The sequence below is a fragment of the Stenotrophomonas sp. 05N37 genome (genome assembly GCF_056397365.1).
In genome coordinates, this window is record NZ_JBFTNG010000002.1 from 1 (window position 1) to 111,984 (window position 111,984).

Consider the following 111,984-nt stretch of genomic DNA (forward strand, 5'->3'; position numbering starts at 1 on the left):
CTGGGGTCCCATGCCCTTGGAGGCGAAATAAAGGAGGAGGGGGCGGCCGCAGGCCGACGCCGGGGGACATTCGCCGGAAAGGGCATGGGACCCCAGCGCACGACCCACCGACGGAAGTGAGAAAAGCCTGGGGTTGACCTCCCCACCGCAAGCGAGCCCCGTCGCGGCCGGTAGGCTCCTGGGCAAAATAAAGGAGGAGGCCGCGAGGCCGGGGGACACTACGCCAGGGGGCCTACCGGCCGCGACGGGGCCCTTACGCTCGCAGACGACCAAGACGGAGTCGCCTCTCCGCGATCGGGCAAGAAATCAACAATAAATCCAACAAGTTGCCGTATTCATTGAATGTGGGATCTTGAAAGCCGTTGTGGCGCTGTTAAACTCGCCGCGTCACCCTATTCCCTGGATGCATCCCATGCTGCGTATCGCACTGGCCGCCGTGCTCGGCCTGGCCCTGATCCCCACCGCCTACGCAGCCGTGGATTGCTCGGCACGTGCCATCAGCGCCTCGCCGCTGCCGCTGCCGGCCACCGCCATCGCGCCGGTTGCCGAAGAGCTTTACATCCGCAACGTCCAGCTTGGCATGCCCGCTGGCGTGCTCACCTCCAATTTCGACCAGCAGCAGTCGCTCGACCGCGTCCTGCAGCGCCTGCGCATCGACGGCTGCCAGAACATCGCCAAGGCCATGCCCGGCGCACCGGCGATCAAGGCCAACGACCCGGCCGCCTACAAGCCGGCGACCGAATTCGACAATACCCCGTGGCGCTTCGACATGAGCCAGAACGGCAAGCGCATGACCGCCGAAGAGTTCGACGCCTGGATGAAGGCGCGCGGTGTGCGCGTGGTCAAGGCACGTCCGGTTCCCGCCGCCGCACCGGCTGCCGCCGACGCACCGGCTGACACCAAGCCGGGCGAGAAGAAGTAAGCCGCGCGCTGCGCGGAGCACGATGAGCACACGCCGGCCCCCCGCCGCGCCTGCATCCCGACCACGCCGCCCCGAGCGGCGTGCGTCACCGGCAAGTCCCGCGCGCAGTGACGGCGCCACGCGCCACGGCCTGGCGCGCGTGTTGTCCAAGGCCGGCCTGTGTTCACGCACCGAAGCGGCGCGCTGGATCCAGGCCGGGCGGGTCACCGTCGATGGCCGCGTCATCAACAATCCCGAATTCCCCATTGTCGACGGGCGCCACCAGGTGCGCGTCGACGGCCAGCCGCTCGACGCTCCGCGGCGCATCCACCTCATGCTCAACAAGCCGCGCGGCCTGGTCACCACCGCGCAGGACGAGCAGGGCCGCGACACCGTCTACCGGTGCTTCGATGGCGCGGGCCTGCCCTGGATCGCCCCGGTGGGGCGCCTGGACAAGGCCAGCGAAGGGCTGCTGTTGTTCAGCAACGACCCGCAGTGGGCGGCGCGGCTGACCGATCCGGCCACCGGCCCGGACAAAACCTACCACGTGCAGATCGACGCCATTCCCGATGCCGCCCAGTTGCAGGCGCTGTGCACGGGCGTGGAAGAAGAGGGCGAACGGCTGCGCGCGCGCCGCGCCACGCTGCTGCGCAGCGGTGAGAAGACCGCCTGGCTGGAAGTGGTGCTCGACGAAGGCCGCAACCGGCACATCCGCCGCCTCCTCGCTGCCCTGGACATCAGCGTGCTGCGCCTGGTGCGCGTGGCCATCGGGCAGCTGCCGATGGGCGAGCTGGGCAAGGGGGCCTGGCGCGAGCTGAGCCCGCACGATCTGGATGCGTTGTATGCCGCGGCCGATGGCGCCGCGGCCCCGCCGTGACTTTCCAGCCTGCCCGTGCGTGGCAGGCAGACCGAACCGGGCAATGGATGGCCTTGTACCCGACGTTCCATTCACTACCGGGAGATTCCCCCATGCACGCCAACCTCCTCAACCGCCCGCTGTTCCGCGGCGCCTGCCTGCTGCTGCCGGCCGTGCTGCTGACGGCCTGTGGTGGCCACAAGCAAACGGCCAAGGCCGATGCGCCGGTCATCGAGAACATGGTGGAAGTCAAAACGCCCGAACTCGATGGGCGCGGCAGCTACCGCTTCATGATGAGCAATGGCGACAAGAAAATGTCCGCCGATGAGTTCGACGCCTGGATGAAGGCCAATGGCATCCGCGTGGCCAAGGGCAATGGCCAGGACCGCCCGGTGGCGGCACCGGTGGTGGTGGCCAGCAAGGAACAGGCCAAGGACAAGAAGAAAAAGAAGAAGTAAGCGGGTAACGCCGGACGTGGGTCGGCGGGGGCACGCAGGCGTGCCCCGGCCAGGTGTTCATGACACCGCTGCGGAGGGCCGCCACCCATTGGGTGGCGCCACCCGAGGGAGGTGCGTCAGTTCTTGATCACGCCCAGCTCGACGCCGATGCGGGTGAACGCATCGATCGCCCGGTCCAGGTGGGCACGCGTATGCGCGGCGCTGATCTGGGTGCGGATGCGCGCCTGGCCCTTGGGCACCACCGGAAAGAAGAAACCGATCGCGTAGATGCCTTCTTCCAGCAGGCGCTCGGCGAACGTCTGCGCCAACGGCGCGTCGTACAGCATCACCGGGCTGATCGGGTGCACGCCGGGCTTCACGTCGAAACCGGCGGCGGTCATCTTCTGGCGGAAGTAGGCGGTGTTCTCGGCCAGGGTGCTGCGCAGGTCGTCGGCGGCGGCCAGCATCTCGAAGGCCTTGATGCCGGCGGCGACCACGTGCGGCGGCAGCGAGTTGGAGAACAGGTACGGGCGCGAGCGCTGGCGCAGCAGTTCGATCACCTCGGCGCTGGCACAGGTGAAGCCGCCCAGCGCGCCGCCCATGGCCTTGCCCAGGGTGCCGGTGATGATGTCGATCTTCTCCAGCACGCCCTTGACCTCGGCCGAGCCGCGGCCGGTGGCGCCGAGGAAGCCGGTCGCGTGGCACTCGTCGATGTGCACCAGCGCGTTGTACTTCTTCGCCAGCGCGGTGATCTCATCCAGCGGGGCGATGAAGCCGTCCATCGAGAACACGCCGTCGGTGGTGATCAGCTTGGTTTTGCAGCCGGCGGCATCGGCAGCCTGCAGCTGGGCTTCCAGGTCGGCCATGTCGCAGTTGGCGTAGCGGAAACGCTTGGCCTTGCACAGGCGCACGCCGTCGATGATCGAGGCATGGTTGAGTGCGTCGGAGATGATCGCGTCGTTCTCGCCCAGCAGCGGCTCGAACAGGCCGCCGTTGGCGTCGAAGCAGGCCGCGTACAGGATGGTGTCCTGCTTGCCGAAGAAGTCGGCGATCTGCTTTTCCAGCTGCTTGTGCAGGTCCTGGGTGCCGCAGATGAAGCGCACCGAGGCCATGCCGAAGCCGTGGCTGTCCAGGGCGTCCTTGGCCGCCTGGATCAGGTCGGGATGGTCGGCCAGGCCCAGGTAGTTGTTGGCGCAGAAATTGAGCACCGTGCGACCGTCGTCCAGGGTGATCTCGGCCGACTGCGGGCTGGTGATGATGCGTTCGGACTTGAACAGGCCCTGGGCGCGGATCGCCTCCAGTTCTTCAACGTAGTGCTGGGTCAGCGGGGCGGAGGTGGCATCGCTCATGGCAGGCAGTCTTCGGCACGGGAAACCCGGGATTTTACCTGCCGGGACGCGGTGCCGGGGGCTGGACCGCAGGCCAGGCCTGGGCAACGCCGGCAAGACAGTTGCAGACGTGATTGTTGCATCGCAATATCAATCAGGTTAAAAAACCGTAAACCACGCCGCATCCGCCCACCCACGTCCCGGAGAGACCCCGCATGAACCACGCCACGCGCTGTACCGCCGCCGCTGTGCTCTGCGCCGCCCTGATCGCCCCGTTCGCCGCCAGTGCCCAGGACGAGGCCGAGTCTCCGTTCAGCTGGAACATCACGGCGGTCTCGGATTACGTCTTCCGCGGTGCGTCCCAGACCGATGAAAACCCGACCGGGCAGGCCGGCTTCACCTATACCTCGCCGGTCGGGCTGTACGCGGGCGTGTGGGGCTCCGGCGTGGACTTCGGCGCCGGCAGCCCGGATTTCGAGGTGGATTACTTCGTCGGCTACAACATCGATGTCAGCGAAAACGTCAATGTCGATGTGATGGTCAACCGCTACACCTACCCGGGTGCCAGCGACCTTGCCTACAACGAACTCATCACCAAGACCACGTTCGCCGAGCACTACAGCGCGACGGTGGCCTACAGCAACGATGTGTGGAATTCCGGGACCGATGGCTGGTACTACGGGGTGGGCGCGGAGTGGCCGCTGGCCCATGATTTCGCGGTGACCGCCAACCTGGGGCGCAGCACCTTCGAGAAGGATGTCGGCAACGATTACACCGACTGGAACGTGGGCGTGAGCAAGGCGATCGGCATGGTGACCGTGGGCCTGGGCTATTACGGCACCGACGGCAACGGCAAGGACAACTTCGGCAAGCTGGCCGACAACCGCGTGGTGCTGACCTTCTCCGTGGGCAAGTAGGCCACGGCGGGCGCGCATCGCCGGTCATGAAAAAGGCGCCCGATGGGCGCCTTTTTCGTTTCCGTGCCGGGGGCGGCCTGTGCCGGGCATCGCACCGGGAGCCGCCAGGTCACCGCCCCTGGGGGTGACTCAATTCCAGCTCAGCACCACCTTGCCGGCCTTGCCCTGTTCCATCAGGTCGAAGCCCTTCTGGAAGTCGTCGATCGGCAGCTGGTGGGTGAGCACCTTGCCGAGCGGGAAGCCGGACAGCACCAGCTGGGTCATCTTGTACCAGGTCTCGTACATCTTGCGGCCGTAGATGCCCTGCACGGTCAGGCCCTTGAAGATGATCTTGTCCCAGTCGCAGCCGGCGCCCTTGGGCATGATGCCGAGCATGGCGATCTTGCCGCCGTGGTACATGCAGTCGAGCATGTCGTTGAACGCACGCGGGTTGCCGCTCATTTCCAGACCCACGTCGAAGCCCTCCATGTGCAGGTCCTTCATCACGTCCTTGAGCGAGGTATTGGACACGTTGACCACGCGGGTGGCACCCATGTCGGCGGCCAGCTTCAGGCGGAAATCGTTGACGTCGGTGACCACCACGTTGCGCGCGCCGATGTGCTTGCAGATACCGGCGGCAATGATGCCGATCGGGCCGGCGCCGGTGATCAGCACGTCCTCGCCGATCACATTGAACTCCAGCGCGCAATGCGCGGCGTTGCCGTAGGGATCGAAGAAGGCGGCCAGCTCGGACGGGATCTGGTCCGGGATCGGCCACAGGTTGCTGGCCGGCATCACCATGTACTCGGCGAAGGCGCCGTTGACGTTGACGCCGATGCCCACGGTGTTGGGGCACAGGTGCGGGCGACCGCCGCGGCAGTTGCGGCAGTGGCCGCAGACGATGTGGCCTTCGGCCGAGACGCGCTGGCCCACTTCGTAGCCGGTGACGCCGGGGCCGATTTCGGCGATGCGACCGACGAACTCATGGCCGATGGTCAGGCCGGGCTTGATGGTGCGCTGGCTCCATTCGTCCCACAGGTAGATGTGCAGGTCGGTACCGCAGATGGCGGTCTTTTCCAGCTTGATCAGGACCTCGTTCGGGCCCGGGGTCGGGACCGGAACGTCTTCCAGCCAGATGCCCTTGGCGGCTTCACGCTTGACCAGGGCCTTCATTGTTTGCTGCGCCATCTCGGTGGAACTCGTCAGGGGGAAAACGCGGATTATAGAGCCGCCGGCGGGTTTCCCATGTTGCGTTGCGGGTGGTTCGGGGTGGGGGCAGCGCTTCCTTCTGGCGAGGGAGGTGCCGGGCAGGCCGGTGCACGACACGCCGTGAACCCCGTCCTTGGGGCTCGGTATTGCCATCCATGGCACTACACGGTCCTGCACCGGCCTGCCCGGCACCTGCGGACACATGGCCGCGAGTGGCGGAATGCCACTGGGGGAGACGGTAGAGCCGGGCCATGCCCGGCTGGCCGCGCACGGCGCGGCAATGATCGGCGTCGGTCACACTCCCCATGACTTCCGGGGTGCGGCCCGGGGCAGGGGGCGGGCTAGAATCGGCGGTTCTCTTTGCAAGGGGCTGCTCAATGCGCTCGAACCTGCTCGCTTTTTCCGTCGTCGCCAGCCTTGGGCTGGTCCAGGTCGCCCATGCCGCCGAAGGCATGTGGGTGCCGCAGCAGCTGCCGGAAATCGCCGGCCCGCTCAAGCAGGCCGGCCTGAAGCTGTCGCCGGAGCAGATCTCCAACCTGACCGGCGACCCGATGGGCGCGGTCGTGGCGCTGGGCGGCTGCACCGCCAGCTTCGTCTCCCCGAAGGGCCTGGTGGTGACCAACCACCATTGCGCCTACGGTGCGATCCAGTTGAACTCGACCGCCGAGAAGAACCTGATCAAGGACGGTTTCAACGCGCCGACCCTGAAGGATGAGCTGAGCGCCGGCCCCAACGCCCGCGTGTACGTGCTCGACCAGATCACCGATGTGACCGCGCAGGCCAAGGCCGCGATCGCCGCCGCCGGCAAGGATCCGCTGGCCCGCACCCGCGCGCTGGATGCGTTCGACAAGGCGCAGACCGCCGCCTGCGAAGCCGACGCCGGTTTCCGCTGCCGTCTGTTCAGCTTCTCCGGCGGCAACACCTACCGCCTGTTCCGCAACATGGAAATCAAGGACGTGCGCCTCGTCTATGCGCCCCCGGGCAGCGTCGGCAAGTTCGGCGGCGACATCGACAACTGGATGTGGCCGCGCCACACCGGCGATTTCTCGTTCTACCGCGCCTACGTGGGCAAGGACGGCAAGCCGGCCGCCTTCTCGGCCGACAACGTGCCTTACCAGCCGAAGCACTTCCTGAAGTTCGCCGACCGGCCGCTGGGCGCCGACGACTTCGTGATGGTGGCCGGCTACCCGGGCCGCACCAATCGCTACGCGCTGGCCGGCGAGTTCGATGAAACCGCCCGCTGGACCTACCCGACCATCGCGCGCCACTACAACGCCGTGCTGAAGATGATCGACGAGGCCGGCAAGGCCGACCCGGACGTCAAGGTGAAGTACGCCGCCACCGCGGCCAGCATGAACAACGTGGCCAAGAACTACGCCGGCCAGCTGGAGGGCTTCAAGCGCATCGACGCGGCTGGCCAGAAGCAGGCCGAAGAAGCCGCCGTGCTGGCGTGGCTGAAGAAGCGCGGGGCCGCTGGCAAGCCGGCCCTGGCCGCGCATGCGCAGCTGGTCCAGCACCTGGACACGAGCAAGGCCACGCGTGAGCGCGATCTGTTCGTCAGCCAGTTCAACAGCACCTCCGCGGTGGGCACGGCGATCAGCCTGTACCGGCTGTCGATCGAGCGCAGCAAGGCCGATGCCGAGCGCGAAGCCGGTTACCAGACGCGCGACCTGCCCTCCATCGAAGGCGGCCTGAAGCAGATGGACCGCCGCTATGTCGCGCGCATGGACCAGCAGCTGCAGACCTACTGGCTGAGCCAGTACGTGGCCCTGCCGGCCGCGCAGCGCAGCAACGAGGTGCTCAACCAGTGGCTGGCAGGCAGCGACAAGGCGGCCGTGGATGGCCTGGTCGGCAAGCTCGCCGGCACCCGGCTGGGCAGCCTGGATGAGCGCCTGAAGTGGTTCAAGGCCGACCGCGCGGCCTTCGAGGCCAGCACCGATCCGGCGATCCAGTACGCGGTGGCGGTGATGCCGGCGCTGCTGAAGCAGGAAGAGCAGAAGAAGACACGCGAAGGCGAGTCGCTGGTGTCGCGCCCGCTGTACCTGCAGGCGGTGGCGGACTACAAGAAGAGCAAGGGCGAGTTCGTCTACCCGGACGCCAACCTGTCGCTGCGCATCACCTTCGGCAACGTCATGGGCTACGGCAAGGACGGCGTGAACTACACACCGTTCACCACGCTGGAAGGCGTGGCCGCCAAGGAAACCGGCGAAGATCCGTTCGATTCGCCCAAGGCGCTGCTGGATGCCGTCAAGGCCAAGCGCTATGGCGGCCTGGAAGACAAGCGCCTCGGCTCGGTGCCGGTGAACTTCCTCTCCAACCTGGACATCACCGGCGGCAACTCCGGCTCGCCGGTGCTCGATGCGAACGGCAAGCTGGTCGGCCTGGCCTTCGACGGCAACTGGGAGTCGGTCAGCTCCAACTGGGTGTTCGACCCGGTGATGACCCGCATGATTGCGGTGGACAGCCGCTACATGCAGTGGATCATGCAGGAAGTGGCGCCCGCGCCACAGTTGCTGAAAGAGCTGAACCTGGCCGACTGACCCCTCAACACCCCGCGGCGCACGCCGCGGGGTTTTTCGTTGCGCGCGTGCCGGCTGCGGGCGGGCCATCACGCACCGCACGCGCGGCCGGCATGACCTGGCCGACCCGCCGCACGACCGCACGACCGGATGTGCGCGACGGCGGCAGCGGGGCAGGGCACGCGGTATCATGCGTGTCCCTCGATCATTCACGCCATGTGAACGATTGCGACAGCCTTCCTCCCCGCAAGGACTCCCAGTACGCATGCGCATCCTGCTTGCCCGCCACGGTGAAACACCGTGGAATGCCGAAGGCCGCTACCAGGGCCAGATCGATATCCCGTTGTCACCGATCGGCGAAGCCCAGGCGCAGGCCCTCGGGGAGCGCCTGAGGTCGGTGGATATCACGCGTGCGGTGGCGTCGCCGTTGTCGCGCGCGCAACGCACCGCGCACCTGGCGCTGGGCACCGAGCGTGCGCCGATGCTGCTGACCGAGCCGGACCTGCAGGAAATCGCCCACGGTGAGTGGGAAGGCCTGCTGGCCAGCGAGATCCACGACAAGGACCCGTCGCGGCTGCAGGCCTGGCGCGATGAGCCGGACACCGTGCTGATGCCGGGCGGTGAATCGCTGCGCCTGGTGCTGGAACGCAGCTGGCGCGGCCTGGCCCGCGCGGCTGACGGCCTCGGCGAGCACGACACCCTGCTGGTGGTCGCGCACGATGCGGTCAACCGGGTCATCCTGTGCCGCATCCTGGGGCTGCCGCTGTCGCGCCTGTGGACGTTCCGCCAGGCCCCGACCACGTTGAACCTGCTGGAAGGGCCCGACCTGGACCAGCTGGAGGTGGTGCGCCTGAACGACTGCGCCCACCACACCCCGTTCTTCGGCGAAGCCAAGCACCGCGCGCTGTAATCGCCCCGCGTCCCATCCCGTCGTCCGCCCCATCGATCCAACGCCCATGACCACCGCCCGCCCGCTTACCCTCTCCGATTGGCTGACCTACATCGAGCAGCAGCACCCGGCCAGCATCGACATGGGCCTGGACCGCGTGCGCAGCGTGGCGCAGGCGATGGGGCTGGCACAGCCGGGGGCGCACACCATCGTGGTCGGCGGCACCAACGGCAAGGGCTCCACGGTGGCCTTCATCGAAGCGATCGCGCAGGCTGCCGGCTGGCGGGTCGGGGCCTACACCTCGCCGCACCTGCTGCGTTACAACGAGCGCGTACGCATCGATGGCCAGGACGTTTCCGACGCGGCGTTGATCGCCGCATTCAACGCGATCGAAGATGCGCGCGGCAGCACCACGCTGACTTATTTCGAATACGGCACGCTGGCCGCATTGCAGGTGTTCGGTACGGCCGGGCTGGACCTGGCGGTGCTGGAAGTGGGCCTGGGTGGGCGGCTGGATGCGGTCAACATCATCGATGCCGACGTGGCGGTGATCACCACCGTGGACATCGACCACAGCGACTGGCTGGGCGAGGACCGTGAGGCCATCGGTGCGGAGAAGGCCGGCATCATCCGTGGCTGGAAGCCGGTGATCCTGGGCGAGACCGACCCACCGTCCAGCGTGCTGGCGCGCGCATACCTGCTGGGGGCCAACGCGATCCGCGGCGGCAGCGATTTCTTCGCCGACGTGATCGATGCGCAGCACTGGCGCTGGCGTGATGTCGGCTTCCGCATCGACCTGCCGATGCCATCGCTGCGCGGACCGATCCAGTTGCGCAATGCGGCCTCGGCCATCGCCGCGCTGCGCACGCTGGACATGCCGCTGCCACGTGCCGCGATCAGCGCCGGGGTGGCCAATGCCCGTATCCGCGGTCGCCTGCAGCAGGTCGAGCGTGATGGCGTGGCGGTGCTGGTGGACGTGGGCCACAACCCGCAGGCCGCACGCGAACTGGCCATCGCGCTGAACGCCGCGCCCGTGGCCGGGCGCACCGTGGCGGTGTTCGCCGCGCTGCAGGACAAGGATGCCGTCGGCGTGGTGCAGGCGCTGGGCGAACAGGTGCAGGACTGGCACCTGGCCGGCCTGGAGGGCGCCCGTGCACAAACGGCCACTGCCCTGCAGGCACGCCTTCATGACACCGCCGCCGCCAGCGGCACCTGCCATGCCAGCGTGGCCGATGCGCTGCACGCTGCGCTGGCCGGGAGCGCGGCGGGCGACCGCGTGCTGGTGTTCGGCTCGTTCCACACTGCCGCGCAGGCATTGCAGTGGCTGGATGCCGCTGAGTAAGCCGCCGCTGCACCACGCCGCGCCCGTTCAGCCGGCGCAGGCACCGCTCACGCGGACACCCGTATAATCGCCGTGGCATTCCGCCGCGCCGCCCCTGCCTGCCTTCCGTGGATACTCCTCTGAAACAGCGACTGATTGGTGCCATCGTCCTGGTGGCGTTGGCCGTGATTTTCCTGCCCATGCTGGTCAAGGGGCCTGCGCCGGACAGCGGTGTGGCGAGCGTGCCGATCAGCGCGCCGGCAGCACCGTCGGACGGCCAGTTCGAGACCCGTGAGCTGCCGCTGGTGGCGCCTACCGGCGCGGCCACCGGCCTGCAGGGGCCTTCCAGCACTCAGCCGCTGCAGGACGCCGCCGACGCGGCACCGGCCGCCGCCGATTCCTCTCCGGCCGTGGCCGCAGGCAATTTCGCGGTCAGCTTTGGCGCCTATGGCAGCCAGGCCGATGCCGATGCGGTGATCGCCTACCTGAAGAAGTCGCAGCTGCCTGGTTTCAGCGAGCCGGCCACGATCAACGGCCGCCAGGCCTGGCGGGTGCGCGTGGGGCCGTATGCCGATCGTGCCGAGGCCGAGGCCGCCCGCCTGCAGGCGGTGAAGGTGCGCAACGACGTCAAGGCCGAGGTGGTCACCCTGGACGCACGCGCGGACAACGCGGTTGCCGCGGCGCCGGCTGCCACGCCGCCGCCGGTCGCTGCCAGCGCGTCCAGCGCCACCGCGGCCGCGGCCGGCAACACGGTCCAGACCGAATCGCTGCCGCCCGAGCCGGTGGCTGCGGCCAAACCAGCCGCGTCCAAGCCCGAACCGAAGCCCGACCCCAAGCCGGCCGCTGCCGCGCCCAAGCCGGAGCCGGCCAAGCCGGACACCGCCACGGCCGCCAAGCCGGTGGCCGCACCGGCCGCGCCGGCCGCCAGCAGCGTGGGCTTTGCCGTGCAGCTCGGTGCTTTCGGCCAGGCGGCCGAGGCCAACGCGCTGCGCGACAAGGTGCGCGCCGCCGGTTTCAGTGCTTTCGTAGAGCAGGTACGCACCGACAAGGGCACGCTCAACCGCGTGCGCGTCGGCCCGGTCGCCAACCGAGCAGAGGCGGAGAACCTCAAGGCTCAGGTTGCGTCCAAAGTCGGCGTGGCCGGCATGGTCCGGCCACACCCCTGATGCCGTCCGCGCGCCCGTGGCTTGAGCCCGGCCCGTCCCACGGCGGAGGACGCGCATGATCGATTTCGTGCTGCTGGCCGTGATCGGCATTTCCACCCTGCTGGGCGTCATGCGGGGGTTTGTCAGCATCATCATCAGCACCTTGTCCTGGCTGCTCGGCGGCTGGGCGGCGCTGATGTTCGGCAAATCCTGCGCCGGCTGGTGGTCGGCGCCCTCCGCGCCGGGCACCGAGCATTTTTTCGCCGGCTACCTGAGCGTCTTCCTGATCGTGATGGTGTCGGTATGGGGCATCGGCCTGGTGATCCGCCAGGCGGTGCGCTCGACCAGTTTCAATGGTGCCGACCGGACGCTGGGCGGTGCGCTGGGCGTGGTCCGTGGCGCGCTGATCGGCTGCGTGCTGCTGCTGGTGGCGTCCTACACGCCGCTGCCCCGCGAGGCAGCCTGGCGCGACTCCAACCTGCGCGTGGTGCTAGGCCCCGGGGTGGGCTGGATGCAGGCCAAGATGCCGCGCATGCCCGCCATGCCGCAGATGCCCAGCCTGGATCGCATGCCCAGCCTGGACGGCATGAAGGACCTGCCGATGGCGCTGCCGGAGGTGAACATGTCGCAACTGCCCGGCGGGGAGTTGGGCAAGCCGGGCCTGACAGGCGATAATGGCGTGCTGGGCGGGTTGCTGGCAGGGCGCGGATGGCCGCGGCCCTTGGATGAGACCCCGCAGCAGGCGGGAGACCCGGCCGATGTCGGGGCGCGCAGTGGCACGTCTGGTTCGTCCCAGAACACCGATCCGGCGCGTGTGCGTCCGGACCAACCCGATCCGGCACGGAGAGGGTCCCCCGGCCAGGCACGGCCACCTTCACAGTAGATGGGCACAGCCCAGCGGAGATTCGCACCATGTGTGGCATCGTCGGAATCGTCGGCAACCAGAACGTCGCCGGGCAGTTGTATGACGGCCTGACCGTCCTCCAGCATCGTGGCCAGGACGCGGCCGGCATCGCGACCGCCGATGGCACCCGCTTGCGCGTGCAGAAGGCCAACGGACTGGTCCGCGATGTGTTCGATGCCAAGCGCATGTCCACCCTGGAAGGTCGCGTCGGCATCGCCCACGTGCGTTATCCGACCGCCGGCTCCGAGGGCATGGACGAAGCGCAGCCGTTCTACGTGAACTCGCCGTACGGCATCGCGTTGGCCCACAACGGCAACCTGATCAACACCGAAAGCCTGCGCCAGCAGGTGTTCGAGCAGGATCGCCGCAACGTCAACACCGACTCGGACAGCGAAGTGCTGCTGAACGTGTTCGCCTACGAACTGGACGCGCAGCGCCAGCTCACCCCGGAAGCAGCGATCCGCGCCGTGGCCGGTGTCCACCGCCGCTGCAAGGGGGGCTACGCGGTGATCAGCGTGGTGCTGGGCCTGGGCCTGGTCGCCTTCCGCGACCCGCATGGCATCCGTCCGCTGGTGCTGGGCAAGCGTGCGCATGCCGAAGGCGATGAGTACATCGTGGCCTCCGAATCGGCCGCGCTCGACGTGCTGGGCTTCCAGCGCGTGCGCGACGTGCGCCCCGGCGAAGCCCTGGTCATCACCGCGCGTGGCGAACTGTTCTCGGAGGTATGCGCCGAGCCGGCCGAGCACAGCCCGTGCATCTTCGAATACGTGTACTTCGCGCGCCCGGACTCGATGATCGACAACGTCTCGGTGCACAAGGCGCGCATGCGCATGGGCATCAAGCTGGGCGAGAAGATCCTGCGCCTGCGCCCGGACCACGACATCGACACCATCATCCCGATCCCGGACACCTCGCGCGATGCCGCGCTGGAGATCTCCAACACGCTCGGGGTGAAGTACCGCGAAGGCTTCATCAAGAACCGCTACATCGGCCGCACCTTCATCATGCCGGGGCAGGGTGAGCGGGTGAAGTCGGTGCGCCGCAAGCTCAACCCGATCCACCTGGAGTTCCGCAACCGCGTGGTGCTGCTGGTCGACGATTCGATCGTGCGCGGCACCACCAGCCAGCAGATCGTGCAGATGGCGCGCGACGCCGGCGCGCGCAAGGTGTACCTGGCCAGTGCCGCACCGCCGGTGCGTTACCCGAACATCTACGGCATCGACATGCCGGCCGCCGAGGAACTGGTGGCGCACAACCGCAGCATCGAGGAAATCGAGAAGCACCTCGGCTGCGACTGGCTGATCTACCAGGACATCGAAGACATGGAAGCGGCGGTGCGCGAAGGCAACCCGGAACTGAAGGCGTTCGACTCGTCGTGCTTCAACGGCGTCTATCCGACAGGCATCGAGCCGGGGTACTTCGAGCGTATCCAGCAGTTGCGTTCGGACGACGCCAAGCACAAGCGCCGCGCCTGAGGCCGTGCCGATGGCCGGGGAGTTGCCGCTGGAGGCGGCCGGTGACCTGCTGCGCGCGGCGCAGCAGTGCCTGGCCGCAACCGATCCACTGCACAAGGTGGCCCTGACCCAGGCCTATGCGGCGCAGTTCCGCGCGGGCCAGCTCAAGGCCCGCGCCGATGCCGCCCCGGCCGATCCGATCCGGATGCCCGGACGACCGGCCAGGCCGACCCTGGTGCACCCGCGCGACCTGCCCAAGCGTGGGCTGGGCAGCGCTGAAGGGCGTGCCGCCTTCATCCATGCCATCGCGCATATCGAACTGAACGCCATCGACCTGGCCTGGGATGCGGTGTACCGCTTCCGCGGGCTGCCCGGTTCGTTCCATGCCGACTGGGTGAGCGTGGCCGATGATGAGTCGCGCCACTTCATGCTGCTGCATGGCCGGCTGCAGGCGCTGGGGTTCGACTACGGTGATTTCGACGCGCACAACGGCTTGTGGGAGATGTGCGAGAAGACCGCGCACGACGGCCTGGCCCGGATGGCGCTGGTGCCGCGCGTGCTCGAGGCGCGCGGGCTGGACGTCACCCCCGGAATGATCACCAAGCTGCGCTCGGCCAACGACCACGCCACCGCCGATGTGCTGGAGATCATCCTGCGCGAGGAAGTGGCGCATGTGGCCGCGGGTTCGCGCTGGTATCACTGGTATTGCAACCGCGCCGGGGTCGAACCGCGTGCGCGCTTCATCGCGTTGTTGAACGAGTACGCCGGCGGCTTTTTGTACGGCCCGTTCAACCTGGAGGCGCGCCTGCTGGCCGGGTTCGACGAAGAAGAGCTCGCCGACCTGATCGAGCAGGCCGGACGCACCAGCGGCCCTGCACGGTAGAACCATGCCCTGCGTGGCTGCGTCTCGATCCGGGACCGCGCGCAGCCACCCATGGGGTGGCTCTACGGGGGCGCGGTGCCGGGCCACGCCATGCGTGGCTGCTTCTCTTGATCCGGGACCGCGTGCAGCCACCCATGGGGTGGCTCTACGGGGGGGCGGTGTAGAGCCACGCCATGCGTGGCTGCTTCTTTCGATCCGGGACCGCGTGCAGCCACCCATGGGGTGGCTCTACGAGGGCGCGGTGTAGAGCCACGCCATGCGTGGCTGCTCCTCTCGATCCGGGACCACGCGCAGCCATCCATGGGGTGGCTCTACGAGGGCGGTGTAGAGCCACGCCATGCGTGGCTGCTTATCTTGATCCGGGACCGCGTGCAGCCACCCATGGGGTGGCTCTACGGGGGCGCGGTGTCGAGCCACGCCATGCGTGGCTGCTTCTCTCGATCCGGCACCGCGTGCAGCCACCCATGGGGTGGCTCTACGAGGGCGTTGTAGAGCCACGCCATGCGTGGCTGCTTCTTTCGATCCGGGACCGCGTGCTTCTTTCGATCCGGCCCCACGCGCAGCCACCCATGGGGTGGCTCTACGGGACCATCGTAGAGCCACGCCATGCGTGGCCGCTTCTCCATCCGACGCCATGAACCGCCGCCCCTGCGGGCGCATCACACGTTGGGCAACACCACGCGCTTGCCGTCCTCGGTGGGGCGGTTGATGTAGAACAAGCCTGGCCCGGGGCGGTACGGCAGCTCGCGCGTCGCTTCGTCGGCGGCGTACAGCAGGGCGGTGTCGCCCAGTGCGTCGAAGTTCCAGTGCGCGGACTGCATCAGGTAGCGTTGGCGCAACAGCCGCTCCTGCGTCGCATCGAGTGCCTGGCCAGCAAGCACGCGCGCGGCGATCGGCAGCAGGTCGCCGGGCAGCGCCAGCTCCGGCACCTCGTCCACGGTCCGCAGCCAGCGTACGCCCGCGACCGTTGCGCGCTGTTGCATCAGGCGCAGCGCCACCCACTGGTAGCGCCCGTCGATCTCGCGCTTGAGCACCACCGCCGCATGCGCGAACAACCGCCACTGCGGTCGCACGCTGACGCTGCCGGCCACCCGCTGCGCCTGCCAGCGATGCCACACGTCCACCCACAGCGCATCCTCGCCCAGGCCCAACGCCTGCTGCCAGCGCACGCACGCGGCCTGCGCCTGTCGGTAAACCTCGGTGGCGCGCAGCACGGCCAGGGGCGGCGCCTCGGTGTCGGCCAGGCCATGCTCGAGTACACGCTGGCCCAGCGGTCGGGTGAGCAGTTTCGGTCCTTCGATGCGCTGGTCGTAGCCGCCGCCGATGTTGGCGTGCACGCCGGGCAGGACGATTTCCTCGTGTTCCGGGGCGACGCTGGTCAACGCGAAATGATGGCGGTGCTCGTCGCGTGCGACCAGTTGCAGCACTTTGTCGGCGCAGCCGCTCGGCAGGCCCACCTCGGGCAGTTCATCGTGCTGTTGGCGATTGATCGCCACGACGGTATCGAACAGGCCGACGAAGCGGGCCGGTCGCGCCGGTACCGCCTCCTCGCCGGCCAGTTGCCAGCCGGTACGGCGCAGCTGTTCGCGCAACCAGGTGCGGCCATCGGCACGGTTTAGCCTGTGCACCGCGTCGCGTGCCGACGCGGCGCCCCGCGAAAAACCGAACAGATCGATGCGGATACTGCCCAGCACGGCATGCGGGTGTGCGCGCGCCAGGCTGCGCAGGGCATCGGGCAGGCGCTCGTCGAGTGCGCGGCGTACCTTGGCGCGCACACCGGTGCGCCCGATGCCGAAGGCCAGCCCCATCAGGTCGTCATCTTCCCCGCTGCGCGTGCCGACGCCTTCGATGTAGATCGCCAGCGACAAGGCGCTGCCCGGTGCCGGCGTGGTGCGGTCATCGGGATACAGCGCATGCAGTTGCGCGATGTTGGTCAGGCCGTTGCTGTAACTGCTGGTCAGCCGGCTCTGGTAAGGCGAGGCGTCGTCGGCCACCAGCGGTGCCGTGGGGCGGGGCGCGGGCGTGGTGCTGCCGGGCGGGCGCGAGGCACGCAGCAGGTTGTCGGCGTTGTTGCGGGTGCCGTCGAAAAACAGGCCGATCTGCAGCGACAGCGGCGCGGTGGGTGGCGGCGTGGGCGGTCCTGCCATGGCGCGGGGTCCCCGGGGTGCAGGGCAAAGGTAGCGCGAAAATGACGCGAACGCGACGTCGCTGAACCGTTCGGTCGGCGGTCACAGTTCCGAATGTTCGTCCGTAGGAATTGTTGAATTCACGCGCACGGTTGGCGCCATATGGGCGGGCCCCGCCCGATGGGGCTGCACCGCAGCAACGACTACCACCCCGTTTTCCACTCAAAGAGAGACGACACGATGTCCAGATCGATGAGCAAGGCCGCAGGTGTGATCACGTTGTGCCTGGCCGCGGCAGGTGCTGCCAGCGCCGCCCCGCTGTTTGAACCGGTCACGGTGCTCAGCCGCGCTGGCGCCGCCAACCAGCCCGCCGCGCAGGCGGTCCTGTCGGCCGCGTCCACGGCGGCGGTGCAGGAAGTGCGCGTGGATGCCGGCGCGGTGGGCGCGAACCAGCGCCAACTGGAATTCGAACTGTTGGGTACCCCCGTGCAGGCGCTGCAGCAGCGGGTGCAGGCACTGCCGGACGGCGGCAGCATCTGGTACGGGCAATTGCAGGCCGGCAACGCTAAAACAGCGGGCAAGGCCGCGGCGTCCGATCCGGCCAACTCGGTGATCCTGGTGCGCTCCGGCGACACGGTGACCGGCTCGATCCGCAAGGACGGCCAGCTCTATCGCCTGCGCCCGCTCAGCGACGGTCGCCACGTTCTGGTGGAAGTGGACGAGTCGCGGATGCCGGCCGACCACCCGGCCGACTACAACAGCCTGCCGCAGGTAGCCATGCCGGTCAGCGACCGAGCCGGCATCGCCGCCGCGTCGTCGGGCTCCCCGGCCACCATCCGCGTGCTGGTGGTGGCCACCAATGGCGCGGTCGCCGCGTATGGCGGCAACATGCAGTCGCTGGTGCAGCTGGCCGTGGCCGAATCCAACCAGGGCTACATCAACAGCAACGTCGGCATCACCCTGGAGCTGGCCGGTTACGAGACCACCAGCTATGCCGAGTCGAGCAGCTTCTCCACCGATCTGTCGCGCTTCCGCAGTACCACCGACGGGGTGATGGACAGCATCCACACCAGCCGCAACAACACCCGCGCCGACGTCGCGGTCCTGGTCATCAACAATGCCAGCTCCTGCGGCCTGGCCTCGGGCATCGGCTCCACCGCCGCCACCGCGTTCGCGGCGGTGCATTGGGACTGCGCCACCGGCTATTACTCCTTCGCGCATGAAATCGGGCACCTGCAGAGCGCACGCCACGACATCGCCACCGATCCCAGCACCTCGCCGTACAGCTATGGCCACGGCTACCGCTACGAGCCGTCCAGTGGCGCACGCTGGCGCACGATCATGGCTTACGCGTGCACGGCCGGCTGCCCGCGGTTGAACTTCTGGTCCAACCCGAACATCAGCTACAACGGCGTGCCGATGGGGATTGCGTCCAGCGCCGACAACCAGCGCGTGCTGGTCAATACCAAGGCGACGGTCGCCGCGTTCCGCTGAGTGGCGGCGCCCGCGACCGCAGTGGCTGCGGTCGCGGGGTGGTGAGGCTCAGCGTGCCAGCGTATCCAGCGTCCAACCCTGCGCGGTGACGCGCAGCACCGAGCCTTGTTCGTACCAGTCGCCCAGCACGATGCGGGTGCAATCGCGGCCACCGACCTGCAGGGCATGGATCGCCGGGCGATGGGTGTGGCCGTGGATCAGGGTGTCCACGCCATGGCGGGCGAAGGTGGCCTCCACTTCGGCCGGCGCCACGTCGGTGACGGTTTCGAAGGTGGATCGATCGTCCTGCTTCATTTCCGACTGCCGGGCCTGGCTGGCATCGCGTGCCTTCTGCGCGAAGGCGATACGCGCGGCCAGCGGCTGGGACAGGAACTGCGCCTGGAACTGCGGGTCGCGGGTCTGTGCGCGGAACTGCTGGTAGGCGACGTCGTCGGTGCACAGCAGGTCGCCGTGCTGCAGCAGCACCGGGCGCCCGTACAGGTCGATGACGCTGGGATCGGGCAGGATGCGGAAGCCGGCGCGACGGGCATAGTCGTTGCCGACCAGGAAATCGCGGTTGCCGCGGATGAAATACACCGGCACGCCGGCATCTGCCACCGCATGCAACGCATCGGCGACGGCATCGGCGGCCGCCGACGGGGTGTCATCGCCGATCCAGGCCTCGAACAGGTCGCCGAGGATGTACAGCGCTTCGGCCTGCATCGCTTCATCGCGCAGGAACGCCAGGAACAGCTCGGTAATGGCTGGACGGCTCGGGTCCAGGTGCAGATCGGAAATGAACAGCGTGGTCATGCGCGCATTGTAAAACGGGTTACACCGGCAGCGGCAGCCATCTCAGACTGGCACCGGCCAGCGCGGTCGCGATGGCCGTGGCGGCCAGTACGTCGCTGGGGTAGTGCAGCCCCAGTACCACGCGCGAGAGGCCGATCGCCACGGTGAACGGCACCAGCAGCGGTGCCAGCCAGGGATAGTAGGCCAGCGCCACGATGGTGAAGGACACCGCGTGCAGGGTATGCCCGGAGGGGAAGCTGAATTCGTCCAGCGGTGCCACCCAGGCGCGGATGCGCAGGTCGGCCGCATACGGCCGTGGACGCCGGGTCCAGCGCTTCAGGCCCTTGTACAGCAGCAGCGCCATCAGTCCGGTGGCGGCCATGTGCAGGGAGGCGCGCAGCCCCTCGAGACCGTCCACCAGGACCAGCGCGGCCATCAAGCCATACCAGAACGCACCATCGCCGAGCCGGCTGACGGCGGCGAAGGCCTGGCGCACGCGCCGGCGCCGGCAGTAGTGATTGGCGCGCCGGCACCAACGGGTCTCGCGCCCGCGCAGGGCCTCAAGCCGCGTGGTCTGCATGCGGCCTCCGCGCCTGCGCCAGTTCGGCAAGCAGTGCATCGAACTCGGCCACCACCTGCTGTGGGTGCAGGCGCCGCATGGCAGTGGCGGCATTGCGGCCGAGCCGTGCACGCTGCACGTCGTCACCGGCCAGCTGCAGCGCGGCGGCCAGGAACGCGGCGTCATCGTTCACTGCAATGCCACTCTCGTCGGTGCGCAGGTGTTCGCGTGCCGCGCCGTAGTCGAAGGCCACCGTGGCCACGCCGCTGGCCATCGCTTCCAGGGTGACATTGCCGAAGGTCTCGCTGCGACTGGGGAACAGGAACAGATCGCCGCTGGCGAAGTGCCGGGCCAGCGCCTCGCCGCGCTGTACGCCGCAGAAAATGAAATCGGGGTTCTCATGCGCCAGCTTCTCGCGCGAGGGGCCATCGCCTACCCAGATGAAACGTGCCTTCGGCCGCGACTGCTGCACTCGGCGGAAGGCCTTCACGGCAAGGCCGAGGTTCTTTTCCGGGGCGATGCGTCCCACGTAGATGGCCGCGAAGCCGTTGCCGTCAATGCCCCATTCCTCGCGCAGGGCCGGGTCGCGACGCTGCGGATCGAACTGGCTGCTGTCCACCGCGCGGGCCAGCAGCCGCACCCGCTCGAACCCCTGCTCGCCCAGGAACTGTTTCAGCTCCTGGGTGGGTACCAGGGTGGCATCGGCCTGGTTGTGGAAGCGCCGCATCCAGCGCAGCGCGGCGGCCTGCAGCCAGGCCACGCCGTAGTCGGGCAGGTACTCGTCGAAGCGGGTGTGGAAGCCGGTGGCCACCGGGATGCCGAGCCGGCGCGCAGTGCGCAGGGCCGACCAGCCGAGCGGGCCTTCGGTGGCGATATAGATGGCATCGGGGCGCTGTTGTTGCCACTGGCGGGCCAGCCGCTTGGGGGCGGGCATGCCGAAGCGCAGGCCGGGGTAGCGCGGCAACCCGGCCCCCGCCACCAGCAGGGTGTCGTGGGCGTGCTCGGCTTCGCTGGCCTGGCGCGGGCGGACCAGGTCGACCTGGTGGCCGGCGGCGCGCAGTCCCTGTTCCAGTCCCTGCACGGTCAGGGCAACGCCGTTGACCTCGGGGGGATACGTTTCGGTGACGATGGCATAGCGCATGGCGGGCCTCCGGGTTGCGTCCATGCTCGGCCCGGGCGATGTAGTGGACATGACGTGGATATGACCGGCCGATGACGCGCGCTGGGTTGCGCGTGGCGTGGGCGTCCGCAACCCGGCGGGATCGTTCCTGGCGGCCAGTGGCCACCACGCCTGCAAGGACGGCAGGACAAAAAAAACCACGGCCCCGAAGGGCCGTGGTGGGGTGCAGCGGTATTACCCGGCAGCGATCAGAAACGCTGCTGGTACTTCATGTACACGAAGCGGCCGATGTCGTAGCCACCGTAGTAGGAGAACACCGAGTTCGGCTTGGTGTACATGTTCGGGCCGTACTTCTCGAACACGTTGTTGGCACCGACCGACACGGTGGCATCCCACGGCAGGTTGTAGCGGAGCTGCACGTCGTGGAAGGTCACCGAACCACGCTCGTTGTAGTTGCGCGAACCGGAGTACCACGGCGCACGCACGCCCGGGTCGGAGCACTCGTCCGGATGCGCGGTTGCGTTCAGGCACTGCTCCTTGACACCGGAGTAGTAACGCGCGGTCCAGCTGATGCCGAAGTCGCCCAGATCCCAACCCAGGGTCAGGTTGGAACGCACGCGGAAGCCGCTGGTGGCGTTGGTGGCGATCCCGTTGGTCGGGGTCGGCACGACGCTGGTGTCGTTGGTGGAACGGTAGATGTTGGAGCTGACGTAGGTGGTCGACCAGTTGGTGCTGAACTTGCCCAGGCTGTCGGTGTCCAGACGGTAGGTCAGGTCCATGTCGTAACCTTCGGTTTCCAGGAAACCGGCGTTGCGATTGCCGTAGGTCAGCTTGTTGACGATGCCCAGCGCCGGGTCACGGGTGAACTGTGCGCAACGCGAATCGATGCCCTGCTCGTAGCAGTCGATCAGGATCTGGTTCGGGCTGTCGGCAACGATGGTGTTGTCGATGCGGATCTTCCACCAGTCCAGCGACACGTTGAAGTTGCTGATGAAGCTCGGGCTCCACACCACGCCGAGCGTCTTGCTCTTGGAGGTTTCCGGCTGCAGCAGCGGGTTGGAGCCGTTGGTGAACGGCACCGGGGTCTGGTCGGTGCTGCTGGTGATCGGCACGTTGCCCTGCTTCAGCTGACGGTAGGTGTCGGCATTGGCGATGTCGCGGGCGCAGCGGGCGCGCACGGCGGCGCTGGTACGCGACGGACCGTAGACGGTATCGCAGGGATCGGCGTAGCCGGTGGTGAAGGTTTCAGAGCCGCCGCCGTACAGGTCGGAGATGGTCGGGGCACGGAAGCCTTCGGCCCAGGTGCCGCGGACCAGGATCTGGTCGATCGGGCGCCACTTGAAGCCGAACTTGCTGTTGAGCGTGTTGCCGAAGGTGTCGTAGTCCGAGAAGCGCGTCGCCGCGTTCAAGGTCAGTTCCTTGGCACCCGGCAGGTCGGCCAGGACCGGCACGTTGAACTCGACGTACGCTTCCTTGACCTTGTAGCTGCCACCGGTCGGGCCGGAGGCCAGGTTGGTGGTCGCACCGGTCTGGGCCAGCGCATCGGGGATGAACTCGCCGGTTTCCTTGCGGTTTTCCAGGCCGAACGCAAAGCCCAGATCGCCGGCCGGCAGCGTCACGATGGAGCCGGCGATGGTGGCGAAGAAGTTCTTGCCGACGGTCTTGCCGGTGGAGTCTTCCGCCGGCATGAGGTAATCGATCAGGGCCTGGTTGCCGGTGAGACCGTACGGATCGGTCACGCCTGCAGCGACCAGCGGGTTCCAGACCATGCAGTTGGCGATCGGGGCGGCGGCGCTGCCGCACTCGACCTTGCCGGTGGCGGCGTTGTAGTACGACGGGCCGACCGCGTTCTTCACGCGTTCCTTGTGCAGGTTGCCGGTGGCGTGCTGGCGCAGTTCGTTCTTGTTGTACTGGTAGCCCACTTCCCAATCGAAGTAGCGCTCGCCGATGTTGAACGAACCATCGAAGGCGGCCACGGCGCGGTAGGTCTTGAGCGAGCTGTCGCTGACGCGCGGCACTTCCCAGGTGCGGTGGTTCCAGGCCACGGCGGTCGGGGTGGCGTAGCCGTTCTTGCGGCCGAACGGGTTGAAGTAGCTGTCGATCGACATCGGGCCGATGCCGGCCGTGGACGACTGCAGCGGGTAGCCGGCGACCTGGCGGCTGGAATCACGCTTGTTGTAGCCCAGCTGCGTGCTGAAGCGGATGTCGTCGGTGATGTTCAGGCGACCGTCGACGAACAGCGAGTCCCGCTTCAGCGGGTAGTTCAGGTGCATCTGCTCGTTGGTGTTGCTGACATCGCCGTCCGGTGCATTGGCGTTGGTCAGGTGGTAGTTGGCCGGGTTGAGCGGGTTGGCACCCCGGTTGAGCGAGTAGCTGCAGGTGGCGGTGCCGGTGCAGCCCGGGCCGCGCAGGCCGGTGATCTGGCCGTACTGGCTGACGGTGGTCCAGGCTTCGGTCGGGTGGCGGTCGGTGTTGCCGTAGGCGCTGAAGCCACGGTCCTTGGCCCACACGGCCTTTTCTTCGGTATGTTCGGCCGAGACGGTGATCGAGCCGCGGTCGTTGGCCCAGCCGGCCACCACGTCGAAGCGGTCGCGGGCGCCGTCGCCCTGGCTGTACTGGCCGTGGTAGACGTTGGCGGTCACGCCGGTGACATCATGGCGGGTGATGATGTTGACCACGCCGGCCATGGCGTCCGAGCCGTAGATGGCCGAGGCGCCGTCCTTCAGCACTTCCACGCGTTCCACTGCCGACACCGGCAGGCTCGACACGTCCTGGTAGCCGGAGGTGCTGATGCCCAGGCGCTTGCCGTTGATCAGCACCAGGGTGCGCTGCGCGCCCAGGTTGCGCATGTCGATGTAGGTGCCACCGGCGTTTTCGCCGGCGCTCAGGACGTTGGCGCGGCTGATCGCCGGGCTGCCCATCGCGGTGACGTTCTGCAGGATGTCGGCGACCGAGCTGAAGCCCTGGCGTTCGATGTCCGTACGGGTGATGGCCAGCACGGGCTGGGCGTTCTCCACGTCAACCTGGCGGATGCGCGAACCGGTGATTTCGATGCGGTCCAGGTTGGTAGCGGTCGGCGCGTCCTGTGCCATCGCCGGCGCGGCCATCAGGCCCGCGGTACCGGCGATCAGGGCACAGCGGATCGCGTGCCCCAATACGTTGGTGCGTGAATTCATGTGCGCTCTCTCTCTCTCTCGTTCGGAACTGAATCAAAAAGGAGCCGGCGGGCCCAAGTTCCCGCCGTCCCAAAATCCGGCCCAAGAAGGCCGGTTACCCCGATCATAGTCTCGGTAGTTAAGGTCGTGTAAAGCCAAAGTGAAACTTTTTTCACAATGGCGCGCGGACCTGAACAAAAAGTGAGCGGCAGCAGATAGTTGCAGATGCGGCGCACGCCGGCCGCTGTACCGATTTGTGTCGCAATGTAGCTTTATGCTGCGACGCAGCATGGCGCCGTGCGCGAAAGGCGGCGTTCGACGCCGGGTTGGCGGGGCGGCCGCAGGCAGGGAGCACGCACGATCGAGCCGCCGGACAGGGCCGGGCGGACGGGGGCGGGGGCACGCGGGGTGGGCGGGCGGCCGTGGCGGCCGCCACGCCCGGGATCAGGCCACGAACGGGCGGAACTGCACGCCCAGGCCGGCCATGCCGTCGGTTTCGCCGATCAGGTCGGCACGCAGCAGCGGCCGGGCATCGATGAAGGCCTGGGGCAGGATCAACGACAGGCGGCTGTCGTCGGCGGTCAGCTCCAGCGCCGGCATGGGGGTGTCTTCATGCGCGCGGTTGAGCAGGACGGCCAGCCGCAGCAGGGCGGTCATCCGTCGCGCCGGTTGCAGCAGGCGCTCGGGCAGGGCCTCGAAGGCCGACTTGGACACGTTGCGGCGATGGCTGCGGACCAGGGCGGCCAGCAGTTGCTGCTCCTGCCGCGAGAAGCCGGCGATATCCGAGTTCTCCAGCACGTAACTGCCGTGCACGTGGTAGCCGCTGTGGGCGATCATCAGCCCCAGTTCGTGCAGGCGCGCGGCCCAGCCGAGCATGCGCGCATCGTCCGGGTCCAATCCCCAGCTCGCTTCGACCTGGCCCAGCAGGTTCATCGCGGTGCGTTCGACCCGGTCGGCCTGGACGATGTCGATGCCGTAGCGCAGGGTCAGCGCCGCCACCGATTCATCGCGCAGGTCGTTCTCGCTGGCGCGGCCGAGGATGTCGTACAGGATGCCTTCGCGCATGGCGGCCTTGCTGACCAGCAGCTTCTCCAGGCCCAGGGCCTGGAACGCCGCTTCCAGCACCAGGATGCCCCCGGCGATGATCGGGCGCCGATCGGCCGACAGCCCGGGCAGGTTGATGTCCTCGATGCGCTTGGCCTTGAGCAGCTCGTCGCGCAGCTGCGGCAGGGCCTCGGCGGTGATCGCGCCCTTGCTCAGCTTCATCGTCGCGCAGATCTCGCTGATCGCCTTGTGCGTGCCCGATGAGCCCAGCGCTTCCTGCCAGCCCAGTGCGCGGTACTTGGTGGCGAACTGCTGGAACTCCGCGCCGATCTCGGTCAGCGCGTCCTTCCAGCGCTTGCGGCTGAGCTTGCCGCCCGGGAAGAAGCGCCGGGTGCTGGCGATGCAGCCCGCCTGCAGGCTCTCGCGCTCCAGGGTCTGCATGCCCTGGCCGATGATGAATTCGGTGGAGCCGCCGCCGATGTCGATCACCAGCCGGCGCTGGTCCGGCTTGGGCGGCTGCGCATGCGCCACGCCCAGGTAGATCAGGCGCGCCTCTTCGCGGCCGCTGACCACTTCGATGGCATGCCCGAGCGCGGTCTCGGCCGGCATCAGGAAGGCCTGCGGCGAACGCAGCTGGCGCACCGTGTTGGTGGCCAGGGCGCGCACGCGTACCGAGGGGATCGCACGGATGCGCTGGCCGAACCGGGCCAGGCACTCCAGCGAGCGCTGGCGCGCCTCGGCGGACAGGCCGCCCTTGCCATCCAGGCCGTCGGCCATGCGCACCGTCTCGCGCAGGCGGTCGACCACCCGCAACTGCCCGAGCGTGTAACGCGCGATGACCATGTGGAAACTGTTGGAACCCAGGTCGATGGCGGCGAGCAGGTCGCCATCCTGCAGGGCGGGCGGAGTCGTGGAGGTATGCGGCATGGGCGAATGTTAGCCGAAGGGCGGGGCGTGAAGTCACCGCGCGGCCTTCACATGGGATGCGACGGGACGTCGCAGCGGTTCACGGCGCTGGCGCGCGCCGGCCAGTACTGCCGCGATGCATCCGACGGCTTGAGCCGCCGGGTGAGCGGGCGCGCCAACCGGCGCGGGGTGCGAGGGGTGGCAAGCGGGGGCCACGGCCTGCATGGCACGCCGTGGGGCGACAGCGCAAGCGCTGTCGCGTACACCTACAAGCCCTGCATCAACGCCATCTGCGCCGCGTGCGGTGGCTCGTCATGCCCAGGCGTGCACTTGGCGTACTCACCGTCGGCGCGCAGTTCCCACGCGTTGAGGTTGTCGTCCAGGTAGTTCTGCAGCACGTCGCGGTAGACCTTGCGCGCCAGCTCGGGGTCCAGGATCGGGAAGCAGGTCTCCACCCGGCGCAGCAGGTTGCGTTCCAGCCAGTCGGCGCTGGCGCAGTACAGCTCGGCCGCCCCGTCGTTGCCGAACCAGTACACCCGGCTGTGTTCCAGGAAGCGACCGACGATCGAGCGCACCCGGATGTTGTCCGACACGCCCGGCACGCCCGGCCGCAGCGTGCAGGCGCCGCGCACGATCAGGTCGATCTGCACGCCGGCCTGCGAGGCGGCGTACAGCGCGCGGATCACCTGCGGCTCGTTGAGGGCGTTCATCTTGGCGATGATCCGGCCCGGGCGGCCACTGGCGGCCAGTCGGGTTTCGCGATCGATCCGCTGCAGCAGCCCCGGGTGCAGGGTGAACGGCGATTGCAGCAGGCGCTTGAGCTTGGTCCGCGGGGCCAGCCCGGACAGTTGCTGGAACAGCAGGTGCACATCGTTGCCGATATCCGGATCGGCGGTGATCAGGCTCAGGTCGGTATACGCGCGCGCGGTGCCGCTGTGGTAATTGCCGGTGCCCAGGTGCACGTAGCGGCGCAGCTTGCGGCCCTCGCGGCGCACGATCAGCAGCATCTTGGCGTGGGTCTTGTAGCCCACCACGCCGTACACCACCTGCACGCCGGCTTCCTGCAGGCGGTCGGCCAGGCCGAGGTTGGCTTCTTCGTCGAAGCGCGCGCGCAGCTCGACCACGACGGTGACGTCCTTGCCGTTGCGCGCGGCCTGGATCAGCGCATCGACGATCTGCGAATCCTTGCCGGTGCGGTACAGCGTCTGCTTGATCGCCAGCGCGTTGGGATCCACCGCGGCCTGCTTGATCAGGTCCAGCACCGGGGTGAACGCATCGAAGGGATGGTGCAGCAGCACGTCCTTGCGCGCGACGACGTCGAAGATGCCATCGCCATCGCGCAGCACGCGCGGGTTGAGCGTGGGGTACTTCAGTTCCGGGCGGGCCAGCAGGTCGTACAGCTGGATCACGCGGTTGAGGTTGACCGGGCCGTCGATGCGGTACACCGCGTTCTCGGTCAGGCCGAAGTTCTGCAGCAGCGTGCGCACGATGTCACGCGGGCAGTCCTGCGCGATCTCAAGCCGTACCGCCGGCCGATAGCCGCGGTCCACCAGCTCGTCGCGCAGGGCCAGCGCGAGGTTTTCCACTTCTTCCTCGTCCACCACCAGTTCCGAGTTGCGGGTCACGCGGAACTGGTACGCGCCCTGGACTTCCATGCCGGGGAACAGCTCGTCGACGAAGGTCGACAGCACCGAGGACAGGAACACGTAGGTCTGCGCGCCCCCGAGTTTCTCCGGCAGCTGGATGATGCGCGGCAGCGAGCGCGGTGCACGCACGATGGCCAGGTGGCCGGCGCGGCCGAACGCGTCGGTGCCCTTGAGCACCACCACGATGTTCAGCGACTTGTTGAGGATCTTCGGGAACGGGTGCGAGGGGTCCAGGCCCAGCGGCGACAGCACCGGCATGATCTCGTTGCGGAAGTACGCGCGCAGCCAGCGCTTCTGGCGATGGTTCCAGGAGTGGCGGCCGAGTACGTCGATGCCGGCCTCGTGCAGTGCCGGGCGCAGGGTCTCGTTCCAGCAGCGGTACTGCTGGTCCACCAGCTGGGCGGCGCGGTCATGGATGGCGTTGAGGATGGCCTGCGGGGTCATGCCATCCGGCGCGGGCGGCAGGCCGAACTCCTGCGCATGGCGCACGGCGGCGGCGCGGATCTCGAAGAATTCGTCCAGGTTGGTGCAGGAGATGCACATGAAGCGCAGCCGTTCCAGCAGCGGCACCTGGGTGTCCATGGCCTGGGCCAGCACGCGGAAGTTGAAGTCCAGCTGCGACAGCTCGCGGTTGATGTACAGCGCCGGGTCGCGCAGCGGATCGTTGTCGACCGGCACGGCGATGGGGACGAGAGTGCTCATGCGGAGAAGTCTTCTGCAGAAGGAAGGGAGGCCGTCTCGGTGCGCGCGCGCACCTGGTCGGCGTCGAAATGGCACGAGAACACGCTGCCCTTGCCGACCTCGCTCTGGATCTCCAGGCGTGCGTGGTGCAGGCCCAGGATGTGCTTGACGATCGACAGGCCAAGGCCGGTGCCGCCGCTCTCGCGTGAGCGGCTGCTGGACACGCGGTAGAAACGTTCGGTCAGGCGCGGCAGGTGCGTGGCGGGGATGCCGTAGCCGGTATCGCGCACGCTGAGCACCACGCCCTGGCCCTCGCGGGCCAGTTCCACTTCCACCCGGCCACCGGCGGGGGTGTAGCGCACCGCGTTGGTGACCAGGTTGGAGAAGGCGCTGTGCAGCTCCTTGTTGGACCCCTGCAGGTCCACCCCGGCGTTGTCGACCACGCTGATCTGGTGGCGGCCCTGGCTGTGCGCCTCGGCCTCGCGGCGCAGCGTGGCCAGCATCGGCGCCATCGCCACCGCTTCTTCTTCGGTGTGTTCCTGCGACTCCAGTCGCGACAGGGTCAACAGGTCCTCCACCAGCTGGGCCATGCGCTGGGACTGCTTGCGCATCTCCTCCAGCATCGGGCCGGTACCGGGGAAATCCTCCGGCTCCATCATGTCCAGGTAGCCGTGGACCACGGTCAGCGGCGTGCGCAGCTCGTGCGAGACGTTGGCCACGAAGTCGCGGCGGACCTGTTCCAGGCGCAGCAGCTTGCTCACGTCACGGGCGATCAGCAGCCAGTAATCGGGCGAGTAGGGAATCAGGCGCAGGTTGAGCCGGATCGCCGGATCGACCGGGGAGGGCACGTCCAGGATCGGTTCGGCATTGCGGCCGCCGGCCAGCCAGTGCGCCAGCGGCATCGGCTGCAGGCGCTCGACCAGCGCCTCGCCGAGGTCGCCGGGGTGGTGCAGGCCGAGCAGCGAGGTGGCGGCTTCGTTGAACCACTGCACGCGCTGGCTGTTGCGGTCCACCACCACCACCGCATCGGGCAGCGCGGCGGCGGCCGCACGGTAGCTGCGCAGCATGTCCAGCAGGCGCCGCTTGCGTGTGCGCATCTCCAGCTGGTTGCGATACAGCAGGCGGTCCAGTTCGTTCCACACTCCGGTGCCGTCGCCCACGTCCCAGCGATGGCGGGCGGTCAGCCGGCGCAGCACCCGGCGCAACCGCCAGTAGTGCCAGGCCAGCGCACCGATCGCGGCCAATGCGATGCACATCCACACATGCCCGGAGAGCAGGCCCAGCACACCGGCCGCCAGCAACAGGAGGGCGAGGGTGGCCAATGTCTTCAACCAGGCGGAGCGGATGTGGCGCGGCATTGCGGTCTCGCAGAAAGTGCAGTCCTCGGACGCGATCCAAGGTTATAGCAGGAGTGGCCGCCACCCGGCGCAGGCGCCAGGCAGCGGCCCGACGAGACTCAGGTCGAGGTCGAGAAGCGGTAGCCCGCGCCGCGCACGGTCTGCACCATGTTCTCCGCGCCGAACGGTTCCAGCGTCTTGCGCAGGCGGCGGATGTGCACGTCGATGGTGCGCTCCTCCACGTACACGCTGCCGCCCCAGACATGGTCCAGCAGCTGGGCGCGGGTGTAGACGCGTTCGGGGTGGGTCATGAAGAAATGCAGCAGGCGGTATTCGGTGGGACCGATCGGCACCGGCTGGTCGCCGGCGAACACGCGGTGCGCGGCACCGTCGATGCGGATCGAGCCGACGGCCACGCTGCCATCTTCATCGTCGTCGCGGGCCCGGCGCATGACCGCACGGATGCGGGCCAGCAGCTCGCGGGCCGAGAACGGCTTGACCACGTAGTCGTCGACGCCGGCTTCCAGGCCGCCGACGCGATCGTTCTCTTCGCCGCGGGCGGTGAGCATGATGATCGGCACCTCACGGGTGAGGGCCTCCTTGCGCCAGCGCCGGGCCAGGTCCAGGCCGCTGGTGCCGGGCAGCATCCAGTCCAGCAGGATCAGGTCCGGGACGCGGTCGGCGATCGCGGTCTGGGCCTCGCGGGCATCGCCGGCGTGGATCGGGTCGTAGTCGCCCTTGCGGAGGGCGAAGGCGACCATTTCGCGGATCGCGGGCTCGTCATCGACGATCAGAATGCGTTTCTGCACGTGCGCACCGTATTGCTTATCAGACCGGGATTGAGCCCAGTAGACTACGGTTTCATGACATGTTTGTGACGACCCCCGCGCACATTGCCGCGCGTTGCCATCTCACGGTCATCCGGGCGCTGCCAGGCCGCCGGCTCAGCGCCGTTCCAGTTCCGGGTCGCGGATGCCCTGGCGGCGCATCTCCAGCACGGTCGGGGTGATGCTTTCGATACGCGCATCGACCCGGGCGCGGCCCACGTAATCCAATGCCGGCTGCTTCTTCAAGGCCTGCAGCTGCATCAACGCCTGCTCCGGGCGGCCGTTCAGGAAGGCGGCCTCGGCGTAGGCCTCACTGGCGCGCACGGTATCGCCGGCCAGTTCGCTGGCGCGGGCGTAACGCAGTTGGAACACCGGATCATTGCCGCTTTGCGACAGCAGCGGGCGCAGCATCGCCTGGGCGCGCTGGCCGGCCTCGCGGCCGCCCTGCTCATTGAGGATCTCGGCAAAGGTCAACGCCACCGGGCGGCTGCCCGGGTGTTGGCGCAGCAGGGTCTCGAAGCGGGCGTTGGCCTGCGTCGGCTGGCCCGAGCGCGACTCGGCCTCGCCCAGCGCCAGTCCCACCCACAGGTTGTCCGGGTGGTCGCGCAGCAGCTCGGCCAGGTCGCGACGGGCCTCGCCCGCGCCGCTGTTGCGCAGCCGCGCCAGTGCCAAGCCATAACGCTGCGGCTCGGTCAGCCCGGTCTTCTGCGCGCGCTGCAGGTTCTCGTACTCGCGCACCACATCGGCGGGGGTATCGGCACTCAGCACGCGCAGGCGTTCTCGGGCCCATTCGAACTGGCCGGTGGCGCCGCGGCTGAGGCTGTTGACCGAGATCTGCATGGACGCGGGCAGCATCGGGTTGGTGCCGCGCACGATCGGATCGGACAACGCCGGGTCCGCCGGGTTCACCCGCTCCTGGCGGACCCCGCCGGGCACCTCGGTGGTGAGCAGCACGGTGTCCTTCTTCATCTGCTCGGCCCGCGCCTTGGCCTCGCTGATGCGGGTGGTATTGACCGGGTGGGTCTGCAGGAAGTCCGGCACCGAGTAGCCACCCGCGTTGCCGCGCATCGACGCGGACATGCGCTCGAAGAACCCGGCCATCGCGTCCACGTCGTAGCCGCTGCGGGCCAAGGTGCGGATGCCCAGGCGGTCGGCTTCGGACTCGTTGCTGCGGGTGTAGTTGATCTGGCGCTGCTGCATCAGGCCCATGCCCGAGGTGATCGCCGCCATCGTCGCATCGCCCGAGGAATTGCCCCCGGCCTGCTGCGCGGCGACCACCGCCGCCAGCATGCCCAGCAGGATCGGGATCTGGTCGCGCTGGGCCCGTTCCACCCCGCGCAGCACGTGCTGCTGGGTGACATGGGCGATTTCGTGGGACAGCACCGCGGCCACCTCGTCCTCGCGCTCGGCGGTCAGCACCAGGCCTGCGTTCACCCCGACGTAGCCGCCCAGGGTGGCGAAGGCATTGATCTGGCGGTCCTTGAGCATGAAGAACGTGTAGGACTGGCGTGGTTGGGCGCTGTTGGAGCCCAACCGCGTGCCCATGTTCTGCAGCCAGTCATCCACCAGCGGGTCATCCAGCAGGTAGCCGTAGTTGCGCAGTTCGCGCAGCATCATCCCGCCATATTCGGCCTGGCGGGCCGGGGTCAGCAGCTCGCCGGCCGAGGAGCCGATGTCCGGCAGCTTGGCGTCCTGGGCCGAGGCCAACGGCACGGCCAGGGCGAGGGTCAGCGCGGCGGAGAGCAGCAGAGGGCGCAATCGGGGCTCCAGGGCGGATGGGGCGGGCAGGCGGGACGGCGGCGTGTCGGGGCGGGCCGGGCAGTGTTCGATCCACAGTGTTGCGGTGATGACGTGGAAAATCCAGCAGCCGGCTACCATATACAGACACTCGTTTGTCCGTGGAGTTTCCCGTGAGCCAAGATGCTGCGTCCACCCCGGGTGGCGCCCCCGCCATCACCATCTATTCGACTGCCGTGTGCCCGTATTGCGTGGCCGCCAAGAACTTCCTGAAGAGCAAGGGTCGCGACTGGACCGAAGTGCGCATCGACCTGGACCCGGTCGAACGCGAAAAAATGATGGCCAAGACCCGCCGCACCAGCGTGCCGCAGATCTTCGTCGGCGACGTCCACGTGGGCGGGTACGACGACATGATGGCCCTGCACCGCGCCGGCAAGCTGGAACCGCTGCTGGCCGGCGAGGGCCAGGCATGAGCGCGGCCGACGACGGCAGCAAGGACCGCATCGCCGAGTTCACCGAGTTCCGCCAGCGCATGAACCAGCGCATCCTGGGCGAGCCCAACCAGGTCGTACGGCGCTTCTTCGCGCTCGACACCCAGACCTACCAGGCCGGCGCGCTGGACGTGAAGACCAAGGAGCTGTTGGGCCTGGTCGCCTCGATGGTGCTGCGCTGCGATGACTGCATCAGCTACCACGTGGCCCAGTGCAAGGACGCCGGCGTGACCCGCGAGGAGTTCTTCGAAACCTTCTCGGTCGGCCTGGTGGTCGGCGGCTCCATCGTCATCCCGCACCTGCGCCGCGCGGTCGATTTCCTCGACCAGCTCGAAGGCGGCGCTGACGCCCCGGCCGTTCACGAACACTGAGGTCCGGGGCCCCAACGGCACAGCCCCGGCACGGCAGACCGTTGGCCGGCTGCTCCATCCCCGCCCCGGCACGGCCGACCGTTGGCCGGCTGCTCCGTCCCCGGCCCGTCACGGCCGACCGTTGGCCGACTGCTCCGGCCCCGGCCCGGCACCGCCGACCGTTGGCCGGCTGCTCCGTCCCCGGCCCGTCACGGCCGACCGTTGGCCGACTGCTCCGGCCCCGGCCCGGCACCGCCGACCGTTGGCCGGCTGCTCCATCCCCGGCCCGGCACCGCCGACCGTTGGCCGGCTGCTCCGGCCCCGGCCCGGTAGAGCCGACCGTTGGTCGGCTGCTCTCCGTTCATGTTCGACGCGGCCGCCGATCCACGGTCGGTGAATGCGGAATCCGCTACCCGTTGGTTGCGGGCCATCGGCCGGCACCACCGCCCTCGGTCTGGAGCAGCGTCCTTCTGCCGCAGGGGCGCGCCGAAGGCGGGGGCAGGGGAGGCATGCAGGGCAAGCCGCAACGCGGTTTGCCCTGGCCCGCCTCCGACCAATGGCCTATTTGGGGTCTCCTGAGCGGGTAAGGCATAATTGCGGGTGAAACTTCCCTTGCGCCCGCGTTCCGCGCACCTGACGGACGGCGCTTCCCCCTCGGTTCGGACTACACATCAATGACGCAGAAAATCACGGTCATCCGCGGCGACGGCATCGGCCCGGAGATCATGGACGCTACCCTGTTCGTGCTCGGCAAGCTGGACACCGGTTTTGAATACGAAGACGCCGACGCGGGCCTGGTCGCGCTGGAAAAGCACGGCGACCTGATGCCGGCCTCCACGCTGGAATCGATCGCGCGCAACAAGATCGCCCTGAAAAGCCCGCTGACCACCCCGGTCGGTGGCGGCTTCACCTCGATCAACGTCAGCCTGCGTCGTCATTTCGACCTGTACGCCAACGTGCGTCCGGCGGTGTCCTTCCCGAACACCAAGTCGCGTTTCGGCGACGGCGTGGACCTGATCACCGTGCGTGAGAACACCGAAGGCGCCTACCTGGCCGAAGGCCAGGAAGTGTCGGCCGACGGCGAGACCGCGTTCTCCGGCACCCGCATCACCCGCAAGGGCTCCGAGCGCATCGTGCGCTACGCCTTCGAGCTGGCCCGCAGCACCGGCCGCAAGAAGGTCACCGCCGTGCACAAGGCCAACATCATCAAGTCGACCTCGGGCCTGTTCCTGGCCGTGGCGCGCGAAGTGGCGGCCAAGTACCCGGAGATCGAGTTCCAGGAAATGATCGTCGACAACTGCTGCATGCAGCTGGTGATGCGTCCGGAACAGTTCGACATCATCGTCACCACCAACCTGTTCGGCGACATCATCTCCGACCTGTGCGCCGGCCTCGTCGGCGGCCTGGGCCTGGCCCCAGGCGCCAATATCGGTGAGAACGCGGCGATCTTCGAAGCCGTGCACGGCACCGCGCCGGACATCGCCGGTCAGGGCAAGGCCAATCCGTGCGCGCTGCTGCTGGCGGCCGCGCAGATGCTGGACCACGTCGGCCAGACCGACAACGCCGAGCGCCTGCGCAAGGCGATCGTCGCCACCCTGGAAGCCAAGGATTCGCTGACCGGCGACCTCGGCGGCACCGGCAACACCATGGGCTTCGCCCAGGCCATCGCCAGCCGCCTGTAAGCGCGCGGGTAGGTTGTCCAGAAAGCGGGGCGCTTCGGCGTCCCGCTTTTTTGTTGCCTGTTGGAGCGCGCTGTCGCTGGCGATCACGAGGCGGGCATGCATCAATCTGTGCGAGAAGAGCACAGATGGTGTGCGTGTAACTGGCTGTTTCTGCACGGATCCGGCGCGCACCATGCACGCCATCCCAACCACAGCAGGAGCTTCCCCATGCACTTCGCCTCCCTGATCGGCCTGGCCGGCATCCTCGGTGTCGCCACCGCGTCCGCCCAGCCCGCTGCCGAGCCGGCTCACCCGACCATCCGCCACATGGCGGGGGCGCCTGACGCCACCGCCCTGCCGGCCGGCAAGACCGCGTTGCTGGTGATCGACTTCCAGAACGAATATTTCGCGGGTGGCCGCATGCCCATCCCCGATGGTGACGCCGCCCTGGCCCAGACCCGCCGCCTGGTGGACTTCGCCGACGCCCACGCGATTCCGGTCATCCACGTCCAGCACGTGTTGCCGGCCGGGGCGCCGCTGTTCGCCGCAGGCGGCCGCACGGTCCAGTTCCACCCGCGGATGCAGCCGCGAAAGGGCGAGCAGGTGATCGCCAAGGACAACGTCAGCGTGTTCGCCGGTGCCTCCGGCCCGGTACTGGAGCAGGCGCTCAAGGACGCCGGGATCGACACGCTGATCATCGCCGGGCTGCAGACCCACGCCTGCGTCGCCGGTGCCGCGCGCGATGCCGCGCCGAAGGGTCTGAACGTGATCGTTTCTTCCGATGCCACCGCCAGCCGTGATCTGGACCTGCACGACGGTAGCCGGGTCGGGCACGCCAGCCTGCACGCCGCCGCGCTGGCCAGCATCGAAGACACCTACGGCACCGTGCTGGGCACCGATCAGATCCTGGCGCTGCCGGTCCGCTGAGCCACACCGGCCTTGCTATGCTGCCGGCACCGCCACAGGTGCCGGCCGCTGCACGGGAGCGTGATGGACCAGTTTTCCGCCATGAAGGCGTTCCGCAGCATTGTCGACGCCGGCAGCTTCACCGCCGCCGCCGAACGCATGGACACCACCCATTCGTCGATGTCGCGGCAGCTGCGCCAGCTGGAAGTGCACCTGGGCTCACGCCTGCTGGATCGCAACAGTCGCCGGCTGACGCTGACCGAAGCCGGACGCGCCTTCTACCAGGACTGCGTGGACATCCTGGACCGGCTGGAGGTGGCCGAGCAGCGCCTGCAGGCCGATCGTGACGTACCCAGCGGGCTGCTGCGGGTCAGTGCCCCGCTGGTGATCGGCACCCTGGAGCTCTCGCAATGGCTGCCTGCCTTCCTGGAGCAGTACCCCGGCATCGAGCTGGATCTGTCCTGCGATGATCGCCTGGTCGATCTGATCGGCGGCGGTTTCGACATGGCCCTGCGCATCGCCGGGCCGCTCGCCGACAGCACCTTGGTGGCACGCGAACTGGCCGTCACCGAGATGGTGCTGGTGGCATCGCCGCGCTACATCGCGCAATGGGGGCTGCCACGCCAGCCCACGGACCTGGCCCGGCATGCGCTGATCGGCTTCTCCGGGGCGCGCGCGCTGTCGGCGTGGTCGTTGACCTCGGCGCGCAGCGCGCAGGTGGAGGTCATCCCGCACGGGCGGCTGCGCGTGGATGCGATTCCGGCGCTGCACGCGGCGGTACTGGCGGGGCAGGGCATCGCGGCGTTCACCCGCCTGACCGTGCAGGACGACCTGCTGCACGGGCGACTGGTGCGCGTGCTGCCCCAGCACCACGCGGGCCGCCGGCACTACTACGCGGTGTACCCGCACGCACGCCAGCTGGCGCCCAAAGTGCGCGCGCTGGCCGAGTTCATGGCCCGCCATTACGCCGCGCTCCAGCACGGGCGCCCGGTGATCCCGGAGGCATGAAAAAGGCGCCTTGCGGCGCCTTCGTCATATCGCGTCGTGAGCGTGGCTCAGCGCTGCTGGATCTTCGACAGCAGGCGCAGGAATTCCACGTACAGCCACACCAGGGTGACCATCAGGCCGAACGCGCCGTACCACTCCATGTACTTCGGCGCGCGGGCGTCGGCGCCGGTTTCGATGAAGTCGAAGTCCAGCACCAGGTTCAGTGCGGCCACCACCACCACGAACAGGCTGAAGGCGATGCCGAGCCAGCCACCCTGGTGGATCATCGGCACGTTGATGTTGAAGAAGCTCAGCACGAACGAGGCCAGGTACAGCAGCGCGATGCCGCCGGTGGCCGCGACCACGCCCAGCTTGAAGTTCTCGGTGACCTTGATCAGGCCGCTGCGGTAGACCGCCAGCATCACGAACAGGGTGCCGAAGGTGAGCATCACCGCCTGCATCACGATGCCCGGGAACTTGGCGTTGAACACGGCCGAGATCGCGCCGAGGAACAGGCCTTCGACCAGCGCGTACATCGGCGCGGTCACCGGCGACCATTCCTTCTTGAAGATCGTCACCAGTGCCAGCACCAGGCCGCCGACCGCGCCGGCGATGGTGTACAGCATCGCGCCGCCGGTGGGCAGGCCGTTGGCGTCCACCGACTGGCTCCAGGCGAAGGCGGCGGTGATCACGCTCAGCAGCAGCAACAGGCCGGTCTTGTTGACGGTGCCGTTGATCGTCATCGCCTGGTCCGGCGAGGTCACTACAGAGCCGCTGGCCAGGTCGAGGAAGGTCGACTCGGAAAGTGCGGGATTGCCGCTGCGCATTGCCAATCTCCTTGAAGGGGTAGGGTTTCGACCATCCGGTCGCTGCGCCGAGCATAGCCGATAGAACGGTGCCGGATCAGGACAGCGACGACAACGTGAAATAAGCGTTGACAGATGGCTCGCCGATTCCCACAATAGCCGACTCTTTCGGGGGGAACCTCGGAGGGATTTACCGCCGGGGTATAGCGCAGTCTGGTAGCGCGCCTGCTTTGGGAGCAGGATGTCGGGGGTTCGAATCCCTCTACCCCGACCAAGCCTGCTCAAAACGGGATTGGAATGCGATAATCCGGTCAGGGCGCCCGTAGCTCAACTGGATAGAGCACCGGCCTTCTAAGCCGGCGGTTACAGGTTCGATTCCTGTCGGGCGCACCATCGGGTGCATGCGTCAGGAAGCAAAGGTTTCAGTGGTGGCTGTAGCTCAGTTGGTTAGAGTACCGGATTGTGATTCCGGTGGTCGGGGGTTCGAATCCCCTCAGCCACCCCACTGATTTAAAACCGGGTTCACCGAAAGTGAATCGGGGTTGCAAAAGAAGGCACACACGCTACAATGTGCGCCTGAGTTTTCAGGGCTGTTAGCTCAGTTGGTAGAGCAGTTGACTCTTAATCAATAGGTCCAAGGTTCGAATCCTTGACAGCCCACCAAGACAGAAGCCGCCTGGTTCGCCAGGCGGCTTTTTTCTTGCCTGCGACCAACACCACGCTCGCAGCAGACGGTAGTGCCGAGCCATGCTCGGCAATAGGCCATCCCAACGCCCGCAGCAAACGGTAGTGCCGAGCCATGCTCGGCAACAGGCCATCCCAGCGCCCGCAGCAAACCGTAGTGCCGAGCCATGCTCGGCAATAGGCCCTCCCAACGCCCGCAGCAAACGGTAGTGCCGAGCCATGCTCGGCAGCGGGCCATCCCAACGCCCGCAGCAAACGGTAGTGCCGAGCCATGCTCGGCAACGGGCCATCCCAAGCGCCTGCAGCAAACCGTAGTGCCGAGCCATGCTCGGCAATAGGCCATCCCAACGCCCGTAGCAAACGGTAGTGCCGAGCCATGCTCGGCAATCGGTCATCGGCCGGCAGTATCCCAGTCGCGCGCATTCGCCTCCCATTCAAACAAAACGCTTGCGCCACCCGCAGGAAATCCTGCATAATTCGCCTCCCGATTTCGGGCTGTTAGCTCAGTTGGTAGAGCAGTTGACTCTTAATCAATAGGTCCAAGGTTCGAATCCTTGACAGCCCACCAAGACAGAAGCCGCCTGGTCCGCCAGGCGGCTTTTTTCTTGCCCGGCGTTCGGTGTGCTGACGGTAGGAGAGCCCCCTTGAGTCAAGGGGGCGCGGCGAAGCCGCGGGGTTCTGGGTGCTGATCAGAGGGCCCGCGTGTTGCGCAGCAAGACGTGGGGCTGCAGCGCGAATGCGCAGCACCTCCCCCCACCAAGACAGAAGCCGCCTGGTCCGCCAGGCGGCTTTTTTCTTGCCCGACTGTTCCGTGCGCTGGCGGGAGGAGAGCCCCCTTGAGTCAAGGGGGCGCGGCGAAGCCGCGGGGTTCTGGGCGCTGATAAGAGGGGCCCGCGTGTTGCGCAGCAAGACGTGGGGCTGCAGCGCGAATGCGCAGTAGCTCCCCCACCAAGACAGAAGCCGCCTGGTCCGCCAGGCGGCTTTTTTCTTGCCCGACTGTTCCGTGCGCTGGCGGGAGGAGAGCCCCCTTGAGTCAAGGGGGCGCGGCGAAGCCGCGGGGTTCTGGGTGCTGATGAGAGGCGCCCGCGTGTTGCGCAGCAAGACGTGGGCTGCAGCGCGAATGCGCCGCAGCTCCCCCACCAGGTCAGGCGCCGCCTGGGTCCGCCCAGGTGGTTTCTGGAGTGCTTTGTGAGGCCGGCAGAGGCGTCCGCTGACCTCTTCCAAGCGCGGCGTCGCCGGAAAGAGCATGGCGGCCCAGCGCCCACCCCGCCGACCGCCGTCAAAAAACCCCGGCGCCTGCCTGACGTTTGCGTGCAGCAGGCCAAGCCCGTCACCCCGATTCCGCAACCTGCGGACTGGCGCACGAACGGCAGCCGTCAATCGCGCTTCACTCGGGCTTCCGCGCCCCGGCGCACGCTCCAGGAATCGCCCCGATGAACGCCCGAACCACCGCCCGAACCTTGGCCGCCATGCTGCTGGCTGCCTGCACCACCGCCGCCATGGCAGCGCCGCCGCAGGACCTGGCCGCGCCCGGCGTCAGCGAGGCCGGGCTGGCCACCACCGTGGTCCGCGACCACGTGCAAGAAGGCGAGTTCGTGCCGGCCCGGCCGTTGCCCGGCGATCCCGCAAACCCCTTTGCGCGCACCGTGCTGCGCACCGGCGTGGCCGAGGACGACACCCAGCCGGCACGTCCACTGCCCGTGGAGTGACGGACGGGCGGGTGATGACCTTCCGCTTTGTTGCTCGGCCTGCAACAATGCGCCCCTGCCCAGCGCAGGCCTCGCGAAAGTGGCGGAATTGGTAGACGCCCTGGATTTAGGTTCCAGTGCCGCAAGGCGTGGGGGTTCGAGTCCCCCCTTTCGCACCAGTCATCCCGGCCCCTGGCCGGCACCATGACGATGGGCACGTCCAGGATCCCGGGAGACGGCCGCATGCTGCCCGGGCCGCCCTTCACGGCCGCCCCGGCCCTGCGCTGGCGGCGCTGGCCGATATCGGCGAAACTACAGGGCTGCGGCGGGCATGCGCGTCAACGACCCCGCGTTCAAAACCCGTTCCATCCATCACATCGTGCCGGGGGCGTTGCCGCCGGTGGCAGGAGTCAACATGCAAGCTTCGATCGAATCCACTGGCAATCTGGAACGCCGCCTGACCTTCTCGCTGCCGGAAGACCGCCTGCAGACCCACATCAGTGGCCGTCTGGGCGAAATCGCCCGCACCGCGCGCATCAAGGGCTTCCGCCCGGGCAAGATCCCGGCCAAGGTGATCGAACAGCGTTTCGGCCCGCAGGTCCGCAGCGAGGCCGTCGACGGCCTGCTGCGCGAGACCTTCGACGCGGCCCTGCGCGAGCATGAACTGCGCATCGCCGGCACGCCGCGCATCGACAAGGGCGAGGAAGGCGAGTTCTCCTTCGTCGCCACCGTCGAGCTGATCCCGGACTTCGGCGATGTCGACGTCAGCAAGCTGACCGTGGTCCGCCATACCGCCGAGATCAGCGATGCGGACATCGACCAGATGATCACCAACCTGCGTGAACAGCGCCGCAGCTGGAGCCCGGTCACCCGTGGCGCCCAGGACGGCGACCTGGTCGCGCTGGAAACCTTCTCCCAGGCCGGCGACGAGCGCCTGCCGGCCGAAGGCAGCGAAAAGGGCAGCGTGATCGTGGGCCAGGGCATGATGTTCGAGCAGATCGAGCAGGGCCTGGTCGGCCTGGCCAAGGGTGAGGAAAAGACCCTGGACGTCGAATTCCCCGCCGATTGGCGCGTGCCCGCGCTGGCCGGCAAGCAGGTCAAGGTCACCGTCAAGGTGGTGGACGTGTCCGCCCCGGTGCTGCCGGACGTGGACGAGGACTTCATCAAGAGCTTCGGCGTGAAGGGCGGCGACGTGGAGCAGTTCCGCAAGGACATCCGCGCCAACCTCGAGCGCGAGCTGAAGGGCGCGCTGATGAACCGCCTGCGCCGGGAAGTGGGCGAGCAGCTGATCGCGGCCTACGCCTCGGTGGAACTGCCGCCGCGCCTGGTCGAGAACGAAGCCCGTGCGATGCTGGCCCAGCAGGTCGAGCAGATCCGCCGCAGCGGCCGCAACCCGGGCGACATCCCGGCCGACGCCCACGAAGGCTTCAAGGACGCCGCCTCCAAGCGCGTGCTGGTCGGCCTGCTGGTCGGTGAAGTGGCCCGCAGGAACGACCTGCGCCTGGACCCCAAGCGCCTGAATGAAACCATGCGCCTGATCGCCTCCACCTATGAAGAGCCGGAGCAGGTCATTGAGATGTACCGTAATGACCCCCAGCTGATGAGTGGGCTGCAGAATCGCGTGATGGAAGAGCAGGTGATCGACTGGATCGCCGAGCGCGCCCAGCACACCGAAGAGCAGCTGTCGTTCCAGGACGCGATCCGCCAGTAAGCGGCCCGTGTTTTACGCCCCGCGCCCCGGCGCGGGGTCGTTCCCCCCAAAATAGGTGCCTCACTAATGGACAACCGAACCACAGCCCTGAACATGGTTCCGATGGTGGTCGAACAGACCAGCCGCGGCGAGCGCGCCTATGACATCTATTCGCGCCTGTTGAAGGAGCGTCTGATCTTCCTGGTGGGCCCGATCGACGATCACATGGCCAACGTGGTGGTGGCGCAGCTGCTGTTCCTGGAAGCGGACAATCCGGAAAAGGACATCAGCATCTACATCAACTCGCCCGGTGGCGTGGTCACCGCCGGCATGGCGATCTACGACACCATGCAGTACATCAAGCCCGACGTGAGCACCATCTGCGTCGGCCAGGCGGCCTCGATGGGCGCCCTGCTGCTGGCCTCCGGCGCGGCCGGCAAGCGTTATGCGCTGCCGAACTCGCGGGTGATGATCCACCAGCCGCTGGGCGGCTTCCAGGGCCAGGCCACGGACATCGACATCCATGCCCGTGAAATCCTGACCCTGCGTTCGCGCCTGAACGAGGTGCTGGCCAAGCACACCGGGCAGTCGCTGGAGACCATCGCGCGCGATACCGAGCGCGACAACTTCAAGAGCGCGGCCGATGCGGTGGCCTACGGTCTGGTCGACCAGGTGCTCGAGCGCCGTCCGGAAGAGTCGATCACCCCGGCGTGATGATGCAGCCAGGCCGGCATTCCGGCTTGTTTCCGCAGGGTCGGGCCGGACTGGCGTCCTCCCGACCCTGTGCTATTCTCGAATCGAACCCCCGTTCAGCGGGTGGGGTAACTGGGTAAGCGAAGCATGAGCGAAGACCGCCAAGGTCGTTCCACGGACACCGGCAAGATCCTCTACTGTTCTTTCTGCGGGAAGAGCCAGCATGAGGTGCGCAAGCTGATTGCGGGCCCGAGCGTGTTCATCTGCGATGAGTGCGTGGAGCTGTGCAACGACATCATCCGTGAAGAACTCGAGGAAAAGGCGCAGTCGGCGCGCAGTTCGCTGCCCAAGCCGCGCGAGATCCTCGAAGTCCTCGACCAGTACGTGATTGGCCAGAACCGGGCCAAGCGCACGCTGGCCGTGGCTGTGTACAACCACTACAAGCGCATCGAGAGCCGGCAGAAGAACGACGAGGTCGAACTGGCCAAGTCGAACATCCTGCTGGTCGGTCCGACCGGTTCGGGCAAGACGCTGCTGGCCGAGACCCTGGCCCGCCTGCTCAATGTGCCGTTCACCATGGCCGACGCCACCACGCTGACCGAAGCCGGTTACGTGGGCGAAGACGTGGAAAACATCATCCAGAAGCTGCTGCAGAAGTGCGACTACGACGTCGAGAAGGCACAGCAGGGCATCGTCTACATCGATGAAATCGACAAGATCTCGCGCAAGAGCGAGAACCCGTCGATCACCCGCGATGTGTCCGGCGAAGGCGTCCAGCAGGCCCTGCTGAAGCTGATCGAAGGCACCGTGGCCAGCGTGCCGCCGCAGGGCGGGCGCAAGCATCCGCAGCAGGAATTCCTGCAGGTGGACACCAAGAACATCCTGTTCATCTGCGGCGGCGCGTTCGCCGGGCTGGACAAGGTGATCCAGGCCCGTTCCAACGACGCCGGCGGCATCGGCTTCGGCGCGAAGGTCAAGAGCTCCGAGCGCAAGCAGGAAGTGGGCAAGGTGCTGGCGGAAGTCGAGCCGGAAGACCTGATCAAGTTCGGCCTGATTCCGGAGTTCGTCGGCCGCCTGCCGGTGGTGGCGACCCTGGAAGAGCTGGACGAGGCCGCCCTGGTCAGGATCCTGACCGAGCCGAAGAACGCCATCACCAAGCAGTTCAAGAAGCTGTTCGAGATGGAGCACGTGGAACTGGAGTTCCGCCCGGATGCCCTGTCGGCCATTGCCCGCAAGGCGCTGAAGCGCAAGACCGGTGCCCGTGGCCTGCGTACCATCGTCGAATCGGTACTGCTGGACACCATGTACGACCTGCCGTCGGCCGAGAACGTCAGCAAGGTGGTGGTGGATGAATCGGTGATCGAGCACAAGTCCGAGCCGTACCTGATCTACCAGACCCCGCCGGCCCCTGAACAGAAGGCCGCAGGCGCGGAGTAATCGGTTCAAGCGTTTGAATTGAAACAAGTTTATTAGAACAGCTTGCATCTAGAAGCCGATGGCCCCATAACGAGGCCATCGGCTTTTTTTGTATCCGGGCGAGGCCGCCCGGAGGCCATCCCCACTGTTCCACTGGAGCCCACATGGCCCGTTCCCCTACTGAGACTCTCGACCTGCCGGTACTGCCGCTGCGTGACGTGGTGGTGTTCCCGCACATGGTCATTCCGCTGTTTGTCGGCCGCGACAAGTCCATGCACGCGCTGGAACAGGCGATGGCGGCGGACAAGCGCATCCTGCTGCTGGCACAGAAGTCGGCCGAGACCGACGACCCCAACGCGGCCGATCTTTACCAGGTCGGCACGCTGGCCCAGGTGCTGCAGCTGCTGAAGCTGCCTGACGGCACCATCAAGGTGCTGGTGGAAGGCCTGTCGCGGGTCAACGTCACCCAGGTCACCGAGCGCGACGGCGCGCTGCACGGCGTGGCCACCGAAATCGAATCGGACGAATCGCGCGAGCCGCGCGAGATCGAGGCGATCGCCCGCTCGCTGATGTCGCTGTTCGAGCAGTACGTCAAGACCAACCGCAAGCTGCCGCCGGAGCTGCTGCAGACCCTGGCCGGCATCGACGAGCCCTCGCGCCTGGCCGACACCATCGCCGCGCACATCAGCGTGCGCCTGGCCGACAAGCAGCGCCTGCTGGAAACCCTGCAGATCGGCGACCGCCTGGAAATGCTGGTCGGCCTGGTCGACGGCGAGATCGACGTGCAGCAGATGGAAAAGCGCATCCGCGGCCGCGTGAAGTCGCAGATGGAAAAAAGCCAGCGCGAGTACTACCTCAACGAGCAGATGAAGGCCATCCAGAAGGAACTGGGCGACCTGGACGACGCGCCGGGCGAGCTGGACGAACTGGCACGCAAGATCGCCGAGGCGGGCATGCCCAAGCCGGTGGAGACCAAGGCCAAGGCCGAGCTCAACAAGCTCAAGCAGATGTCGCCGATGTCGGCCGAAGCCGCGGTCGTGCGCAACTACCTGGACTGGCTGCTGGGCGTGCCGTGGAAGAAGCGGACCAAGGTGCGCAAGGACCTCAAGGTTGCGCAGGACACGCTGGACGCCGATCACTTCGGCCTGGACAAGGTCAAGGACCGCATCCTGGAATACCTCGCCGTGCAGTCGCGGGTGAAGCAGATGAAGGGCCCGATCCTGTGCCTGGTCGGCCCGCCCGGCGTGGGCAAGACCTCGCTGGGGCAGTCGATCGCCAAGGCCACCAACCGCAAGTTCGTGCGCATGAGCCTGGGCGGCGTGCGCGACGAGGCCGAGATCCGTGGCCATCGTCGGACCTACGTCGGCTCGATGCCGGGCCGCATCGTGCAGAACCTCAACAAGGTGGGCAGCAAGAATGCGCTGTTCGTGCTCGATGAGATCGACAAGATGTCGATGGACTTCCGCGGCGATCCGTCCTCGGCGCTGCTGGAAGTGCTCGACCCGGAGCAGAACAACGCCTTCAACGACCACTACCTGGAAGTGGACCTGGACCTGTCCGAAGTGATGTTCGTGGCGACCTCCAATTCGCTCAACATCCCCGGCCCGCTGCTGGACCGCATGGAAGTCATCCGCATCCCCGGCTACACCGAGGATGAGAAGCTCAACATCGCCATGCGCTACCTGGTGCCCAAGCAGCTCAAGGCCAATGGCCTCAAGCCGGAGGAACTGGAGATCGAGGCCGACGCCATCCAGGACATCGTGCGCTACTACACGCGCGAATCGGGCGTGCGCAACCTCGAGCGCGAAGTGGCCAAGATCTGCCGCAAGGTGGTCAAGGACATCGCGCTCGCCGGCCCGGCCGGGCTGCCCAAGCCGGCCAAGGCCGGCAAGAAGGCCAGCGCGAAGAAGAAGGCGCTGGTGGTGGTCAATGGCAAGAACCTGGACAAGTACCTGGGCGTGCGCCGGGTCGACTTCGGTCGTGCCGAAGAACAGAACGAGATCGGCCTGGTCACCGGCCTGGCCTGGACCGAAGTCGGTGGCGATCTGCTCCAGATCGAATCGACCCTGGTGCCGGGCAAGGGCCAGCTGATCCTCACCGGCCAGCTCGGCAACGTGATGAAGGAGTCGGCCTCGGCCGCCCTGTCGGTGGTGCGCTCGCGCGCCGAACGCCTGGGCATCGACAACGAGTTCCTGCAGAAGCACGACGTGCACGTGCACGTGCCCGATGGCGCCACCCCGAAGGACGGCCCCAGCGCCGGCATCGCGATGGTGACCTCGCTGGTGTCCACGCTGACCAAGGTGCCGATCCGCGCCGAGGTGGCGATGACCGGCGAGATCACCCTGCGCGGTCGCGTGACCGCGATCGGTGGGCTCAAGGAGAAGCTGCTGGCGGCGCTGCGCGGCGGCATCACCACGGTGATCATCCCCGAAGAGAACCGCAAGGACCTGGCGGACATCCCGGCCAACGTGACCCGCGACCTGAAGATCATCCCGGTGAAGTGGATCGAAGAGGTGCTGGACCTGGCCCTGGAGACCCCGCTGACCCCGAAGAAGGCCAAGAAGGATGGGGCGCGCGTCACAGTGCGCAGCAAGAGCAAGACAGCTTCCAACGCGCGCGTCAAGCACTGACGCGCCATCTGGAAATCGCCGAAACCCGCGTCGTTATTGGCTTTTCAGCTTGCGCGGGTAGGGGTGCGCTGGTATAAAAGCAGCACTCGCGAGTCAGTACTCACTGACGTCGGCGAATCGAGAACTTCACTGGCGTCCGGCCGCAGTCTGGGTCGGATGCTTCACTGTCGAACATGCGGAATCCCCGCCAAAGGAGCTGTACAGAATGAACAAGACCGAATTGATCGACGCCGTTGCCGAGGCCGCCGACCTGACCAAGGCCGAGTCCAACCGCGCCGTCGACGCCGTCATCGCTTCCATCACCAAGGCCCTGAAGGGCGGTGACGCGGTGACGCTGGTGGGCTTCGGTACGTTCCAGGTTCGCGCGCGTGCTGCCCGCACCGGCCGCAACCCGAAGACCGGCGACACCATCAAGATCGCTGCATCGAACAATCCGTCGTTCAAGGCTGGCAAAGCCCTGAAGGATGCCGTAAACTAAGCGGCTTGCTGGGGTGCTTAGCTCAGCGGTAGAGCGTCTCCTTTACACGGAGAGGGTCGGGGGTTCGAAACCCTCAGCACCCACCACAGCACCGCCAGTAAAAGTTTGAAATGTGGAGCGGTAGTTCAGCTGGTTAGAATGCTGGCCTGTCACGCCGGAGGTCGCGGGTTCGAGTCCCGTCCGCTCCGCCAGTTTCAATAGGGCCCCTGAGCGATCGGGGGCCTTGTTTTCTCCAGCGATGTACGTCGCGGTGAAAGGTGGTAGAGCCGACCGTTGGTCGGCTGAAAAAGTTCAAGCGCGGAGCGGTAGTTCAGCTGGTTAGAATGCTGGCCTGTCACGCCGGAGGTCGCGGGTTCGAGTCCCGTCCGCTCCGCCAGTTACAAAAAAATCCTCGAAAAAAGCAGTATTCGGGGTAGGTTTTCTGAATATCTTCGGATAGAATGAGCGCCTGCAAAGTTTCAAGCGCGGAGCGGTAGTTCAGCTGGTTAGAATGCTGGCCTGTCACGCCGGAGGTCGCGGGTTCGAGTCCCGTCCGCTCCGCCAATCTTTGAAGAGCCCCTGGTGAAAACCAGGGGCTTTTTTTTTGGCTTTTCTCCCAATGAGAACGGGACCGTCCTGTTGCAACGGCGGGGGCAGGTGGCGTACGCCCGTGCTCGTTCGTCCGGATAGTCGCGGCGACGTCATGGATCGGGTGGCGGCGCCGTTCGGAATTACTGCGAGCGTGAGGCCCCGCAGCCGCCGCCAGGCCCCTGGCGCAACGGTCCCTCGGCCTGGCGGACTCCTCCGTTATTTTGCCGAGGAGCCTGCCGACCGCGGCGGGGCTCGGCTCGCGGTACAGGCGCGGTGTCGAACGGTTTTTTTGTGACCGTTGGTGGGTTGGGCGCTGGCTCCCCATGCCCTTGGAGGCGAAATAAAGGGGGAGGGGGCGGCCGTAGGCCGACGCCGGAGGACATTCGCCGGAAAGGGCATGGGGAGCCAGCGCTTAACCCGCCAACAGTCGCGTCCGGCGTGGGCCACAGCGCGCTTCGTGCGTTTCAGGCCGATGGCAGAGAGCCGGCTTTGCCTGCTGCGACAGCATCCAGCGCACCATGCCCAGCTGCCGACGCCGGGATCGATGCAAGTGCGACATCCGGCGGCCCGCAGCCGTTGCGGTAGCGGCCCCGCGCCTGCCCGCGCGGGTTTTGGAGCCACGCCGGAAGCGGGTTACACTGCCCGGCTCGCCACTCAGGCCATGATTTTTCCCATGCTGCAGAAACTTCGCGACAAGACCTCGGGCTGGATCGTTACGGTGATCCTGGGGCTGCTGATGATTCCGTTCCTGTTCGTGATCGACTCCAGCTACCTCGGTGGCGTGGGCGCGCAGAACGTGGCCAAGGTGGCAGCGCCGCCGACGTGGTGGCGCTCGGCGCCGTCGTGGTGGCCGATGTCGTTCCTGTGGCAGCACCATGAGATCAGCTCGCAGGACTTCCGCGTCCGCTTCGAGCAGGCGCGCCAGCAGGCCCGCCAGGAGCAGGGTGAGGACTTCGACCCGCGCCATTTCGAAAGCACCGAGAACAAGCTGGCCGTGCTCGAGCAGATGATCGACGAGCAGGTCGTGCGCCTCGCCGGTGAGCAGTCCGGCATCGTGATCGGCGACAACGCCGTGCGCGAGTACATCGCCGCGATCCCCGCGTTCATCGGCGCCGATGGCAAGTTCAATGACAACCAGTACCGGATTGCGCTGGCCAGCGGCAATCCGCCGCGCACCCCGACCCAGTTCGAGGCGCTGGTGCGCGAAAGCATCCAGCAGGCCGTGATCCCGTCCGCGCTGCAGTCGTCCGGTTTCGTCACCCAGGCCGAGACCGAGCGCCTGCTCAAGATGCTGGGCGAAACCCGCGACATCGAACTGGCTGCGCTGCCGGACGTGCCGACCGACACCGCGCCGGTCACCGACGCGCAGATCAAGCAGTGGTACGACGGCCACCTCAAGCAGTTCCGCCAGCCGGAAACCGTGTCGCTGGAATACGTTGAAATCAACGGCGCCAGCCTGCCGCCGGCCACGGCCGCCGACGAAGCGACCCTGCGCAAGCGCTATGACGAAGAGAAGGCGCGCTTTGCCACGCCCGAACAGCGACTGGCCTCGCACATCCTGATCGCCGCCGATGGCAGCGATCCGGCCAAGCTCAAGGCGGCCGAAGAAAAGGCCCTGCGCCTGACCGCCGATGCCAAGAAGCCGGGTGCCGATTTCGCCGCCCTGGCCAAGGCCAACTCCGAAGACCCCGGTTCCAAGGAACACGGTGGCGACCTCGGCTGGGTCGAGCGCGGCGCGATGGTCAAGCCGTTCGAAGATGCGCTGTTCAACATGCAGGCCGGTGAAGTGACCGGGCCGGTCAAGACCGACTTCGGCTACCACGTGCTGCTGCTGCGCGAGAAGAAGGGCGGCGAAAGCCGTTCGTTCGAGCAGGTGCATGACCAGCTGGTGGCCGAGCAGCTGAAGGCGGACAACGAGCGTGCGTTCACCGAGCTGAGCGGCCGCCTGGTCGACCTGGTCTACAAGAACCCCACCTCGCTGGAAGGCGCGGCCAAGGAACTGAACCTGCCGGTGCAGACCCTGGGCCCGTTCACCCGCGCCACCGCCAGCGGCGTCGCCGCCAACCCGGCGGTGCTGCGCGCGGCGTTCTCCGACATCCTGACCCAGGACGGTACGGTCAGCGACCCGATCGAGATCGCGGCCAACCACAACGTGATGATCCGGGTGACCGAGCACAGCCCGGAGCAGGCACTGCCGCTGGACAAGGCGCGCGAACAGGTGATCGCCGCGATCCATGCCGACCGTAGCCGCCAGGCCTCGGAGAAGGCCGCGGACGCGCTGCTGGCCAAGCTCAAGGCCGGGCAGAGCCTGCAGGAACTCGCCGTCAGCGAGAAGCTGCAGCTGAACCCGATGCCGGGCCTGCCGCGTACCCAGCCGGTTCCGACCCCGGAAATCAACCGCGCCGTGTTCTCTGCGGTTGCGCCGACCGAAGGCAAGCCGAGCTACGGCAAGGTGGCGGTGCAGGGCCGGTACGTGGTCTATGCGGTGACCAAGGTCAGCCCGGGCAACCTGGCGGAGATCCAGCCGGAGCAGAAGAAGGCCTTCAGCGAACAGCTGAACCAGATCGACGGCCTGGCGGCGGCCAAGGCCTACATCGAGGCCATGCGCAAGCACTACCGCGTACAGACCGAAGAAGCCAACCTGTAACCGATCCGGTCGCAGCGGCAGCAGAAGGCCCGGCATTGCCGGGCCTTCTGCGTTTGTGGGGTTGGGGCACCTGCGGTCCCTGCGCGCGCCGCCGTGGCGCCCAGCGCGGGCCTCCGGTGGCCGGCCATCCCCCGGAAACGACGATGCCCGGCATCGCCGGGCATCGTGGTCATCCTCAGGGCCGGCGGGAAATCCCGTCAATCCTCCACGCGCAGCACCGCGCCTGGCTTCAGCACGCTGCTGCCGGTGAGCCCGTTCAGCGACAGCAGGGCCTTGAGCGGCATGCCGTAGCGGCGCGCGATGGTCCACGGCGACTCACCGTCGCGCACGGTATGGCGACGGTTGCGCGGGCGATCGGCGCTGCTGGCCACGGTGCGGGCGGCGCGCGGGGCTGCGGGGGCGGCTTTGGCCGTCGGCAGGGCATCGCTGGCCGCGGCGGGGGCGTCCACCGCGGCGACGGCGGCCATCACCGCAGCGCTGGCATCCGCCGGTGCATGCGCCGCCGGCGCCAGCACGGTCACCTGGCCGCTGGGACGGCCCTTGCCGCTGGCCAGCGCCGGGTTGAGCCGGGCGATCCGTGCCGGGTCCAGGGAGCGCTGTGCGGCCCACTGCTGGACGCTAGTGCCGGCCGGCAGGGTGTGGCCCTTCAGCACCGGCACGGTGCGGTCCAGCGAGGCCATCACGCCGGGCTTGGTCTCGGCGTTCTCCAGCACGCAGGCCAGCGCGTGCAGCTTCTCGACGTAGGCGTAGGTGATCGGCGACAGGCCCGGCAGTTCGGCCGGGCGCGCGTTCTGCGCGTTCATCCCGGCCTTGCGCAGTGACTGCAGTACCCGGTACTCGCCGGCGTTGTAGGCCATGGTGGCCAGCCGCCAGTCGCCGCCGAACATGCCGTGCAGGGTTTTCAGGTAGCGCACCGCGGCCTGGGTCGAATCGACCGCCGAGAGGCGGCCGTCGTAACCGGAGGTCATCTGCACGCGGTGGTTCTTGGCGGTGGTGGCGATGAACTGCCACAGGCCCGCCGGACCGCTGCCGTTGCGGGCATTGGGGCGGTAACCGCTTTCCACGAACGGGATCAGGGCGAACTCGGTCGGCAGGTTCGACCGGCGCAGTTCCTCGACCACGTAGCCGAACAGCACCAGGGCATCGTCGTCCTGGTTGGCCAGGCGCGAGGGCGCATGGGCAAACTGTTTCTGCCAGCGCGGGCTGGTGGCCTCGGCATTGCAGGTCGGCTCGGCCAGGCCCTCACGGAAGCTGGCGAAGATCTCCTGCCCGTTGCGCACCGAAACCGGCGGCAGGGCGCTGGCCTCCAGTGGCAGCTGCGACAGGCCGGCCACGTTCTGCGACATGCCGGCACTCAACGACTGGGCGCTCGCGCCGCCAGCCAGGGACAACCCCAGGCCGAGCGCGAGCGGCAACAATCGCCGGCTCATGTACGGAATCCGTCTTTCCAGCCGCGCAGACCTGCGACGACATCGACTTCATCGGTGACGGGGCGACCCAGGTGGGCACTGACGGCCTGCTGGATCGAGTGCGTTCCGGTACGCAGGAACGGATTGCATTCAAGCTCGCTGGCCAGTGACACGGGCAGCGTGGGGCGGTCATCGCGGCGCATGGCCAGGGCCTCCTCATGGCGCTGCAGCAACGCAGCGTTGGTGGGGTCGACATGCCGCGCGAAGACGGCATTTGACACGGTGTATTCGTGCCCGCAACACAACAACAGGTGCGGCGGCAGGGACGCCAGCTTGTGCAGGGATGCCAGAAGCTGGGACGGCGTACCTTCGAACATGCGGCCACAGCCCAGGCTGAACAGTGCGTCGCCACTGAAAAGATGTTCAGCGGTGTGAAACGCGACATGCGAACGGGTGTGACCGGGCACGGATACTACGTGGAACCTTTGGCCCAATGCCTGAACGGGTTCACCTTCAACGACCCGATGGGTCGCCAGGGGGATGCGCGGATCGGCCGGTGCATGCACCTCCAGCCCCGGGTAGCGGGCCTGCAGCTCGGCCACGCCGCCGATGTGATCGTCGTGGTGATGGGTGAGCAGGATCGCCCGTGGCACCCATCCCTGCTGCGTTGCGGCAGCCACCACCGGCGCCGCCTGGCCCGGATCGACCACGACCGCCTGGCCGTCTTCGGCGACCAGCGCCCAGATGTAGTTGTCCGCAAATGCGGGTAGGGCAGTGAGTCGCATAGAATTGGACCATGCCCGCCGCGCCGAGCCCCCGTCAAGCGTCAGTCGCATCCTGGTTTGATACTGAACCGGCGCAAGTGCTGTGCCAGTTGGAGTTCGAGCGGTTGACGCCGTTGCTGAACGAGCGGCCGAGCACGCCCTGGCTGTGGCTGGCGCCGACCGCCGCCTGGACCGCCCTGGCCGACCTGCCCGGACGCGGCCTACGCCTGCATCGCGAGGGCGGCGGTTATGCCGGCGACACCCGGTGTGGGCTGCCGTTGCCGCTGCCCAACGAAAGCGTCAACGCGATCGTGCTGCAGCACGTGACCGCACGCGATGCCGAGCACCTCATCGCCGAGTGCGAGCGGGTGCTGATGCCCGGTGGGCGGTTGTGGCTGTCCACGCTCAACCCGTTCAGTCCGTATCGCCGCCAGTGGCGCCACCACGGGCTGGTGGTACGCACCCCGCAACGCCTGCGGCACACGCTCGAGCGGGCCGGTCTGGCCTGCGAGCAGCTGGATTACCTGGGGCCGATGTGGGCCAACCGTGCCCCTGGCCTGCGCAGTCTGGCGCCGCTGCGCGCAGCCTGCCTGTTCACCGCCGAGAAACGCACCCTGGCCCTGCCAGGACCTACGCCACTGCCGGTACGCCGTTGGCACGGTACCGTGGCGACCTGATCTGGAATGCAATGAAGACAATCGAACTACACACCGACGGCTCCTGCCTTGGCAACCCCGGCCCCGGCGGCTGGGCGGCCTTGATGCGCTACAACGCGCACGAGCGCGAGTTGAGCGGCGGTGAAGCGCACACTACCAACAACCGGATGGAACTGATGGCGGCCATCTCCGGGCTGGAGGCGCTGACCGAGCCCTGCAACATCGTGCTGTTCACCGACTCGCAGTACGTCCGCCAGGGGCTGACCCAGTGGATGCCGGGCTGGATCCGCAAGAACTGGAAGACCGCCGGCGGCGATCCGGTCAAGAACCGCGACCTGTGGGAGCGTCTGCACGCGGCCACGCTGCGCCACCAGATCGACTGGCGCTGGGTGAAGGGCCACTCCGGCGACCCGGACAACGAACGCGTGGACCAGCTGGCGCGCGACGCCGCGATCCGGATCCGCGCCGCCGGCCCGGTACACTGAGCCCATGCGTCAGATCATCCTCGATACCGAAACCACCGGCCTGGAGTGGCGAAAGGGCAACCGCATCGTCGAAATCGGCTGTGTGGAGCTGCTTGAGCGCCGGCCCAGCGGCAACAACTACCACCAGTACATCAAGCCGGACTGCGAGTTCGAACAGGGCGCGCAGGAAGTCACCGGGCTGACCCTGGAGTTCCTGGCCGACAAGCCGGTCTTCGCGCAGATCGCCGAGGAGTTCCTGGCCTTCATCGATGGCGCCGAGCTGATCATCCACAACGCCGCGTTCGATATCGGCTTCCTGGACAACGAGCTGTCGCTGCTCGGCGACAACTACGGCAAGATCACCGACCGCTGCACGGTGATCGATACGCTGAAGATGGCGCGCGAGCGCTTCCCGGGCCAGCGCAACTCGCTGGATGCGCTGTGCAAGCGGCTCGGCGTGGACAACGCCCATCGCCAACTGCACGGCGGCCTGCTCGATGCGCAGATCCTGGGCGATGTGTACATCGCGCTGACCTCGGGCCAGGAAGAAATCGGTTTCGGTTCGGTCGACGACGCCAAGGGCGGCACCGCCCATGCGCAGGCGTTCGACACCTCGCGTCTGTTGCCGCGTCCGCGCGTGGTGGCCACCGCCTCCGAGCTGGAAGCGCACGAGGCGCGGCTGGCCAAGCTGCGCAAGAAGGCCGGCCACGCGATCTGGGACGGCGAGCGCGTGATGGCCGAGGCGGGCTGACCGCAGGGCGCCGCACGCCTGGATCTGCCGGGTAGTGCCACGCCAGGCGTGGCTGCGGCCCGGCTGGCGGTGCGCACGGGCCGGAGCGGAGGGCAGCCGGGCGTGGCTCGGCTCTACCCGGGGTGGGCCCGCCCGGGTGTGCGTCGGGCGGTTATACCTATCTCGCTCAGGGCCCCGCCGGTACGGCGACCGTCAGCCTTTGAACCCGCATGCTCGGCCCGTGCTCATCGAGTCGGCATGGCGCAGCGTCCGCCGCCGCGCGACCGGTCGGCCTCAGTGGCAGCGCACCAGGATCACGGTGATGTTGTCCGAACCGCCTCCGTCCAGGGCGGCCGCCACCAGGGTGTCCACGCATTCCTGGGCGCTGGCGTCGTCGTAGGCCAGGGTGCTTGCGATGCCCTTGTCCTCCACTTCCTCGGTCAAGCCGTCGCTGCACAGCAGCAACTGCATGCCCGGACGCAGTTCACCGGTGGTGGTAGCCACGTTCAGGTGCGCCGGATCGGTCACTCCCAACGCCTGGGTGACCACGTTGCGGTGCGGATGCGCGCGCGCCTGCTCGGCCGTCAGGTTGCCCTGCGCCACCATTTCCTGGACCACGCTGTGGTCCTGGCTGAGCTGGGCCAGGGCGCCGTCGCGCCACAGGTAGGCGCGGCTGTCGCCGACCCAGGCCACCTCATAGCGATTGCCCTGTACGCGCGCGGCCACCACGGTGGTGCCCATCGGCAGGCTGTCGTTGCGGCGGCGCGAGGTACGGATGATTTCCTCGTCGGCGACCCGGATCGCATGTGCCAGGGTCGCGCCCTGGCGGATCTCGCGCACGATGGTTTCGCGCGCCAGGGCGCTCGCCACCTCGCCACAGGCGTGCCCGCCCATGCCGTCGGCGACCAGCCACAACGCCAGTTCGCCATCGCCGTAGTAGGTGTCCTCGTTGAGGTCACGGCGCAGGCCAGGGTGGGTGAGGTGTCCGAATTCGATCATGAGGGGGCGGCAGCCAAGGGGACGTTGCAGGGGATAACGGCATGATCGCGGGCCGCCGGACATCCGGCAAGGCATCCAGACAGAAGAAATTCACGTGCGTGGCAAACGAATGACTTGTCGTCGGCGCATCCTGCCCGTATTATTCGCCTCCCGGTTCGCCGGGACCATCTGGAGAGGTGGCAGAGCGGTTGAATGTACCTGACTCGAAATCAGGCAGGCGTTTATAGCGCCTCGGGGGTTCGAATCCCCCCCTCTCCGCCAGACACGCAAAAAAGGCTACCCAACGGGTGGCCTTTTTTGCGTGTCTGGCGGAGAGGGGGGTGAAGCGAAGACACGCCGGGGTTCGACGGATTCGTCTGGAACGAATCCGGACAGCCGAACGGCTGGCCCTGGAGCGCGCAGCGCGGAAGGGCTGGGCCCATGGATGGGCCCAGCAATCCCGGCAATGAAGCGGCCACCCTCGTTCCGGGTTCGACCCTCCGACGGAGAGGCAACGCCGCCCGAAGGGCGGCCGCTGTGGGACGGACGTGCGCCGAGCATCACGAAGCCACGCATGGCGTGGCTCTACCGGGCCGCAGGCGCCCGTCATCACCGTCCGCTAAACTGCCGATCTCACGTAACGGATGTCCCCCATGACCGCTGAAATCCTGGTTCCCGTGTCCTTCGGCGAGCTGCTGGACAAGATCTCGATCCTGCAGATCAAGTCCGAGCGCATCGACGATGCCGCCAAGCTGGCCAACATCCATGCCGAGCTGAGTGCGCTGGAGAAGACGTGGATGGCGCATCCGGCCGCGGTCAAGGACATCGCGCGCCTGCGCGCCGAGCTGAAGGCGGTCAACGAGCGCCTGTGGGACATCGAGGACAACATCCGCCTGCAGGACAAGGCGCAGGCCTTCGACGAGGACTTCATCGCCCTGGCCCGCAGCGTCTACCTGGAGAACGACCAGCGTGCGCGGATCAAGAAGGACATCAACCTGGCGCTGGGCTCGGGTTACGTCGAAGAGAAGTCGTACAAGGATTACGCGCCCAAGGGCGCGTAACTCCGTCGGCCTGCGACGCTAAAAGGGGGGTGCCGAACGCTCGCCGGCAACCCCGTGATGTCCGCCTGCCGGTCAGGCCGGGCGGTGATCGGCGACATAACGCTCGAACGCGGCGATGCCGTCTTCGACGGTGATCAGCTGCATCACGTCGTCGAACTCGATCTTGGTGCCCCATTTCAGTTCGCTGGCCGGCTTGCCGAGGAACTTGCGCGCGGCATCGTCGTAGCGGTCCACACAGTAGCGGCGGTCCGAATACGGGCCACTGCGGGCCGGATTGCTGGCCGCGTGCAGGCCCAGCACCTTGCTGCCCATGGCGTTGGCGATGTGCATCGGGCCCGAGTCGGGGGTCATCACCAGCGCGGCGCGGGCCAACAGGGCCGGCAGCTGCTTGAGCGTGTCCTTGCCGACCAGGTCCAGCGCCGGGGTCTGCAGCTGGGCCTGGATGGCATCGGCCATGTCGCGCTCCAGCGTGCTGCGCCCGCCGCACAGCACCACCCGCCAGCCACGCGTGCCGGCGTGGTTGGCCACGGCCGCATAGCGGTCGGCATACCAGTTGCGGCGCACATGGCTGGAGCAGGGCGAGATCATCAGCACGGGGCGGCCATCGTCCTGCCACTGCGCCTGCGCCCAGGCCACCGCCGCTGGCGGAATGGCCAGGTCCCAGCTGACCTCGGTCTGGCGGATGCCGAGCGGCTCGCCGAAGCTGCCGATCGCATCCAGCACATGGATGCCGGGGCGGTCGGGGATGCGTTCGTTGATGAAAAGGCCGTGAAGATCCTTGGAGCGTGCCTTGTCGTAACCGATCCGGCGCACGGCCGGCACGAACGCGGACAGCACGTTGGCGCGGAAGGCCACCTGCATCTGCAGCAGCGCCTCGAAACGGCCCGGCGGGAACCCGCTGCGCAGCGCGCGCATGCCGGCCAGCCCGGTCTTCTTGTCGTAGGGGTGGAATACCACGCCCGGCAGGCCATCGAGCAGCTTGTGGCCGGCCTTGTCGATGATCCAGTGCAGCGGCGTGCCCGGCCTGGCCTGCTGCAGGGTCCTCACCAGCGGCACCACGTGGGTGACGTCGCCGAGTGCGGACAAACGCAAAAGACACAAGGAAGAGGACGCTGATGCCATGGTGTTGTTAGACTCGAAGGAATGGTCGCATTCGACGCCACTGAAGCGCTGACGCCCTGCCGCGATGGACGCGGCATGGGTGCCATTCTGTTCGACCGCGAACGACTGCGGCAAGCCGAGATCGGCCTGTTCTCGCCCGCCCACTGGGCCGAGCGGGCACGGCCGGTCGGCGATGGCGGCCGTGGCGGGGCCTGGTTCGTGGATGCGCCGTTCGGCCAATGCGTGCTGCGCCAGTACCTGCGCGGCGGCATGGCGGCCAAGCTCAGTCGCGATCAGTACCTGTGGCGCGGTGCCAACCGCACCCGCAGTTTTGCCGAGTTCCGCCTGATGCGCGCGCTGCGCGCGCTGAAGCTGCCGGTGCCGCAACCGATCGCCGCGTTCTACATGCGCGACGGCATGCGCTACCGCGCGGCCATCCTGATGGAGCGGCTGGAAGGCGTGCGCTCGCTGGCCGACCGCGCGCTGGTCGCCGGCCGTGGTGCGCCATGGGAAGAAACCGGGCGGCTGATCGCGCGGTTCCATCGCGCCGGCCTGGACCACGCCGACCTCAACGCCCACAACATCCTGTTCGACGCCAATGGCCATGGCTGGCTGATCGATTTCGACCGCTGCGTGCAGCGCATCCCGGCCACCCGCTGGCGTGAGAAGAACCTCAAGCGCCTGCTGCGCTCGCTGATCAAGCTGCGCGGCGAGCGCAGCCAGGACGACGTGGAAAAAGATTACGCACGACTGCGCCGTGCCTACGACCTGGCCTGGAACCGGGGCTACTGATGGAGTGGGCACTGCGTTTCATGGGCGTCGGCAATGCCTCGGCGGTCCAGCTCGGCTCGCCGATGGCCGTGATCGAGCGCGAAGGCAGGCCCTGGCTGACCATCGATTGCGGTGGGGAAGGCCTGACCGCTTTCCAGGCCCAGTACGGGCACGTGCCGCAGGCGCTGTTCGTCACCCATGTGCACCTGGACCACGTCGCCGGCTTCGAACGGCTGTTCGTGGATGCGTTCTTCTCGCCGCACCGGCGTGGCCGCATCCGCGTGTACGTGCCGGCCACGGTGGTGCCGCTGCTGCACCGGCGCGTGGCCGACTACCCCAATGTGCTGGCCGAGGGCGGCGCCAACTTCTGGGATGCCTTCCAGCTGATCGTGGTGGGCGATGCGTTCTGGCACGACGGCGTGCGCCTGGAGGTGTTCCCGGTGCGTCACCACTGGCCGGAAACCGCGTACGGCCTGCGCCTCAAGGGCGCCGTGGTGTGGAGCGGGGATACCCGGCCGATTCCGGAAATGCTGGCGCGTTATGCCGACGACAACGAGCTGATCGCCCACGACTGTGGCCTGCACGGCAACCCGTCGCACACGGGCGTTGACGACCTGGAGCGCGAATACAGCGCTGCGTTGCAGGCGCGGATGATGCTCTACCACTACGCCAGCGAGGCCGATGGCGATGCGCTGCGCCAGCGCGGGCATCGTGTCGCGCTGCCCGGCGAATGCGTGCCGCTGGCCACGCCGACGGCCATGCACGTACTGGCCCAAGACCCGCCCTGAGCATGGCGTCCGCACCGGACCCCGCCGCGCTGGCTGCTCACCTTGAAGCACTCGAACGCGCCCTGCATGCCCCGGGGGTGCGGGGCGATGCGGCGCGTCTGGCGGACCTGCTGGATAGCGACTTCAGTGAGATCGGCAGTTCCGGGAACTGCTACGGGCGCGCGGCGGCGCTGGTCGACATTCCCGCCGAGCGCACGGCGGTGGAGATCGTCTCTGAGGACTATCGCATTGTCCTGCTGGCGCCGACCTTGGCCCAGGTGCGCTATCGCAGCTGGTATGTGATCGAGGGGGTGCGCCAGCGCGAGGTGCTGCGCAGTTCGCTGTGGCGACTGAGCGGGGGCGCGTGGCGGGTGGTGTTTCATCAGGGCACGCCGGCGGCGGCAGGCGGCAGCGACACGTCGGCGTAGCCGGGCCCCAAAAAGGTGGCGGCCCCGCCGGCTGACCTCGGCGCCCGCGTCGATCGATACCGTTGCTGCCTTCCGGCCCTGGCGGGATTTTCGACCTAGCGTCGCGAGGGGCCGACGGGGCCACCATAGAGACGTTCCACACGTGGGGCGATCGGGGATCGGCGCCCAGTGTTGGAAGCTGTACTGCAGGAGCAGGCCCCCGTAGTGCAGTCGCGCATTCTAGCGCATGCGTGGCACGCAGTGCCAGCGCATGCCGCTCAGTCGGCGCGCTGCCAGAGCAGGTCCAGGTCGCCGTCCACGAAGCCCAGGCCGATACCCTGTACCTGGTGGGTCAGGCGCGGACCGAAACGGGGCGTGTCCAGTGCCTGCAGCAACGCCGCGCGCACTGCGGCCAGGCACGCATCCCAGCCCTGGCCGGTCAGTGCAAAGGGGAGCTCGATCTCGCGCACGGGCGGCGCCCATATCTCGTCGCAGGGCCAGTCCGTATCGTTCGCATCGAAGCGGTCGGTGCCCACCAGTTCGATGCAGAATCCGGCATCGTCGCCCGCTGCGCCTTCGCTGAGGTTGAACGACAGCCCCACGACCGCCTCCGGTAGCGGCGCTTGTAGCGCCTGCTCCAACCAGTCGGCCAGTGTCGGATGAATCGGCATGCGCCTTTCCTGCATCAGGGCGGGACAGGATGCCACGCGGCAGGCATGGAGCTGAATCAACCGCGTCCCAGGGCTGAACCCTGCGCAAAGCGGCGGATCTGCAGGTGCCTGGATCGAAACGGCGTTGCTAGAATCGGCGGCAGGAGGAACGACCTCCCCCGCAACGGGAACCAACGACCAGGACGACCTGGCCCCCATCAAGGAGGGCCGCATGGCCTGGATCTATCTGTTGGCAGCCGGTGTACTCGAAATCGTCTGGGCGTTCGCGATGAAGCAGTCCGACGGGTTCAGCAAGCTCACGCCCTCGATCATCACCCTTGCCGCCATGATCGCCAGCTTCTGGCTGTTGTCGCTGGCCATGCGCACGCTGCCACTGGGCACCGCGTACACGATCTGGACCGGCATCGGCGCGGTGGGCGCGTTCGTCATCGGCATCATCTTCCTGGGCGAAACGATCAATGCGATGCGGATCGGCGCGGCGGTGCTGATCGTGAGCGGGCTGGTGCTGATGAAGGTGTCGAGCAGCTGACACCTGGCTGTGGCCACGCTATGCGTGGCCGTACGGCGATACCGATGGCGCCGCTCAGCGCAGCGCCATCGTGCGTTCCATATGCACCGCATCCAGGCCGGGGCCGTGACCATCGGGCACGATCCCGGTCACCCCGAAGCCGTGCGCAGCGTAGAAATCCCGGGTGTGCTGGCTGGTGCTCAGGGTCAGGCGGCGCACCCCAAGCGCGTGCGCACGTTCCACCCGCGCCTGCGCCAAGGCATTGCCCAGGCCCTGGCGGTGCAGCGTCCTGTCGACCATGCCCCAGCAGAAGGCCGCGGTGTCCGCGTCGACCCGCATCAGGCCGCCGCACGCGACGACCCGGCCATGGCGCTCGATGACGAGATAGTCGCTCTCGCGTTCGGAGTGCAGCAGGTAGCGGGAAAAGTCCGCGCGTTCGTGGGCGCCGAAGTAGCGCGGCACGTTGCTGTCGAACAGGGCCAGGCAAGCGCTGGCATCGGTGGGATTGAACGTGCGCAGGAGTGTCATGAGGTCATGTAGCGGGGGAAGGGCGTCAATGACGCCGGAGAACCGGGAGGGCAACTGCCGGGGCGGGGCGAATGCGTCGGAGCATGCGCGCCTCGCCAGGCCATGTCGGCCGGGGCCTGGGCGGCCGGCGGGGGTGTCATGGCGTACGTCGCGCAGCTGCCCAATAGGCCTTCTACGCAACATCGCCCGGCTACGTCTGCGCAACGCGAGCGTCGTGCACCAGTACGGCCGGGTCGACTGCCAGCGCCCGGATCAACGCGCCGAAGCATCATCGGTGGGTGTTCGATCTGGTTTCCGTCCAAACCTCCAGGCTCAACCCTATGCGTTTTCTCGATCAAATCTTGTCCTACGCGGTAATTCTATGTGTCCTGGCCGGCGTGACCGCTACCGGTCCTGCATTGGCGCGACAGAAAGGCGAGGTGTTTACGCCCCGCAAGCGTCACGTGGAAATGACCGCGCAGCAGCTTGGCCGATATGCGAGCGGCGGTGAAGTCGAATTCGAACTCCGCTCCGCCGACCCGGCCAAGCCGTTTACGGCTTCGTCGGTCAGTATCGGCTACCGCAGCATCGACTCCCGGCGCGGGCAATGGGGATGGCTGGATACCCAGGCGCTGACGCGCTCGGGCAACAGGATTTCCGTGCGGATTCCCAAGCTGGAGGCGTCGCAGCTGGAGTCGGTCGACCTGTCGGTAAGCCAGGGAGATACGCTGGTGGGCAGCGTTCGCCTCATTGTTTCGTTGGCCGACCAGCCCCATGTTGGCGCGCTGCCTCTGAATGGTCAGCCGATCGAGCTGCAGGGCGTCGAAAGCGGTTCGTTCCGGGTCATCCCGCGACTGTCCGACGACATGCCATGGCGACTCAGCGGCGTTTTCCTGAGTCACCGGAATGGTTCGCGGACGTTCTGATCGGACGCCGCGCGCGGTGAATGCGGCAGACTGGTGACCGGCCTGCCGGCCGCGCGATCCCTGCATGCTGGAAACGAAGAAGCCGCCCCGAGGGGCGGCTTCTTCCTGAACCTGGCGGAGAGAGGGGGATTCGAACCCCCGAAGCGCGGTTTAGACGCTTACACACTTTCCAGGCGTGCTCCTTCAACCGCTCGGACACCTCTCCGGACCTGCTGCGATAACCCGCTGCAGGGGCGCAGATTCTAGCGGGGGAATTGCAATCGCACAAGCGGTACGAACCGGAGGGCAGGGGGGCTGGACAGGCGTGGCACAATGGACGTCCCGATGAAGACGGTGGCCTGATGTCCTATCTCGTCCTTGCCCGCAAGTGGCGTCCGAAGCGTTTTGCCGAGCTGGTGGGCCAGGAACACGTGGTCCGTGCGCTCAGCAATGCGCTGGACAGCGGCCGGGTGCACCATGCGTTCCTGTTTACCGGCACCCGCGGGGTGGGCAAGACCACCATCGCGCGCATTTTCGCCAAGTCGCTGAATTGCGAGCAGGGCACCAGCGCCGACCCATGCGGCCAGTGCCCGGCCTGCCTGGACATCGATGCCGGCCGCTACATCGACCTGCTCGAGATCGATGCCGCGTCCAATACCGGCGTGGACGATGTCCGCGAGGTGATCGAGAACGCCCAGTACATGCCCTCGCGCGGCAAGTACAAGGTCTACCTGATCGACGAAGTGCACATGCTGTCGAAGGCGGCCTTCAATGCGCTGCTGAAGACGCTGGAAGAGCCGCCGGAACACGTGAAGTTCCTGCTCGCCACCACCGACCCGCAGAAGCTGCCGGTGACGGTGCTCTCGCGCTGCCTGCAGTTCAACCTGAAGCGGCTGGACGAGGACCAGATCCAGGGCCAGATGACCCGGATCCTGGCCGCCGAGGAAATCGAGTCCGACCCGACCGCGATCGTGCAGCTGGCCAAGGCCGCCGACGGCAGCCTGCGCGACGGCCTGTCGCTGCTCGACCAGGCCATCGCCTATGCCGGCGGCGCGCTGCGTGAAGACGTGGTGCGCACCATGCTGGGCACGGTCGACCGCACCCAGGTGGCCGCCATGCTGGAGGCCCTGGCCGATGGCGATGGCGTGCGCCTGCTGCAGGTGGTGGCGGCGCTGGCTGAATTCTCGCCGGACTGGAGTGGCGTGCTCGAGGCGCTGGCCGAAGCCCTGCACCGCATCCAGGTGCAGCAGCTGGTGCCGGGCGCGCAGGCCGATGGCGAGGGGATCGATGCCGCCGCCTTTGCCCAGCGCCTGCGCCCGGAAGTGGTGCAGCTCTGGTACCAGATGGCGCTCAGCGGCCGTCGCGACCTGTACCTGGCCCCGAGCCCGCGTGCGGGCTTTGAAATGGCCGTGCTGCGCATGCTGGCCTTCCGCCCGGCCGCCGCCGTGCCGCCGGTGCCGCGCGATCCGGGCACTGGGATGGACGTGGGCAGTGGAACCGCAGGCAGCGTGCAGGGCAGTGGCATGGCCGCGGCACCTGCCGCAGTGGCCGCGGCCGTCGCCGTGCCTGCGCCGGTCATCGCCGCGCCGGTTGCGGTCGCCGCTCCATCGGTGGCGCAGCCGGCGCCTGCCGAGGTCGCGCGGCAGGCGCCCGCACCGGCGGCTGAACCCGCACCGGAGGACGATCCGCCGCCGTGGCACCCGACCGGGGCGGAGGAGCGTGACGAGGCGCTGGCCGCGGAAATGGCCAGCCCTGACGCGGCCATGGTCGCGCCGTGGGAGGCGCCGCCGTCCCGTCCGGCCCCGCCGCCGGTCGCGGTTGCCGCCCCCGTCGCCGCGCCGCGCCCGCAGGGCATCGCCATCACCCCGTCCGCCGCGCCGGCCCCGGCGGCCGCGCCTGCCGCGATGCCGATCACGCTGTCCTCGCCGGAGGCCTGGCTGGAACTGGTCGCCCAGAGCCAGCTCAACGGGCCGTCGCGACAGTTGGCCGCGCATGCGGCGTTCATCAGTTTCCAACACGGTGTCTTGAAACTGGCGGTATCGCCCGGATTTGAGTACCTGTGTTCAGACCGTTCGCTGGCAGCGCTGACCGATGCGCTGTCCGGGCCGCTGGGGCAGACCCCGCGGATCGTGATCGAACACGGCAACGCCCAGGCCGAAACGCTGCACCAGCGTTCCGACCGCCAGCGTGGCGAGCGGCAACAGGCGGCAGAAACCGCCTTCATGGCCGACCCGCAAGTGCAGATGCTGGTCCAGCAGCACGGTGCGCGGGTCGTGGCCGATTCCATCCGTCCTTTTGATGAGTAACACGACATGCGCGGCAACATCGCCCAATTGATGCAGCAGGCCCAGAAGATGCAGGAAAACCTGCAGAAGGCCCAGGAAGAACTCGCCAAGCTGGAAGTGACCGGCAGCGCTGGCGGCGGCATGGTCAGCGTGACCCTGACCGGTGCAAAGGAATGCCGCAAAGTGCGGATCGATCCGTCGATCCTGGCCGATGCGGAAATGACCGAAGACCTGGTGGCCGCGGCGTTCAACGATGCGTCCAACAAGATCGATGCGGAGTCCAAGAACCGCATGGGGTCGGCCACCGCCGGCATGCAGCTGCCGCCGGGCATGAAGCTGCCGTTCTGAGCCCGTGCGCGCGGTGGGCCTGCCCGCCGCCCCGCTGGCGACCGCGACGCGAAGCCCCCGGGCTTCGCGCGCTTGTTTCCGAGATGAGCCCACCGCCATGAGCCTGCCCCTGCTCGAACAACTGATCGAGGCCTTCCGCGTGCTGCCCGGCGTGGGGCAGAAGACTGCCCAGCGCATGGCCTACCACGTGCTCGAGCGCGAACGCGAGGGTGGGCAGAAGCTGGCCGAGGTGCTGGCCAAGGCGATCGAGCGTATCGGTCACTGTGCGCAGTGCCGCGATTTCAGCGAGACCGAGATCTGCGCGGTGTGTGCCAACGGCAGCCGCGAACGCCAGCAGCTGTGCGCGGTGGAGTCGCCGGCCGATCGCCTGGCGATCGAGCATGCGACCGGGTTCCGCGGGGTCTACTTCGTGCTGCAGGGGCGCTTGTCGCCGCTGGATGGGGTGGGCCCGCGCGAGCTCGGCCTGGACCAGCTGGAGGCGCGCCTGAAGCAGGGCGAGGTGCAGGAGTTGATCATCGCCACCAGCGCCACCGTGGAAGGCGAGGCCACGGCGCACTACCTGGCGCAACTGGCGCGCGCGCACACGGTGCGACCCAGCCGGCTGGCCCAGGGCCTGCCGCTGGGCGGCGAGCTGGAGTACGTGGACCGCGGCACGCTGTCGCACGCGTTCGGCACCCGCACCGAAATCCAGGAATGACCGCAGCGCCGACGCGCCGGCGCCGCGCGTCGGCCGGCTTCCCGAGGACCGAGGCCCTCATCCGCGCTAAGCTCCAAGGCCCTGTTCCAACTGGTGCCCCATGAGCCAAGACACCCTGTTCGGCAAGATCATCCGCCGCGAAATCCCCGCCACCATCGTCTATGAGGACGAGGACGTGCTCGCCTTCAAGGACATCGCGCCACAGGCGCCGGTGCACGTGTTGTTCATCCCGAAGAACGAGGCGATCCCGACCCTGGATGACGTGCAGCCTTCGCAGGCGCACCTGATCGGTAAGCTGGCGCTGGCCGCCGCCGAGTACGCCCGCCGCGAAGGCTTCGCCCAGGACGGCTACCGGATCGTGATGAACTGCCGCGAGCATGCCGGGCAGACCGTATTCCACATCCACCTGCACCTGCTGGCCGGCGCCCCCCTGGGGCACTTCGGCACGCCCAACGCCTGAAGCACCCAACCACGACGCCCCCGCGTAGAGCCACCCCATGGGTGGCTGCACGTAAAGTCGGATCCGGTAGAGCCACCCCATGGGTGGCTGCACGCACCACCGGATCCGGTAGAGCCACCCCAAGGGTGGCTGCACGCAACGCCGGATCGGGTAGAGCCACCCCACGGGTGGCTGCACGCATCGCCGGATGAGGTAGATCCACCCCATGGGTGGCTGCACGCATCGCCGGATCGGGCTGCACGTAACGCCGGATCCAAAAGCAGCCACGCATGGCGGGGCTCTACCGCGCGCAAAGAAAAAGCCGCACGACGGCGGCTTTTTCTTTCAACGCACACCGACCAGCGGTCGGCCGCTAGGCGGTTACCACCAGCCCCAGCCGCGGTAGCCCCAACCCGGGCCCCAGCCCGGCGGGCCCCACGGGCCGTACGGGTAAGCGGGCACCACATCGACCTGGCGCACTTCCGGCCACAGGTAGATGACGTCGGCCTCCAGCTTGGGCAGGCGGTAGTCGTACTCGCCGATACGGGTGCTCTCGTACCCGGCGATCTTGCCGATGAAGGTCACGTCGCGGCCCGGCTCGAACACGGCCGGATCATAGAACCCAGCGCGGCAGGCGATGAAGCGACCGTCGCTGGCGTCGGCCGAGGTGGTGCTCGGGCGGCCGCTGCCGTTGAGCGGGCGCGAGATCAGCTGGAAGCAGGTCTGGCCCTGGCCCGGGTTGGTCTCGATGATGCGCCCGCCCCAACGAACCGGCGTGCCCACCTGCTGGGTCGGCACCGCATCGCGCGGGCTGACCATGCTGAACTGGCCTTGCAGCGGTTTGGGTGCGGTCGCGCAGGCGGCCAGCGCCAGGGAAGCGGCGAGGGGAAGCAGAATCTGGATCTTCATGGGGATGCTCCGGAGGACGGGCGATGCCTGCGCAGGTCGCGCAATAATGAAGTGAGGTCGACGTCCGCGCCAGCGTAGCGCGCGAGAACGAAACGGCTGCTGAGTGACAGCAGCGCCGGGTCGGGACGTTGCTGGTGCACGCGCCGGGCCCAATGGCCCGCCGGTTCGGCGTGGTCACGGGCCAGGCCCAGCCTGGCGTAGCGCTGGCCCATCCGATGCCAGGCGCGCAGCAGGGGGTCGCGCTCGCGTTCGCCGCGGGCCAGCAGCCACGCCATCCACCCTAGCGCGACCAGTGCGAAGAGGGTGAAAACGCCAATCAACTGCGCCGGCTCCAGTTTGTCCACGCCGAAGGGCCGCAGCAGTTGCTGCTGGCGGGTGGCGTTGAAGGACAGCACCAGGTCGTTCCAGCCGCGACGCAGCCAGTCGCTGGCCTGGCCCAGTTGCGCCCAGCGGCTTTCCAGGGTGGCATCGCCACCGACCTGCAGGCGATCTTCCAGGGTGTCGTAGATGCGTTCGGGCGCCACGGCGGCGGTCGGGTCCACCCGCACCCAGCCGCGGCCGGGCAGCCAGACCTCGGCCCAGGCATGGGCATCCATGCGCCGCACCACCCAGTAGTCGCCGTAGCGGTTGCGGGTGCCGCCCGCAAAGCCGGTCACCACCCGGGCGGGAATGCCGGCGTTGCGCATGAGCACCACGAACGCCGAGCTGAAGTGCTGGCAGAAACCGGCCTGCTGGTCGAACAGGAACTCGTCCACGCCATCACGCCCGGGCAGCGGCGTGCTCAGGGTGTAGGCGAAACGCGCGCGGATCCACGCCATGGCACGGCGCACGATCGCCTCGTCGTCGTTACCGGCCTCGCTGCGCCACTGGTGGGCCAGCGTGGCCGTGCGCGGGTTGAACCCCTGCGGCAACTGCAATGCCCGGCGCCGTTGATAGGGCGAGAGATCCTCGACGTAGCCGGTGGCCGGCGCGGACTGCAGCCGCCAGCGGGTGAGGGCGGTCAGGCTGGCCTGGCTGCGCAGGCTGTGGTCGGCGCCCAGCTCGCTCCCGGGGGGCGCCTGCATAGGCAGGTCCAGGGCGACGAGTTGCCGACGGTCGGTGGGTTCGTAGTCGATCTGATAGTCCCAGCGCGTGGCGCCGTGGGTGACCTCCGGCGGCGCGCGTCCGAGCGCGCTGCGGTCCTGTTCCCACACCCGGCCGTCGAAGTAGGTCATCACCGGGCCGCGCCAGTAACGCTGCTGGGGTGTCGGCACGGGGCCGAAAAACTGCACGCGCAGCGCCGGGCTGTCATCGGCCATCAGGTCCAGCCATTGGCCCGGTTCCATCTGATCGGACAGTCCTGGCTTGCCGACCGCGCGTTCCGGGATGCCCCAGAGCGGCTCGCTCAGCCGCGGGAACAGCCAGAAACCGGCCAGCGCCAGCGGCAGGCCGAGGGCGATCAGCCGGCCCACGCCGCGGATCTGCCCGCCGAGGGGTGGCGTAGGCGCCTGGCCTTCGGCCTGCGCCAGCCGCTGCAGGGTGAGCAGCGCCGTCAGCGCGGCCAGCACCGCCAGCGCCATGGTGGACGGCCCCTGGTCGAGCAGGAAGGCCGCGAACGGTGAGAACAACGCAAAGCCGAGCAGGCTGCGGGCATCGCGCAGGCTGCGCAGTTCGCTGGACTTGAGCGCCAGCATCGCCGCCAGCAGCGCGCAGCCGGTATCGCGGCCGGGACGGGCGCCCATCTGCCAATAGATCGCGGCCAGCATGCCCAGCACCAGCAGCAGGCGCAGGGGAGCCGGCAGCACCCGCTGGCGCGAGACCAGTGCGATGACGACCGCGACCAGCGCGATGATCGCGGCCAGCAGGTCGGGCAACTGCAGCAGCAGCGGCACCAGGCCCAGGGCGGCGCTGGCCAGTGTCCAGTGGCGCGCGCTCGGACTCAGGAGGGGCGAGGTCGGCTCAGCCATGCGGCATCAGCGCCAGTGCGCGTTGGCAAAGGTGGTGGTGGGCGCTGCCATTGCCCGGCCCCAGTGCGGGTTGCCCGGGGAGCAGCAGCGTATAGCGGCGGCCGTCGCGTTCGGCCATGTCGACCCAGCGCGCCAGCCGCGCGATCCGCGTTTCCATCGGCAGCGTGGACACCTGGCGCCAGTCGAGCAGTACATCCATGCCAACCGGCTTTTCATACTCGCGCACCAGCAGGGTGTCGCGCCGCGCCGAGTGCTTCCAGGCGATGCTGCGTTGCGGGTCGCCGGCGCGATACGGGCGCAGCTGGTGCAGTTCGTCGCCACTGGCGTGCACGCGGGTATGCAATGGGTCACCGCCGCTTTCCGGCAGCGGGGGTGCCTGGGTGGCCGGTGCGGCATAGACCAGCAGCGGGGCATCGGGCCACACCCACGACCAGGCGCGCACCAGGCCCAGCGGCTGGGTGGTGGAGATCCGGATGCGGTCCAGGTCCAGCCAGCCACGGCGCACGGTGGGCAGTGCCAGGTCCACTTCGATCTGGTCGCTGTCGATCAGGTGGCCAAAGGTGGTCGCCTCGGCATGGGCCACTTCCAGCCCACGCCGCGCGCGCGCATCCGGGCGCGACAGGATGATCCGCAGCCGCATCGGCACGCCGGCATGCACCGGTTCGGCCGAGACCGCGTCGATGCGCAGGCCGGACAACTGCAGGTGCGCGCTGATGGTGCTGGCGATCGCCACGGTGGCCAGCAACAACGCCAGCAGCATGGCCGGGTTGTTGTTGTAGTTCAGCGCACCCAGCAGCATCGCGCCCAGCAGCGTCGCCACGAACAGGCCGAACCGGGTGGGCAGCACATAGATCCGGCGCCGGTCCAGGCGACGCGGCAACGTCTCCGGTCGGCGCGGTCGCGCCAACAACTGCAGTGTCCGCCAGCGGTCTCCCCAGCCGCGACGCATCGTCAATCCACCGGCACGGTCTGGAGGATGGCGCGCGCCAGCGCCGGTCCGTTGCTGGCTTCCGCCTCGGGGACCAGGCGGTGCCCGGCCACGGCCACGAACAGGGTCTGCACGTCTTCGGGCACCACGTGCGCGCGACCGAGCAGCAGTGCATGCGCCTTGGCCGCACGCAGCAGGGCCAGTCCGGCACGCGGCGAGAGCCCCACGCGCACGCCGGCGTGCTGGCGGCTGCGGGTGAGCAGGGCCTGCACGTAATGCACCAGCGCATCGCTGGCGTGCACCTGGCTGGCGGCCTCGCGCAGCGCGCGCACCTGGCCGTCGTCCAGCCGCGGTGTGGCCTTGGCGATCAGGTGGCGTCGGTCGGTGCCGCGCAGCAGTTCGCGCTCGGATTCGGGGTTGGGATAGCCCAGTGCCAGGCGCAGCAGGAAGCGGTCCAGCTGCGAATCGGGCAGGGGGAAGGTGCCCGACAGGTCGACCGGGTTCTGCGTGGCGATCACGAAGAACGGGTCCGGCAGCGGATGGGTCACCCCGTCCAGCGTGACCTGCTGCTCGGCCATCGCCTCGAGCAGCGCGCTCTGCGTGCGCGGCGGCGCGCGGTTGATCTCGTCGGCCAGCAGCACGTGGGTGAACACCGGTCCGGTATGGAACTGGAACTGGCGGCTGGTCGCGTCATAAACCGAGACGCCGAGCACGTCGGCAGGCAGCAGGTCGGAGGTGAACTGCACGCGCTGGAAGCCCAGCCCCAGGCTGGAGGCCATCGCGTGGGCCAGGGTGGTCTTGCCCAACCCGGGCAGGTCTTCGATCAGCAGGTGGCCGCCGGACAGCAGCGCGACGAACGCCAGGCGCACTTCGTGTGCCTTGCCCAGCACCAGCCCGTTGACCTGGTCCTGGGCGCTGCGAAGGGCCTGTCGCAGTACATCGGTTAGCATGGCTGGCACGTGGGGCGAATTTTCCATGTCCGTCTCGTGTCGATGATTCCTTCGATTCTATAGAGCAATGCAGGGCGAACAACGCGCACGCACCATTTTCCTGTTGTTGTGGACGCTGATCACCGCGGTGAAGCTGGTGATCGCAGCGCGTCTGCCGTTGTTCGTGGACGAAGCCTTTTACTGGCAGGAGGGCCAGCACCTGGCGGCGGCCTACTCGGACCTGCCTGGCCTGACGGCGTGGCTGTCGCGGCTGGGCGTGGAGCTGGGGGGCACCCACATCCTGGCCCAGCGCCTGCCGTTCCTGGCCATCGGCGCGGCGCTGCCGTGGCTGGTGTCGCGCATTGCCACGCGCTGGTTCGGTGCGGTGGCGGGCTGGCAGGCCGGCAGCCTGACCTTGCTGATGCCCTTGTCGGGCACGCTGGGCATGTTGGCGGTGCCGGACGTGCCGATGGCGCTGGCGGCGGTGCTGTGCCTGGATGCGGGCGCGCGCCTGCTGCGCAACGTCGATGCCGCCGCCGCCGTGAAGCTGGGCCTGGGCCTGACCATCGGTGCGCTCAGCCATTACCGCTTCATCGGCGTGATCGTGGTCGGGTTCATCGCGCTGCTGCTGTTGCCGCAGGGGCGGCGCATGCTGCGCGATCCGCGGGTCTGGGTGGCGTTGGCGGTGGGCGTGCTGGCCTGGTTGCCGCTGTTGTCCTGGAATGCCGACAACCATGATGCCGGCCTGAAGTTCCAGGTGGTCGAGCGCCACCCATGGGCGTTCCAGTGGAGTGGGCTGTGGTTCCTGGTGATCCAGCCGATGCTGGTCACCCCGATCCTGTGCATGGCAATGTGGAAGGTGGCCCTCGCGGGCACCCGCTCCGGTGGCGGTGCGCGTGCGCAGTGGCGCTATTTCGGGCTGGTGGGTGCGGTGTCGACGCTGTCGATCTTCGCGCTGGGCTTTTTCACCGACGTGGAGCGGATCAGTTTCCACTGGCCGCTGCCGGGTTACCTGGCGCTGCTGGTGGCGGTGCCGGTGGTGCTCAACGGCTGGCCGCGCTGGTTGCGTCGCACCGGCTGGTGGCTGGCCGGCGCCGGGTTGGCGCTGGCGTTCGGTTATTACCTGATGGCGTCCACGCCGAGCCTGCGCGAGCAGTTGGCCGGCTACAAGTACTACCCGCGCAACTTCGCCGGCTGGGAACCGTTGGCGGCAGTGGTGCGCGACGAACTGGCCGACATGCCGTCCGGTACGCGGGTGCTGGCCGGCAACTTCAAGGTGGGCGCCGAGCTGGGCTTCCAGCTGCGCGACCCGGCCATCGAGGTGCTGCGTCATCCGCTCAACGACAAGCATGGGCGCAGCGCGCAGCTGGGCCTGTGGGGGCTGCTGCACGAAGGGCCGCGCACGGGGCCGATGCTGCTGGTGCTCTCGCCCAGCGACCAGCGTTACCGCGACCTGCTCGCGCGTTACCACGACATCTGTGCGCAGGTGGGCCCGCTGCCGCCGCCGCGCGTGGTCAGCTACGACCATGGCTTCCAGCGGTTCCTGTTGTTCAGGCTGCCGGCGGCCCGGGCCCCGGGCCCGTGCGTCACCCCGGCGATGGCCTGGATCGATACGCCGCAGCCCAATGCCGCCGTCGACGGGCTGCTCGACGTGCGCGGCTGGGCGTTCAAGGACGGGGTCGGGCTGACCCGGGTGGAGGTGCTGGTGGACGGCGTCCCGGCGGCCGAAGCCGCGTATGGACGTGCGTATGACATCACCAGCTTCTGGACCATTTCCAATGATCCGCAGCACCCCAACGTAGGCTTCGATGCCCGCATCGATACCCGCGCACTGACCCCGGGCCGGCATTGGCTGGGGCTGCGCCTGCATGGCAACGACGGCAGCGTGGAGACCTGGCAGGAACAGGCCCTGGTGGTGCCGGCGGCCCGCCCCTGAGCGGCCGAAAGGGCGCTCAGGGCAGGGTGTAGCCGGCCTCGCGCAGCAGCCGGCACAGCGCGATCAGCGGCAGGCCGATCAGGGCGGTGGGGTCGCGGTTGTCGATCGCCTCGAACAGGCTGATGCCCAGGCCCTCGCACTTGAAACTGCCGGCGCAGTCCAGCGGCTGCTCGGCGGCCACGTAGCGTTCGATGCTGGCCGCGTCCAGCACGCGGAACTGCACGCGGGTGAGATCGCAGGCGTCCAGCACCCGCTCGTCACGCTGCAGGCAGACCGCGGTATGGAACGCCACCTGCTGACCGGACATGGCCGCCAACTGCGCATGGGCGCCCTCGACCGAGCCCGGCTTGCCGAGCGGGGCCCCGTTCAGCTCGGCCACCTGGTCCGACCCGATCACCCAGCGGCCGGGCTGGCGCGCGGCCACCGCGGCAGCCTTGGCCCGGGCCAGCCGCACCGCCAGTGCGCGGGGAGCTTCGCCGGGCAGGGCGGTCTCGTCCACCTCCGGGCGTGCGCATTCCGGGGTCAGGCCCAGCCGCTGCAGCAGTTCCAGGCGGTAGCGGGAGGTGGAGGCAAGGACGGGCGGAAGCATGCGAAAATACCGGTCGGCGGGGCTGGCAGTCTGGCCCGGGGGTCCAGCGCCGGCAACCCCGGAAAAGAGGGATTTGACAGCCGGGCAGACGGTCCTTAACATTCAGCGGCTTATGTCCGCGAACGTGCCCGAATTGCTGGATGCTTGGCGGATGGTCGCAGCGCGCAGGCGCTTCGATGGTCAAGTCGATCTGGCTGAACTTACCCGCCTGCAAGGGCTTGTTGCCGATACCGAAGGCCGGTGCAGCTATGCACTGGAATTCGCGCACGACGACATCCTGCGGGTATCCTATGTCGAACTGTCCATCGACACCGAGCTGCCGCTGATCTGTCAGCGCAGCCTGCAGCGTTTCCTGCTGCCGGTCTCGATGGTGCAGCGGCTCGGCCTGATCCGCAGCGAAGAAGATGAAGCTTCGCTGCCGGAAGGGTACGAACCCTGGCTGGTGCCCGAAGACGGCATGCTGCGACCGCTGGAACTGGTCGAGGACGAACTGGTCCTGGCCGTGCCCGTGGTGCCGCTGTCTCCCGATGGCGAGGCGGTGGACCAGGATTGGGCACCGACCGAAGAAGAAATCAGCAAGGCCAATCCGTTCGCGGCGTTGGCGGCACTGAAAAAACAATAGCAGCCGGATTGTCGTCGGCGGCTGCGGCGAAAGCGAAAACTGTGCTGGGCGCTGGCGTCCTGCGCGACGATACGACGAAGCAAAACGAACCGAGTTTGGAGCAATCCCATGGCTGTGCAGAAATCCCGTGTCACCCCGTCCCGCCGCGGTATGCGCCGTGCGCATGACGCACTGAGCGCCAAGCAGCTGTCCACCGATCCGACCACCGGTGAAGTGCATCTGCGTCACCACATCACCGCTGACGGTTTCTACCGTGGCAAGAAGGTGATTGCGACCAAGTCGAATTCGGCCGTCGAAGAAGATTGATTCGTGAAGGCCGCTGCCCGGTCGGGCAGCGGCCTTTACCCCTTTCTTCCCGGCTGTCAGTGTTGATGGCCGTGCTACAGGATATGCAATGAGCAAGCGGATCTACTCGAGGATCGCGGGCACTGGTAGCTATTTGCCCGAAAAAGTGTTGACCAACCAGGATCTGGAGAAAATGGTCGACACCACCGATGAGTGGATCCAGTCGCGCACGGGTATCCGTGAGCGGCACATTGCAGCCGACACCGAAACCACCAGCGACCTCGGCTACCACGCCGCGGTGCGTGCGCTGGAAGCGGCCGGTATCGACGCATCCCAGCTGGACATGATCGTGGTGGGTACGACGACCCCCGATCTGATCTTCCCGTCCACCGCGTGCCTGATCCAGGCCAAGCTCGGTGCGACCGGTTGCCCCGCCTTCGACGTCAACGCGGCCTGTTCGGGCTTCGTGTTCGCGTTGAGCGTGGCCGACAAATTCATTCGTTCCGGTGATGCACGCCATGTGCTGGTCATCGGTGCGGAAACCCTGACCCGGATCGTGGACTGGACCGAGCGCACCACGTGCGTGCTGTTCGGCGATGGCGCCGGCGCCGTCGTGCTCAAGGCCGACGAAGACACCGGCATCCTCAGCACCCACCTGCATTCGGATGGCAGCAAGAAAGAGCTGCTGTGGAACCCGGTGGGCGTGTCTGCCGGGTTCGGCGAGGGCGAAAATGCCCGCGGCGCCATCCTGATGAAGGGCAACGACGTGTTCAAGTACGCCGTGAAGGCGCTGGACTCGGTCGTGGACGAGACCCTGGAAGCCAATGCGCTGACCAAGGCCGACCTGGACTGGCTGATCCCGCACCAGGCCAATCTGCGCATCATCGAAGCCACGGCCAAGCGCCTGGAGATGTCGATGGAGCAGGTGGTGGTGACGGTGGACAAGCACGGCAACACCTCCTCGGCCTCGGTGCCGATGGCGCTGGACGTGGCGATCCGCTCCGGCCGCGTGGAGCGTGGCCAGCTGCTGCTGCTGGAGGCCTTCGGCGGTGGCTTCACCTGGGGTTCGGCGCTGCTGCGCTATTGATAGTGCTGGTTACGACAGCGTGACGTTGTCGTTACGGCCCCATTTGGGGCCGTCTGCATTTCAGGAGATCCGTCATGGTTGAGCCCATCGTCATTGAAGGGCAACGCGCCTGGCTGAAGCAGTACGGCGAAGGAAGCCGCGCGGTTGCCTTGGGCCTGCTCAATTTCGTCGCCCATCGTTTCCAGCTGGACGCCCTGCGACCGCCGCCGCACCGTGGCGGTGATGCCGCCAGGAAGACCGAGGCGCGGCGCCTTGCCGAGCTGTCGGCACAGGGCGTAAACGTCCCTCATGTGATCGGCAGCGGCCACGCCGCGCTGGTGCTGGAAGACAACGGCAGTTCGTTCAATACCTGCCTGCGCGAAGCCGATGAGGCCGGACGCGACCGCCTGGTGGCCGCGGCGATGCAGGCGATCGCAACGGCGCATCGGAAAGGGGCGTATTTCGGGCAGCCGTTGCCGCGCAACCTGACCTGGGACGGTACGCGGGTGGGCTTCATCGACTTCGAAGAAGACCCGCTGGAGGTGATGGACCTGGCGCAGGCGCAGGCGCGCGACTGGCTGATGTTCGGCTACGGCGTGGCGAAGTACTACGAGGACCGCCCGCAGCAGCTGCAGACACTGATGGCCGAGGCGATGGACGGGGTCGAGGCACCGGTGCTGGCCCACGCCCACGCGGTGTCCGGGCGACTGCAGGGACTGGCACGGGCGAGCATGAAGATGGGGCGGTCGGCGCGCGCGCTGGCGCACGCGATCCTGATCGTGCATGGGGCGACGACGCTGGGCATGCTGATGCTGGCGGTGATCTGTTTCGACTTCTTCTCCGACGGCGACCTGGACATCCTGCAGCTGCTGGTCTGATCGGGGCTGGCTCTCTCAGAACCATCGCGGTGGAGTCGAAGAAGCCGAAGCCTTAGCCGTAGCTAAAGCCGATGCATCATTGCTCGTGTGCCGAGACCCCGGCAGTGCGTCGGAGCGCACGAGCGATCAACGGCACGCCGCCTCGGCGTCACCGAGCCTCACCAGGGCATCCCTGCCCGCGGGATTTGGGAAGAGGGTAATGCCGAGCCATGCTCGGCACCCCCAAACCCAAACGAACGCCGCGGCCCCGCTTTGGCCTTTCCACGCATGCCGACCATCCTCGGCAGGGCTGGGGTGGGCCGGGGGGCGGGACCGTCTTGCGCCATGGATGGCGCAAGAAGAGCCCCCAAGGATGGGTTCACGGCGTGTCCCGCCCCCCGGCCCACCCCAGCCCTCTCCCCGACAGTACGGGCAGGGGTTTGACCTTTGCCCCAGCTCCAAAGCAGCCAATAACGCTTCCCCCACATACGCGCCAGTACAGACGAAGGGCGCTGTTCGGCCTTATCATTCGCCGTTCGATTTTTGCAGGCGGATGACCGCGTGACCGATTCCAATCTCGCATTCGTGTTCCCCGGCCAAGGCTCGCAGTCGCTGGGCATGCTGGCCGAACTGGCCGAGCTGCACCCGCAGGTCCGCGAGGCCTTCACCGAGGCGTCCGATGGCGCCGGCGTCGACCTGTGGGCCCTCTCCCAGGGCGGCCCCGAGGAAATGCTCAACCGCACCGAATACACCCAGCCGGCCCTGCTCGCTGCCAGCATCGGCGTGTGGCGCGCCTGGAATGCCGTCGGCGGCGCCAAGCCGGCCGTGCTGGCCGGGCACAGCCTGGGCGAGTACACCGCCCTGGTCGCTGCCGGCGCGCTGACCCTGCACGATGGCGCCCACCTGGTGCGCCTGCGTGGCCAGCTGATGCAGGACGCCGCGCCCGCAGGCGTGGGCGCCATGGCCGCCGTGCTCGGCGCCGAAGACGCCCTGGTCCAGGAGGTCTGCGAACAGGCCGCCGGCAGCCAGGTCGTGGTGCCCGCCAATTTCAACTCACCCGGCCAGATCGTCATCGGTGGCGACGCCGCCGCCGTCGATCGCGCCCTGGCCCTGCTCGCCGAAAAGGGCGTCCGCAAGGCGGTCAAGCTGGCCGTCAGCGTGCCCTCGCACACCCCGCTGATGCGCGAAGCCGCCAACCGCCTGGCCGAGACCATGGCCGGCCTGGATTGGCGCGCCCCCGCCCTGCCGGTCGTGCAGAACGTGGACGCCCGCGTCCACGACGGCATCGACGCCATCCGCCAGGCCCTGGTCCAGCAGCTCTACCTGCCCGTCCAGTGGACCGGCTGCGTGCAGGCGCTGGCCGCCCGCGGCGTCACCCGCGTGGCCGAGTGCGGCCCGGGCAAGGTACTGAGCGGATTGATCAAGCGCATCGACAAATCGCTGGACGCGCGCACACTGTCCACGCCCGCCGATTTCGAAGCCGCCCGCGAGACCTGGGCTGCCTGATCCTTCGACTGGTCCTGCGTCGCCCGGCCCCGGCCTGGCGCGCGGGCCGGTCCCGTACGAGGAAACACAGATGAGCAAGCCCCTTCAGGGTGAAATCGCACTGGTGACCGGCGCCAGCCGTGGCATCGGCGCCGCCATCGCCGATGCACTGGCCGCGCAGGGCGCGACCGTGATCGGTACCGCCACCACCGACGCCGGTGCCGCCGCCATCGGCGAGCGCCTGGCGGCCGTCGGTGGCCAGGGCCGCGCGTTGAACGTCACCGATGCCGCTGCGCTGGACGCCGTGCTGGACGGGATCGCCAAGGAATTCGGCGCCATCACCATCCTGGTCAACAATGCCGGCATCACCCGCGACAACCTGCTGCTGCGCATGAAGGACGAGGACTGGCAGGCCATCCTGGACACCAACCTGACCAGCGTGTTCCGCACCTCCAAGGCCGTCATCCGCGGCATGATGAAGGCCCGCAAGGGTCGCATCATCAACATCGCCTCGGTGATCGGCGTGACCGGCAATGCCGGCCAGGCCAACTATGCCGCCGCCAAGGCCGGCATCATTGCCTTCTCCAAGTCGCTGGCCAAGGAAATCGGCTCGCGCGGCATCACCGTCAACGTGGTCGCCCCGGGCTTCATCGACACCGACATGACCAAGGCGTTGCCGGAAGAGCAGCGCACCGGCCTGGTCAAGTCGATCGCCCTGGAGCGCCTCGGCGAACCGGGCGATATCGCCAACGCGGTGGCGTTCCTGGCCGGTCCCTCGGCCAGCTACATCACCGGCGAAACCCTCCATGTGAACGGCGGCATGTACATGCCGTAAGCATGTGGCGCATGGATTGCGCCGCAAGTGGTTGATCTGAATGATGTTTTGCAGCGATGCAAGGCGTCGCCGGTTTCCACTACACTATCCCACGGTCATCCATCTTCGGATGACGTCATTTTTGAACCACTACTCCATCTGGAGCGATATCCAATGAGCACCATCGAAGAACGCGTCAAGAAAATCGTCGTCGAACAGCTTGGCGTCAAGGAAGAAGAAGTCACCAACAGCGCATCGTTCGTCGATGACCTGGGCGCTGACTCGCTGGACACCGTTGAACTGGTGATGGCGCTGGAAGAAGAGTTCGAGTGCGAAATCCCGGACGAAGAAGCCGAGAAGATCAGCACCGTCCAGGCTGCGATCGACTACATCAACGCCCACGTCAAGGCTTGATGTCAGGCGGCTTGCGCGCGGTTGTGGCCTACGCCGCCACCGCGTGCGGCAAACCCATGGGGCCGCGCTTGCGGCCCCGTGCATTTGAGCGTTACACCGCGTCATACCCGCAACACCCGGGTCAGGAGAATCTGCAATGAAGCGTCGCGTCGTCGTTACCGGCATGGGCATGGTCTCGCCGTTGGGCAATGATATGGCCACCAGTTGGAAGGGCATCACCGAAGGCCGTTCCGGCATCGGTCCGCTGACCAACGTTTCGCAATCCTACCTGGACCGTTTCACCACCAAGATCGCAGGTGAGGTCAAGGACTTCGACATCACCGCCGACAACGAGCAGTTCGGCAAATTCAGGGTCACGGGCAAGGACGCCAAGAAGATGGACCCGTTCATCCATTACGGCCTCGGTGCCGCCTTCATGGCCTTGAATGATTCGGGCCTGGAGATCACCGATGGCAACGCCGAGCGCGTGGGTGCCATCGTCGGCGCCGGCATCGGCGGCCTGCTGGGCATCGAGGAACAGACCATCGAGTTCCACGAGGGCAAGAAGATCTCGCCCTTCTACGTGCCCAAGACCATCATCAACATGCTCCCGGGCCAGTTGAGCATCATCACCGGCTTGAAGGGCCCGTCGTTCTCGGCGGTGTCCGCCTGTGCCACCTCCAACCATTCCATCGGCACCGCCATGCGCATGATCCAGTACGGCGATGCGGACGTGATGGTGGTGGGCGGTGCCGAGCGCGGCTCCTCGCCGACCGCACTGGGCGGCTTCTGCGCCATGAAGGCCATGTCCACCCGCAACGACGCACCGGCGGAAGCCTCGCGCCCGTGGGACAAGGACCGCGACGGCTTCGTGCTGGGCGACGGCGCCGGCATCCTGATCCTCGAAGAATACGAGCACGCCAAGGCGCGTGGCGCGAAGATCTACTGCGAGCTGGCCGGCTTCGGCGCCAGTTCCGATGCGTACCACATGACCGCGCCCAGCGAGAACGGCGAAGGCGCTGCCCGCTGCATGACCATGGCGTTGAAGGACGCCGGCGTCACGCCGGACCAGGTCGGTTACCTCAACGCGCATGGCACCTCGACCCCGCTTGGCGACCTCGGCGAGACCATGGCGATGAAGACCGCCTTCGGCGAACACGCCTACACGATGATGGTCAGCTCGACCAAGTCGATGACCGGCCACCTGCTCGGCGCGGCCGGCGGCGTGGAAGCCATCTTCTCGGTGCTGGCGCTGCGTGACAACGTGATCCCGCCGACCATCAACCTGCACCAGCCGGGCGAAGGCTGCGACCTGGACTACGTGCCCAACGAAGCCCGCCAGGCCAAGGTGGACGTGGTGATGTCCAACGGCTTCGGCTTTGGCGGCACCAACGGCACGCTGGTGTTCAAGCGCATCTGATTCCACCGCTGCCGCAACCGCGCCCGGGCCGCCATCATGGCGGCCTTGGTGTATCTGGCCCCCGCGCACTCCCTGGTGTCCTGCCATGCTCCTGATCCATCCGTTGCCCGCCACCACCGACCTGCTCGCCCTGCAGCGGGTGGATCCCGCGCGTTATCCGCTGCTGATGGAGTCCACCGCCTCGGGCACCGCCCAGGGCCGCTGGGACCTGCTGCTGATGGGCAATGGCCAGGCGCTGGCGCTGCACGCCGATGGCGTGGTCCGCGATGCCGACGGCCACGCGCACGCCGGGCGTTTCCTGGACGTGCTGGACGCGCACTGGGCCGCGCTGCGCCTGCCGCGCGAAGAGACCCAGCTGCCGTTCCGCGGCGGCTGGGCGCTGATGCTGGACTACGAACTGGCCGGACAGATCGAGACCGTGCTGCAGCTGCCGCCGCGTGCCGATGGCCTGCCGTCCGCGCTGGCGCTGCGCTGCCCGGCGGCCGTGCTGCACGACCGCGTGCTCGGCCAGTACCACGCCGTGTGCGAGACCGACCACGCCGGGCTGCTGCCGGTGCTGCTGGCCGACCTGGACGCCGCCAGTGCGCTGCCGCCGCTGCCGGCCTGGCAGGCGCCGGTGGCGGTGGGCGAGGACGCACCGACGCGCTTCACCGATGGCGTCGGCAAGGTGATCGACTACCTGCGCGCCGGCGATGTGTTCCAGGTGAACCTGTCGCGACGCTGGAGCGCGCAGTTCGCTGCCACGCTGGCGCCGCAGGCGCTGTACGCGCAGCTGCGGGTGGCCAACCCGGCGCCGTTCGCCGGGCTGTTCATGGCGCAGGGCAGGGCGGTGGTGAGCTCCTCGCCGGAGCGGTTGGTCTCGGTGCATGGCGATGACGTGCAGACCCGCCCGATCGCCGGCACCCGCCCGCGCTTTGCCGGCGACGACGATGCCGCGCGCATCCAGGAGCTGGTCGGCCATCCCAAGGAGCGCGCCGAACACGTGATGCTGATCGACCTGGAACGCAACGACCTGGGCCGCATCTGCACGCCGGGCAGCGTGGAGGTGGATGAGCTGATGACAGTGGAAAGCTACGCCCACGTGCACCACATCGTGAGCAACGTGCGCGGCCGCCTGCGCGCGGGCGTCAGCCCCGGCCAGGTGATCGCCGCGACCTTCCCCGGGGGCACCATCACCGGTTGCCCCAAGGTGCGCTGCATGCAGATCATCGCCGAGCTGGAGCAGACCGCGCGCGGTGCCTATACCGGCGCGTTCGGCTGGCTGAACCGCGATGGCGACCTGGACCTGAACATCCTCATCCGCACCGCCGAGGTGGTCGCCGACAACGCGGCCTTCCGTACCGGGGCGGGCATCGTGGTGGATTCGGACGCGGACAAGGAACTGGACGAAACCCGGGCCAAGGCACGCGGCCTGATGCGTGCGCTGGGCCGGCATGACTGAACCGTTTGGCCGCGTGCAGCGGCCGCGCGGTATGCTGCGCGGCGGCGAAAACCATTCGAGGTGACCATGGCGGGTGCGAAACGGGGATGTCTGGCCGTGCTGGCGGTGCTGCTGTTGGGGGCATTGCTGCTGGCTGCGGCAGGGGCGTGGTTCTGGCACAGCCAGAGCGGGTTCGCCGATGCGCCGTTGACCCCGGACCAGCCCAGCATGGTGATCGCCCCCGGCGATGGCCTGAACACGGTGCTCGGCAAGCTGCGCGCCGCCGGCGTGGACGAGGGCAGCGCCACCCAGTGGCAGCTGCTGGCGCGCCAGCTGGATGCCGCCGGCAAGCTCAAGGTGGGCGAGTACGCGCTGGATGCCCGCCTGACCCCGCGCCAGCTGCTGCTGCGCATGCGCCAGGGCCGGGTGCTGCAGCACCGCGTGACCATCGTGGAGGGCTGGAACATCCGCCAGCTGCGCGCCGCGCTCAAGCGTGCCGAGCCGCTGGTGCACACCACCGACGCCCTGGACGACGCCGCGCTGATGAAGGCGATCGGTTTCCCCGGCGAGCATCCCGAAGGCCGTTTCCTGCCCGAGACCTATGTCTACCAGCGTGGCGACAGCGACGTGGACGTGCTCAAGCGCGCGCACGCGGCGATGGAAAAGGAACTGGCCGCGGCCTGGGACAGCCGCGCCGACAACCTGCCGTTGAATTCGCCGTATGAACTGCTGACGTTGGCCTCGATCATCGAGAAGGAAACCGCGTTGCCCAGCGAGCGCCCGCAGATTGCCGGCGTGTTCGTACGCCGGTTGAACATCGGCATGCGCCTGCAGACCGACCCGACCGTGATCTACGGCATCGGCAGCAGCTACGACGGCAACATCCGCAAGCGCGACCTCACCACCGATACGCCCTACAACACCTACACCCGCGCCGGCCTGACCCCGACCCCGATCGCCATGCCCGGCCGCGACGCGCTGCACGCCGCCGCGCAGCCGGCCGGCGGCGATGCGCTGTACTTCGTGGCGGTGGGCGATGGCAGTGGCGCGCACGTGTTCTCGGCCAATTACACCGAGCACAACGCCGCGGTGGCGCGCTACCTGCAGCAGCTGCGCCAGCAGCGCAGCCAGGCGGCACCGCAATGACCGCATCGCTGGTGCGCCACCCGCGTTTTGTCAGCCTGGAAGGCGGCGAGGGCGCGGGCAAGACCACGGCAATCAACGCGCTGCGCGATGCGCTGCGTGCGCGCGGCAATGACGTGGTGTTGACCCGCGAGCCGGGCGGCACGCCGCTGGCCGAGCGCATCCGCGCGCTGGTGCTCAAGCCCGACGCGGAGATTGCCGCCGAGCCGCTGTCGGCGGAGGCCGAGCTGCTGCTGGTGTTTGCCGCGCGCGCCCAGCACGTGCGCCAGGTCATCCAGCCGGCGCTGCGCCGCGGGGCGTACGTCATCAGCGACCGCTTCACCGATTCCAGCTATGCCTACCAGGGCGGTGGACGCGGCCTGGACCCGGCGTGGATCGCCGACCTGGAGCGCCGCGCCGTGGGCCTGCTGCCGGGCCTGACCCTGCTGCTGGACGTGGACGTGGCCGTGGGCCGGGCCCGCGCCAACGGCCGCGATATGTGGCCGGACCGCATCGAGAGCGAACAGGACGATTTCTTCCAGCGGGTACGCGCGGTGTTCCGCCAGCGCGTTGGCGAAGACCCCGGCCGCTTCCGTCTCATCGACGCCAGCCAGGACCAGGCCGGCGTCGCTGCGGCGGTGGTGGCGGCGGTGGACGCCTGGCTGGCACAGGAGAGCTGAGATGAGCGAGACCTTTTCCCCCTGGCAGCAGCGCGCCTACGACCAGACCGTGGCGGCGCTGGATGCCGGACGGCTGGGCCACGGCCTGCTGATCTGCGGCCCGGCCGGGCTGGGCAAGCGCGCGGTGGCGCTGCGCATGGCCCAGCACATCCTGTGCCGGGGCGAGCCGGCCGCGGCGCAGCGCAGTGCGCAGCTGATCGCGGCCGGGACCCATCCGGACCTGCAGCTGATCTCGTTCATCCCCAACAAGTCCGTCGACAAGCTGCGCACCGAGATCGTGATCGAGCAGGTCCGCGAGATCTCGCAGAAGCTCTCGCTGACCCCGCAATACGGCATCGCCCAGGTGGTGATCGTCGACCCGGCCGATGCGATCAACCGCGCCGCCTGCAACGCGCTGCTCAAGACCCTGGAAGAGCCGCAGCCGGGGCGTTACCTGTGGCTGATCAGCAGCGACCCGGCGCGCCTGCCGGCGACCGTGCGCAGCCGCTGCCAGCGCCTGGAATTCAAGCTGCCGCCGCGCGAGGAAGCGCTGGCCTGGCTGCAGGCCCAGGGCCACGCCGAAGCCGCTGCGCGCGAGGCGCTGGACGCCGCCCGCGGCCACCCGGGGCTGGCCGACGAGTGGCTGCGCGAGGATGGCCTGGCCCTGCGCAGGCAGGTGGCCACCGACCTGGAGGCGCTGGTCGCCGGGCGCGCCGGTGCGGTGGAGCTGGCCCAGCGCTGGGCCGGCGATGACAACACCGCGCTGCGCCTGCGCCATGCCGCCGACCTGGCGCTGGCCCAGGCCACCGGCGGTGGCTTGACCGATCCGGATCGATTGAACAAGCTGGCGGCGTGGTTCGACGCCGCCAACCGTACCCGCGATCTGCTGCGCACCACCGTGCGCGCCGACCTTGCGGTGGTGGAATTGTTGTTGGCCTGGAACAAGGTCAACGAGCGGCAAGCAAAGGGGAATAGAGCATGAGTGCCACCAACGCCCGCCAGGGCATCCTGTCGCTGGCGGTCAAGGACAAGGCCGCGCTGTACAGCGCGTACATGCCGTTCGTGAAGAACGGCGGGGTCTTCGTACCTACGCCCAAGCGTTACTTCCTGGGCGACGAGGTGTTCCTGCTGCTGACCCTGCCGGACTCCAGCGAGCGCCTGCCGGTGGCCGGCAAGGTAATCTGGGTGACACCGGCCGGGGCGCAGGGCAACCGTGCGGCAGGCATCGGCGTACAGCTGGCGGAAGGCGCGGAAGGCGAGAACGTGCGCAACAAGATCGAGACGCTGCTGGCCGGCATCCTGAGCGCGGACAAGCCCACGCATACGATGTGAAGAAATTTACGGAAAACCGTTGACGTCGAAATTTGCCGCCCTATAATGAGCGGCTCAGCAGCATCGGGCGGTTAGCTCAGCGGTAGAGCATTGCCTTCACACGGCAAGGGTCGCAGGTTCGAACCCTGCACCGCCCACCACACTGCAACATGAAGAAGCCGGCCCTTGGGTCGGCTTTTTTGTTGCCCGCCGTTCCCCGAGCGGGTTCGGGTGGGCTGCCCGGTGCGTACGGCTCGCGCGCCCGCGGCCACGCCGGCTTGTTGCCGCCTTCCTGCCCGCATTAACATCGATGCGGACGGGCCGCTCGCGCCCTTGGCTGACAGGATGTTGGGCATCGCATGAAATGGCGTGAACCCTGGGGCGTCTCGCTCCGGCACCAGGCGCGATTCGATCCGCTGGGCAAACCGGTACGCACGACGTTCCTCGGGTTGTTCGGCGCGTTCGCTGTGGTGTTCATCATGGCCAGCTGGGGCAAGGATGCGGCCGGGTGGTGGGAGAACCTGACGACGGTGTCGTGGATCGTGCCGGTATTCTCCGCCGTGCTGGCCCTGTTCGTGCGACTGGTGACCTGGCTGAGCCCACGCCGAATCGACTATGCACCCCACGGCATCATCGTGTTCAAGGCTGAGGACATGTTGCTGATTCCCTGGGGGGGCCATCGGCAGCCATCGCTTCACGACGGTCGAGGGCGATGCGGCGTTGGAGATCACCACCCTCGCGGGCGACGTGATTCCCTTGTTCCTGCCGTCCACGGTCAGCCGCGCCGCCATCGAGCGCGAGCTGGCCGAGCACATGCGCAAGGCGGCCGCGCACGCATAGCAGCGGGTGCCGGCCGTGCAGGGCGCGCATTGCCGATTTTGTGGATGCCCGGGCTCAGGGCCGGGCTATCGTGTGCATGCGGCCCTCTCCGCCGCCTTCCTGACACCGCCCCAGGAGCACCGCATGGACCCCGACGCAACCGATCCCACCCTGGGCACGCCCGCCGATTACAGCGATGCGCTGTACCCGGTCTACTTCGAAGTGGGCGAGTGGCAGCATGTGGCACGTGATGCGCTCGTCGCCTTCCTGGTGCAGCGCAGCGAGGATCATCCCGCGTTCGAGTTTGAACCGGCAGCGGTGCGCTGCAGCGCGCATGGCTATGAGGTGGACCTGCCGATGCAGTTGATCCCCGAGGTCGTGCGCGCGCTGGCCGAGCACAACGTGGCTGTCTACCAGGTGGTGCGGCTTGCGCGGGAATGACGTCGACCGGCTATGCTCGGCGCACGACAGGGAGGCGACGGGGACGGGCATGGAGACGCGTTTCAAGCGAAGGTGCTGGCTGCTGCCACTCCTGCTGCTGGCCCCCCTGCCGGCGATGGCCCGCGATTTCCCCGGCATGCTGACCGTGTTCGTCGGCTTGCCGCTGCTGGTGGTGGCCGCGGCGGTGATGGCGCTGCTGCTGGTCTTCCGGCGGCACGGCTGGGCGAGGGTGATGGGCATCCTCGTCGGCCTGCCGGTGCTGCTCACCGGGGTGTATGTCGCGTGCGTGGACACCTGGCGGTTCTGGCCGAGCCTGGAGAGTGGGGAGTTGGGGTTCCGGCTGGTCGTCATTCTCGGCTGCGCCGCGCTGTGGGCGTGCGTGTTGGCCATCACCTGGCGACTCTGGCGCGGCGCGCCGCGCGCTGCGTCTTCCCTCCACTGACCGCGAGGCCACCCATGGCAGACCCCTACAACAGCAGTCCCCGTGCCAGCGCCGCCATCCGCCTCGACGATGCGATGGTTACCACCGCTTTCGAACTGCCCGGCTACCGGGTGGTGCGCAGCCTGGGCGTGGTGCGTGGCATCACCGTGCGCTCGCGTTCGATCGTCGGCAACCTGCTGGGCGGGCTGCAGACCCTCTTCGGCGGCAACATCACCATCTACACCGAGCTGTGCGAGCAGGCCCGCGAAGAGACCTACCGCGACATGGCCAAGCATGCGCGGCTGCTCGGCGCCAACGCGATCATCGGCATGCGTTACGACGCCACCGATGTCATGACCGGGCTGACCGAGGTGCTGTGCTATGGCACGGCCGTGGTGGTGGAGCCGGCGCGCCTCTAGGACGCTGCGGCTCGACCGGACCGTGGTCGGCCATGCGGCCACGCCCCCTTTCACACTGGCTACGGTGGATTGCATGCGTCGTCTGACATTTTTTGTACTCGCATTGATGTGCTTCCCGGTCAATGCGCACGCCGCAACGCCACTGGCGCCGGATGCCGCCGAACAGGCCCTGAAGGCGTGGCTGGCTGCGTTCAATGACGCTGACCGTGACGCGCTGACGGCGTTCCGCGCGCGGTACGGAATGCGCCCGGACACGCAGGGCGATCTTGAGTTCCGCGAGGAGACGGGCCGCCTGGCGGTGCTGGAGGTCGTCGCGACCACCGCTGCCAAGGCGCAGGTGCTGGTGCTGCCGGCCGCCAATGATCGCGCGATGCGGGTGACCACGACCCTGAATCCGGACACGGGCGCGGCCGAGTTTGTGTTCGAGGGCGCAGAAACGCCCGCGAAGTACCAGCCTGCACGCATGGCCTTGACCGATGTGCTCGCTGAAGCGCGCACGCGCCTGCAGGCATTGCAGAGCTCCAACGATCTGGGCGGCGCATTCCTGGTGGCCCAGGGCGGGGAAATCCGCATGGCATGGCACGGCGGGCTTGCCGATCGCGAGCACCGCGTGGCGGTGGACCGGAACACGCGGTTCCGGCTGGCGTCGTTGAACAAGATGTTCACTGCCGTGGCCATTCTGCAGCTGCAGGACGCCGGCAGATTGTCCCTGGACGATACGCTCGCCAAGCATCTGCCGGCGTACCCGAACCCGACCGTGGCCGCGTCGGTGACGCTCCGGCAGATGCTGACCCACACCAGCGGCCTTGGCGACATTTTTGGTGACAAGGCGACCGAACACGTCGACAGCCTGCGCACGCTCCAGGACTACTGGGCGGTATTCGGCGCAGAACCCCTGGCCTTCGCGCCGGGCGAGCGCGACCAGTATTCCAACTACGCGTTCGTGCTGCTGGGCAGCGTCATCGAGGCGATCTCGGGCCAGTCGTACTACGACTATGTCGATGAACATATCTACCGCGTGGCCGGCATGCGCTCGACCGGCTCGGCGCCGGAATCCACGTCCGTTGCCAACCGGGCCAGGCCTTACACCCGCGTCGATGGCCGCTGGACGCTTGAGAAGGCATCGCTGCCCTGGCGGGGCACGTCGGCCGGTGGCGGCTATAGCACGGTCGACGACCTGCTGAAGTTCGGCGAAGCGCTGCGTACGGGCAAGCTGCTCTCGCCGGCATCGCTGGCCATGGCCACTTCGCCACAGAACCACAACGCCTGGTACGGCCATGGCTTCATGGTGCGCGGACAGGGCGATGCCCGGTTGTATGGGCATGAGGGCGGCGCTCCCGGTGCCAACGCGGTGTTCTACGTGATGCCGGAACAGGGCTATGTGCTGGTGGGCCTGAGCAACGTGGACCCGGATGCGATGGGGAACGTGGTCAATTTCGTGGCCAACCGGTTGCCGCTGTAGCGGCGGACGGCGCGCGATACCCGCAACGTATCGCAGCGGCACACCATCGGTATTGGCCCGGCGCGCTGCCTGCGCTGCATGCTGCCTGCATGGATCGACACGACCCCCTCTCTTTCACCGGCCAGGTCGGTCTGGTCACCGGCGCTGCCGGTGGCCTGGGCCTGGCTTACAGTCGCTTGCTGGCACGACGTGGCGCGCAGGTGGTGATGCACGACGTCGGTGCGGGCGTGGATGGCCGTGGCGGCGATTCACAGCGGATCGCGGGCGTCGTTGCCGACCTGGCTGCGCAGGGCCTGGCGGTGCATCCGGCGCACTGGCCGATCGACACGCGCACCCATTGCCGGTCACTGGTCGCCGATGTCCTGCAGCGCTTCGGTCGCCTGGACTTCATCATCCACAACGCCGGTTGGGTCGAGTACCAACCGATCGATGCGCTGGAAGAAGACCGCTTCGACGCGATGATGGCGATTGCCGCGAAGGCGCCGCTGTGGCTGGCGCAGGCTGCGTGGACGTCGATGCAGGATGCGCGCTACGGACGCATCGTGCTGACCACCTCCGATCGCGCGCTGTACCCGCAGTACGTGCAGAAGGGGCTGGCCGCGTATGCCGCCGCCAAGCTGGCGGCGGTGGGCATCGTCAACGTGCTTGCCGCCGAGGGGGCGCCACACGGGATCGTGGTCAATGCGGTGTCGCCGGTGGCCAAGACCCGCATGTGGGGCGTGGAAGGCGAGCCGGATGAGCTGCACCCGGACGCGGTGGCGCCGGGCGTCGCGTTCCTGGTGTCGGCCGCCTGCATGGACGGCGGCTGGATCCTGCGCGCCAGCAATGGCCAGTTCCACGCCACGCGCAGCGTGGAAGCCGAGGGCGTGACGTATCCGCGGGACCTGCGCGCGGTGCAGGCGGCCAGCGTGGAGGAGGTCGCCGCGCAGTGGGCCCGCGCGGCCCAGGCGGCCGTCGAGCTGCGCTGAGCCGGAGCGGTTACGCTGGGCACTGCTTTTTGCCGTGGCACCTTCGATGGTCGATCTCCGCCAACTTCGCCAGTTCGTCGCCGTCGCCGAGGAACTGCACTTCCATCGCGCCGCCGCACGCCTGCACATGTCGCAGCCGCCGCTGACCGCGGCGATCCGCAAGCTGGAAGAACACATCGGCAGCGCGTTGATCGAGCGCGGCAACCGCACGTTGGGGCTCACCGCTGCCGGCGCGGTGCTGTTGGCCGAGGCGCGGCTCACCCTGCAGCAGGCCGACCACGCGCTGGCTGCGACCCGCGACGCCGCGACAGGACGCACCGGCAGCGTGCGGCTGGGGTACGTGGGCAGTGCGTTGTACGGGCGCCTGCCGCAGGTGATCCGCGCGTTCCGGGGCAGTCACCCGCAGGTGCGGCTGGAGCTGATCGAAGCGACCTCGTCAGCGCAGGTCACGATGCTGCGCGAGCAGCGCCTGGACGTGGGCGTGGTGATTCCGCCGGTGGTCGACGCCGGCGACATGCACCTGCAGGCGTTCGATGTCGACCATCTGGCCATCGCCCTGCCGCGTACACACCGCCTGGCGCAGCGCGCGCCGGTTGCGCTGTCCGCGCTGGCGGGCGAGCCCTTCGTGCTGTGGCCGGCACGCGAGGGGCAGGGCTTCCACGCCCAGGTGATGCGGCTGTGCGCCGTGGCCGGCGTTGTTCCGCGGGTGGTGCAGGAGGCGCACGGCATGCATGCGGTGCTGTCGCTGGTGGCGGTGGAAGCGGGCATCGCGATCGTGCCGGCCAGCATGCAGGGTTTCCGCAGCGACGAGATCGTCTACCAGCCGCTGCAGGGCGAGGACAGCGGCTTCGCACTGCAGTTGTGCACCCGCAACGGGCCGATCACGCCGGCATTGCAGCAGTTCCTGCACACGGCGGTGGCGCCGGCCTGATCCACGCCGCAGCAGCCTGGCCCGCACGCCCAGGGTGGGGGCGGGGTGGCTGAGGTCGTCGTAGAACGCCGCGAGCGGGCACCCCCCCCGTTCCGGCTCATGCCCGCCGCTCATCCAGGACGGCCTCCAACGCCGTCATCGCCTGCTCGGCCACGCCGACTGGATCGTGCGCGTTGAGCGTGTCATTGAATACTTCCAGCCCGATCGGGCCGACATAGCCGATGCTGGCAAGCCGCTGCACCAGCGTCGCCAGTGGCCAGATGCCGGTGCCCGGCAGGCAACGTGCATGCCGCGCCTGCTGCTTCACTGCGCCCGGCTGCGGTTGTGCGGTGACGTCGGACAGCTGCACCAGGGCGATCCTGTCGGCGGGGATGCCCTGCAGGTCGTCCACCGATCGGCCGGCGGCGAACAGATGGAAGGCATCCACGACCAGGTCCAGGTTGTCGGCGGCCACCGCCTGGATCTGTTGCCAGGCCGACGGCACGGTGGAATGCAGGTGGCTCCACGCCATGCCTTCGTAGGCGATGCGCAGGCCACGGTCGGCGGCCCGTGCGCACAGCCAGCGCAGGTCCGCCGTCACCTGCTGCGTCTCGCAGGCCGGGTCGGTGCTGGCAGGCACCAGCACGGTGCCGGCGCCGACGGCGACGGCCATGTCGAGCAGCGCGCGTGCTTCGGTGCGCTTGGCCTCGCGGAGGGCGCCCGGTGCGCCGTCGAAATCCAGCAGGACCTGCAGATCGGTCAGCTGCAGGCCGGTGGTGTCGAGCACGGTGCGCACGGCCTCCGGCGAGGCAGCCTGCACGTCCTCGCGCCACAGTTCCACCTGGGCGAAGCCCGCCGCGGCGGCGGCGCGCAATTTCTGCGCGGTGCCGCCACCGAGCAGCACGGTGTTGAGGAAACGCGGGCCTGGCAGCAGCGACATGGGTCACGTCCTACGCGGAAACAGGCCCACGATGCTAGCGGTGGCGCGATGCACTGCATGTGCACGTGCGTGCAGTGCGCCGGCTGTCAGCCGGTCAGCGCGTGCGCTTCACCCACGCGCGCAGCACCAGCCCGATCAAACCGGCGAACACCAGCCAGGACACCACATTGAACACGCCGTCGCCGACCAGGGCACTGACCAGGCCGAGCACGCTCGCCGCGGCGATCCAGGCCGGCGCGACGAACGGGCTGCGGGGAGCGGGTGCGCTCATGCGACGGCTCCGGTCTGCGCGGCACGCTCGATCTCGGATACGCGCGCCTCGGTGCTGCCGCGCTTGACCCACAGATACAGGCCGCTGACCAGGACGGCGATGGTGAGCAGGTCGAGCAGTGCCCACAGGATCTTCAGCGGCAGCGCGCCGTAGTCGCCGAAATGCAGCGGCTGGCTGAGCAGCAGCACGCTCATGTAGAGCGGCAACTGCGGTTGCGCGGTGAGCGCGCCGGTCTGCGCGTCGATCAGCACCGGGCGATACAGGCGCTCGGTCAGCGCGGTAGTGCCCTGCATGAACACGCCATAGTGATGGTCGCCGCTGTAGCCGGTCCCCGGGAAGCTGACAAAGGCCGGGCGCATGCCCGGTTCGGCGGCTCGCGCGGTCTCCACCGCGGCCTGCAGCGACGCCAGCGTGGTGGGCCGCGGCTGGCCGGCGTAGCGGGCGGCGAACTCGCCCAGCTGCTGACCCTGCCACGCCTGTTCGAGCGGTTTGGCGATGGTGTTGATGGCGCCGGTGATGCCCACCACCAGCGCCCAGCCGAGGGTGACCACGCCGAGCACGTTGTGCAGGTCCAGCCATGCCAGCCGGCGGCTGCGCCCGGTGCGCAGCGTCCCGAACGGCTGCTTGCGCATGAAGGGGCCGTACAGCACCAGCCCGGAGATGATCGCCACGGCGAACAGCAGCCCCATCGCGCCCATGAACAGCATGCCGGGCAGCCCCAGGAACAGGTCGGTGTGCAGGCGGTACAGGAAGTACATCACCCCTTCGTTGAACTGCGCGGCCGGCACGACCTCACCGGTGATCGCATGCAGCAGCGCGGTCTGCATCTGCGGCGGCGGGGTGTCGGCGCGTGCGCCGGTATTGACGTATACGGTGGGTGCATCCGGGTCCCAACCGACGAACAGCGGCACGTTGCCGGGGTACTGCGCCACGGCGGTGCGGACCTGCGCGTCGAGGTCGCGCGGTGGTGCATCGCTGGCCGCTGCATCCACGTGCGGTTCGGCCAGGTGGGCGATCTCTTCGCCGAATACCAGCGGCAGCCCGGTCAGGCACAACAGCAGCAGGAACAGGGTGCAGACCAGGCTGGTCCACTTGTGGACGAGGAACCAGGTTTTGAGGGTGGCACGTTGCATGGGGCTGGCGCAGGGCTGGCGGGGATGCGGGCGATGGTACGTGATGCGGCCGGAGCGGTCAGCGGCGGCTGCGGCTGCGGCGCTGCGGTGGCGCGGCAGGGGCGGCAGGGGCGGCAAACAGCTGCTCGGCCATGAAATCGATGAACACCCGCAACCGTGCGTTTGGCTGGCGGTTGCCCGGCCACAGCAGCGAGAACTGGCCCGGCTGGCGTGGTTGATCGGGCAGCAGTTCCTGCAGGCGGCCATCGGCCAGTGCGTCGGCGGCGAGGAAGTCGGGCATCCATGCCACGCCCATGCCGCCGATCGCCGCGGCCAGCAGCGCCTCCATGTTGTTGCAGGTCATCACCGTGTCCAACGCGGCGCCGGCGTCGCCGTCATGCCCGGGCAGCGACCAGGCCTGCAGCTTGCCGGTGGTGGGGAAGCGGAAGCGCACCGCAGGTTGGGTGGCCAGCTGCAACAGCGTGGCCGGTCGACCGTGCGCATGCAGATGCACGGGCGCTGCGCACAGCACGAAGTGGAACGGGCCGAGCCGGCGTGCCATCAGGCTGGAGTCGGCCAGCTCGCCGCTGCGGATCACCACGTCCAGCCCTTCGCTGACCACGTCGACCAGCCGGTCGTTGAAATCCAGCTCCAGTTGCACGCCGGGGTAGCGTTGCCGGAACAGCGGCAGCAGTGGCAGCAGGAAGCGGTAGCCGATGGTCGGCAGGCCCACCCGCAGCAAGCCGCTGGGCGACTGTTGGCGCTGGCTGAGGTCGGCGCGTGCTTCGGACAGTTCGTCCAGCGCGCGCTTGCACCGCTGCAGCAGCACTTCGCCCTCGTCGGTGAGGCGCACGCGCCGGGTGGTGCGCTGGAACAGGCGCACGCCGAGGTCCTGTTCGAGCCGGGCCACGCGCTTGCCAACGGTGGAGGGCGACAGGCCCAGGCTGCGGGCGGCACCTACGAAGCTGGCGGCCTCGGCGGTACGGACGAAGGCGAGCAGGGCAGTGATCGAGTCCATGCCGGGATCATTACGGAAGAAGTGTCCGTAATCAAACGCATCTGGCGCGGTTTATCGCAGATAGCAGCGCCTCTATCGTCAATGCTCGACTTCGTTGGACGATCCCATGTGCCTGTTTACCCTTGAGCCGTCCCGGCGCGATCCGCGTTGGGGCGTGCTGGCCGTATGCCTGGCGGCGCTGGCCCTGCCGCTTTCTTTTTCCGCCGGTGCGGTGGCGGTGCCGGCATTGGGCGACCGCTTCCAGGGGTCACCCGCTGCGCTGGCGTGGGTGACCAATGCCTTCCTGCTCAGCTTTGGCAGCCTGCTGCTGGCCGCCGGTGGCCTGGCGGACCGGCTCGGGCGTCGTCGCCTGTTTCTGTGCGGCAGCGGTGGTGTCGTACTGGCCACGCTGGCGGTGTGCCTGGCGGTGGATCTGCGCGGGCTGGATCTTGCGCGTGGCGCGCAGGGCGTGGCGGCCGCCGCTGCGCTGTCGTCCGGCGGCGCGGCACTGGCGCAGCGCTTCGCTGGGCACGCGCGGACGCGGGTGTTTGCGCTGATGGGCACGATGTTTGGTGTCGGCCTGGCATTGGGGCCGCTGCTGGCCGGGATGCTGCTGCAGGCGCTGGGCTGGCGCAGCGTGTTTGCCTCGGGCGGGGTGCTCGCGTTGGCGGCATGGGCGCTGGCCTGGCGCCATCTGGACGAGAGCCGGGGCGAGTACGTACGCCTGGATGTGGCCGGCATGATCAGTTTCAGCCTGATGCTGGCGGCGCTGACCGTGGCCTTGTTGTTGCTGGGCGAACATGGGCTGCGCTCGCCAGCCGTGGTGGGCGCGTTGCTGGCCACGGCGCTGCTGCTGGTCCTGTTCGTGCGGATAGAGCGCCGCCAGCGCCAACCGCTGCTGGACCTGTCGTTGTTCGCGCAACGCGGCTTCCTCGGCGTGCAGTTGCTGCCGGTGGCGACCTGCTTCGGTTACGTGGTGCTGCTGGTGGTAGTGCCGCTGCACCTGCTGGGCGTGCAGGCGCAGTCGCCGCTGCAGGTGGGCCTGCAGATGCTGGCGTTGTCCGCGCCGATGCTGGTGTTGCCCATGCTGGCGGCGGGATGGGCGCGACGCCTGGGGGCGGCACGGCTGTGCACGCTGGGTCTGGCGGTGTGCGCGGTGGGCCTGTATCTGTTGTCGCAACGCGCCCTGCAGGTGGCCCCCACGCAGTGGTGGCCGGCACTGCTGCTGATCGGCGCCGGCACCGCGCTGCCCTGGGGCTTGATGGACGGGTTGTCGGTGAGCGTGGTGCCGGTACAGCGCGCTGGCATGGCCGCCGGCATTTTCGGCACGGTGCGGGTGGCGGGCGAGGGGATCGCGTTGGCAGCGGTGACGGCATTGCTGGCGACGCTCGTCGCACAGCGGTTGGCGCCGGGCAGTAGTGCGTCGCCGGCGACGCTGGGCAAGGCCGGTGCCTACCTGGCCACCGGCTCGCTGGCGCAGGCCTCGGTGCTGCTGCCGGGATTGCCGGTGGAGGTATTGCAGCAGGCCAGTCGCGACGCGCTGGTCTGGCTGCTGCGGGGCTTGGCCGCGCTCACCGCCGGCAGTGCGTTGCTGATCCACGCGTTGCTGGGCCGGCAGCGGATGCCTGCGGCGGCGACACCCGATGACTGATGGTCAAGCCAGCGTGTCGGCGAGGCAACGAATGCTCAGCCACGCGCCGCCGTCGGGCGCATCGCCGGTGCGCAGGCCGAAGCCGTGCAGGCCGGCGATGGCGGCGACGATCGACAGGCCCAAGCCGAACCCGTCGCCCGGTCCGGTCTCGTCGGTGCCACGGAAGAAGCGCTGGTAGACCAGGGCGCGGTCCTGCGGCGCAATGCCGGGGCCATCGTCGATGACATCGATGCGGGTAGCGCCCGCGTCCTCCACCGCGCGCAACAGGATGCGGCCGTGCTCGGGGGTGAAGCGCAGCGCGTTGGACAGCAGGTTGGCCAGGGCCTCGAACAGTAGTTCGCGGTCGCCGCTGACCGGCGGCAGGGGCGCGGCGATCTGCAGGTCCAGCACCTGCTGTTTTTCCTCGGCCAGTGGCAGGTAGAACTGGTGCAGTTCCTGCAGCAGGTCGGCCACGTCCACCTCGACGAAGGCCGAACGGCGCTGATGGCTTTCCAGTTCCGACACGCGCAGCAGCGCGGTGAAGCGCGCCATCAGCAGATCGGCCTCGAGCAGCGCCTTGTCGATCTGATCGGCGTGCGGATCGTGTTCGCCCAGGGCGACGCGGGTGCGATACAGGTGTGCGCGCAGCCGCGTGAGCGGGGTGCGCAGGTCGTGGGCGATGCTGTCGCACACGCCTTTGACCTCGGTCATCAACTGCTCGATGCGTTCGAGCATGGCGTTGACGATGCTGGAGAGCCGGTCGATCTCGTCCGGGCGCCCCGAGACCGGCAAACGCTGGGCCAGGTCGCCGGCGATGATCCGTTTGGTCGCCGCCTCGATCTGCTGGATGCGTTTCAGCGGCCGGCGCCGCAGCAGGTGCCAGCCGGCCAGGCCGGGGATCACGCTGAGCCACACGCCCCACAGCAGCGCGTCGAGGATGATGCTGTTGATCGCGCTCAGCTTGCCGCTCTGGCGGACGAACACCAGCAGCCGGCCATCGTGGGTTTCCACCCCGAGCGCGCGGCCGGGCTCCTCGCGCGGGCCCGCGACGAGCGTCCAGGCGTCCACCGGATGCGAGCGGCCGTCGATGCGCAGTTCTTCGGGGATGGCCAGCAACGGGCCGGCCAGATGCTGGCCGCCGGTACTGAAGATGCCGTACGCGTAGGCACCGTGGATGTCGTAGCGCAGGCTGTCACGCAGCGCATCGTCCAGGGCCTGGCCTTCGAATTTCTCGAACAGGTGCGCGCGCTGCAGCAGGCCCGATTCGGACAGGTCGTTGAGGTAGTCCGACACCCGCCAGTACATCACGCCGAGCAGCACGCTGGACCAGGCCACGAACAGCACGCAGTACAGCCCGAGCAGCCGGCTGCTGGAAGAGCGCCACTGGTCAGACATGCGCGTCGAGGACATAGCCGGTGCCGCGCAGGGTGCGGATCGGTTGCGGTCGGCCGGGCTGGTCGATGCGCTTGCGCAGCCGCCCGATATGCACGTCGATGAGATTGGTGCCGGGATCGAAGTGGTAGCCCCACACTTCCTGGAACAACATGCTGCGGGTGACTACCTGGCCGGCGTTGCGGACCAGGAATTCCAGCAGTTTGAATTCGGTTGGCAGCAGCGTGATCGCCTCATCGCCGCGGCGCACCGAGCGGGTCATCAGGTCCAGTTCCAGGTCGCCGGCCCGCAGCACGCTCTCGACCACGCCGGCCTGGCCGTGGCGGCGGATCAGGACTTCCACGCGGGCGGACATCTCATCGGAGGCGAACGGTTTGGTCAGGTAGTCATCGCCGCCGGCGCGCAGGCCGCGCACGCGTTCATCCACGTCCGACAGCGCGCTGATCATCAGCACCGGCGTGGTGATGCCTTCGCGACGCAACGTGGTGACCAGGGCGAGGCCGTCGAGGCCGGGCAGCATGCGGTCCAGCGTGATGACCGCGTAGTCGCCCGCGCGCGCCAGGGCCAGCCCGGTGCCGCCGTCCGCGGCCAGGTCCACCTCGAAGCCGTGGCTGCGCAGTTCGGTGGCGATTTCCTCCGCGGTGACGAGGTCGTCCTCGATGGTGAGTACGCGCGGCATGGGCCATCTTGAATACTGGGACCTGCGCATCCTCGCAACCGCGGCCGGGCAGCGCAAATGAAAAATGTTTCATGCGTTTTTCGCAGGTTCCACGCGTCGCGTCTCCTATATTCAGGCCCCAGCGCTCCCCCACGCCTGGAACCCCGCACCCGATGATCCGCCCGCTTCGCCCTGCCCGCGCCCGTCCCCGGCGGCTGCCCCGATCCTGCCGCGCGGCATTGCTGGTGGTCGCCGTGGCCAGCCTGCTGGCCGGCTGCGGCAAGGACGCCCCCAAGGCCGCGCCCGCCGCGCCGGAGGTGGGGGTGTTGACCCTGCAGACCCAGCCGCTGGCGCTGGACCAGGAATTGCCGGGGCGCAGCATCGCCTCGCAGGAATCGGACGTGCGCCCACAGGTGGATGGGGTGCTGGTGGCGCGCCTGTTCGAGCAGGGCCAGATGGTGCGGGCCGGGCAGCCGCTGTTCCAGATCGAGCCGGCGCTGTACCAGGCCGCCCTGAACGAGGCGCAGGCGAACCTGAAGACGGCCGAGGCCAGCGCGGTGGCCGCGCGCCTGCGCGCGCAGCGCCTGCAGGCACTGGGCAAGGACCAACTGGCCGCACGCCAGGACGTGGACGATGCGGTGGCCAATGGCCAGCAGGCCGCCGCCGCGGTGCAGGCGGCGCAGGCCGCCCGCGATACCGCGCGCACCCGGCTCGGCTTTGCCACGGTGACCGCGCCGATCGCCGGCCGCATCGGCCGCGCGCTGTTCACGCCGGGCGCGCTGGTCACCTCCGGCCAGGCCGAGCCGCTGGCGCGGATCCAGCAGGTGGATCCGATGAACGTGGATATCACCCAGTCCAGCAACGAGTACCTGGCGCTGCGCCGGGCGATCGCCGCGGGCGGCGTGCAGGCCAGCACCGCACCGGTGCGGCTGCAATTGTCCGACGGTACCGACTACGCGCTGCCCGGCACGCTGGAGTTCGCGGATATCGACGTGCAGCAGGACACCGGCAGCATCACCTTGCGTGCGCAGTTCCCGAACCCGGACGGGCAACTGCTGCCCGGCATGTACGTGCGCGCCCAGGTCGGGCAGGGCACCCGCCAGCAGGCACTGCTGGTGCCGCAGGCGGCGGTGGACCGCAGCCCCAAGGGCGAGGCCCAGGCCTGGGTGGTGGACAAGGACGGCAAGGCGCGGCAACGCACGTTCAGCACCGCGCGCGCGGTGGGCAACCAGTGGCTGGTGCTGGACGGCCTCAGCGCCGGCGAGCGGCTGGTGGTGGCCGGCAGGCAGGGGCTGGCGGATGGCATGCCGGTGCGGGTGAAGCCAGCGGCCGCGGCCGTCGCCGGCAAGGACTGAACACATGCTGCCGCGCTTTTTCATCCACCGCCCGGTGTTCGCCTGGGTCCTGGCGATCTGCATCATGGCGCTCGGCGCGATCGCGGTGACCCAGCTGCCGGTCGAGCAGTACCCGGACATCGCTCCGCCGCAGGTCAACATCACCGCCAACTACACCGGCGCGTCGGCGCAGACGGTGGAGGACAGCGTTACCCAGGTGATCGAGCAGCAGATCAAGGGCATCGACCACCTGCTGTATTTCTCCTCGACCAGTTCTTCCTCGGGCCAGTCGCGCATTACCGTCACCTTCGACCAGCGCGCCAACCCGGACATCGCCCAGGTGCAGGTGCAGAACAGCGTGAACCAGGCGATCAACCGCCTGCCGCAGGAAGTGCAGCAGCAGGGCGTCACTGTGGCCAAGTCGCAGGGCGACGCGCTGATGGTGGTGTCGCTGTATGACACCAGCCGGCGCATGGAACGGGTGGACGTGTCCGATTTCCTGGTCAGCAACGTGCAGGACCCGATCAGCCGCATTCCCGGCGTGGGCGAGATCAACGTGTTCGGCGCGCAATATGCGATGCGTATCTGGCTGGACCCGCACAAGCTGCGTGCCTTCGACCTGATGCCCTCGGATGTGCGCAGCGCCATCGAAGCGCAGAACACCCAGGTCACCGCCGGGGAGTTGGGCGCGCTGCCGGCCGCGCCCACCCAGAGCCTCAATGCCACGGTGACCGCGCAATCGCGGTTGCAGACCCCCGAACAGTTCCGCGCGATCATCCTGCGCACGCTGCCCAATGGCGCGGCGGTACACCTGTCCGACGTGGCGAGGGTGGAGATCGGTGCGGAGAACTACCAGACCAGCAGCTATCTCAACGGCTACCCGGCGGCGGGCTTCTCGGTGACCCTGGCCTCCGGCGCCAACGCACTGGACACCGCCGATGCGGTGCGCGCGGCGATCGAGACGCTGCGTCCTGGTTTCCCGCCCGGCGTGCAGGTGGCCTATCCGCGCGACAGCACGCCGTTCGTGCGGGTCTCCATCGAGGGCGTGATCCACACGCTCATCGAGGCGATCGTGCTGGTGGTGATCGTGATGTTCCTGTTCCTGCAGAACGTGCGCGCCACGCTGATCCCGGCCATCACCGTGCCGGTGGTGCTGCTGGGCACGTTCGGCGTGCTGGCGGTGGCCGGCTTCACCATCAACACGCTCACCCTGTTTGCGATGGTGCTGGCGATCGGCCTGCTGGTGGACGATGCGATCGTGGTGGTGGAGAACGTGGAGCGCATCATCCACGAAGAACACCTGCCGCCGCGCGAGGCCACCGAAAAATCGATGGGCGAGATCACCGGCGCGCTGGTCGGCATCACCGTGGTGCTGGGCGCGGTGTTCCTGCCGATGGCGTTGTTCGGGGGCTCCACCGGCATCATCTACCGCCAGTTCTCGATCACCATCGCCTCGGCCATGGCACTGTCGGCGCTGGTCGCGCTGACCCTGACCCCGGCGCTGTGCGCCACGCTGCTCAAGCCGTCCTCGGCGCAGAAACCGCCGGGGCGTTTCTTCGCCGGGTTCAACCGCGGCGTGGAACGCAGCCAGGAAGGCTACCAGCGGCGGCTCGGCGGCGTAGTGGCCGCACCGAAACGCTGGATGGCGTTCTACCTGCTGGTGATCGTGGGCATGGTGGCGCTGTATGCGCGCATGCCCACCGGCTTCCTGCCGGTGGAGGACCAGGGCCAGGTGATGTTCCAGTTTTCCACCCCGGAAGGCACGCCGATGGCGCGCACCGAAGCGCTGGGCGCGGCGATCAGCCAGTACTTCATGGACAACGAAAAACAGAACCTGGACGTGGTGTTCGTGGTGGTGGGCCGCAACAACGCCGGCACTGGCCAGAACGCCGGCCAGGGCTTCCTCGCACTCAAGCCATGGGGCGAACGCGACGGCGACAACACCGCCGCGGCGATCATCGCGCGCGCCAACGCGCACTTCCGTGGCCTGGCCGATGCCAAGGTCAACGTGCTGGCACCGCCGGCGGTGCGTGGGCTGGGCCAGTCCAGCGGCTTCGAGCTGTGGCTGCAGGATGCCAGCGCCGCCGGGCGCGGCGCGCTGCAGGCCGCCCAGCAACGGGTGGTGCAGGCGGCCAACCAGGACGACGGGCTGAGTTCGGTGCGCTTGAACGGACTCGGCGACAAGGCCGAACTGCACCTGGACATCGACCACGCCCAGGCCAGTGCGTTGGGGCTGGCGCAGGGCGACATCAACGCCACGCTGGCCGCGGCCTGGGGCGGCACCTACGTCAACGACTTCCTCGACCGCGGCCGGGTCAAGCGTGTGTACCTGCAGGGTGACCAGCCCTACCGCAGCGTGCCCGATGACATCGGCCAGTGGTACGTGCGTGGCAGCAATGGACAGATGGCGTCCTTCGCCAGTTTCGCCAGCAGCCACTGGGCGCGTGGGCCGCAGTTGCAGCAGCGCTTCAACGGGCTGCCGGCGATGGAGATCCAGGGCAGCGCCGCCGAAGGGCGCAGTTCCGGCGAGGCGATGCAGCGCATGCAGGCGCTGATCGCCGACCAGCCCGGGTTCGAGCTGCAGTGGAGCGGGCTGTCCTACCAGGAACAGCTATCCAGCAACCAGACGCTGTGGCTGTACGCGGCGTCCATCGCCTTCATCTTCCTGTGCCTGGCCGCGCTCTACGAGAGCTGGACGGTGCCGGTGGCGGTACTGCTGGTGATTCCACTGGGCGTGATCGGCACCGTGCTGGCGACCACCGCGGCCGGTTTCGTCAACGACATCTATTTCCAGGTGGGCCTGTTGACCACGATCGGGCTGTCGGCGAAGAACGCGATCCTGATCGTGGAGTTCGCCGAGGCCCGCTACCGTGCCGGCAGCAGCGCGGTGGAGGCGGCACTGCAGGGCGCGCGGCTGCGCCTGCGTCCGATCGTGATGACCTCGTTGGCGTTCATCGCCGGCGTGATTCCGCTGGCGCTGGCCACCGGCGCCGGCGCGGTCAGCCGGCGCGAGATCGGCATGAGCGTCATCGGCGGCATGCTCTCGGGCACCGTGCTGGCGGTGGTGCTGGTGCCGCTGTTCTTCGTGCTGGTGCGGCGCATGGGCAAGGCGCGACCGGTTGCGTAGCGGCCCCGGGCGATCGTCACATGGTTGTCGTGCCGGCCTCACCTGGCCTATGCCGGGGCGTCGGTAGCGTAAGGGTCCCGTCCCCCACGGAGACCTGCCATGTGGTTGCTCGACCGACTCTGGCCCACGCGTACCGCTGCCGCCGTCCCGCCTGCGCCGCCGGCGGAGGCCTCGCCACGGCGCGCGCTGTTCAAGCGCCCGTTACGCGCCGGGCGCACCCGGATGGCGCCGTGGCAGAAGGTGGCACCGCCGCCGCGGCGGCGTGGTCACTGAGGGGGCGTGCGGTCGGCGGGGTGGTTGACCCCGTCGTTGACCGGCACCTCGCCCAGCGCATAGGGATTGATCCCATCCAGGCAACCCAGGTTGTAGCCGTACTCGTCCGGTGACGAGCGCCGCTGGTGGTGGGTGTAGATCCCACAGGTGCCGCAGAACCAGTGCTTGGCCACATGGGTGTTGAACTGGTACAGGCGCAGTACGTCCTGGCCCTGGATGACCTCCAGGTCGGCCAGCTTGGCCGAGCCGACGATGGCGCCCCTGCGCCGGCACAGCGAGCAGTCGCAGCGCCGGGGCGAGAGCACCCCGTCCGGCAGATGCAGGCGCAGCACCACCGCTCCGCAGTGGCAGCGCGCCAGGTGTTCCCGCTGGATCGGCACGCCGCCGATCGAATGCAGACCCTGCATCACACCCTCCTACCTTCGTCGCCATGGGCCCCGGAGTATGCCGTGTGCCCAAACTGAACGCGCGGACATGTCCCCGATGCGCCGGTTATGGCTAACTAGCGCCCCGACCAACGATGGAACGACGCGTGAAGAAGGCAGGACGATGGGGGCTGGCGCTGCTGATGCTGCTTGCGGCGCTGTGGGTCACCGGCATGCTGGCCTACCAGTTGCCAGGTCCGGGCTGGCTGCGCGGGGTGGCGATCGTGGCGTGGGCCGGCGTCGCGCTGACCGCGCTGGTGGCGGTGGCGCGCGCACGTGGCGGACGTTGGCCGGGCGCGGTGTACGTGGCCGCGCTGGTGGCGTGCGGGGTGTGGTGGCTGCTGCTGACGCCGCGCCAGGACCGGGTCTGGGCCGACGACGTGGCGCAGCGGTTGAAGGTAATGAGCTTCGACGGCCGCCACGTGGTGCTGGACAACGTGCGCGACTTCACCTGGCGCAGCGAGGACGACCACGACGTGCGCTGGGTGCGGCGCAGCTACGACCTGGACCAGCTGCGTTCGGCCGACCTGGTGATGTCGTACTGGATGGGCCCGATGATCGCGCACACGCTGGTGTCCTTCGGCTTCGCCGACGGCCGCCAACTGGTGTTCTCGCTGGAGATCCGCAAGGAACGCGGTGAATCGTTCTCCGCGCTGGGCGGCTTCTTCCGCAAGTTCGAGATGACCCTGGTGGCGGCCGAGGAAACCGACATCATCCGCGTGCGCAGCAACGTGCGCGGCGAGGATGTGTACCTGTACCGCCTGCAGGGCATGACCCGGGAACAGCTGAAGGGCCTGTTCGTGTCCTACCTCGGCGAGGCGCGCAAGCTGGACGCCGCTCCGGCGTTCTACAACACGCTCAGCAGCAACTGCACCACCATCGTCTACGCGCTGGCCAAGCAGATCGCGCCGGGCCTGCCGCTGGACTACCGGCTGCTGGTCTCCGGCTATTTCGCCGAGTACGCGCGCGACCTTGGCGTACTGGTGCCGGGCGTGGATTTCGCCACGCTCAAGGCGCGGGGCCGCATCACCGACCGCGCACGCGCCGCCGGCGATGATCCCGCTTTCTCCCGACTGATCCGCCAGGGCATGCCCGGCGTCGAGCAAGGACGCGTTCCATGATGGCTGTAACCGACGGCGTTCGGCGCCGGATGCTGCCGCTGCTGGCAGTGGCCCTGTCGCTGCTGCTGTCCAGCGGCTGCGCGATGGTGACCATGAAGCAGGTGGCACCCACCGACTACCTGGCCAACAAGCGCGGCGACGTGCTCACCTCCGGCAAGTTGAGTGCGGCCTCGCAGGAAACCCTGAGCGTGATCGGGCTGGACGAGGACCTGTGCGCCAAGGACGTGGTGAGCTGCCAGAAGACCCTGGAAGACACCGCGGTGTTGCCCGAGGAACAACGCCTGTCGGCACTGTCCGAACTGTGGGTCAAGACCGCCCTGGGGCTGAGCCCCAAGCCCAAGGACCGCGACAAGCATCCGATGAGCGATGCCGCGCTGGACGCCTGGCTGGAGGCCGCGCGCTATGCCTACGCCTACCTGTTCTTCAGTGGCCGCACCGCGTCCGATCGTGCGTTCGAAGACCGCCAGACCCAGGTCCGCGACTACTACAACTACGCTGCCGAGCAGACCGCGGCGGTGGTGTTCAAGCGTGCGCGCGAGAGTGCGCTGGAAGGCGAGGACTACAACGCGCCGGTGGAAGGCGAGCGCTGGACGCTGACCTCGGACTTCGGCGAACTGCGCATGTCCAGCATTCCCACGCGGATGGTCCCGGCATCGTCGCTGAGCTTCGCCGGTCTGCGCAGCACCTACCGCCGCGACGGCTTCGGCGCCGAGCTGGTGGTGGTGATGGACCCGCCCAAGCTGGTGGCGGCCGCCGACGGCAGCAAGGCCGAGATCCCGCAGTACAGCGAGATGTCGGCGATCAACGCGACCGCGCTGCTGCGCTTCAAGGGCGACAGCCTGCAGCAGGTCCTCGACACCACCCAGGTGCTGTTCGACGTGTACTCCCCGGAGTCCACCGAGAGCGTGGACCTGCACGGCGAGAAGGTGCCGCTGGCCGGCAATTTCACCGCCGCCTATGGCATGTGGCTGGCCCAGTCCGGCTTTGCCACGCAGTCGCTGCGCACGCTGTTCGGGCTCAGCGAGGGCATCGGCGAGCCGCACATGTACCTGATGCAGCCCTGGGACCCGGACCGCCGCATCATCTTCATGCTGCACGGCCTGGGCAGCAGCCCGGAGGCCTGGGTCAACGTGGCCAACGAGATCATGGGCGACCCGGAACTGCGCCGGCACTTCCAGGTCTGGCAGGTCTATTACCCGACCAACGCGCCGATCGCGCTGAACCGCTTCGAGATCAACGAAGCCTTCACCAACACCCTCAAGCACTTCGACCCCAGCGGCACCTCGCCGGCATCCAGGGACAGGGTGTTCATCGGCCACAGCATGGGCGGCGTGCTGGCCCGCCTGCTGGTCACCTCCTCCGGCGACGTGCTCTGGAACGACCTGCTGGCCAACTACGACCTCAAGGGCGAACGCCTGAAGCGGGTGCAGGCCAAGCTGGGCCCGTTGCTGCATTTCAACGCGGACGCCAACGTCGAGCGCGCCATCTTCATTGCCGCCCCGCACAAGGGCACCGACATCGCCGGCAACCGGGTAGGGCGGCTGATCGGGCGCCTGGTGCGCCTGCCGATCACCCTGCTGGGCAAGTTCGAGGACGTGTTCCAGACCTTGCAGCAGGCCGAGGCGCAGTCCGCGCAGCCGACCAAGCTGCAGATCCCCAACAGCATCGACAACCTCAAGGCCAGCGATCCGTTCGTCAAGGCCGCGGGCGCGCTGCCGATCATGCCGGGCCTGAAGTACCACTCGATCATCGCCCAGCGCAAACCCGACGTGCCGCTGCAGCAGTCCGACGATGGCCTGGTGCCGTACTGGAGCGCGCACCTGGACGGGGCCTTGTCGGAGAAGGTGATCATCTCCGGGCACAGCGTGCAGGAAACGCCGCAGGCGGTGCTGGAGATCCGCCGCATCCTGCGCGAGGACCTGAAAGAGGTCGGCGATTCGCGGCGCTGACCTGCCGTGCCGCGGGGCCAGGCTCAGATGCGCCGCGCAACCACCACGCCTGCCACCGCCAGCACCAGCATGATCGCGTAGGTGAGCAGGTAGCCCAGCGCCACGTTGCCCTGCAGGAACAACGCGAACAGCGACCCGGAAACGGCCAGCGTGGTGGCCACGGCCAGCGCTTCGCTCAACTGCAGCGCGGAGGTGTTCGCGCCCTGCTGCGCCGGTGGTGACAGCGACAGTGTCAGCACCGACAGGCCGGGGTAGATCAGGCCCATGCCGAACCCGGTCACGCTCCAGCCGGCCAGCGCCAGCCACAGCGGTGTGCCGGGCTGGATCGCCGACGAGGTGGCGAAGATGCCCACGCACATCAGCAGCGCACCGCCCTGCAACAGCTGCCGGCGCGACCAGCCGCGCTGCTGGTGGCCCTGCAGCCACGAGCCGCTGAACCAGCCCAACGCGCCCAGGCTCAACGCCACCCCGGCCAGCAAGGGGCTCAGGCCACGCTCGCGTTGCAGCAGCAGGGGCAGGAAGGCTTCGCAGCCGAAGAACGCGGAGGCGGCGATCCCGCGCATCGCGATCACGCTGGGCAGGCCCCGGCGCAGGCGCAACGTGCCGGCGGGCAGCAGCTTCCAGCTGCACACGGCCAGCAGCCCCAGTGCCGGCAGCAGCAATGCCAGGGCCAGCGCGCCACGTTGCTGGCCGCCCACGTACAGCAGCAGGGCACCGGACGACGCGCCGACCGCCCAGCCGATCACGCTGGCCTTGCCTGCCGGCGGTGCCAGCGCCGCCTGCACATCGCGCAGTGCAGGCCGCAGCAGCAGCCCGGCCGGGATCGCCAGCAGCGGCACGATCAGGAACACCCAGCGCCAGCCCAGGTGCTGCACGATCCAGCCGCTGATGCTGGGCCCGATCAACGACGGCACCACCCAGCCGGCGGAAAACGCGGCGAACACGCGCGGCCGCATCGCCTCGGGAAAGGTGCGGCCTACCATCACGTACAGCGCCACCGACATGCCGCCCGCGCCCAGTCCCTGCAGCAGCCGGCCGAGCAGCAGCACCGGCATGTGCCGGGCGAAACCGGCCACCAGCAGCCCGCCGATGAAGCAGCCCAGCCCCAGCCACAGTGGCCGCGCCGGCCCGCGCTGGTCGCTCCAGTAACCGGCCAGGGTCATCCCGATCACGCTGGTGGCCAACGTGCCGCCAAAGGCCAGGGCATACAGGCGCAGTCCGTCCAGCTCCTGCGCCACGGTCGGCATGGCCGCGGCCACCGCCAGCGCCTCGAAGCCATACAGCGCCACCAGCGCGACCATGCCGATCGTGGTGGCGCGGTAGGCCGGCGACAGGATCGAGGGCACCGGCACGGCAGCGGACGCCGGCGGGGTGGGGGCTGCAACATCGGAGGACATGCGGGGATTCCAGGAAGGGCAAGGGCAGGGGAGCGCTTGCAGTGCACCCCGGCGTCGCGCAGGATGCCACCTTAACCATGGTTGAGGTCAAGGCTGGTGATCGCGCAGGAACTGAGTGTGGGTGAGGTGGCCAGGCGCAGTGGCGTGGCGGTATCGGCGCTGCATTTCTATGAGCGCAAAGGGCTGATCCGCAGCCTGCGCACGGCCGGCAACCAGCGCCGCTTCGCCCGCGACGTGCTGCGCCGGCTGGCGGTGATCCGCGTGGCGCAGCGGGTGGGGTTGCCACTGGAGGCGGTGGCCACCGCGTTCGCGGCGCTGCCGGAAAACAAGACGCCGACCAAGGCCGAGTGGGCGAAGATGTCCGCGCTGTGGCGCAGCGAGCTGGACCAGCGCATCGCCCAACTGCTGCTGTTGCGCGATCAGCTCACCGACTGCATTGGCTGCGGCTGCCTGTCGCTCAAGCGCTGCCGCCTGACCAATCCGGACGACGCGTTGGGCGACCAGGGCGATGGGGCGCAGCGGTGGGGGTAGGCTGGCCCGGTAGTGCCAACCAACGGGCCGGCACTACCGGGGACATCACCACACGTTGAATACCTGCCCACTCTGCACGCCTTCCACGCTGCGCTGGTAAGCCAGCGACGCGCGTTGCGCGGTGACCGCCTCGAAGCCCGGGAAATACGCGCCGTAGTCGTCCAGCGATTCGACCAGCACGTTCGGGCTGACCACGTTGATGCGCAGTCCGCGCGGCAGCAGTTCGCAGGCCGCCCCGCGCACGAACCCCTCCAGTGCCGCGTTCACGGCGGTGGCATTGGCGCCATCGCGGATCGGCTGCGCGCCGACGATGCCGCTGGTCAGCGTGATCGACCCGCCGTTGTTGAGATGGTGCTGGGCGACCAGGGCAAGCCGCACCTGGCCCAGCAGTTTGTCCTGCAGGCCGAGGTTGAACTGCGTCGGGCTCATGTCGGCCAGCGGGCCGAAATGCAGGCGGCCGGTGGTGGCGATCACCGCATCCACCAGCCCGATCTGCGCGAACAGAGCCTGCACGCTGGCGTCGTCGGTGAGATCGACCTGCGCATCACCGCCATGACGGCCGGCACGGATCAACTGATGGTGGGTGCCCAGCGTGGCGGCGACGGCTTGGCCGAGGGTGCCGCTGGCGCCGACGAGAAGGATCTTCATGCGAGGTGCTCCAGGGAAGGACGTGTGGGCAGTCTGCGCCCGCCGTGCTGGTTAGGTAACCGGCGTATGCTTTGCAGATTGCAAACCCGTGGTTATCAATGGACACCTTGCGCTGCATGCAGGCCTTCATGGCCGTGGTCGACCAGGGCAGTTTCACCGCCGCCGCCGAGCGGCTGGCGGTGTCCTCGGTGATGGTCGGCAAGTACATCCAGCAGCTGGAGGCGCACCTGGGCGTGCGCCTGCTGCAGCGGAACACCCGCCGCCAAAGCCTCACCGACGCCGGCCGTCACTACCTGGCCGGATGCCGCGCGGTGCTGGACCAGGTGCAGCAGGCCGAGGCCAGCGTGGCCGGCCTGCAGGCCCAGCCGCAGGGCGTGCTGCGGATCAGCGCGCCGGTCACCTGGGGCAGCTGCGTGCTGGCGCCGTTGGTGGCGCAGTACCTGGCCGCGTACCCGCAGGTGACCGTGGAACTGGACCTGAGCAATCGCCGCGTGGACCTGATCGAGGAGCAGTTCGACGCCGTGGTGCGGATGGGCGCGCTCGGTTCGGCCGAGTGGGTGGCGCGGCCGTTGCCGGCCTATGCCATGCAGATCTGCGCGGCCCCGGCCTACCTGCAGCGCAACGGGGTGCCGCGGCACCCGGCCGAGCTGCGCGACCACGACTGCCTCACCCACCTTGCCTGGCGCGGCGGGCATGGCTGGCGCCTGCGTGGCCATCCCGAACAGGACTGGTCCGAGCATTCGCGGTTGCTGTGCAATGACGGGGATGGCCTGCGCCGCGCCGCGCTGGCCGGGGCCGGGTTGATCCTGCAGCCGGCGGTGCTGCTGGCCGAGGACATCGCCGCCGGGCGCCTGCAGCCGGTATTGGCCGACTACCTGCCCGAGCCGCGCCCCCTGCACCTGGTGTACCTGCCGGACCACCGGCCGCGGCCGAAGCTGTCCAGCTTCGTGGAATTCCTGCTGGCCCGGCTGGCCCCGTAGCACCACGCCATGCGTGGCTGCTCTTCGATCCGGCGCCGCGCGCAGCCACCCATGGGTGGCTCTACGGGATGCACACGTGGCGCCATGCCATGCGTGGCTGTATGTCGATCCGGCGCCGCGTGCAGCCACCCATGGGGTGGCTCTACAAGACGCACATCGTAGAGCCACGCCACGCGTGGCTGCTCTTCGATCCGGCGCCGCGTGCAGCCACCCATGGGGTGGCTCTACGGGACGCATATCGTAGAGCCACGCCATGCGTGGCTGCTCTTCGATTCGGCGCCGCGCGCAGCCACCCATGGGGTGGCTCTACGGGATGCGCGGCGTGGCTCGATGCCATGCGTGGCTGTACGTCGATCCGGCGCCGCGCACCAGCCACCCATGGGGTGGCTCTACAAGACGCACATCGTAGAGCCACGCCACGCGTGGCTGCTCTTCGATCCGGCCTCGCGTGCAGCCACCGATGGGGTGGCTCTACGGGATGCACGACGTGGTGCCATGCCATGCGTGGCTGTCCGTCGATCCGGCGCCGCGTGCAGCCACCCATGGGGTGGCTCTACGGGACGCATATCGTAGAGCCACGCCACGCGTGGCTGCTCTTCGATCAGGCGCCGCGTGCAGCCACCCATGGGGTGGCTCTACGGGATGCACGACGTGGCGCCATGCCATGCGTGGCTGTATGTCGATCCGGTTCCGCGTGCAGCCACCCATGGGGTGGCTCTACGGGACGCATATCGTAGAGCCATTCCATGCGTGGCTGCTCTTCGTTCCGGCGCCGCGTGCAGCCACCCATGGGGTGGCTCTACGGGATGCACATCGTAGAGCCACGCCATGCGTGGCTGCTCTTCGATCCGGCCCCGTGCACAGCCACCCATGGGGCGGCTCTACGGGAATCCGGGGGCGTCCCTGGGTCAGTCGTTCGCCGCCGACAGCGCGTGGCCGCGCCGGGTTGCCGCGTCGATCGCGCGCGCCACGATGGCCTCGAAGCCGTCGGCCTGGAATGATTCGATCGCGGCCTGCGTGGTGCCGTTCGGCGAGGTCACCCGGCGGCGCAGTTCGACCGGGGCTTCGCCGGATTCGTCCAGCATGCGGCTGGCACCGAGCAGGGTCTGCACCACCAGCGTGCGCGCCGCGTCGGCCGGCAGGCCCTGCGCGATCGCCGCCGCTTCCATCGCCTCGGCCAGTAGGAACACATAGGCCGGCCCGCTGCCCGATACCGCGGTCACCGCATCCATGCGGGCCTCATCGTCGATCCATACCGTGCGCCCGGCACTGGCCAGCACCGCGTCGGCCTGGCGGCGCTGGGCCTCACTGACGCCTGCGGTGGCGAACAGCCCGGTCACGCCAGCGCCCAGCAACGCCGGCGTGTTGGGCATCGCCCGCACCACCGCCGGGTTGCCGCCCAGCCAGCGCTCGAGTTGGGTGCTGGTGATGCCGGCGGCGATCGACAGCACCAGCGGCTGCTGGCTGCGGGCCAATGCCGTGAGCGAGGCGCATACATCGCGCAGCACCTGCGGCTTCACCGCCAGCACCCAGACCGCGCCCTGCGCGGCAGCTTCGGTGGCGCTGGCGTAGGTCTTCACCCCGAAGTCGGCGGTCAGCTGTTCGCGCAGTGCAGTGACCGGTTCGGCCACGTGGATGTGCGCCGGCGCGGTGCCCTGGCGGATCAGCCCGGCGATCAGGCTGCGGGCCATGTTGCCGCCGCCGATGAAGGTAAGCGTGGATGCGCTCATGCGATCTCCTTGGAACCGGGGAAAAAGAAAATCAGGCCGGGCGCGGGCGCGCACCGAACAGGGCCGTGCCGATCCGCACCATCGTCGCGCCGTGGGCGATCGCTTCCGGGTAGTCGCCGCTCATGCCCATCGACAACGTATCCACCTGCGGGTACTGCGCCGCCAGCGCCTGGAACAGGGTACGCATGGCCTCGAAGGCCCGCGCGCGCCGCTCGGCATCCGGCCACGGCGCCGGGATCGCCATCAGGCCGCGCAGCCGCAGCCGCGGTTCGGCGGCGATGGCCGCAGCCAACGCCGGCACCGCATCCGGGCGGCAGCCATGCTTGCTGCCTTCATCATCGATATTGACCTGCACCAGCACCTCCAGCGGGGGCAGCCCGGCCGGCCGGTGGGCCGCCAGCGCCGCCACCAGCCTGGGCCGGTCCACGCTCTGCACCCAGTGGAAGTGGCGCGCGGCCAGCTCGGCCTTGTTCGACTGCAGGTGGCCGATCAGGTGCCACTCCAGGCCCAGCGCGGCCAGTGCGTCGATCTTGGCCACCGCTTCCTGCACGTAGTTCTCGCCGAACGCGCGCTGGCCGTGGGCGGCCAATGCCGCCACCGCGTCGGCCGGCTGGGTCTTGGACACCGCCAGCAGGCGGGGGGCTGGCCGGCCAGCGGCGGCGGCCGCGTTGTGCAGGTTCAGCAATATCGTCGGCAGGGGCAGCGCGGACACGGGCGTTTTCCGGTAGATCAGGAACGCTATACTGCCGCCCGGGGAAAGAACCTTCCAGTCGCAGCAGTCATGGGGAGTAGCAGCGCATGGATATCGCCGAACTGTTGGCGTTTTCCGTAAAGAACAAAGCGTCGGATCTTCATCTGTCGGCAGGCCTGCCGCCGATGATCCGCGTCGACGGCGATGTCCGTCGCATCAATATCCCGGCCCTGGACCACAAGCAGGTCCATGCGCTCGTCTACGACATCATGTCGGACAAGCAGCGCCGCGATTACGAGGAATTCCTCGAAGTCGACTTCTCGTTCGAGATTCCGTCGCTGGCGCGCTTCCGCGTCAACGCGTTCAACCAGAACCGTGGCGCGGGTGCGGTGTTCCGTACCATTCCCTCGGAAGTGTTGACGCTCGAAGACCTGAACACGCCGCCGATCTTCCGCGAACTGATCGACCAGCCGCAGGGCCTGATCCTGGTCACCGGCCCGACCGGTTCGGGCAAGTCGACCACGCTGGCGGCGATGATCGACTACATCAACAAGAACGAATACGGCCACATCCTCACCGTCGAGGATCCGATCGAATTCGTGCACACCTCGCAGAAGTGCCTGATCAACCAGCGCGAAGTGCACCGTGACACGCACGGTTTCAACGAAGCGCTGCGCTCGGCCCTGCGTGAAGACCCGGACATCATCCTGGTCGGCGAATTGCGCGACCTGGAAACCATCCGCCTGGCGCTGACCGCCGCGGAAACCGGCCACCTGGTGTTCGGCACGCTGCACACCAGTTCGGCGGCCAAGACCATCGACCGCATCATCGACGTGTTCCCCGCCGGCGAAAAGCCGATGGTGCGCTCGATGTTGTCCGAGTCGCTGCGTGCGGTGATCTCCCAGGCCCTGTTGAAGAAGGTCGGCGGTGGGCGTACCGCCGCGTGGGAAATCATGGTCGGCACCCCGGCCATCCGCAACCTGATCCGCGAGGACAAGGTGGCGCAGATGTATTCGGCCATCCAGACCGGCCAGCAGATGGGCATGATGACCCTGGACCAGCACCTGCAGGACCTGGTCAAGCGCAGCCTGATCACCCGCAACCAGGCGCGCGAGTACGCCAAGGACAAGCGGATTTTCGAATAAGCAACGAGGCAGGGCAGGGCGCCCGGCATGGCCACCGCGGCCGCCGGGCGCCGGTTTTCTCCACCTACCGCTACGTTTCCGGAGTACACCGCGATGAGTACCACCACCATCGACTTCACCTCGTTCCTCAAGCTGATGGCGCACCAGAAGGCGTCGGACCTGTTCATCACCGCCGGCATGCCGCCGGCGATC

101 protein-coding genes, 13 tRNA genes and 1 other RNA gene (1 of these 115 only partly in view) are annotated in these 111,984 nt (G+C 68.2%); 78 read left to right on the forward strand and 37 right to left on the reverse strand.

All coding sequences use genetic code 11. From position 1 onward, the window contains the following. The first annotated feature begins 412 nt into the window (after window positions 1-412). The 3 genes from AC1DGC_RS06530 to AC1DGC_RS06540 all read left to right on the forward strand — a co-directional run bounded on the left by AC1DGC_RS06530 (window position 413) and on the right by AC1DGC_RS06540 (window position 2,215). Complete coding sequence (locus AC1DGC_RS06530; protein WP_259209939.1) at window positions 413-922, forward strand: hypothetical protein; 510 nt, start codon at window positions 413-415, stop codon at window positions 920-922. 22 nt (window positions 923-944) lie between these two features. After that, window positions 945-1,778, forward strand: coding sequence for a pseudouridine synthase (locus tag AC1DGC_RS06535; RefSeq protein WP_478047483.1), 834 nt, complete (start codon window positions 945-947; stop codon window positions 1,776-1,778). Window positions 1,779-1,870: 92 nt separating this feature from the next. After that, on the forward strand, window positions 1,871-2,215 hold the full coding sequence (locus tag AC1DGC_RS06540; RefSeq protein ID WP_259209942.1) for a hypothetical protein: 345 nt from the start codon (window positions 1,871-1,873) through the stop codon (window positions 2,213-2,215). A 116-nt stretch (window positions 2,216-2,331) separates the two neighbouring features. On the opposite strand, the gene kbl is transcribed toward AC1DGC_RS06540, so the two are convergent. After that, the gene (gene kbl, locus AC1DGC_RS06545) at window positions 2,332-3,543 is read right to left on the reverse strand and encodes a glycine C-acetyltransferase (protein WP_259209945.1); all 1,212 of its coding nucleotides are present in this window, start codon (window positions 3,541-3,543) and stop codon (window positions 2,332-2,334) included. A gap of 194 nt (window positions 3,544-3,737) precedes the next feature. On the opposite strand from kbl, the gene AC1DGC_RS06550 reads away from it, so the two are divergent. Further along, complete coding sequence (locus AC1DGC_RS06550; RefSeq protein ID WP_259209947.1) at window positions 3,738-4,439, forward strand: TorF family putative porin; 702 nt, start codon at window positions 3,738-3,740, stop codon at window positions 4,437-4,439. 129 nt (window positions 4,440-4,568) lie between these two features. Here AC1DGC_RS06550 and tdh read toward each other — a convergent pair whose 3' ends face one another. After that, window positions 4,569-5,591 carry an L-threonine 3-dehydrogenase gene (gene tdh / locus AC1DGC_RS06555; RefSeq protein WP_259210047.1) on the reverse strand — a complete coding sequence of 341 codons (1,023 nt, stop codon included), beginning with the start codon at window positions 5,589-5,591 and terminating at the stop codon, window positions 4,569-4,571. A 413-nt stretch (window positions 5,592-6,004) separates the two neighbouring features. Here tdh and AC1DGC_RS06560 point away from each other — a divergent pair, with 413 nt between their 5' ends. From AC1DGC_RS06560 to AC1DGC_RS06590, 7 genes are all read left to right on the forward strand, one after another. Beyond that, a complete protein-coding gene (locus AC1DGC_RS06560; protein ID WP_478047484.1) occupies window positions 6,005-8,167 on the forward strand; it encodes a S46 family peptidase in 2,163 nt (720 codons plus the stop codon). Between the two features lie 244 nt (window positions 8,168-8,411). Then, complete coding sequence (locus tag AC1DGC_RS06565) at window positions 8,412-9,056, forward strand: histidine phosphatase family protein (protein ID WP_259209953.1); 645 nt, start codon at window positions 8,412-8,414, stop codon at window positions 9,054-9,056. Window positions 9,057-9,102: 46 nt separating this feature from the next. Then, a complete protein-coding gene (gene folC / locus AC1DGC_RS06570; RefSeq protein ID WP_259209954.1) occupies window positions 9,103-10,377 on the forward strand; it encodes a bifunctional tetrahydrofolate synthase/dihydrofolate synthase in 1,275 nt (424 codons plus the stop codon). Window positions 10,378-10,484: 107 nt separating this feature from the next. Continuing rightward, complete coding sequence (locus AC1DGC_RS06575; protein ID WP_478047485.1) at window positions 10,485-11,522, forward strand: SPOR domain-containing protein; 1,038 nt, start codon at window positions 10,485-10,487, stop codon at window positions 11,520-11,522. A 55-nt stretch (window positions 11,523-11,577) separates the two neighbouring features. Then, the gene (locus tag AC1DGC_RS06580) at window positions 11,578-12,384 is read left to right on the forward strand and encodes a CvpA family protein (protein ID WP_259209958.1); all 807 of its coding nucleotides are present in this window, start codon (window positions 11,578-11,580) and stop codon (window positions 12,382-12,384) included. A gap of 29 nt (window positions 12,385-12,413) precedes the next feature. Further along, window positions 12,414-13,880: an amidophosphoribosyltransferase gene (gene purF / locus AC1DGC_RS06585; RefSeq protein WP_259209960.1), complete on the forward strand. Its 1,467-nt coding sequence runs from the start codon at window positions 12,414-12,416 to the stop codon at window positions 13,878-13,880. 10 nt (window positions 13,881-13,890) lie between these two features. After that, on the forward strand, window positions 13,891-14,742 hold the full coding sequence (locus tag AC1DGC_RS06590; RefSeq protein WP_478047486.1) for a ferritin-like domain-containing protein: 852 nt from the start codon (window positions 13,891-13,893) through the stop codon (window positions 14,740-14,742). A 659-nt stretch (window positions 14,743-15,401) separates the two neighbouring features. On the opposite strand, the gene AC1DGC_RS06595 is transcribed toward AC1DGC_RS06590, so the two are convergent. Further along, window positions 15,402-16,889 carry a phospholipase effector Tle1 domain-containing protein gene (locus AC1DGC_RS06595; protein WP_478047487.1) on the reverse strand — a complete coding sequence of 496 codons (1,488 nt, stop codon included), beginning with the start codon at window positions 16,887-16,889 and terminating at the stop codon, window positions 15,402-15,404. 219 nt (window positions 16,890-17,108) lie between these two features. On the opposite strand from AC1DGC_RS06595, the gene AC1DGC_RS06600 reads away from it, so the two are divergent. Then, window positions 17,109-18,362 (forward strand): zinc-dependent metalloprotease, encoded by a 1,254-nt coding sequence (locus AC1DGC_RS06600; RefSeq protein ID WP_478047488.1) that lies wholly within the window; start codon window positions 17,109-17,111, stop codon window positions 18,360-18,362. 48 nt (window positions 18,363-18,410) lie between these two features. Here AC1DGC_RS06600 and lpxH read toward each other — a convergent pair whose 3' ends face one another. The 9 genes from lpxH to AC1DGC_RS06645 form a co-directional block, all read right to left on the reverse strand. Further along, the gene (gene lpxH / locus AC1DGC_RS06605; RefSeq protein ID WP_394163968.1) at window positions 18,411-19,154 is read right to left on the reverse strand and encodes a UDP-2,3-diacylglucosamine diphosphatase; all 744 of its coding nucleotides are present in this window, start codon (window positions 19,152-19,154) and stop codon (window positions 18,411-18,413) included. 19 nt (window positions 19,155-19,173) lie between these two features. Beyond that, window positions 19,174-19,713 (reverse strand): phosphatase PAP2 family protein, encoded by a 540-nt coding sequence (locus tag AC1DGC_RS06610; protein ID WP_259209969.1) that lies wholly within the window; start codon window positions 19,711-19,713, stop codon window positions 19,174-19,176. Beyond that, on the reverse strand, window positions 19,694-20,833 hold the full coding sequence (locus tag AC1DGC_RS06615) for a glycosyltransferase family 4 protein (RefSeq protein ID WP_394163967.1): 1,140 nt from the start codon (window positions 20,831-20,833) through the stop codon (window positions 19,694-19,696). Before AC1DGC_RS06615 ends, AC1DGC_RS06610 begins: the two co-directional genes overlap by 20 nt. Window positions 20,834-21,060: 227 nt before the next feature. Further along, window positions 21,061-23,988 carry a TonB-dependent receptor domain-containing protein gene (locus AC1DGC_RS06620; protein WP_478047489.1) on the reverse strand — a complete coding sequence of 976 codons (2,928 nt, stop codon included), beginning with the start codon at window positions 23,986-23,988 and terminating at the stop codon, window positions 21,061-21,063. Between the two features lie 423 nt (window positions 23,989-24,411). Next, entirely contained in the window at window positions 24,412-25,938 is a 1,527-nt protein-coding gene (ppx, locus tag AC1DGC_RS06625; RefSeq protein WP_259209974.1) for an exopolyphosphatase, read from the reverse strand. A 245-nt stretch (window positions 25,939-26,183) separates the two neighbouring features. Further along, complete coding sequence (gene ppk1 / locus AC1DGC_RS06630; RefSeq protein WP_259209975.1) at window positions 26,184-28,265, reverse strand: polyphosphate kinase 1; 2,082 nt, start codon at window positions 28,263-28,265, stop codon at window positions 26,184-26,186. Further along, window positions 28,262-29,602, reverse strand: a complete 1,341-nt coding sequence (phoR, locus tag AC1DGC_RS06635) for a phosphate regulon sensor histidine kinase PhoR (RefSeq protein WP_259209976.1) — start codon at window positions 29,600-29,602, stop codon at window positions 28,262-28,264. Before phoR ends, ppk1 begins: the two co-directional genes overlap by 4 nt. Window positions 29,603-29,700: 98 nt before the next feature. After that, the gene (gene phoB, locus AC1DGC_RS06640; protein WP_068849561.1) at window positions 29,701-30,390 is read right to left on the reverse strand and encodes a phosphate regulon transcriptional regulator PhoB; all 690 of its coding nucleotides are present in this window, start codon (window positions 30,388-30,390) and stop codon (window positions 29,701-29,703) included. Between the two features lie 135 nt (window positions 30,391-30,525). Then, window positions 30,526-32,166 carry a M48 family metalloprotease gene (locus AC1DGC_RS06645; protein ID WP_259209980.1) on the reverse strand — a complete coding sequence of 547 codons (1,641 nt, stop codon included), beginning with the start codon at window positions 32,164-32,166 and terminating at the stop codon, window positions 30,526-30,528. A gap of 152 nt (window positions 32,167-32,318) precedes the next feature. On the opposite strand from AC1DGC_RS06645, the gene grxC reads away from it, so the two are divergent. The 5 genes from grxC (at window position 32,319) to AC1DGC_RS06670 (ending at window position 36,561) form a co-directional block, all read left to right on the forward strand. Next, the gene (grxC, locus tag AC1DGC_RS06650) at window positions 32,319-32,618 is read left to right on the forward strand and encodes a glutaredoxin 3 (protein WP_259209982.1); all 300 of its coding nucleotides are present in this window, start codon (window positions 32,319-32,321) and stop codon (window positions 32,616-32,618) included. Next, window positions 32,615-33,007 carry a carboxymuconolactone decarboxylase family protein gene (locus AC1DGC_RS06655; protein ID WP_256776270.1) on the forward strand — a complete coding sequence of 131 codons (393 nt, stop codon included), beginning with the start codon at window positions 32,615-32,617 and terminating at the stop codon, window positions 33,005-33,007. Before grxC ends, AC1DGC_RS06655 begins: the two co-directional genes overlap by 4 nt. 653 nt (window positions 33,008-33,660) lie before the next feature. Beyond that, window positions 33,661-34,668 (forward strand): isocitrate dehydrogenase, encoded by a 1,008-nt coding sequence (locus tag AC1DGC_RS06660; RefSeq protein ID WP_256776272.1) that lies wholly within the window; start codon window positions 33,661-33,663, stop codon window positions 34,666-34,668. A gap of 207 nt (window positions 34,669-34,875) precedes the next feature. Further along, on the forward strand, window positions 34,876-35,574 hold the full coding sequence (locus AC1DGC_RS06665) for a cysteine hydrolase family protein (RefSeq protein WP_449335880.1): 699 nt from the start codon (window positions 34,876-34,878) through the stop codon (window positions 35,572-35,574). Between the two features lie 63 nt (window positions 35,575-35,637). Then, window positions 35,638-36,561, forward strand: coding sequence for a LysR family transcriptional regulator (locus AC1DGC_RS06670; protein WP_478047490.1), 924 nt, complete (start codon window positions 35,638-35,640; stop codon window positions 36,559-36,561). 47 nt (window positions 36,562-36,608) lie between these two features. Here the strand turns inward: AC1DGC_RS06670 and AC1DGC_RS06675 are convergent, their stop codons facing one another. After that, the gene (locus AC1DGC_RS06675) at window positions 36,609-37,367 is read right to left on the reverse strand and encodes a Bax inhibitor-1/YccA family protein (RefSeq protein ID WP_259209990.1); all 759 of its coding nucleotides are present in this window, start codon (window positions 37,365-37,367) and stop codon (window positions 36,609-36,611) included. Between the two features lie 176 nt (window positions 37,368-37,543). On the opposite strand from AC1DGC_RS06675, the gene AC1DGC_RS06680 reads away from it, so the two are divergent. From AC1DGC_RS06680 to AC1DGC_RS06760, 17 genes are all read left to right on the forward strand, one after another. Then, a tRNA-Pro gene (locus AC1DGC_RS06680) sits at window positions 37,544-37,620 on the forward strand. 42 nt (window positions 37,621-37,662) lie between these two features. Further along, window positions 37,663-37,739 (forward strand) — tRNA-Arg (locus AC1DGC_RS06685). 35 nt (window positions 37,740-37,774) lie between these two features. Further along, window positions 37,775-37,851 (forward strand) — tRNA-His (locus AC1DGC_RS06690). A gap of 82 nt (window positions 37,852-37,933) precedes the next feature. Next, window positions 37,934-38,009 (forward strand) — tRNA-Lys (locus AC1DGC_RS06695). 513 nt (window positions 38,010-38,522) lie between these two features. Further along, window positions 38,523-38,598, forward strand: a tRNA-Lys gene (locus AC1DGC_RS06700). Between the two features lie 865 nt (window positions 38,599-39,463). Then, on the forward strand, window positions 39,464-39,739 hold the full coding sequence (locus tag AC1DGC_RS06705) for a hypothetical protein (RefSeq protein ID WP_478047491.1): 276 nt from the start codon (window positions 39,464-39,466) through the stop codon (window positions 39,737-39,739). A 73-nt stretch (window positions 39,740-39,812) separates the two neighbouring features. After that, window positions 39,813-39,897 (forward strand) — tRNA-Leu (locus tag AC1DGC_RS06710). Window positions 39,898-40,133: 236 nt separating this feature from the next. After that, window positions 40,134-41,429 carry a trigger factor gene (gene tig / locus AC1DGC_RS06715; protein WP_259209995.1) on the forward strand — a complete coding sequence of 432 codons (1,296 nt, stop codon included), beginning with the start codon at window positions 40,134-40,136 and terminating at the stop codon, window positions 41,427-41,429. Between the two features lie 66 nt (window positions 41,430-41,495). Then, complete coding sequence (clpP, locus tag AC1DGC_RS06720; protein ID WP_038690153.1) at window positions 41,496-42,122, forward strand: ATP-dependent Clp endopeptidase proteolytic subunit ClpP; 627 nt, start codon at window positions 41,496-41,498, stop codon at window positions 42,120-42,122. 126 nt (window positions 42,123-42,248) lie between these two features. Further along, window positions 42,249-43,538, forward strand: coding sequence for an ATP-dependent Clp protease ATP-binding subunit ClpX (gene clpX / locus AC1DGC_RS06725; RefSeq protein ID WP_259209997.1), 1,290 nt, complete (start codon window positions 42,249-42,251; stop codon window positions 43,536-43,538). A 143-nt stretch (window positions 43,539-43,681) separates the two neighbouring features. Then, entirely contained in the window at window positions 43,682-46,147 is a 2,466-nt protein-coding gene (gene lon / locus AC1DGC_RS06730) for an endopeptidase La (protein WP_259209998.1), read from the forward strand. A 205-nt stretch (window positions 46,148-46,352) separates the two neighbouring features. Beyond that, the gene (locus AC1DGC_RS06735; protein WP_038690141.1) at window positions 46,353-46,625 is read left to right on the forward strand and encodes an HU family DNA-binding protein; all 273 of its coding nucleotides are present in this window, start codon (window positions 46,353-46,355) and stop codon (window positions 46,623-46,625) included. A gap of 11 nt (window positions 46,626-46,636) precedes the next feature. Next, window positions 46,637-46,711: transfer RNA gene (locus AC1DGC_RS06740), tRNA-Val, on the forward strand. A gap of 28 nt (window positions 46,712-46,739) precedes the next feature. Then, window positions 46,740-46,816, forward strand: a tRNA-Asp gene (locus AC1DGC_RS06745). A gap of 108 nt (window positions 46,817-46,924) precedes the next feature. Then, window positions 46,925-47,001: transfer RNA gene (locus AC1DGC_RS06750), tRNA-Asp, on the forward strand. A gap of 90 nt (window positions 47,002-47,091) precedes the next feature. Further along, a tRNA-Asp gene (locus AC1DGC_RS06755) sits at window positions 47,092-47,168 on the forward strand. Between the two features lie 700 nt (window positions 47,169-47,868). Beyond that, the gene (locus AC1DGC_RS06760; RefSeq protein WP_478047492.1) at window positions 47,869-49,842 is read left to right on the forward strand and encodes a peptidyl-prolyl cis-trans isomerase; all 1,974 of its coding nucleotides are present in this window, start codon (window positions 47,869-47,871) and stop codon (window positions 49,840-49,842) included. A gap of 197 nt (window positions 49,843-50,039) precedes the next feature. On the opposite strand, the gene AC1DGC_RS06765 is transcribed toward AC1DGC_RS06760, so the two are convergent. Both AC1DGC_RS06765 and gloB read right to left on the reverse strand, forming a co-directional pair. After that, entirely contained in the window at window positions 50,040-51,272 is a 1,233-nt protein-coding gene (locus tag AC1DGC_RS06765) for a lytic transglycosylase domain-containing protein (RefSeq protein ID WP_478047493.1), read from the reverse strand. Next, the gene (gene gloB, locus AC1DGC_RS06770; protein ID WP_478047494.1) at window positions 51,269-52,036 is read right to left on the reverse strand and encodes a hydroxyacylglutathione hydrolase; all 768 of its coding nucleotides are present in this window, start codon (window positions 52,034-52,036) and stop codon (window positions 51,269-51,271) included. The genes AC1DGC_RS06765 and gloB overlap by 4 nt, the downstream gene beginning before the upstream one ends. Before the next feature lie 11 nt (window positions 52,037-52,047). Here gloB and AC1DGC_RS06775 point away from each other — a divergent pair, with 11 nt between their 5' ends. From AC1DGC_RS06775 to dnaQ, 3 genes are read left to right on the forward strand one after another with little or no spacing between them, the layout of a single operon-like run. Then, on the forward strand, window positions 52,048-52,692 hold the full coding sequence (locus tag AC1DGC_RS06775) for a TRM11 family methyltransferase (RefSeq protein WP_478047495.1): 645 nt from the start codon (window positions 52,048-52,050) through the stop codon (window positions 52,690-52,692). Window positions 52,693-52,703: 11 nt separating this feature from the next. Continuing rightward, on the forward strand, window positions 52,704-53,156 hold the full coding sequence (rnhA, locus tag AC1DGC_RS06780; RefSeq protein ID WP_259210003.1) for a ribonuclease HI: 453 nt from the start codon (window positions 52,704-52,706) through the stop codon (window positions 53,154-53,156). 4 nt (window positions 53,157-53,160) lie between these two features. Continuing rightward, window positions 53,161-53,886: a DNA polymerase III subunit epsilon gene (dnaQ, locus tag AC1DGC_RS06785; protein ID WP_478047496.1), complete on the forward strand. Its 726-nt coding sequence runs from the start codon at window positions 53,161-53,163 to the stop codon at window positions 53,884-53,886. 273 nt (window positions 53,887-54,159) lie between these two features. On the opposite strand, the gene AC1DGC_RS06790 is transcribed toward dnaQ, so the two are convergent. Beyond that, window positions 54,160-54,864 carry a PP2C family protein-serine/threonine phosphatase gene (locus AC1DGC_RS06790; protein WP_259210005.1) on the reverse strand — a complete coding sequence of 235 codons (705 nt, stop codon included), beginning with the start codon at window positions 54,862-54,864 and terminating at the stop codon, window positions 54,160-54,162. Window positions 54,865-55,034: 170 nt separating this feature from the next. On the opposite strand from AC1DGC_RS06790, the gene AC1DGC_RS06795 reads away from it, so the two are divergent. Next, window positions 55,035-55,125 (forward strand) — tRNA-Ser (locus AC1DGC_RS06795). A 371-nt stretch (window positions 55,126-55,496) separates the two neighbouring features. Further along, a complete protein-coding gene (locus AC1DGC_RS06800; protein WP_259210006.1) occupies window positions 55,497-55,904 on the forward strand; it encodes a DUF6165 family protein in 408 nt (135 codons plus the stop codon). Window positions 55,905-55,976: 72 nt separating this feature from the next. Here AC1DGC_RS06800 and AC1DGC_RS06805 read toward each other — a convergent pair whose 3' ends face one another. Then, window positions 55,977-57,026, reverse strand: a complete 1,050-nt coding sequence (locus AC1DGC_RS06805) for a glycosyltransferase family 9 protein (protein WP_259210007.1) — start codon at window positions 57,024-57,026, stop codon at window positions 55,977-55,979. A gap of 21 nt (window positions 57,027-57,047) precedes the next feature. Between AC1DGC_RS06805 and AC1DGC_RS06810 the strand changes: the two genes are divergently transcribed. From AC1DGC_RS06810 to AC1DGC_RS06820, 3 genes are read left to right on the forward strand one after another with little or no spacing between them, the layout of a single operon-like run. Then, window positions 57,048-57,797 carry a 3-deoxy-D-manno-octulosonic acid kinase gene (locus AC1DGC_RS06810; protein WP_259210008.1) on the forward strand — a complete coding sequence of 250 codons (750 nt, stop codon included), beginning with the start codon at window positions 57,048-57,050 and terminating at the stop codon, window positions 57,795-57,797. Further along, window positions 57,797-58,564, forward strand: coding sequence for an MBL fold metallo-hydrolase (locus tag AC1DGC_RS06815; RefSeq protein WP_259210009.1), 768 nt, complete (start codon window positions 57,797-57,799; stop codon window positions 58,562-58,564). Before AC1DGC_RS06810 ends, AC1DGC_RS06815 begins: the two co-directional genes overlap by 1 nt. Then, the gene (locus tag AC1DGC_RS06820; RefSeq protein ID WP_478047797.1) at window positions 58,561-58,971 is read left to right on the forward strand and encodes a nuclear transport factor 2 family protein; all 411 of its coding nucleotides are present in this window, start codon (window positions 58,561-58,563) and stop codon (window positions 58,969-58,971) included. The genes AC1DGC_RS06815 and AC1DGC_RS06820 overlap by 4 nt, the downstream gene beginning before the upstream one ends. A gap of 21 nt (window positions 58,972-58,992) precedes the next feature. On the opposite strand, the gene ffs is transcribed toward AC1DGC_RS06820, so the two are convergent. Both ffs and AC1DGC_RS06830 read right to left on the reverse strand, forming a co-directional pair. Continuing rightward, window positions 58,993-59,089, reverse strand: an RNA gene (gene ffs / locus AC1DGC_RS06825) — signal recognition particle sRNA small type. 139 nt (window positions 59,090-59,228) lie between these two features. Beyond that, the gene (locus tag AC1DGC_RS06830) at window positions 59,229-59,621 is read right to left on the reverse strand and encodes a hypothetical protein (protein WP_478047497.1); all 393 of its coding nucleotides are present in this window, start codon (window positions 59,619-59,621) and stop codon (window positions 59,229-59,231) included. Window positions 59,622-59,832: 211 nt separating this feature from the next. On the opposite strand from AC1DGC_RS06830, the gene AC1DGC_RS06835 reads away from it, so the two are divergent. Then, entirely contained in the window at window positions 59,833-60,150 is a 318-nt protein-coding gene (locus AC1DGC_RS06835) for a DMT family transporter (protein WP_259210012.1), read from the forward strand. A gap of 54 nt (window positions 60,151-60,204) precedes the next feature. On the opposite strand, the gene AC1DGC_RS06840 is transcribed toward AC1DGC_RS06835, so the two are convergent. After that, entirely contained in the window at window positions 60,205-60,657 is a 453-nt protein-coding gene (locus AC1DGC_RS06840) for a GNAT family N-acetyltransferase (protein WP_478047498.1), read from the reverse strand. Window positions 60,658-60,935: 278 nt separating this feature from the next. Between AC1DGC_RS06840 and AC1DGC_RS06845 the strand changes: the two genes are divergently transcribed. Then, window positions 60,936-61,562 carry a hypothetical protein gene (locus AC1DGC_RS06845; RefSeq protein WP_478047499.1) on the forward strand — a complete coding sequence of 209 codons (627 nt, stop codon included), beginning with the start codon at window positions 60,936-60,938 and terminating at the stop codon, window positions 61,560-61,562. A gap of 112 nt (window positions 61,563-61,674) precedes the next feature. Here the strand turns inward: AC1DGC_RS06845 and AC1DGC_RS06850 are convergent. Next, a tRNA-Ser gene (locus AC1DGC_RS06850) sits at window positions 61,675-61,767 on the reverse strand. Between the two features lie 136 nt (window positions 61,768-61,903). Between AC1DGC_RS06850 and dnaX the strand changes: the two genes are divergently transcribed. The 4 genes from dnaX to AC1DGC_RS06870 all read left to right on the forward strand — a co-directional run bounded on the left by dnaX (window position 61,904) and on the right by AC1DGC_RS06870 (window position 65,331). Further along, on the forward strand, window positions 61,904-63,847 hold the full coding sequence (gene dnaX / locus AC1DGC_RS06855; protein ID WP_478047500.1) for a DNA polymerase III subunit gamma/tau: 1,944 nt from the start codon (window positions 61,904-61,906) through the stop codon (window positions 63,845-63,847). Window positions 63,848-63,853: 6 nt separating this feature from the next. Then, on the forward strand, window positions 63,854-64,174 hold the full coding sequence (locus AC1DGC_RS06860; RefSeq protein WP_259210031.1) for a YbaB/EbfC family nucleoid-associated protein: 321 nt from the start codon (window positions 63,854-63,856) through the stop codon (window positions 64,172-64,174). Window positions 64,175-64,271: 97 nt separating this feature from the next. Next, window positions 64,272-64,871, forward strand: a complete 600-nt coding sequence (recR, locus tag AC1DGC_RS06865; protein WP_259210033.1) for a recombination mediator RecR — start codon at window positions 64,272-64,274, stop codon at window positions 64,869-64,871. Window positions 64,872-64,971: 100 nt separating this feature from the next. Beyond that, the gene (locus AC1DGC_RS06870; protein ID WP_259210034.1) at window positions 64,972-65,331 is read left to right on the forward strand and encodes a histidine triad nucleotide-binding protein; all 360 of its coding nucleotides are present in this window, start codon (window positions 64,972-64,974) and stop codon (window positions 65,329-65,331) included. Between the two features lie 360 nt (window positions 65,332-65,691). Here AC1DGC_RS06870 and AC1DGC_RS06875 read toward each other — a convergent pair whose 3' ends face one another. Genes AC1DGC_RS06875 through AC1DGC_RS06890 form a run of 4 tightly spaced genes read right to left on the reverse strand, consistent with a single transcriptional unit; the run spans window position 65,692 to window position 70,043 of the window. After that, the gene (locus AC1DGC_RS06875) at window positions 65,692-66,219 is read right to left on the reverse strand and encodes a Slp family lipoprotein (protein ID WP_259210035.1); all 528 of its coding nucleotides are present in this window, start codon (window positions 66,217-66,219) and stop codon (window positions 65,692-65,694) included. Then, complete coding sequence (locus AC1DGC_RS06880; RefSeq protein WP_478047501.1) at window positions 66,216-68,165, reverse strand: transglutaminase TgpA family protein; 1,950 nt, start codon at window positions 68,163-68,165, stop codon at window positions 66,216-66,218. The genes AC1DGC_RS06875 and AC1DGC_RS06880 overlap by 4 nt, the downstream gene beginning before the upstream one ends. Next, a complete protein-coding gene (locus AC1DGC_RS06885; RefSeq protein ID WP_478047502.1) occupies window positions 68,158-69,114 on the reverse strand; it encodes a DUF58 domain-containing protein in 957 nt (318 codons plus the stop codon). The genes AC1DGC_RS06880 and AC1DGC_RS06885 overlap by 8 nt, the downstream gene beginning before the upstream one ends. Before the next feature lie 2 nt (window positions 69,115-69,116). Further along, on the reverse strand, window positions 69,117-70,043 hold the full coding sequence (locus AC1DGC_RS06890) for an AAA family ATPase (RefSeq protein ID WP_259210038.1): 927 nt from the start codon (window positions 70,041-70,043) through the stop codon (window positions 69,117-69,119). A 67-nt stretch (window positions 70,044-70,110) separates the two neighbouring features. Here AC1DGC_RS06890 and AC1DGC_RS06895 point away from each other — a divergent pair, with 67 nt between their 5' ends. After that, window positions 70,111-71,958 (forward strand): glycosyltransferase family 39 protein, encoded by a 1,848-nt coding sequence (locus tag AC1DGC_RS06895; protein ID WP_478047503.1) that lies wholly within the window; start codon window positions 70,111-70,113, stop codon window positions 71,956-71,958. A 16-nt stretch (window positions 71,959-71,974) separates the two neighbouring features. Here the strand turns inward: AC1DGC_RS06895 and AC1DGC_RS06900 are convergent, their stop codons facing one another. Next, window positions 71,975-72,547, reverse strand: coding sequence for a Maf family protein (locus AC1DGC_RS06900; RefSeq protein WP_394163932.1), 573 nt, complete (start codon window positions 72,545-72,547; stop codon window positions 71,975-71,977). A 112-nt stretch (window positions 72,548-72,659) separates the two neighbouring features. On the opposite strand from AC1DGC_RS06900, the gene AC1DGC_RS06905 reads away from it, so the two are divergent. From AC1DGC_RS06905 to AC1DGC_RS07000, 20 genes are all read left to right on the forward strand, one after another. Beyond that, entirely contained in the window at window positions 72,660-73,169 is a 510-nt protein-coding gene (locus tag AC1DGC_RS06905) for a YceD family protein (protein ID WP_259210041.1), read from the forward strand. A 108-nt stretch (window positions 73,170-73,277) separates the two neighbouring features. Continuing rightward, window positions 73,278-73,475, forward strand: a complete 198-nt coding sequence (rpmF, locus tag AC1DGC_RS06910; RefSeq protein WP_038690090.1) for a 50S ribosomal protein L32 — start codon at window positions 73,278-73,280, stop codon at window positions 73,473-73,475. An 88-nt stretch (window positions 73,476-73,563) separates the two neighbouring features. Continuing rightward, window positions 73,564-74,541, forward strand: coding sequence for a beta-ketoacyl-ACP synthase III (locus AC1DGC_RS06915; protein WP_259210044.1), 978 nt, complete (start codon window positions 73,564-73,566; stop codon window positions 74,539-74,541). Between the two features lie 74 nt (window positions 74,542-74,615). Beyond that, the gene (locus tag AC1DGC_RS06920) at window positions 74,616-75,398 is read left to right on the forward strand and encodes a BUD32 family EKC/KEOPS complex subunit (RefSeq protein WP_259210045.1); all 783 of its coding nucleotides are present in this window, start codon (window positions 74,616-74,618) and stop codon (window positions 75,396-75,398) included. 540 nt (window positions 75,399-75,938) lie between these two features. Beyond that, window positions 75,939-76,883 (forward strand): ACP S-malonyltransferase, encoded by a 945-nt coding sequence (gene fabD, locus AC1DGC_RS06925; RefSeq protein WP_449335700.1) that lies wholly within the window; start codon window positions 75,939-75,941, stop codon window positions 76,881-76,883. A gap of 70 nt (window positions 76,884-76,953) precedes the next feature. Continuing rightward, on the forward strand, window positions 76,954-77,697 hold the full coding sequence (gene fabG, locus AC1DGC_RS06930) for a 3-oxoacyl-ACP reductase FabG (RefSeq protein WP_478047504.1): 744 nt from the start codon (window positions 76,954-76,956) through the stop codon (window positions 77,695-77,697). Between the two features lie 153 nt (window positions 77,698-77,850). Then, the gene (gene acpP, locus AC1DGC_RS06935; protein WP_017357544.1) at window positions 77,851-78,090 is read left to right on the forward strand and encodes an acyl carrier protein; all 240 of its coding nucleotides are present in this window, start codon (window positions 77,851-77,853) and stop codon (window positions 78,088-78,090) included. A 136-nt stretch (window positions 78,091-78,226) separates the two neighbouring features. Next, window positions 78,227-79,489: a beta-ketoacyl-ACP synthase II gene (gene fabF, locus AC1DGC_RS06940; RefSeq protein ID WP_259203566.1), complete on the forward strand. Its 1,263-nt coding sequence runs from the start codon at window positions 78,227-78,229 to the stop codon at window positions 79,487-79,489. 85 nt (window positions 79,490-79,574) lie between these two features. Further along, a complete protein-coding gene (locus AC1DGC_RS06945) occupies window positions 79,575-80,930 on the forward strand; it encodes an aminodeoxychorismate synthase component I (protein ID WP_478047505.1) in 1,356 nt (451 codons plus the stop codon). A gap of 66 nt (window positions 80,931-80,996) precedes the next feature. Continuing rightward, a complete protein-coding gene (gene mltG, locus AC1DGC_RS06950) occupies window positions 80,997-82,055 on the forward strand; it encodes an endolytic transglycosylase MltG (protein WP_478047506.1) in 1,059 nt (352 codons plus the stop codon). Beyond that, window positions 82,052-82,711: a dTMP kinase gene (gene tmk / locus AC1DGC_RS06955; protein WP_478047507.1), complete on the forward strand. Its 660-nt coding sequence runs from the start codon at window positions 82,052-82,054 to the stop codon at window positions 82,709-82,711. The genes mltG and tmk overlap by 4 nt, the downstream gene beginning before the upstream one ends. A gap of 1 nt (window position 82,712) precedes the next feature. Continuing rightward, window positions 82,713-83,672, forward strand: a complete 960-nt coding sequence (locus AC1DGC_RS06960) for a DNA polymerase III subunit delta' (protein WP_478047508.1) — start codon at window positions 82,713-82,715, stop codon at window positions 83,670-83,672. After that, window positions 83,669-84,022, forward strand: a complete 354-nt coding sequence (locus tag AC1DGC_RS06965; protein ID WP_259203574.1) for a PilZ domain-containing protein — start codon at window positions 83,669-83,671, stop codon at window positions 84,020-84,022. The genes AC1DGC_RS06960 and AC1DGC_RS06965 overlap by 4 nt, the downstream gene beginning before the upstream one ends. A 65-nt stretch (window positions 84,023-84,087) precedes the next feature. Continuing rightward, window positions 84,088-84,162, forward strand: a tRNA-Val gene (locus tag AC1DGC_RS06970). Between the two features lie 802 nt (window positions 84,163-84,964). Next, complete coding sequence (locus AC1DGC_RS06975) at window positions 84,965-85,261, forward strand: hypothetical protein (RefSeq protein WP_259203583.1); 297 nt, start codon at window positions 84,965-84,967, stop codon at window positions 85,259-85,261. A 49-nt stretch (window positions 85,262-85,310) separates the two neighbouring features. Further along, entirely contained in the window at window positions 85,311-85,703 is a 393-nt protein-coding gene (locus AC1DGC_RS06980; RefSeq protein ID WP_449335697.1) for a hypothetical protein, read from the forward strand. 14 nt (window positions 85,704-85,717) lie between these two features. Next, window positions 85,718-86,101 (forward strand): YbjQ family protein, encoded by a 384-nt coding sequence (locus AC1DGC_RS06985; protein WP_478047509.1) that lies wholly within the window; start codon window positions 85,718-85,720, stop codon window positions 86,099-86,101. Next, window positions 86,064-87,563, forward strand: a complete 1,500-nt coding sequence (locus AC1DGC_RS06990; RefSeq protein ID WP_478047510.1) for a serine hydrolase domain-containing protein — start codon at window positions 86,064-86,066, stop codon at window positions 87,561-87,563. Before AC1DGC_RS06985 ends, AC1DGC_RS06990 begins: the two co-directional genes overlap by 38 nt. 89 nt (window positions 87,564-87,652) lie before the next feature. Beyond that, a complete protein-coding gene (locus AC1DGC_RS06995) occupies window positions 87,653-88,531 on the forward strand; it encodes an SDR family NAD(P)-dependent oxidoreductase (RefSeq protein ID WP_478047511.1) in 879 nt (292 codons plus the stop codon). A 46-nt stretch (window positions 88,532-88,577) separates the two neighbouring features. Then, on the forward strand, window positions 88,578-89,462 hold the full coding sequence (locus tag AC1DGC_RS07000; RefSeq protein ID WP_449335694.1) for a LysR family transcriptional regulator: 885 nt from the start codon (window positions 88,578-88,580) through the stop codon (window positions 89,460-89,462). Window positions 89,463-89,559: 97 nt separating this feature from the next. On the opposite strand, the gene AC1DGC_RS07005 is transcribed toward AC1DGC_RS07000, so the two are convergent. The 4 genes from AC1DGC_RS07005 to AC1DGC_RS07020 form a co-directional block, all read right to left on the reverse strand. Next, window positions 89,560-90,381: a sugar phosphate isomerase/epimerase family protein gene (locus AC1DGC_RS07005; RefSeq protein WP_478047512.1), complete on the reverse strand. Its 822-nt coding sequence runs from the start codon at window positions 90,379-90,381 to the stop codon at window positions 89,560-89,562. Window positions 90,382-90,475: 94 nt separating this feature from the next. Next, a complete protein-coding gene (locus tag AC1DGC_RS07010) occupies window positions 90,476-90,652 on the reverse strand; it encodes a hypothetical protein (protein ID WP_259203590.1) in 177 nt (58 codons plus the stop codon). Further along, complete coding sequence (locus tag AC1DGC_RS07015; RefSeq protein WP_259203591.1) at window positions 90,649-91,785, reverse strand: PepSY-associated TM helix domain-containing protein; 1,137 nt, start codon at window positions 91,783-91,785, stop codon at window positions 90,649-90,651. The genes AC1DGC_RS07010 and AC1DGC_RS07015 overlap by 4 nt, the downstream gene beginning before the upstream one ends. A 58-nt stretch (window positions 91,786-91,843) precedes the next feature. Beyond that, entirely contained in the window at window positions 91,844-92,782 is a 939-nt protein-coding gene (locus tag AC1DGC_RS07020; RefSeq protein ID WP_478047513.1) for a LysR substrate-binding domain-containing protein, read from the reverse strand. 106 nt (window positions 92,783-92,888) lie between these two features. Between AC1DGC_RS07020 and AC1DGC_RS07025 the strand changes: the two genes are divergently transcribed. Continuing rightward, the gene (locus AC1DGC_RS07025; RefSeq protein WP_478047514.1) at window positions 92,889-94,412 is read left to right on the forward strand and encodes an MFS transporter; all 1,524 of its coding nucleotides are present in this window, start codon (window positions 92,889-92,891) and stop codon (window positions 94,410-94,412) included. A gap of 3 nt (window positions 94,413-94,415) precedes the next feature. On the opposite strand, the gene AC1DGC_RS07030 is transcribed toward AC1DGC_RS07025, so the two are convergent. Beyond that, window positions 94,416-95,786 (reverse strand): sensor histidine kinase, encoded by a 1,371-nt coding sequence (locus tag AC1DGC_RS07030; protein WP_394163918.1) that lies wholly within the window; start codon window positions 95,784-95,786, stop codon window positions 94,416-94,418. Further along, complete coding sequence (locus AC1DGC_RS07035; protein ID WP_259203597.1) at window positions 95,779-96,462, reverse strand: response regulator transcription factor; 684 nt, start codon at window positions 96,460-96,462, stop codon at window positions 95,779-95,781. Before AC1DGC_RS07035 ends, AC1DGC_RS07030 begins: the two co-directional genes overlap by 8 nt. A 152-nt stretch (window positions 96,463-96,614) precedes the next feature. On the opposite strand from AC1DGC_RS07035, the gene AC1DGC_RS07040 reads away from it, so the two are divergent. Both AC1DGC_RS07040 and AC1DGC_RS07045 read left to right on the forward strand, forming a co-directional pair. Next, the gene (locus tag AC1DGC_RS07040) at window positions 96,615-97,796 is read left to right on the forward strand and encodes an efflux RND transporter periplasmic adaptor subunit (protein WP_478047515.1); all 1,182 of its coding nucleotides are present in this window, start codon (window positions 96,615-96,617) and stop codon (window positions 97,794-97,796) included. Between the two features lie 4 nt (window positions 97,797-97,800). Next, on the forward strand, window positions 97,801-100,902 hold the full coding sequence (locus tag AC1DGC_RS07045; protein ID WP_478047516.1) for an efflux RND transporter permease subunit: 3,102 nt from the start codon (window positions 97,801-97,803) through the stop codon (window positions 100,900-100,902). A gap of 266 nt (window positions 100,903-101,168) precedes the next feature. Here AC1DGC_RS07045 and AC1DGC_RS07050 read toward each other — a convergent pair whose 3' ends face one another. Continuing rightward, window positions 101,169-101,582, reverse strand: a complete 414-nt coding sequence (locus AC1DGC_RS07050) for a GFA family protein (RefSeq protein WP_259203601.1) — start codon at window positions 101,580-101,582, stop codon at window positions 101,169-101,171. A gap of 161 nt (window positions 101,583-101,743) precedes the next feature. On the opposite strand from AC1DGC_RS07050, the gene AC1DGC_RS07055 reads away from it, so the two are divergent. Next, window positions 101,744-102,721 carry an Lnb N-terminal periplasmic domain-containing protein gene (locus tag AC1DGC_RS07055; RefSeq protein ID WP_478047798.1) on the forward strand — a complete coding sequence of 326 codons (978 nt, stop codon included), beginning with the start codon at window positions 101,744-101,746 and terminating at the stop codon, window positions 102,719-102,721. Beyond that, window positions 102,718-104,670, forward strand: a complete 1,953-nt coding sequence (locus AC1DGC_RS07060; protein WP_478047517.1) for an esterase/lipase family protein — start codon at window positions 102,718-102,720, stop codon at window positions 104,668-104,670. Before AC1DGC_RS07055 ends, AC1DGC_RS07060 begins: the two co-directional genes overlap by 4 nt. A gap of 23 nt (window positions 104,671-104,693) precedes the next feature. Here AC1DGC_RS07060 and AC1DGC_RS07065 read toward each other — a convergent pair whose 3' ends face one another. Beyond that, on the reverse strand, window positions 104,694-106,067 hold the full coding sequence (locus AC1DGC_RS07065) for an MFS transporter (RefSeq protein WP_259203603.1): 1,374 nt from the start codon (window positions 106,065-106,067) through the stop codon (window positions 104,694-104,696). A 96-nt stretch (window positions 106,068-106,163) separates the two neighbouring features. On the opposite strand from AC1DGC_RS07065, the gene soxR reads away from it, so the two are divergent. After that, window positions 106,164-106,598 (forward strand): redox-sensitive transcriptional activator SoxR, encoded by a 435-nt coding sequence (soxR, locus tag AC1DGC_RS07070; RefSeq protein ID WP_259203606.1) that lies wholly within the window; start codon window positions 106,164-106,166, stop codon window positions 106,596-106,598. Window positions 106,599-106,643: 45 nt separating this feature from the next. Here soxR and AC1DGC_RS07075 read toward each other — a convergent pair whose 3' ends face one another. Continuing rightward, on the reverse strand, window positions 106,644-107,246 hold the full coding sequence (locus tag AC1DGC_RS07075; RefSeq protein WP_478047518.1) for a short chain dehydrogenase: 603 nt from the start codon (window positions 107,244-107,246) through the stop codon (window positions 106,644-106,646). 98 nt (window positions 107,247-107,344) lie between these two features. On the opposite strand from AC1DGC_RS07075, the gene AC1DGC_RS07080 reads away from it, so the two are divergent. Beyond that, window positions 107,345-108,226, forward strand: a complete 882-nt coding sequence (locus tag AC1DGC_RS07080; protein WP_478047519.1) for a LysR substrate-binding domain-containing protein — start codon at window positions 107,345-107,347, stop codon at window positions 108,224-108,226. Window positions 108,227-109,134: 908 nt separating this feature from the next. Here the strand turns inward: AC1DGC_RS07080 and proC are convergent. Then, on the reverse strand, window positions 109,135-109,956 hold the full coding sequence (gene proC, locus AC1DGC_RS07085; protein WP_259203610.1) for a pyrroline-5-carboxylate reductase: 822 nt from the start codon (window positions 109,954-109,956) through the stop codon (window positions 109,135-109,137). 31 nt (window positions 109,957-109,987) lie between these two features. Further along, entirely contained in the window at window positions 109,988-110,668 is a 681-nt protein-coding gene (locus AC1DGC_RS07090; RefSeq protein WP_478047520.1) for a YggS family pyridoxal phosphate-dependent enzyme, read from the reverse strand. Between the two features lie 86 nt (window positions 110,669-110,754). Here AC1DGC_RS07090 and AC1DGC_RS07095 point away from each other — a divergent pair, with 86 nt between their 5' ends. Continuing rightward, window positions 110,755-111,792: a type IV pilus twitching motility protein PilT gene (locus AC1DGC_RS07095; protein ID WP_256775698.1), complete on the forward strand. Its 1,038-nt coding sequence runs from the start codon at window positions 110,755-110,757 to the stop codon at window positions 111,790-111,792. A gap of 93 nt (window positions 111,793-111,885) precedes the next feature. Next, window positions 111,886-111,984, forward strand: the 5' portion of a protein-coding gene (locus tag AC1DGC_RS07100) for a PilT/PilU family type 4a pilus ATPase (RefSeq protein WP_228886758.1). Its footprint extends 1,038 nt past the window's final position; only the first 99 of its 1,137 coding nucleotides appear in the window; it begins with the start codon at window positions 111,886-111,888; its stop codon lies off the right edge, out of view.

Coding starts and splice junctions, on each gene's coding strand:
- AC1DGC_RS06530 (WP_259209939.1), top strand. CDS start 413: ATGCTGCGTATCGCACTGGCCGCCGTGCTCGGCCTGGCCCTGATCCCC.
- AC1DGC_RS06535 (WP_478047483.1), top strand. CDS start 945: ATGAGCACACGCCGGCCCCCCGCCGCGCCTGCATCCCGACCACGCCGC.
- AC1DGC_RS06540 (WP_259209942.1), top strand. CDS start 1,871: ATGCACGCCAACCTCCTCAACCGCCCGCTGTTCCGCGGCGCCTGCCTG.
- kbl (WP_259209945.1), bottom strand. CDS start 3,543: ATGAGCGATGCCACCTCCGCCCCGCTGACCCAGCACTACGTTGAAGAA.
- AC1DGC_RS06550 (WP_259209947.1), top strand. CDS start 3,738: ATGAACCACGCCACGCGCTGTACCGCCGCCGCTGTGCTCTGCGCCGCC.
- tdh (WP_259210047.1), bottom strand. CDS start 5,591: ATGAAGGCCCTGGTCAAGCGTGAAGCCGCCAAGGGCATCTGGCTGGAA.
- AC1DGC_RS06560 (WP_478047484.1), top strand. CDS start 6,005: ATGCGCTCGAACCTGCTCGCTTTTTCCGTCGTCGCCAGCCTTGGGCTG.
- AC1DGC_RS06565 (WP_259209953.1), top strand. CDS start 8,412: ATGCGCATCCTGCTTGCCCGCCACGGTGAAACACCGTGGAATGCCGAA.
- folC (WP_259209954.1), top strand. CDS start 9,103: ATGACCACCGCCCGCCCGCTTACCCTCTCCGATTGGCTGACCTACATC.
- AC1DGC_RS06580 (WP_259209958.1), top strand. CDS start 11,578: ATGATCGATTTCGTGCTGCTGGCCGTGATCGGCATTTCCACCCTGCTG.
- purF (WP_259209960.1), top strand. CDS start 12,414: ATGTGTGGCATCGTCGGAATCGTCGGCAACCAGAACGTCGCCGGGCAG.
- AC1DGC_RS06590 (WP_478047486.1), top strand. CDS start 13,891: ATGGCCGGGGAGTTGCCGCTGGAGGCGGCCGGTGACCTGCTGCGCGCG.
- AC1DGC_RS06595 (WP_478047487.1), bottom strand. CDS start 16,889: ATGGCAGGACCGCCCACGCCGCCACCCACCGCGCCGCTGTCGCTGCAG.
- AC1DGC_RS06600 (WP_478047488.1), top strand. CDS start 17,109: ATGTCCAGATCGATGAGCAAGGCCGCAGGTGTGATCACGTTGTGCCTG.
- lpxH (WP_394163968.1), bottom strand. CDS start 19,154: ATGACCACGCTGTTCATTTCCGATCTGCACCTGGACCCGAGCCGTCCA.
- AC1DGC_RS06610 (WP_259209969.1), bottom strand. CDS start 19,713: ATGCAGACCACGCGGCTTGAGGCCCTGCGCGGGCGCGAGACCCGTTGG.
- AC1DGC_RS06615 (WP_394163967.1), bottom strand. CDS start 20,833: ATGCGCTATGCCATCGTCACCGAAACGTATCCCCCCGAGGTCAACGGC.
- AC1DGC_RS06620 (WP_478047489.1), bottom strand. CDS start 23,988: ATGAATTCACGCACCAACGTATTGGGGCACGCGATCCGCTGTGCCCTG.
- ppx (WP_259209974.1), bottom strand. CDS start 25,938: ATGCCGCATACCTCCACGACTCCGCCCGCCCTGCAGGATGGCGACCTG.
- ppk1 (WP_259209975.1), bottom strand. CDS start 28,265: ATGAGCACTCTCGTCCCCATCGCCGTGCCGGTCGACAACGATCCGCTG.
- phoR (WP_259209976.1), bottom strand. CDS start 29,602: ATGCCGCGCCACATCCGCTCCGCCTGGTTGAAGACATTGGCCACCCTC.
- AC1DGC_RS06655 (WP_256776270.1), top strand. CDS start 32,615: ATGAGCGCGGCCGACGACGGCAGCAAGGACCGCATCGCCGAGTTCACC.
- AC1DGC_RS06660 (WP_256776272.1), top strand. CDS start 33,661: ATGACGCAGAAAATCACGGTCATCCGCGGCGACGGCATCGGCCCGGAG.
- AC1DGC_RS06665 (WP_449335880.1), top strand. CDS start 34,876: ATGCACTTCGCCTCCCTGATCGGCCTGGCCGGCATCCTCGGTGTCGCC.
- AC1DGC_RS06670 (WP_478047490.1), top strand. CDS start 35,638: ATGGACCAGTTTTCCGCCATGAAGGCGTTCCGCAGCATTGTCGACGCC.
- AC1DGC_RS06675 (WP_259209990.1), bottom strand. CDS start 37,367: ATGCGCAGCGGCAATCCCGCACTTTCCGAGTCGACCTTCCTCGACCTG.
- AC1DGC_RS06705 (WP_478047491.1), top strand. CDS start 39,464: ATGAACGCCCGAACCACCGCCCGAACCTTGGCCGCCATGCTGCTGGCT.
- tig (WP_259209995.1), top strand. CDS start 40,134: ATGCAAGCTTCGATCGAATCCACTGGCAATCTGGAACGCCGCCTGACC.
- clpP (WP_038690153.1), top strand. CDS start 41,496: ATGGACAACCGAACCACAGCCCTGAACATGGTTCCGATGGTGGTCGAA.
- clpX (WP_259209997.1), top strand. CDS start 42,249: ATGAGCGAAGACCGCCAAGGTCGTTCCACGGACACCGGCAAGATCCTC.
- lon (WP_259209998.1), top strand. CDS start 43,682: ATGGCCCGTTCCCCTACTGAGACTCTCGACCTGCCGGTACTGCCGCTG.
- AC1DGC_RS06735 (WP_038690141.1), top strand. CDS start 46,353: ATGAACAAGACCGAATTGATCGACGCCGTTGCCGAGGCCGCCGACCTG.
- AC1DGC_RS06760 (WP_478047492.1), top strand. CDS start 47,869: ATGCTGCAGAAACTTCGCGACAAGACCTCGGGCTGGATCGTTACGGTG.
- AC1DGC_RS06765 (WP_478047493.1), bottom strand. CDS start 51,272: ATGAGCCGGCGATTGTTGCCGCTCGCGCTCGGCCTGGGGTTGTCCCTG.
- gloB (WP_478047494.1), bottom strand. CDS start 52,036: ATGCGACTCACTGCCCTACCCGCATTTGCGGACAACTACATCTGGGCG.
- AC1DGC_RS06775 (WP_478047495.1), top strand. CDS start 52,048: ATGCCCGCCGCGCCGAGCCCCCGTCAAGCGTCAGTCGCATCCTGGTTT.
- rnhA (WP_259210003.1), top strand. CDS start 52,704: ATGAAGACAATCGAACTACACACCGACGGCTCCTGCCTTGGCAACCCC.
- dnaQ (WP_478047496.1), top strand. CDS start 53,161: ATGCGTCAGATCATCCTCGATACCGAAACCACCGGCCTGGAGTGGCGA.
- AC1DGC_RS06790 (WP_259210005.1), bottom strand. CDS start 54,864: ATGATCGAATTCGGACACCTCACCCACCCTGGCCTGCGCCGTGACCTC.
- AC1DGC_RS06800 (WP_259210006.1), top strand. CDS start 55,497: ATGACCGCTGAAATCCTGGTTCCCGTGTCCTTCGGCGAGCTGCTGGAC.
- AC1DGC_RS06805 (WP_259210007.1), bottom strand. CDS start 57,026: ATGGCATCAGCGTCCTCTTCCTTGTGTCTTTTGCGTTTGTCCGCACTC.
- AC1DGC_RS06810 (WP_259210008.1), top strand. CDS start 57,048: ATGGTCGCATTCGACGCCACTGAAGCGCTGACGCCCTGCCGCGATGGA.
- AC1DGC_RS06815 (WP_259210009.1), top strand. CDS start 57,797: ATGGAGTGGGCACTGCGTTTCATGGGCGTCGGCAATGCCTCGGCGGTC.
- AC1DGC_RS06830 (WP_478047497.1), bottom strand. CDS start 59,621: ATGCCGATTCATCCGACACTGGCCGACTGGTTGGAGCAGGCGCTACAA.
- AC1DGC_RS06835 (WP_259210012.1), top strand. CDS start 59,833: ATGGCCTGGATCTATCTGTTGGCAGCCGGTGTACTCGAAATCGTCTGG.
- AC1DGC_RS06840 (WP_478047498.1), bottom strand. CDS start 60,657: ATGACACTCCTGCGCACGTTCAATCCCACCGATGCCAGCGCTTGCCTG.
- dnaX (WP_478047500.1), top strand. CDS start 61,904: ATGTCCTATCTCGTCCTTGCCCGCAAGTGGCGTCCGAAGCGTTTTGCC.
- AC1DGC_RS06860 (WP_259210031.1), top strand. CDS start 63,854: ATGCGCGGCAACATCGCCCAATTGATGCAGCAGGCCCAGAAGATGCAG.
- recR (WP_259210033.1), top strand. CDS start 64,272: ATGAGCCTGCCCCTGCTCGAACAACTGATCGAGGCCTTCCGCGTGCTG.
- AC1DGC_RS06870 (WP_259210034.1), top strand. CDS start 64,972: ATGAGCCAAGACACCCTGTTCGGCAAGATCATCCGCCGCGAAATCCCC.
- AC1DGC_RS06875 (WP_259210035.1), bottom strand. CDS start 66,219: ATGAAGATCCAGATTCTGCTTCCCCTCGCCGCTTCCCTGGCGCTGGCC.
- AC1DGC_RS06880 (WP_478047501.1), bottom strand. CDS start 68,165: ATGGCTGAGCCGACCTCGCCCCTCCTGAGTCCGAGCGCGCGCCACTGG.
- AC1DGC_RS06885 (WP_478047502.1), bottom strand. CDS start 69,114: ATGCGTCGCGGCTGGGGAGACCGCTGGCGGACACTGCAGTTGTTGGCG.
- AC1DGC_RS06890 (WP_259210038.1), bottom strand. CDS start 70,043: ATGCTAACCGATGTACTGCGACAGGCCCTTCGCAGCGCCCAGGACCAG.
- AC1DGC_RS06895 (WP_478047503.1), top strand. CDS start 70,111: ATGCAGGGCGAACAACGCGCACGCACCATTTTCCTGTTGTTGTGGACG.
- AC1DGC_RS06900 (WP_394163932.1), bottom strand. CDS start 72,547: ATGCTTCCGCCCGTCCTTGCCTCCACCTCCCGCTACCGCCTGGAACTG.
- AC1DGC_RS06905 (WP_259210041.1), top strand. CDS start 72,660: ATGTCCGCGAACGTGCCCGAATTGCTGGATGCTTGGCGGATGGTCGCA.
- rpmF (WP_038690090.1), top strand. CDS start 73,278: ATGGCTGTGCAGAAATCCCGTGTCACCCCGTCCCGCCGCGGTATGCGC.
- AC1DGC_RS06915 (WP_259210044.1), top strand. CDS start 73,564: ATGAGCAAGCGGATCTACTCGAGGATCGCGGGCACTGGTAGCTATTTG.
- AC1DGC_RS06920 (WP_259210045.1), top strand. CDS start 74,616: ATGGTTGAGCCCATCGTCATTGAAGGGCAACGCGCCTGGCTGAAGCAG.
- fabG (WP_478047504.1), top strand. CDS start 76,954: ATGAGCAAGCCCCTTCAGGGTGAAATCGCACTGGTGACCGGCGCCAGC.
- acpP (WP_017357544.1), top strand. CDS start 77,851: ATGAGCACCATCGAAGAACGCGTCAAGAAAATCGTCGTCGAACAGCTT.
- fabF (WP_259203566.1), top strand. CDS start 78,227: ATGAAGCGTCGCGTCGTCGTTACCGGCATGGGCATGGTCTCGCCGTTG.
- AC1DGC_RS06945 (WP_478047505.1), top strand. CDS start 79,575: ATGCTCCTGATCCATCCGTTGCCCGCCACCACCGACCTGCTCGCCCTG.
- mltG (WP_478047506.1), top strand. CDS start 80,997: ATGGCGGGTGCGAAACGGGGATGTCTGGCCGTGCTGGCGGTGCTGCTG.
- tmk (WP_478047507.1), top strand. CDS start 82,052: ATGACCGCATCGCTGGTGCGCCACCCGCGTTTTGTCAGCCTGGAAGGC.
- AC1DGC_RS06960 (WP_478047508.1), top strand. CDS start 82,713: ATGAGCGAGACCTTTTCCCCCTGGCAGCAGCGCGCCTACGACCAGACC.
- AC1DGC_RS06965 (WP_259203574.1), top strand. CDS start 83,669: ATGAGTGCCACCAACGCCCGCCAGGGCATCCTGTCGCTGGCGGTCAAG.
- AC1DGC_RS06975 (WP_259203583.1), top strand. CDS start 84,965: ATGGACCCCGACGCAACCGATCCCACCCTGGGCACGCCCGCCGATTAC.
- AC1DGC_RS06980 (WP_449335697.1), top strand. CDS start 85,311: ATGGAGACGCGTTTCAAGCGAAGGTGCTGGCTGCTGCCACTCCTGCTG.
- AC1DGC_RS06985 (WP_478047509.1), top strand. CDS start 85,718: ATGGCAGACCCCTACAACAGCAGTCCCCGTGCCAGCGCCGCCATCCGC.
- AC1DGC_RS06990 (WP_478047510.1), top strand. CDS start 86,064: ATGGCACGGCCGTGGTGGTGGAGCCGGCGCGCCTCTAGGACGCTGCGG.
- AC1DGC_RS06995 (WP_478047511.1), top strand. CDS start 87,653: ATGGATCGACACGACCCCCTCTCTTTCACCGGCCAGGTCGGTCTGGTC.
- AC1DGC_RS07000 (WP_449335694.1), top strand. CDS start 88,578: ATGGTCGATCTCCGCCAACTTCGCCAGTTCGTCGCCGTCGCCGAGGAA.
- AC1DGC_RS07005 (WP_478047512.1), bottom strand. CDS start 90,381: ATGTCGCTGCTGCCAGGCCCGCGTTTCCTCAACACCGTGCTGCTCGGT.
- AC1DGC_RS07010 (WP_259203590.1), bottom strand. CDS start 90,652: ATGAGCGCACCCGCTCCCCGCAGCCCGTTCGTCGCGCCGGCCTGGATC.
- AC1DGC_RS07015 (WP_259203591.1), bottom strand. CDS start 91,785: ATGCAACGTGCCACCCTCAAAACCTGGTTCCTCGTCCACAAGTGGACC.
- AC1DGC_RS07020 (WP_478047513.1), bottom strand. CDS start 92,782: ATGGACTCGATCACTGCCCTGCTCGCCTTCGTCCGTACCGCCGAGGCC.
- AC1DGC_RS07025 (WP_478047514.1), top strand. CDS start 92,889: ATGTGCCTGTTTACCCTTGAGCCGTCCCGGCGCGATCCGCGTTGGGGC.
- AC1DGC_RS07030 (WP_394163918.1), bottom strand. CDS start 95,786: ATGTCTGACCAGTGGCGCTCTTCCAGCAGCCGGCTGCTCGGGCTGTAC.
- AC1DGC_RS07035 (WP_259203597.1), bottom strand. CDS start 96,462: ATGCCGCGCGTACTCACCATCGAGGACGACCTCGTCACCGCGGAGGAA.
- AC1DGC_RS07040 (WP_478047515.1), top strand. CDS start 96,615: ATGATCCGCCCGCTTCGCCCTGCCCGCGCCCGTCCCCGGCGGCTGCCC.
- AC1DGC_RS07045 (WP_478047516.1), top strand. CDS start 97,801: ATGCTGCCGCGCTTTTTCATCCACCGCCCGGTGTTCGCCTGGGTCCTG.
- AC1DGC_RS07050 (WP_259203601.1), bottom strand. CDS start 101,582: ATGCAGGGTCTGCATTCGATCGGCGGCGTGCCGATCCAGCGGGAACAC.
- AC1DGC_RS07055 (WP_478047798.1), top strand. CDS start 101,744: ATGCTGCTTGCGGCGCTGTGGGTCACCGGCATGCTGGCCTACCAGTTG.
- AC1DGC_RS07060 (WP_478047517.1), top strand. CDS start 102,718: ATGATGGCTGTAACCGACGGCGTTCGGCGCCGGATGCTGCCGCTGCTG.
- AC1DGC_RS07065 (WP_259203603.1), bottom strand. CDS start 106,067: ATGTCCTCCGATGTTGCAGCCCCCACCCCGCCGGCGTCCGCTGCCGTG.
- AC1DGC_RS07075 (WP_478047518.1), bottom strand. CDS start 107,246: ATGAAGATCCTTCTCGTCGGCGCCAGCGGCACCCTCGGCCAAGCCGTC.
- AC1DGC_RS07080 (WP_478047519.1), top strand. CDS start 107,345: ATGGACACCTTGCGCTGCATGCAGGCCTTCATGGCCGTGGTCGACCAG.
- proC (WP_259203610.1), bottom strand. CDS start 109,956: ATGAGCGCATCCACGCTTACCTTCATCGGCGGCGGCAACATGGCCCGC.
- AC1DGC_RS07095 (WP_256775698.1), top strand. CDS start 110,755: ATGGATATCGCCGAACTGTTGGCGTTTTCCGTAAAGAACAAAGCGTCG.